Here is an 85,265-nt window from a genome sequence, read left to right on the forward strand (position 1 = left end):
GTGCTTTTTCTTCTGGTGCTGAGTCGATCGCAGCGTAGTCACGTGCTTCACCACCGAATTTCTTCGCACATACAGTTGCAATCGCAGCTGTTAAAGTTGTTTTACCATGGTCGACGTGACCAATTGTGCCCACGTTAACGTGTGGCTTATTACGTTCAAACTTAGCCTTAGCCATGCTTATTTCCTCGTTTACGTCGAACACAATCCTGAGTAAAACCCAGCTCCGACATAGCGTTTAAAAAAAACCAAACTTCAAATACTTGAAAAGCAGACTAAATAGCCTGCTTTCTTGGAAATCTTGTGCAATTTAAATTGCTAAACTGTATCTGGAGCTCTTATCGAGATTTGAACTCGAGACCTCTCCCTTACCAAGGGAGTGCTCTACCACTGAGCTATAAGAGCAAAATTTTGTACTTCATCATAATGGAGCGGGAGACGAGGGTCGAACTCGCGACATGCAGCTTGGAAGGCTGCCGCTCTACCAACTGAGCTACTCCCGCACTATGTTGGTACATCCACTTGTGAAGTCTTAAAATTGGTGGTGAGAGAAGGATTCGAACCTTCGAAACTTTCGTAGCGGAGTTACAGTCCGCCCCCTTTGACCGCTCGGGAATCTCACCATTTTTACACTTACATCAGTGTTTGTTCTTTACTTTACTCACTCAACTCTCTAAGATGGTGCCGGCACACGGATTCGAACTGTGGACCTACTGATTACAAGTCAGTTGCTCTACCAACTGAGCTATGCCGGCTCTTTCTTAGTGTTTCGTGCGTTTCGCTTCGGAACGATGAGCAGTTTAGCAAAATATAAAATCTATGCAAGCACTTTTTTTAAAAAAAGTGAAAAAAACCTATAAAATTAACGCATTTGACGATAATTCAACCGATTTGATCACTGCGCGAGCTTTTATTTGCGTTTCTGTCCACTCAGATTCAGGATTTGAGTCGTAAACAACCCCTGCTCCAGCCTGAACATAGACCTTATTTTCACGAATAACACAGGTTCGAATCGCAATCGACATGTCCATTTCGCCATGCCAGCCTAAATAACCAACAGCGCCACCGAAAATTCCACGTTTTACGGGTTCAACTTCGTCAATAATTTCCATGGCACGGATTTTTGGCGCGCCAGAAAGTGTCCCTGCGGGGAAAGTTGCTTTAAAAACATCCAAAGCATCAACATCATCACGAACTTCACCTTGTACATTCGACACAATGTGCATGACATGCGAGTAACGTTCGATCACCATTTGATCAGTCACTTGCACTTTACCAATTTTGGCAATGCGTCCAACGTCATTACGACCTAAATCAATCAGCATTAAATGTTCTGCAATCTCTTTTTCATCGGAAAGCAAATCTTTTTCTAACGCTAAATCTTCTTCTTTAGTTTTGCCGCGTGGTCGTGTACCTGCGAGTGGTCGTACTGTGGCAATGCCATTTTCTAAACGTGACAAAATTTCTGGCGATGAACCCACAATATGAAACGGTGTGTTGTTTTCTAAGGTCTGCCCTTGTACCAAGAACAAATATGGTGATGGATTAAGATGACGTAAAGCACGATAAACCTGTAAAGGCTCACCATCAAAATCTGAGACCATGCGATGCCCCGGCACTACTTGCATCACATCGCCAGCTTTAATGTACTCCTTAACCTTAGCAATAGATGCTAAGAACGCTTCTTTACCGGTTAATGATTCAAATTTTGGTGGCGTATGTGCTTTGGCTTGTAATACCACAGGCTGCGCCAGTAATGCCTCTAAAGCATCAAGTTGCGTTTGTGCTTGGTCATAGGCATCAGCATCGCTGCTATCGGCATGTACAATTAAGAATAAAGTATCTTTTAAGTTATCAAAGACGATGACGGTTTTAGACAGCATCATCCAAATATCAGGTAATCCGACAGGATCTGCTTCAGGCACGTTTTTAAGTTTAGGTTCGATATAACGCACGGCGTCATAACCAAAGTAACCGACTAAGCCACCAGTAAAGCTCGGTAGCTGCGGTAAATCGGCTTGAGTAGGTACTTTAAACTGCGCTTGGAAGTCACGAATATATTGGAATGGATCTAAACAGCTTTGCTTTTCGATACGCCCATCGGGGTGTTGTACGCTGAGTTCACCGTTATTACATGAAAACACGGTCGATTCACCTAAACCAATCATCGAATAACGTGCCCAGTTCTCACCGCCTTCTACAGATTCGAATAAATAAGCTTGTTGATGTTGTTTTAAGCGAGCAAATACTGAAAGCGGGGTTTCGGTATCGGCAAGGCGTTGGCGGTAGACAGGAATTAAGTTATAGCCTTGTGCTTGCAGGTGGCTAAATTGTGCTTGAGTGGTCATGTAAGGTCTCTATATCGATTTATGGGCTAGATGAAAAACTTGCAAATACAGAGCATCGCCATCGAAAAACCATACATTCATTCATTAGAGCATCCTTAACTGTGTTTTGATCTACCGCTAAAATATTTAAGCCAACAATTCGGTTAAGTTATCAACCACTTGTTGCGGCTGACAATCTAAAATATTTTCACCATGATTATAGCCATAGCTGACCACAATACAATCAACTCCTGCACGGCGTGCTGCTTCTACATCATTGACCGAGTCGCCAATCATTAAAACTTGTTGTTTGCTTACCTGATAATACTCAACACAGTGTAGCAATTGACGTGGGTGTGGTTTACGCTCAGTAAAACGATCTCCGCCAATCACATCGTCAAAATAATCATTCATCCCTAACTGTTCGACAATCATACGCGCAGGGGCTTCTGGCTTATTGGTGACACAAACCAAAGTTTTGCCTTGGGCTTTACCCCATGCCAAAAACTGCATAATTCCTTCAAATGGTTTAGTGTCTACACAAGGATCGGCGTTATAGATCTCTAAAAAAGTATCTAAGAGCTGTTTATGTTGGGCAGGCTGCACTTCACCGACTAAATATTGCAAAGTACTTTGACAAAATAGTGCGGTGCCCTTGCCGATCCATACACGTACTTGCTCTTCGGTGACATTCGGCAATTGCAGCACGTTTAAGCTCATATTCATCGCGCGATATAAATCAAAGGCTGAATCGACTAAAGTGCCGTCTAAATCAAATAAAATGACCTGACGTTGATCAAGTTTGGCAACTGACATTATCTTTCCCTCAAAAATAAAGGCATGCGATGGCATGCCTTGTTATTGTTATGCGTGCAAATATTATTTAAACATCACAAAGGCTAACACTGCGATGATGATGATCGCAATCACCGTCATTAAGCCAACAGTCGTATTTTTTTGCTGTTCTTGTGCTGCTTCTACGTGTGATTCTGGTTGTTCAACTGGGACAGGCTTTGGCTCAGGTGTAGCAGCAGTTAAGTCAACACCTTCAGGAATTGGTGCAGGCTTTGGCACGCCCACATTGGTTGGCATCCCATCACGACTCAACTGCACAGAAGCATCACGCTCTTTTAAGCTTGGCATACCCTGTTCGTTCATTTGTTTGGCAGGCGATATGTCTTGAACGGCTTGTTCTACCGATTGCTCTAAAGCTGGGTCAAGTGCAAGCGTTACTGCTGGTGCTAGTACCGAGAATTTAAGACTCGCAAATTGTACGATGTCACCATCTTTAAGCAAAACTTGCTCGCTAATGCGAGTGTCATTGACAAAAGTACCGTTTGAAGAGGCTAAATCTTGTAGCCAAAGCGCATCTTCTACACGTAGAAATGCTGCATGTTTACGTGAAATTTCACTCGACTGTAATACGATGTCCGCAGCCTGATGACGTCCGACCAACATATCACGGTCGATGCTAATTTCTTGGCCAGCAAGTTCAGCTGAAATCGCTTGTAATTTCCAAGTCATGAAATAAGTCTCTCGTGTGATTTTTTAGCATCATAACATGCTGTTTACTGCGCCTCATTAACCGCAGGGCGAATTGTGGTAGTACTCACCGTATTTTTCGTGCGCTCCACCAATGGTTCAATAGCAACAGGTGTACTCACCACGGTGTTAGCACTACGTTGATTGGCAGTCGGTACAGTTTGATAAGGGCTAGCTGCTGCAACCTTAGACACAGGTAAACGCTGTAAATACACATCATCTATATTTTCAGGCAGTTTGGCAAAATTACCCTCACTATCCATCGCTAATTGCAAACTATATAGTTGGTCATAACGACGCTGCGAAATACGACGCACATCCGCACTATCGCCCACGATGGTCGGATGGATAAACACCAGTAAGTTACGCTTTTCGTTTAACGATGCATCTGAACGGAATAAACGCCCAATCCCTGGTAAAGCACCTAAACCTGGCACCGATTGACGACTATGCACCGAGTTATCCGAAATTAAGCCGCCCAAGACTATGGTTTGCCCATGTTCAGCCAAAATTGCGGTTTTAATCGCACGTTTACTGGTGACTAAATCTTGTGCCTGACCTTTGTCTTGTACCGCAGAGACTTCTTGCTCCACTTCTAAACGAACCGTACCACCCTCACCAATATGTGGTACGACCTTTAAGGTTACGCCTACATCTTTACGTTCAACTGTGGTGTAGGGATTCACCCCTGCAGTTGTTGTTGCAGCAGAACCTGTCACAAAGGGTACGTTTTGACCCACTACAATATAGGCTTCTTCATTGTCCATTGTCACAATTGAAGGTGTAGACAATAAATTGGCTTTGGTCTTTTCTTTTAAAGCTTGAATCAATGCCCCATATAAACGCCGTGAACCATTGCTGCCTTCGCGATAATCCCCAACAATCAAGGAAGTTCCTGCATTACCTGCTGCCGCTGCACCCAGCCCTGCTGCTCCACCAGTTAAATAACCCGCCGCTAAATTACCTAAGCTTGAACCCACGTTATCAAAGTTAATCAGACCCACTCCGCTACTAATATCGCCAAGCGCCCATTGCACGCCAAGCTGATCAGCATCGTTGCCTTCTACTTCAATAATCGCCGCTTCAATCAATACCTGTTGACGACGAATATCGAGTTGTTGAATCGCAGATTCAATCTCACGCATCAGCTGCGGTTCGGCTTTGACCACCAAGGCATTTTGGCTAGGGTCGGCAATAATACTCACCCCATCGGCACTAAAACTGGTTAAGTTGTTATTGCTATTGTTGTTACTAGAACTGCCTAGATTAATACTTGGGGTGTTAATGCTGCTGGCGCCAGTGCTGTTATTGCTTGAAGTGCTGCTATTCGTGTTGCCGCTGTTATTATTGCTATTGTTGTTATTTACCGCTTGCCCTGTCACTAGACCTTGTAAGATATTAGCGAGTTTATCGGCACTGGCATATTTTAAACGGAAGACTTTTAAGCCTCCTAAACGATCTGCTGCGGGTACATCCAATTGCTCAATCATTTGTCGAATGCGTTTACGCGTCGCGGTGTCGCCTTTGAGCAAAATACGATTGGTACGTGTATCTGCCATTAAACGCACGCGTGAGCCTTTCATATCTTTAGCAGCCCCCGTTGCACTCATACCTTCGAGCAAGCTAATCATTTCTTCAGCTTGGCTAGAATGCAGACGAATCGCTTCAAAGTCGTTTTGTCCTGTGCCATCTAAATTACGCACAATATTTTCTAGCTGATAAATATTGCTGGCACGATCAGAGATGATTAAGGCATTGGTGCCTGGCACTGCGGCTAAATGCGCAAATTGTGGCATTAAAGGGCGTAAAGCAGGAATCAAATCATTAGGATTGGTATTATCTAGCCACAACACCCGCGTAACAATTTGATCACCACCCGCACGACTACGTGCATCAAATGGAATGCCTGAGCTTTTTACATTACTATCAGGCACTAGCTTAATAGTATTGCCCGATGGAATCGCCACCACGCCATTCACATTTAGTACGCCTAAAAATAGGTCATAGACTTCGGCTTTATTCAGAGGCTCATTGGAAATCACAGTAACATTACCGCGAACGCGCGGATCAACAGCAAAGTTTTTACCTGTAATATCTGCCACTTCGTTAATAAATGCAGTTAAATCTGCATCACGTAAGTTGATTTTCCATGTTTGTGCATAACTTGCTGTGCTCACCATTGCTAGCAGTGGTGCTGCAACCAATAAGCCCCAAGGGCGCTCATGATTAAATAAAGCCATTATCTACCGAATTTCCTTGCGCTGATTGTGCATCAGTTTAAATCTTGTTGAATAGTAATCACTTGATCACCACGTTGTACTTCGAGTTTGACCTGTCCAGACTGACGCGCTTGTTCTAGGAGCTGCGCCTCATTTTGTCCTGCGCTTAAACGTTGCCCATTTAACGACAAGACACGATCACCCGGCTGTAGACCTAATTTACGTCTTAAGACCAGTGGCGTTCTAGCACTGACTGCATAACCTTCGCCACCATCATTACTAGTGCCTAAGGTATTTAAATATTGGTCACGATTTTGTTGCAATTGCTGTATTGCCTGCCCCATAGCTTGCTCGGTATTTGAAGGAGCAAGTGCTGAAGTTTCGGACTGTGGCAATCTATTGGCTGTATTTTGCTTTTGCGCTGCATTTAACGATAAATCTTGATTAAGATTGTCTATAGCCGCCATTTTGAGCATTTCAGTTGCGCCTGTGGCACTACGTAAAATAACTTTGTCCCAATACACTTCTGCCAGTTGGTAATTGCTGTCGGCAATAAACTCACCCACACGATAACGCTCAGACACATTATTGGCTTTAATGACCGCCGAAGAGAATTGACTTGGCGAAGCCACCACCACACCTTGCAAGCTCAAATTGGAATTGGCTATGGCTGCTGGCGCTTGATTAGATTTAAACAAAGCAAAATGGCTAATATTAGGCACGCTTTTTTGCTGTGAACCCAAACTCACTCGTTCAAATTGCATGGCTTGCATTGGAGCAACCAATAACCAAAATAAACTGGCCACTTTCCAACACAAATACAGCAACAATAAGGCAAAAATTACTGGAGCTGCTTGATCGAGCTTACGAAAATCAAATTGATCACGCCAATGACGCATCAGTTCACCCCTCTTAATAAAGGCTGACGGGTACTAAGTACATAAGTGTCTAGACCTGCTTTGCCTTGATAAGAAGGTACATGCATTAATAAACGCTGCGTTAACTGTACGTCGAGCATCATTTGTTGATCTAGTGCTAAATGAAGCATTTTTTGCTGACGATTATCACGTGCATCTAGGACCAGTTTGCCCTGATCTGCACTCAAATTGGCTTTCAGCATAGGCACTTGCATACGCTCTTGACGTTCAGCATATACATAGACTAATTCACCACCTGCCCAGTTAATTTGCCCTGCTGCCTGTGTAAAACCTTGCTGTGCTTTATAGTACAGCGCAATATCATTAAGCTGTAGAGAATTAGCAGGCCATTGCCAACTGGCAAGATGTTTTAAGGTATTTGGGGCAATCTGCCCATTTAAATCTTGAATAATCAGGTTTTTTGCCAGCGTATAAGCCATCACAGCATTTAACTTACTCTGACCACTATGTAGCTCTACATTGGCTGCGGCACGTAAACGTAGCAAATCTAAAGGACGCACTTGCCATTTTAGCGAGCCACCTAATTGTCCTTTATTCCAATCCGCCTGCCCTGACCAAATATTGCCACTTACATTATGTAAGCTCTGCTGCTGTGGATAAAACTTTGCCATCAGCCACGCTGCTGGTACTTGCAGCAACACACAGATTAAAAAGGTGAGGATCGTAAATAACCACCAATGCAGCATTTTGGGCTTTTTCATCATCCCTGAACAACCAATCGCATTTTCTATTTTACCTTGGGATATTTTTTCATCAGCATGGCACATTATGCATACTTTTTTAGACTCGCCAATTCTAAGCCATAAAAAAACCAAGCACATTGGCTTGGTTTTAAGAATCTAAACGACTTTTATGAACAACTGATGAAAACTTAAATTAAAAAGTCTTCTAATTGTGCGCCTTTTTCAAGTTCAGCAACCAACCAACGTGGTTGCTTACCACGACCTGTCCATGTATCAGAGGGATTGTTTTTATTACGATAACGTGGTTCTACAGCTTTACGCGTGCTTTTCTTACGTTTTTGCGCACCAAACTCTAAAATTTGTTCAATACTCAAACCGACATTATCAGCAATTGTCATAATTTGGTTATAAGCATCTTCAATAGCTTGATCTTTTTTAGAAGCAATTAATACTTCAGCTTCTGCTTGTAAACGTTTTAACTCTTCCACTGATAAATTGCTAATATCTGGCATTTTCTTACTCCACAATTATTTTTTACTTAAACCGTTGGCATCTTATTTTTATTAAAAGAAAGATTCAACAGATGGATATAATAAATAACAATACCTCTACATAATAGTGCTTCTGTGGATTTATTTTAATTTAAAGCAAATTTTGATGCAGTTCTAATATACTTTGTTTTAATTCACTTGGAATTAAAGTTTTATGACCAGTATGTTTATCTAACATTACCTGTACAGCTTCACCTACTGCCACAACGCGCTGCTGCTCGGTACTATATAATAAATAGCTCATTCTTAAGGCGCTATTACGCATCTCCTCAACCCGTACACCGATCTTTAATTGATCGGGATAAATTGTCGGACTCAGATATTTACACTGATTCGAGGCAATCACTGTACTAATATCACTACGTCTTAATTGCAATTGATCTATAAAATAAATCCGCGCATTTTCCATATAACGGTAATAAACCACATTATTAACATGCCCTAATGCGTCCATATCTCCCCAGTCGACATGCTGTTCAAATATCACTGGATAATCTTCTAGACTTAACATGACTTTTTTCCTTAATTAGCTTTTTATTGCAATATAATGCGCATTATGTTCAAAAATAATATTTAATTGCTGCAATAATTCAGGTTGTTGTTTTAATGCATGTTGTACACGCAAATAACTCATTAATACATGTTCAGGATATAAACTCAGGAGTTGTTCTGCTTGTTGTTGTCTTTGCGTCGCTTGATAAACATAGTATTTAGCAAAAATTAATACGGGTACGCTTGGATATTGCTGTTCCCATAGCAAAATATGCTGCTCAATCGCTGGATAATCAGGTTCTGGCTGTAATAATTGCTGCTGCAACCATAAATAAAATACCTCTTCATGAAATTGTTCAGCCAATAATTGTTCAGCTAATTCTTGCTGCTCGTGTTGCAAATTTGGTAAACGCGCCAAAATACGTAACCATAATAATTTGACTGGGGCTATTCTAGAGTCTAAATCATCCCTTAAATTGAGATAACGTTGCTGTAAATAATGCAGATCTTCCGCACTAGCTTGCTCAAATTGTTCTAAAACCTGTTCTAGCCACTGCGTTTTTGTTTCTGTGGCTAAATGCCCATATTGCGTGGCACGTAAATAAGCCCAAGGAAATTGCAGCGCAAAACGCCCCCATAAGATGGTCAAGCGTTTTTGATAGGCTTGCGCTACATCCTCAAGCCATGGCGATAATGCATGCTGGTTTAAAAATTCCAGATGTGTGAGGGCTTGCTCGGCATCGCCTTGCGCTAAATAAATTTCAATCCTTTGTAATTCAGACAGTTCAAAAGCCATAGCATGCGTTTGATTCAGTGCTAATAACGCCTTTTGGCTCTGCCCTTGCATATTGGCCAGCTTGGCCTGCATCACCCCATGCAATAGACTTGATTGCTGAAAAACATGCTGAATAAATGTCTGTTGATCGCGCCCCGCATCCAACAACCAAATGACAGCTAATTGTTCATAAGGATGTAAATTTTTAAAATTAAATAGATTTTCTCTTTTGCGTTGTTCGCGGCTTAAATAACGCTTTAATATATACCATAGACTTTGGGCGATAAGACTGATCAGCGCCAAAACAATGAATAATACCCATAAGTTGCTTTGAATTTGCCATTCACGCCAATAGATATAAACGTAACCTGCGCCATGCCCATAGCTCAACACGCTTAAAATCGCAAACGCCATTAAGCTGATCATCGCATAGGCAAGTAAAATTTGGCGCATGAATTATCTCAACAAAGCTCGTGTGGTGAGTATAGGTGTGACTAAGGTTGGTAAAGCTTTGGCATGTTCAATCTGTTGTAAAATTTGCTTGGCTTTTTGGTCAGGTAATTGCTGCAAGCTATGCACGACCAATGTCATTTCTTGTTGATAAGCCAAATATTGGCCCTGCAACAACATTTGTCGTGCTAATAAAATATGCAGCTGCGCTTCTTTTAAGATGAATTGGCGTTGCATCAGTACTTGACTAGGTTTGCTAACAGGCTCGACTTGTAACCATTTTTGCCAAAAGGCTGCATTTTCATCATGCGCAACCGTTAGGTTTTGCTGACCAATTTCCGCAGTCAGGGCGCTGTCGAGTTGTTGCAAGAGCTGATTGACTTGTTGTTGCTGAGTTTGTCGTGCATTCACAAATTTTTGAATATCTTGATGATCTTTTAAAATCGCTGCAGCAAGTGCTGCTTTAAGACTATCAGAAATAGTCGATTGCTTTAAGTCTGCGTCTAAATGGCTCAGTTTTTCTAAAGCATAGGCATATTGCTGTTGTTTTAACGCAAACTCAACCAAATCTAACTGTTGTTGAATCAACACCAATGGATGCGTCTGTGTGACTTCTTGATCACTGCTCCGTGCGGTGCTTGGCGTCTGCTCTGTAGTGCGTTGTAATGCCACTAAGCGATCATTTAAGTTGGCATTACGTTGTTGGGCTTGATGCAAGCTTTGCTGCACTTGTGTATAGGCTTGATTGAGTTGCATGATGTCATAACTGAGCTTAAGCAGCCAACCTAACAGCACAAGCCCTAATAAGATCAAGATTTTCTTCATGCTTGCCCTTCGTCTGTCTTGAGCTGCGCGATGATATGCTCAGGTCTAAGCTGGAACACTGGAATAATATTAAAATCGAACTGTTGCTCGGTGCGATATTGGCTGAGCAAAGCAGCCAAACGTTGCCCCAGCACCATATATTGCGCCTGAGCAATGAACATTGGATACTGCGCTAACAGTTGCAGCCAATTATACCAACTTGCTTCACTGCTGATTAATACCGTATATGTTGCATGTTGTTGTAGCTGTGCGACCAAGGGCTGAACCAATTGGCTGGTTTGTGCTGGGCAACCGCGCTGGTACAACAGTAGGTTAACTATTTGCATCCCAGCTTCACGCAATTGCTGCATCATAAACTGACGCCCACCCTCACCACGCCAAAATGCAATACGGCTACCTAGCGCTAAATTTTGCAAACTAGGCAGCTCTAGCATCCCTTCTGAGGTTTCTACCTCTGGAATAACCGCTTGAATACCATACTGTTTTAGCTCTTGGGCAGTTTTCAACCCAACTGCGACCCACTGTACTTGAGCCAAGTCAGTTAAGGTCAAACCACTTTGCTGGAGATAGCGCATTCCAATCTCAACTGCAGTTGGACTGACCACAACAATCACTTGGCTCTTTGGTAATTGTTGATATAAAGCTGCCATCGCCAAACTATAAGGCAAGGCTTGTAGCTCAAGTAAAGGTAAGGCAAAACTATTAATCTGCTCGGCTGACAATGCCGCAGACAATTCAGCGGCACGATCAACAGGACGGGTATTCACAAACAGCATGTTATTTTTGATAAAGCACTTGAAGGAGCTCAGCCGCACCTTGTGCCAACAAATCTTTGGCTAGCGCAACACCTAAAGCCTCAGCTTGATCTGGCTGACCTTGTACTTGTGCTTTAAGTAGCGTTGCACCATCAACGCTGCCTACACGACCTTCAAGCTGAAGTTCTCCGTTTTGCAAGGTTGCATAACCCGCAATTGGCACTTGGCAACCACCTTCTAAATAAGCATTAAAAGCACGTTCTGCACGTACACAAACGTTAGTTTCGCTATCCATTAACGGCATAATAAGATCAAGCACCGCTTGGTCATTGCTACGACATTCAAGTCCCAATGCCCCTTGCCCTACTGCAGGTAAACTTATCTTTGCATCTAAGCAATGACGGATACGTTCTGGCATTTCAAGGCGTTTTAAACCTGCACTGGCTAAAATAATCGCATCATATTGGCCTGCATCAAGCTTAGATAAACGTGTACCTACGTTGCCACGTAAGTCCAAAATTTCTAAATCAGGACGCGCCTGTAAAATTTGGCATTTACGACGTAAGCTTGAAGTGCCCACTTTAGCGCCTTGCGGTAAATCTGCAAAACTTGCATAAGTATTAGAGACAAAAGCATCGAGTGGATCTTCACGTTCACAAATGACAGCCAGCTCTAAACCTTCAGGCAGTGCCATGGGTACATCTTTCATGGAATGTACGGCCAAATCAGCACGACCATCCAATAACGCTGCTTCGAGTTCTTTGACAAATAAACCCTTACCGCCAATTTTTGCCAATGGGGTATCTAAAATTTTATCACCCTGAGTCACAAAGGTTACCAACTCAACGGTTAAATCTGCATGCAAGCTTTCTAAACGTGCACGAATATGCTCCGCCTGCCAAAGGGCAAGTGGACTTTGTCGAGTGGCAATTTTCAGGGTTTTCATAGGCTCTTAGATCTTAATTGCAATATGTTTAAACTTAACCTGATCCCTTAAAAATGCAAGTAGATTTATTGCTTTTACAGTTTTTGAATACGTTCACGCAAATGCGGTAAATGTCTGCGACTCACGGCTAAGCGTTCATCCAAATCACGACAGCGCACTTGATATTGTCCTGCACCTAAAATTTCTAGACCATCTAAATAGGCAATCGACACCAAGGCATTGCGATGAATACGAATAAATTGCTCGGCAAATTCTTGTTCTAAATCTTTTAGGGTTTCATCAATCAAGACACTACCATTTTTATGGCGTACCGTGACATATTTATGATCCGCTAAAAAATAGTAAATATTTTCTAACGGGACTAATTCCACTCCACGGTGGGTTTTGGCCGCAATCTGCTGGCGCTTTATTTTAATTTCGTCCATATATTCTTGTTGTTTTAAAAGGCTCAATTGAGCTTGGTTAATTTTAGTTAGCTGACCTAAAACCTGCTGCAATTCCTGTTGCATAATTGGTTTTAGTAAATAGCCATCTGCCATCTGAAATGCATCTAAAGCATGTTCATCATATGCGGTACAAAATACAATGGCTGGCATGGGGTCAAGCTCACGCAAATATTGAGCACAAGTTAAACCATCCATTTCAGGCATTTGTATATCTAATAATACGACATCTGGTTGATAAGTTTCTGTGAACTCAATTGCTTGCTTGCCATGACTTGCCACTGCCACTACGTCATGTCCAAGTTGCTCAACCAATCGTGACAGACGCTGTGTTGCCAGAGCTTCATCGTCACAAATTAGGATGTCCATGCGTCCTCCTTTATCCCAAAATTAATTTAAAAATGTGGCAGTTATTATTTTTTATAAATGTATTGCACCACTGTAGTAAATATTCCAGCACCTGCATAGTTCTGAAATGTTACCTTTTCCCCAAAATACGCCTCAAGGCGCTGTTTTACATTATCTAAAGCAATACCATGCCCGCGTGTTTGCCCCAACTCACTGGCAAGATATGGGTTACTAATAATAATATTAACTTGTTTTTCTAATATTTCGATCAAAATTGTAATTTGGCTGGGCGCTAAAATTTTTTCTACCCCATGGCTAATGCTATTTTCTAATAAAGGTTGCAAGGTCAATAGCGGAATTTTGACCTCACGCGCGCGTTCTAAATGTACAAATTTCCATTCTACTTTTAAACGCTCTCCTAAACGTACTTGCTCAATGGCCAAATAACGTTGTGATAATTCGATTTCTTCTTTAAGCGAAACCAATTTTAGCTCTTGTAAACTCGCCCGAAATAAACGTGACAAATCCATTAACATTTGTTCGGCTTTATCAGGATCAATACTAATTAAACTTAAAACATTATTTAAACTATTAAATAAAAAGTGTGGCTGAATACGCGCTTGTAAGGCTTGAATACGCGCTTTAAGTTCGCTTTGCTGCTGACGTAACCATTGTTCTCTTAAAAAAACATAACGAAAACAAAATAAACCCAGTAAGACCCCATAACTTAAATGTAGGCTAATACCTTGAAATAATATACCCAGTTCAAAATGACTTAAACTCCAATAACTGCCCCAATACATTAAAAAATTTAAACTTAAGCTGGTAAACAACACAATCGCTTGCAATAAAAAGAAGCCTGCTATTAAATTTTGGCTCAAAGAAAAATTCGCTAGCTTAGGTTGCAGTTTTTCAAAACAAGCTACAAAACTCAGCAATACCCAATTGATATATAAAGCATATTCCAACAAACGTAGACCACTTAAGCTCGCAAAGCTGCCCGCTTCAGCAAGGCTTAACAACATGGCTAAAATATTGCTGGCAATAAATAGCTCAATTAAATGTTGCCAACGTTTGGTTTTCGTAAAAAAATAAGCAAATTGCGTTTTATCTGACGCAGACGCAACAGTTTGAAAGTCTTCTGTGTGAGCAAGCCTTTTTGAATTTGTTATACTCGTTGTTAAATCACTGCTTTTTTTATTGAGCCGACATGACCACATCTTCTAATTCCTCAAATACACAAGCCCAAACTTCAGGCATGTGGGGCGGCCGCTTCTCAGAAGCGACTGACGCATTCGTTGCAGAATTTACCGCATCTGTACAATTTGACCAACGTTTTTATAAACAAGATATTGCAGGTTCAATCGCACATGCGACGATGCTTGCCAAAGTAGGCGTTTTAACTGAACAAGAACGCAACGACATCGTCAATGGCTTAACCCAAATTAAAGCTGAAATTGAAGCGGGTCAGTTTGAATGGCGCATCGATTTAGAAGATGTGCATATGAACATCGAATCACGCTTAACGCAGCGTATTGGTATTGCAGGTAAAAAATTACATACAGGTCGTAGCCGTAACGACCAAGTGGCAACCGATATCCGTTTATATGTACGTGATGAAATTGATGCCATTTTAGCGTTATTACAAAAATTACAAAAAGGCATTTTAGGTTTAGCAGCAAAAAATACCAACACCATTATGCCGGGCTTCACTCACTTACAAACAGCACAGCCTGTGACTTTTGGTCACCATTTAATGGCTTGGTTTGAAATGTTAGTACGTGACTCTGAGCGTTTAATCGACTGCCGTAAACGTGCCAACCGTATGCCATTAGGTTCAGCTGCGCTTGCAGGTACCACCTACCCAATCGACCGTGCTTATACTGCAGAACTTTTAGGTTTTGAAGCTGTCGCTGAAAACTCACTTGATGCTGTATCAGACCGTGACTTTGCTATTGAATTTAATGCAGCTGCATCACTCATTATGATGCACTTATCACGTATGTCAGAAGAAATGATTCTTTGGACATCAGCACAATTTAAGTTTGTGAATATTCCAGACCGTTTCTGTACTGGTTCTTCAATCATGCCACAAAAGAAAAACCCAGATGTGCCTGAGTTAATCCGTGGTAAAACTGGTCGTGTGTATGGCGACTTAATGAGTCTGTTAACGCTCATGAAAGGTCAACCTTTAGCGTACAACAAAGACAACCAAGAAGATAAAGAACCTTTATTTGACGCAATTGATACCGTTCGTGGTTCATTGATGGCATTTGCTGACATGATTCCAGCACTTGTACCAAATGTAGAAGTCATGCGTGAAGCAGCATTACGTGGCTTCTCAACTGCAACTGACCTTGCTGATTACCTTGTTAAAAATGGTGTGGCATTCCGTGATGCGCACGAAATTGTCGGTAAAGCTGTTGCGCTTGGTGTACAAGAAGGTAAAGATTTATCTGAACTTTCACTTGAACAATTACAGCAATTCTCTGATCTAATTCAAGCTGATGTATTTGAGAAAGCCTTAACTTTAGAAGCATCAGTGAATGCACGTAACCACATTGGTGGTACTGCGCCTGCACAAGTTGAAGCAGCTATTGAACGTGCTTATGCACGTTTAGAAAAACTTTACGCTTAATTTATTTCGCTAATTTGGAGTTTTGATATGTCTCGACAAGTATTTTGCCGTAAATATCAACAAGAAATGGAAGGTTTAGCTTTTGCACCATTCCCAGGTGCTAAAGGTCAAGAATTATTTGAAACCGTTTCTAAGCAAGCTTGGGGTGAATGGCTTAAGCATCAAACCACCTTGATTAACGAAAAACGTTTAAATGTGTTTGAAGCGGATGCAAAAAAATTCCTTGAAGAACAACGCGAAAAGTTCTTTAGCAATGACGAAACTCTCGAAAAAGCTGAAGGTCTAAAGCCTGAGTAAAACTTAAAGCGCTGCTTTAAGTTTTATGCAAGACGAGAAGCTATGCTTCGAGTAATAACTCAAGCGCTGCTTTAAGTTTTACGCAAGACAAGGACGAAGTCCGCGTAGGCTTTCATTTGAAAAGCTCCCAAATGGGGGCTTTTTCATTTGGAAAAGACTGCTCCGCCACGCCGCAAGACGAGAAGCTATGCTTCGAATAATAATTCAAGCGCTGCTTTAAGTTTTACGCAAGACAAGGACGAAGTCCGCGTAGGCTTTCATTTGAAAAGCTCCCAAATGGGGACTTTTTCATTTGGAAAACATTGCTCCGCCACCCTGCAACAAAAACAGCAAAAATCTACGCAGACCCAAATAGTGATGAACACAATCAATTTAGCTGGACTCTAGCCAATCCGTTAGTTTTAAGCAAAATAATCAATTTTTAGTCGTACTGTATTCATATTTAAAACTAGCGATAAAATGTCGTTAAAATTTAAAACCATGATTATTTTTATCGTTAATTTTCTAAATGTGAAATATTGTATTTATATTTTTTGTCTATAAAAAAGCAGTATAAACAGACCCTATAAAGTTGAAAAATTGGTTGTTTTTGTATATTTATTCATCAGATAAGCACATATATTACATATTGGATACATATAAATATAAAACACAACAATCCTACACAATAAGCCACAATACAAACCGAGGACTTATTTATATACTCATTCTATTCAGAAAATGCTTTGCTTTTTCTAATCAGTTTTAAATTTTACTCCCAGATTTTCCCCCAAAAATCTGGGATTTTTTTTGCTTATTGTTTTATCTGCTGTGAGCTAGACTCCAAAATAGCCAAAATTTGGCTATTGATTGCTTTAAAATCGATTACAACATTTTAACGCTGTTGCACTTTTTCTTCGATTTCTTCTAGGCTGGTATGACGTACATCTAAACCTTTGACCATATAAATGACTTGTTCAGAAATATTACGCGCATGATCACCAATACGTTCTAAAGAACGCAGCACCCACATGACATTAATAACACGAGAAATATGCCGTGGATCTTCAATCATATAAGTCATTAAAGTACGCGTTGCTGACTGATATTCACGGTCAATATCAGCATCCGCTAACAAGACTTGGAGGGCTTGATCAATGTCTAAACGCGCAAAAGCATCGAGTGCCTCATGAATCATCACCCGTACTTGGTTACCAATATGACGCGTTTCCATATAGCCGCGCGGTGAACCACCTTCTTCACATAAATTTTGTGCGATACGAGCAATTTTAGCCGCTTCATCCCCAATCCGCTCTAGGTCGGTATTGGCTTTACTCATGGCAATTACCATACGTAAATCGCTGGCCGCAGGATGACGACGCGCCAGAATCAAAGTTAAGGCTTCATCAATTTCGCTTTCTAACTTATTCACGGCGTTGTCTTTAAACTGCACTTCCATCGCCATTGGGGCATCTGTGTCGAGCAAAGCATGAATCGCGTTAGTGACTTGCTGTTCGACCAAACCACCCATGGTCATAAACTTGGTGTTTACAGCTTGTAATTCTTCGTTAAATTGCGAAGAAATATGGTGATTTAACACAGGATTGGTTGGGCTCAAAGTCATCACTCCACGGCACGTTTACGACATCAGATCAGCAGCATGGTATTAAAGCGTGCTTATATGACCATTCTATGACAAGTTTAGTTTTGTACCAGCCATAGATTCAATTGTTGTAGATCATCTTCATTCAATTGACCAATCGCCGCTTTAAGATTTAACACATTGATTAAATAATCATATTGGCTGTTCAGATAATCTTGTTTGGCAGCAAATGCATTACGCTGAGCTAATAATACATCTACCATATTTTTAAGCCCTTCACGATATTGGGCTTGTGAAGCTTTAGATACATTTTGTGCCGATTGCATGGCAGCCAAACGTGCTTGTAATTTGGCCTGATCTGTTTCAACTTGCATATAGGCTTTACGCACGGCGCTATTGGCTTGTCGACTGGCAGCATCAACATCGACCATGGCTTTTTTTACCGTTAAATCTGCTTTTTCAATATTAATTTTGGTACGCCCACCGTTAAAAGCATTCCAATTTACTTCTAACCCAACTTGGTCAAATTGACCATCACTGGCAATGACACTGCTTGGACTTTGTTTGTTATAACCATAACTGGCAACTGCTTCAATCTGCGGCAAACGTGCGGCTTGCTCCACACGTTTAGCATCTTGGGCGTATTGCTGTTGCAAACGGGCTTGCTGTAATTGTAAGTTTTGGCTTTGCGCTAATTCCTGCCAAGCATTTAAATCTTCTGGATAAGGTTTTTGAAACTGAAAGTCTGGGCTTAACACTGCTAAATTTTCACGATATGGCCCAATAATTTGCTCTAATTGCTCTTGAGCCAGTAACACTTGTACTTGTCCCGCAATACGATTGGCACGCGCATTTTGATACTGTGCATCCGCTTCACTCACTTCGCTGCGGGCGAGCAAACCTTCACGCAATTTAGCTTGCATCATTTTCAGCTGCTCGAGTAAAGCTTTTTCTTCTTGTAAATGAGCAGCAGTTAAGGCTTGTTGGCGCAGCACATTAAAATAAGCCTGTGCAGTATCTAAAATATGCTGTTGCTGTTGTATACGTAAATTGACTTCACTTAGGGAAATAGAGGTTTTGACTTGTTTTAAACCTTGCCATGCATCCCAACGAAATAGCGGTTGTCGTGCAGTGACGACTGCTTGTCGCGTGGTGGAAGAACTCGGCATTAAGTCCTCATTCTCAAAACCTGGAATATTGCTGATAGTATTTTTTTCAACATCTTGGCTTTTACGCGTGATATTAGCATTTACACTCACAGTAGGTAATAAATTGCCTTTCGCTAAACCTAAATTAAGTTGATCCACTTGATATTGCAATTGATTGGCCTGCCAAGTGGGGTCATTTTGCTGTGCCAACTGATATGCTGCAACTAAATCTAAAGCAGAGCTGCACGGTGCAGCGAGCATTAAACTGGCAAGAAATAAAAGTTGTTTTTTCATGAAGATGACCTACCCAATCATACCAATACAGCGCAAAAATTCAGGGTTGAGAGTAAAACTAAGTCTGTAATTTAGGTACATTTTTAAAGTATTTTTTACATAAATTAGCTTTTAAAAACACAACATTTCCATAAAATGAGCCAGCAGATTATGCTTTGTGTTAACAATTAACCAAACCCGCTCAGAATACTACATATTGATAGCACTTCTGAATACACATATATTGCAAAATACTCCTACCACTTGGATAACAGTCGCGGTCTTATGCTTACAACCTTGTCCTTACCTTCTTTCACAAGGTTACTTGTATCAGTGTTGTGTGCAATTACACTTGGCGGTTGCCAACCCTCAGAAAAACCCGTGCTACCAGATGCTCCACCAACCGATAGCCACAGTAAAGTTAGAATTGATTTAAATGCCCTGTGCGAAAATTTAAGTCATGAAATGCAACAAGTAGACCATCAACGTACCATATTGGCATTGCAAGAGATTAATCAAGATCTTAAAGTTTGCTTACCTTTAATGACTACTCAACAACAGCTTGAGTTGCTTGAGCTTTCTCAGCAGATGTATGAGAAATTTTTAAAGGTAGAACGTACACCTGCCCAGCAACACGCCTTTGAACAATACGTCAATGGTGCAGGTACTCATCCAACCTTACAACAACAACAATTTGCCCAGATGACTGTACGTGATCAGTATTTAGTCAAGCATCAGGGTCAAGCCTATGTTGAATTAATAACCTTAAATGATGGTTATGTCGGTTATCGTCGTAGTCCACAATATTTGGCACGTATTTTTGCGCCTTATTTACCAGAAGCTGAACAAAGCTTTATTCAGGCTTTAGCCAGTCAAAACAGTCAGCCTTTATTTAATCAGCATAGTTTAGAGCTTGAACCGCTTACGGTGGCTGAACGGGCCTTGTTTTGGGAAAACTATTTGACTAGCTATCCGCATAGCCGTTATAAAAATGATGCGCAATATTTATATCGTGCTTATAGCCAATTGTTATTTACGGGTACACAGCATCATTATGTCTCTGATAATTATTATGGAATAGAAAGCATTAATCCGCAAAGTTTGGCAGCAATTCAATATATTCGTCAGCAATCGAGTGCCAAGCTTGCTCACCAAGCCACTCAGTTTTTAAATTTTATTCAGCGCGATTTTTCGATGAGCCACAATAGCTTACAAGAAGAACATCAGGCCGTCGTCACCGCTTTACAGCATGAATTGGGTCTAGTACCTGTTAACCTCAACCGCGATAAAAATTGCTTCTTAGATGCGGTGTGTATTTAGACATTAAGTCTATTAGTGTTGTTTTTTTAGTCCTGTTACACTGAGCCTAGCTTGACGGAGCGCGAGTAATTGACTCGCTGAGATTTGGTCAATGTAGTTTTACATTTAATCCAAAGTACCGTTGAACCTGATCAGGTTAGTACCTGCGTAGGAATCAAGCCACTAAAAACTTATGCCTTTTTATATATGCCACGTCTTTGGGATATATCTGCCACGTTTTTGGTCGTGCTTGATTCGTTGATATTGCAAAGGATCATGGACATGAACCCATTAACGAATCTTCAAGACGCACTTATTGCGCAACATGAGCAAGATGCTCAAGACCTCACTCGAATTTTACCTGCCTCGAAAAAAGTTTATCTGCAAGGTTCACGCCCAGATATACAAGTGCCCATGCGTGAAATTCAACTGAGTACCACCCCAACTGGCTTAGGTGGTGAAGATAACTCGCCACTGTTGGTCTATGACACATCTGGGGCTTATACCGATCCCAATATTGAAATTGACTTAAACAAAGGTTTACCTCATATTCGCGAAACATGGCTTGAGCAACGTGGCGATAGTGAAGTTTTAGAACAATTAAGCTCTACTTTTGGACAAGCACGCCTACGTGATATTAGCACCGCTGAGATTCGTTTTCGTCATTTGCAAAAGCCACGTCGTGCCAAACGCGGCCATAACGTGACCCAAATGCACTATGCCAAACAAGGCATTATTACCCCAGAAATGGAATATATCGCCATTCGCGAAAATCAGCGCCAACATGCTGGCACCGATATGCGCCAACATATAGGACAAAATTTTGGTGCTAAAAACTTAACCGAGATTACACCTGAATTTGTACGTCAGGAAGTTGCCGCAGGACGCGCGATTATTCCTGCTAACATTAATCATCCCGAATGTGAACCGATGATTATTGGACGCAATTTCTTGGTAAAAATTAATGCCAATATTGGTAACTCAGCCCTCGGCTCAAACATTCACGACGAAGTGGCTAAAATGACATGGGCAACCCGTTGGGGCGCGGATACCATTATGGATTTATCTACGGGTAAAAACATTCATGAAACGCGGGAATGGATTATTCGTAATTCACCAGTGCCCGTTGGTACTGTGCCGATTTACCAAGCTCTCGAAAAGGTCAATGGTGTTGCAGAGGACTTAACTTGGGAAATTTTTAAAGACACCTTAATTGAGCAAGCCGAACAAGGCGTAGATTATTTTACTATTCATGCAGGGGTATTATTGCGTTATGTGCCTCTTACCGCGAATCGTTTAACGGGTATTGTCTCGCGTGGCGGTTCGATTATGGCGCAGTGGTGTTTAGCCCATCATCAAGAAAACTTCTTATATACCCATTTCGATGAAATCTGCGAAATCATGAAAGCCTATGATGTGTCCTTTAGTTTGGGCGATGGTTTACGTCCTGGGTCTATTCAAGATGCCAATGACGAAGCACAATTTTCCGAACTACGTACTTTAGGTGAACTCACGCATCGTGCTTGGCAACATGATGTACAAGTCATGATTGAAGGGCCAGGACACGTACCGATGCATATGATTAAAGAAAATATGGATTTACAACTCGAAGTCTGTAAGGAAGCACCCTTTTATACGCTCGGACCTTTAACTACAGACATTGCCCCAGGTTATGACCATATTACCTCAGCCATTGGCGCAGCCATGATTGGTTGGTACGGTACTGCCATGCTGTGTTATGTGACGCCTAAAGAGCATCTTGGACTACCCAATAAAAAAGACGTTAAAGACGGCATTATTACCTATAAGATTGCTGCTCATGCTGCCGATCTCGCCAAGGGTCATCCCGGTGCGCAAGCGCGTGACAATGCCCTATCTAAAGCGCGTTTTGAATTCCGCTGGGAAGATCAATTTAACTTAAGTTTAGACCCTGATACTGCACGCAGTATGCATGACGAAACCTTACCTAAAGAAGCGCATAAATCTGCGCATTTTTGCTCCATGTGTGGGCCTAAATTTTGCTCAATGAAGATCAGCCAAAACGTGCGGGACTACGCAGAAAATCAGCAAATTGCTGCAGGATTAAAACAAATGCAGAATCGCTTTTTGGAACATGGGCAAAAAATATACCACAAGCAATAAAAAAAATTTTGCCTTGGGTTTAATCTCAGTTAGGATGAAGCAAGACTTTACTTCATCCTGACTGTACTTATGAATATTATTAAACAGGCCACTTATCTTAAAAACGAAGTCCAAATTGAAAAACGTGAAGATGTTTTTCGAGGTTTTATTCAGGTTGAAAAAGTCAGTCTACGTCATCGCTTGTTTGCCCAAGACAACTATAGCAAAACCTTACAACGCGAACTCATTCACCGTCCTGAAGCCGCAGGCGTATTGGTATATAACGATGCTGCACAGCAATTTGCACTGATTGAGCAATTTCGTGTGGGTGCAATCGATGATCAAGATTCACCTTGGCAGCTGGAAATTATTGCTGGCGTATTAGATGGCGATGAACAGCCTGAACAATGTTTAATGCGCGAAGCCTTAGAAGAAGCGGGTTGTCATTTATTTGATGTGCAACATTTATTTAGTTTTTATCCTTCTGCGGGTGCATGTTCTGAGCTGTTTCATTTATATGTTGCACAAGCCGAATTACCAAAGAGCGGTTCAATTTTTGCTATGCCAGATGAAGGCGAAAACATTCAACTGCACGTATTTGACTATCAAGATATCCAAACCTTATTAACCACTGGTCGGCTAAAAAACGCGCCAGTCATTATGGCATTGCAATGGTTACAACAACATATTAAAACCCTAAGTCATGTCTAAGAGGGGGGCAGATATGAATAAGCCGTCTTTACTTGCTGATTTAACTCTCATTCAAATTTCTGACACCCATTTAATGGCAGATGCAGCAAGCAACTTTGTCAAAATGAACCCAGAACAAAGTTTTTTAAGTGTCTTGGCAGATATTCAACAGCACTATCCACATGCCGATGCTTTATTACATACCGGTGATTTAGCGCAAGAAGCATGTAGCGCAACGTATCAACGTTATTTACAGCAGATACAAGCCTTGAACATGCCTTACTTTCAAGTACCGGGTAATCATGATGATGTTGCTTGTTTCCCTTTTTATCAACAGCACAATGCTGCGCATGCAATTGATTTAGGTACATGGAGTTTAGTGCTATTAAATAGTGCTGTTACAGGTCAGGTTGATGGTTGGGTGGATGAAGCTCAACTGCAGCAACTTGAACAGATTTTGGCAGCTCGACCGCAGCAATATATTGTTATTGCCTGCCATCACCACCCTTTTGCGATGCAATCGCATTGGATTGATCAACATAAACTCAAAAATTCCGAGGCCTTAACCGATGTTTTAGGTCGCCATCAAAATGTCAAACTGGTGCTGTTTGGACATGTGCACCAAGAATCGTGCAATACATGGCAACAGATCTCGTTTTTATCTACCCCTTCAACTTGTGTGCAATTTAAACCAAAAAGTACGGACTTTGCCTTAGGTCATGAAGCCCCTGGTTACAGAGTTTTACAGTTAAAAAGCAACGGTAGCTTTAGTACACAGGTGCATCGACTTACACATCTACAACAGAATATTAATGTTGAAATTTCAGGTTATTAACTTTCCATTTTGTTTTTTTTGTTTTAAGTTATGGCTTCCGATGGACACGTGATAATTCGAATCCAAGCATCAAAGACTATTAAAATACAGAAAAAGTCTATATGATGACGACCCCCGAATAGCACAACGCGATTTGGGGTGGATAACAACATCGCATATCACCATATTTTTTTGTGGGTACAGAGTTACACACATATGATGAGGAATGCCCTATATGGCGAATGACAACCAAAATCAAGTCTTAGACGAACAAACTGACGTTGTAAAACGTGTACGTAAGACCAAGCCAAAGGCAACTGAAGGTGGTTCTACTGCTAGCCTATTTGGTATCGAGCCTTATCAGCCTAAGAAAAACGAAGAATACATGTCGGAAGGACAGCTTGAGCATTTCCGTCAAATTTTATTGGCATGGAAAGCTGAGTTAATGTCTGAAGTGGATCGCACTTTAAATACCATGCAAGACGAAAACACTGCCCTACCTGATGTAAACGACCGCGCAACGCAAGAAGAAGAATTTGCGATTGAATTACGTACCCGTGACCGTGAACGTAAATTGATTCGTAAAATTGAGCAATCTATTGAAGCGATTAAAAACGATGACTATGGTTTCTGCGAAACGTGTGGTATCGAAATCGGTTTACGTCGTTTAGAAGCACGTCCAACTGCGACATTATGTATTGATTGCAAAACTTTAGCTGAGATTAAAGAAAAGCAAAATAACGGTTAATCGTGAGTTTAAGTAATCCCTCCCTGACCCTCCCTTTATTAAAGGGAGGGAAAGACGCAGCGAATTACGTGGGTCGGTTTGCGCCCTCGCCAACCGGCCCTTTGCATTTTGGTTCCCTGCTCACTGCAGTGGCAACTTACTGTGATGCGCGCAGCCACAACGGACGGTGGTTGGTACGCATCGAAGATACCGATATTCCCCGCATCTATCCCGGAAGTGAAGCGCATATTCTGCGCTGTATTGACGCATTTGGTTTTATCCCTGATGAGGAAATTATCTTTCAAAAAGACCGTTTAGATCTCTACGAAAATGTCTTGGCTGAATTACAGGCTCAAGACTTAGTCTATGCCTGCCAATGCACGCGTAAGATGCTCGGTTCTAATCATATTTATCAAGATAACTGCCGCAATTTACAACTCCCCTTTGCCAACCAAGCCATTCGTTTAAAAGTTGCAGATGTAGAAATTTGCTTTACAGATCGCTTACAAGGTCAGCATTGTTCTGCTTTAAAACGCGATTTAGGTGATTTTGTATTAAAGCGCCGTGATGGCATTATTAACTATCAATTGGCCGTCGTGGTGGATGATTATTTGCAAGGTGTCACCCATGTGGTACGCGGTGCAGATTTACTTGATAACACTGAACGCCAAATTTATCTAGGTGCTTTACTCGGTTATCCACGCCTTGATTATATGCATTTGCCTTTAGCCATGAATGATCAAGGACAAAAGCTGTCAAAACAAAATCTGGCTCAAGCCCTTGATATCAACCAAGCGCCACAACTGTTACAACAAGCCATTCATGCTTTACAGCAACCGAAAGTGGATACAGATCATCCTGAAATCATGTTAGCGCAAGCCATTGAACAATGGGATGTGAGCCGTATTCCGCATCAAATTGAGTTACAAGGTCATTACCTATAGCCCCAATTTTTTAGGTTAAGCTGAATCAAAAATAAGGAGAGAAAATTATGTTTTTTATTTTTGGTGTTGGCCCAAAGACCAAAGTGATCGAAAAAAATATGTTTGTGTGTCCTGTATGTCGCACACATAGCTCGTATGAATTGAAACAGCAGCGCAATTATTTTTCTTTATTTTTTATTCCGCTGATTCCATTGTCTAAAGCCAAAGCTGCTTTTGTAAAATGTCTCAATTGTGGTACCCAAATGCCGAGCGATGTATTGCAACATGCTCAGCAAAAAGGACCATTTGACTAGAAACTCGACTCTTCACGACTCGGGTTAATGCCTTGGGTTTGACTTTCAACTTTAAGAACTAAGCTGATCATCACCGCACACATAATTAAGGATGAACCACCATAACTAATAAATGGCAAGGTTAAGCCTTTGGTTGGCAGCAAGCCCATATTCATGCCTGCGTTCACTAAGATTTGCAGCAAGAAGATAATCGCCACACCATACACCAAATAGCCAGCACGTAAATACTGGTTGCGTAGCGCGCGGTGCGCAATCTTAATACAGCACGCCAACATGGTAAAACTTAAGCACATTAAAATCGCAAAGCCAAAGAAGCCAAATTCTTCTGCAAAAATCGCCAGCATAAAGTCAGTGTGCGCTTCTGGTAGATAAGACATTTTTTGCATACTATGCCCCAAACCAACCCCAAAGAACTCACCGCGACCAAAGGCCATCAATGCATTCGATAACTGATAGCCCACACCCAATTGGTCATCCCAGGGATTGGTAAAAGACATTAAACGCTCAAAACGATACGGTTCAAACAAAATTAATGCCACAAAGGCCAGTAAGATCACCACAAAGGCGACAGCAAATTGAATAATCGGTGCGCCTGCTAAGAAGAAAACACCGAGCATCATTAAGGCAATCACCACGGTTGCACCCAAGTCAGGCTCTAAAATAATAAAGCCCACGGTCAGCAGCATCACCACACCTAAACGGAATAGACCCGAGAGTTTACTTCTCACCTCTTCTGAACGGCGCACCACATAGTCTGCGGTAAAGATTGCCATAGCGACTTTAGCCACTTCCGTGGCTTGTAAGGTAAAGCCTGCCACCCGAATCCAACGCGTTGAACCGTTGACTTCAGTTCCGACCACCAACACAGCACCCAGTAGTAAAATCGTGGCAATCCAAATACTAAAGGCATTTTTAAACCACATTTCGAGGGGAACACGATAAGCCAATAACGCTGCCACAGCGGCAACGATAATGGAAATACCATGACGAATCACATAATGAAATGGATTCTCATGTAAACGATCGGCATACGGCATTGAAGCCGATGCGACCATAATCGAACCAATACACAGCAAAGCTAATACACAGAAAATTAAGGTATTACGCACCGTAATTTGCTCAGGCACTTTGGGTGCAATCTGGTCATAGCATTGTTGTATTTTGGCGATGGTTGTCTGAGCAAAGCCCACCATACCTGTTTCCTTTTCTTGTTATGCTTGTGACAATGCAGCAACGCACGCGACAAACGCATGACCACGTTGGCCATAACTTTTAAACATATCTAAACTTGCACATGCAGGTGAAAGTAACACCACATCATTCGCCTCAGCATGTTGCTGACACACTTGCACGGCTTGTTCTAAAGTATCCACGTTGACAAGTTCAGTCGTGCCTTGGATGGCTGTTTCAATCATCGCCCGATCCACACCTAGCAATACTGCAACTTTGGCATATTTGCTTAAAGCATCACGCAACGCTGTAAAATCTTGCCCTTTACCTTGACCGCCTAAAATAATCGCGACTTTACCACCTTGTGGCTCAATCGCTGCACCTAGACCATCAAGTGCGGCAAGGGTTGCGCCAATGTTTGTGCCTTTAGAGTCGTTGTAATAACGTACACCATTGATTTCTTGTACAAACTCACAGCGATGCTCTAAACCTTTAAAAGTTTTTAAGGTTTCTAACATCGATTGTAATGGCAAACCAATCGCTTCCCCTAATGCTAAACAAGCTAAAGCATTGGCAACATTATGTGTGCCTTGAATATACAGCTCAGAACTCTGAATTAAACGTTCACGACCACGCGCGAGCCACATCGTACCGTTGTCTTCACGTAACACACCATATTGATTCAAATCAGGTGCATTTAAGCCAAAGCTTTGCATAGGCGTGCTATCGGGTACTAATGGACGCGTTAATGAATCATCACGGTTAAACACTACTTTTTTTACGCCTTGGAAAATACGGTGTTTTGCCGTGTGATAGCCCATCATGTCGCCATGGCGATCAAGATGGTCTTCACTCATATTGAGTACCACAGCCACTTCAGCATTTAAATTCGATGTGGTTTCTAATTGAAAACTCGATAATTCTAGAACATACAGCTCAGGATCATCTTTAGTTAAATCCAATGCCGGACGACCTAAGTTACCACCAACTGCGACTTTTTTTCCGGCATCTTGCGCCATTAAGCCAAACAATGTAGTCACGGTACTTTTTGCATTAGAACCCGTAATCGCAACAATCGGTTTATCTGTGGCACGGCGTAAGATTTGAATCTCACTGACTACAGGAATGCCTTTGGCAAGCGCTGCTTGAATTTCTGGTAATTTTGGATCAAGCCCTGGGCTAATAATAATCTCTTCAGCCGACAATAAAAGTTCTGCATCAAACTTGCCAAAGCTGGTTTGTACCTCTTGTGGAATTTGATCATTGCCTGGTGGATTAGCGCGAGAGTCGGTTACGGCAACGCGGTAGCCTTTTTCATGCAAGAAATTCACCGCTGCAACACCCGAAATCCCTAGCCCTGCAACAACTTTGAGTCCGCCACGTTGTATTAACATTTGTCCCATCTCTTATCTTGGTTTTTGAACTGGCAAAATGTTAGCACTTTGCCTTTTGCTGTTTCAGCTTTTTTTGTGTCTGGGCGTAAAAAAGCCGCTCAAATGAGCGGCTTTTTCAGCTTGGCAGTTACTTCCATTTGACTGCTTGTACAGTAGGCTTTTTAGTTTCTGCCTCATCATCGGCAGAACAGCCACAGCTACCACCACAGCCTGCTGGCATAGCTGGTTTTAACCATTTGGCTAAACGTGGTAAACCTTGTTTTCCTGCCAAATTGGCGAGACTTAAAAAGAACTTAAAAGATGTCTTTGGAAACACCTTTTTAAATACCACCAATGTACTCCACAGTACCAATACAGCAATAATTAAACCTTCCACCATCTTTTAAGCTCCTATTATTTAAGCAAAGATTTTTGACGCAATTTGATAGGTTAAGAACGACATCAAATAAGCTAAACCAAATAGGTAAACAGTCATAAAGCCGACCGTTTTCCATGAACCTGTTTCACGACGCACGGTTGCTAAGGTCGCTAAACAATGTGGCGCATAGATAAACCAAACCAATAATGACAAACCTGTTGCCAATGACCAACCTAAGTCACCACCACTGCTGATTAAAGAAGCTAAACCTTCTGACATCGCATCTTCATCAACTGCAGATAATGCATATACGGTACCCAGTGCCGCAACCACCACTTCACGGGCTGCCATAGCAGGAATTAAGGCAATACAAATCTGCCAGTTAAAACCAAGTGGCGCAAAAATCGGTTGCATCAAATGACCGAGCATACCCGCAAAAGAATAGTCGATATCAGGTAAAGTTGCGCCATCTGGTGCTTGTGGGAAGGTACATAAGAACCACAGTAAAATAGACAAGGCAAAGATGATGCCACCCACACGCTTTAAGAAGATCTTGGCACGATCGAGTAGACCAATCCAAATGTTCTTTAAATCAGGTAAGCGATAACTTGGTAATTCCATCAGTAGCATATGTTGTGATTTGTCTTTTTGGAAAAACTTCAACACAAACGAAACCACCAACGCACTCACAATCCCCGCCATATACAAAGCAAAGAGCACTAAACCTTGTAAGTTAAAGATACCCCATACCGTTTGTGCAGGTACAAATGCCGCGATGAGGAGTGCATAAACTGGTAAACGTGCCGAACAAGTCATCAGTGGTGCCACAAAAATCGTGGTTAAACGGTCACGCGGATCGCTAATGGTACGTGATGCCATAATGCCGGGAATGGCACAGGCAAAACTTGATAATAACGGAATAAAAGCACGGCCTGAAAGACCAGCTTTATACATCAGTTTATCGAGTAAAAACGCTGCACGCGGTAAGTAACCTGATTCTTCTAATACCAAAATAAAGAAGAACAGAATTAAAATTTGTGGCAGGAAAATCACAACCCCACCCGCGCCAGCAATAATTCCATCGACCACTAAACTATTCAGCATTGGATGCGCAATATTCGCGCCAATGACTTCACCTAGCCAACCAAATAAAGCATCAATACCATCCATAAATGGTGCTGCCCAAGCAAATACCGCTTGGAAAATTACAAACATCATCACCGCAAGGCTGACTAAGCCAAGCACTGGATGTAAGAAAATTTTATCTAGGAAATCTGAACGTTTATCGTCTTGTTCTGCATAAACAATAACATCACTGAGCAACTGTTGTACTTTTTGATGCTGATCGCCTTTTAAACCTGTCAGTTCGGTATTGGGCAGGGAGAATTTACTTTGATCAAGCGCGTGTTTTAAGTTTTCTATGCCAGATTCACGTACCGCAACACTTTCCACCACAGGCACACCTAAACGCTGTGATAATTTTTGGGTGTTAATTTGCATGCCACGACGACGTGCTTCATCCATCATATTCAGTACAATCAGCATTGGGCGGCCAAGCTCAATCATCTCAAGCACTAAACCTAAATGCAGTTTTAAGTTAGTGGCATCCACCACACACAAAAAGGCATCTTGTTCGCGCTCTTCACTGAGCTTACCCAGCACTACATCACGGGTGACAGCTTCATCTGGACTGGTTGCATCTAAACTATAGGTACCAGGTAAATCCAAAACACGTACCGCTTGACCAGAAGGCAAGCTAAAGTTACCTACTTTGCGTTCTACCGTGACGCCCGCATAGTTGCCGACTTTTTGCCGTGTACCAGTTAAATGGTTAAAAAGAGAGGTTTTACCACAGTTTGGGTTACCAACAAGGGCAATACGTAGCGCATCACTCATGCGGCAGCTCCTTCAATCTCAATTTTTTCGGCTTCAACTTTACGTAGTGCGAAGCGGGTAAAACCAATTTGAATTAAAATTGGATCACCACCAAAAATGCCTTTGGTAATGACTTGCACTTGTGTGCCTGGAATAAAACCTAAGGTTTCTAAACGACTCGCGACGATATCGCTTTGGCTAGTGCCATCCAAAGTACGATGCACTTTGCGAATGATGGCAGTTTGCTTCACTTTCAACTCTGACAAACGCACGATTGAATCCTAAATACTTTTGCTCATTATACAAACAAATGAGAATAATTAACAAATAAGGTTTGCTTACATTTCGATTAGCTCTTATATCACATCGACACGTCACAAAAATTACACTAGAGTAGATAATATCTATCAGTTTTATCGCTTTAACAGATTAAAAAAACATGTCTTTAAATAAAAAACCACGCATTCCCGCAGCAGTACACATTCCCGAACATTTAGCTTTTTTGCATGGTTTTCGTGACAATTTAGTCGCGCAAACGGTAAGCCCGCATACCCGAAATGCCTATTTATCTGATTTAATTAAACTTGCTGACCTAAATCAAAAAATGCTGCCCGAATGGAGCAGTGATGATATTCAACAGGTATTACTGGCATTAAGCCAAAACGGGCAAAGTCCACGCTCTATTGCACGGACTTTATCGGCTTTGCGCTCATTTTTTAAATTTTTACGCGAACAAAAATTACGTAGCGACAACCCTGTTGCCAGTCATAAAACCCCAAAAATTGGACGCAACTTACCTAAAGATTTGTCTGAACAAGATGTGGATGCCCTGCTGCAAGCACCAAATATTAATAGTGCTTTAGGGTTACGCGACCGTGCCATGTTAGAAGTGTTATATGCCTCAGGTTTAAGGGTATCGGAATTACTCAATTTACGCCTTGATTTAATCAATCTCAATCAAGGCTATTTACGTGTCTTAGGTAAAGGCAATAAAGAGCGTTTAGTACCGCTAGGTCAACATGCCTGTATGTGGGTTGAAAAATATTTAAGCGATGCACGTTCACAGCTATATAAAACTGCCACTGACTTCGTGTTTTTGACCCAACATGGCGGCATTATGAGTCGACAGAATTTTTGGTACGCGATTAAGCGTTATGCCCTACAAGCAGGTATTCAAGCTGAGCTTTCGCCGCATACACTCAGACACGCCTTTGCTACCCATTTACTCAATCATGGTGCGGACTTACGTGTGGTGCAAATGCTGCTTGGACATAGTGATTTATCCACCACACAAATCTATACCCATGTGGCGCAAATTAGAATGCAACAGCTACATGCAACTCATCATCCACGCGGTTAATCGCAAAAAAATTAGCGTGGCGTGCATTTTTTGTTATGCTGTGCGATCTTTATTTGTCATACAACAAGGGTTAATGATGTCTTTTACCCGCGCCAAATTATTTTTAGCCTGCACTTTAAGCTTAAGTTTTGGCTTAAGCGCTTGCTCCAATTCTAATAACGAAGCTAAGCAAACAACACTAACTGCAAGTACTCCAGCGACTGGTGAAGCATCGAACTTAATTGAACGTAATGCTGAGCAACGTTTAATTAAAACCTTAGAGCAGCATTTTAAAACAGCCAATATCAAAGCCAAGGTGCTAGAAATTAAAGCCACAGAAGTACCTAACTTAGTCTGGGTTAGCCTAGAAGGTATGGGCTCAGTCTATGCCACCAGTGATGGTAAATATATTATTCAAGGCGATGTGATTCGCCTAGGTGATAAAACCTTGCATAACGTCAGTGAGTCTTTACAAGCTGAAGCCAATAAAAAGTTGCTCAGTCAGTTAAAGACTGAAGATCTCATCGTCTATCCAGCCAAAGCAAGCACCAAACACGTTATTTATGTGTTTACCGACATTAGCTGCCCATATTGCCATAAATTGCATGAACATATGGACGAGATCAATGCTAAAGGCATTGAAGTACGTTATATCGCATGGCCACGTGGCGAACAATTCATGCCAGCCATGCAAAGCGTATGGTGTAGCGACAACCGTCAAGCCGCCTTTGACCGTGCAATTCGTGGTGAACAACTTGCGCCAGCAACCTGTAGCAACCCTGTAAAAGCTCAATATGAAATGGGCCTTGCGATGGGTGTTAATGGTACACCAGCCATCTATAATAGTGAGGGTGTTTATTTAGGTGGTTACCTAACACCAGACGAATTAAGCAGTCGTTTAGATAACTAATTATTATTCTATAAATTACTGTTTTTTATGAGTGTAGATAAAGTTAACAGGATGCTAGAGTATCCTGTTTTTTTTAGCTATGATCTAGGCTCACTTAAAATTGGTAAATATGGAGTGTGACGTGAAACCAGTTCGTCTGGCAATCCTCGGTCTAGGTACTGTGGGTGGTGGTGCCCTTAAACTATTACAAGAAAATGCTGCTGAGATTAGACGTCGCACCGGTCGTGAAATTCAAATTACCTATGTGGGTACACGTCGTCCTCGTCCTGATTTAGATCTTGATCCTTCAGTGAAACAAAGTGCTGATTTACTCGATATCGTGCGTCAACCAGACGTTGATGTCGTGGTCGAAGTGATGGGCGGTATTCATCCTGCTTACGAAATCATTAAAGAAGCGATTTTGCATGGCAAACAAGTGGTGACTGCGAATAAAGCATTGCTTGCTGAACATGGTAATGAACTGTTTAAACTAGCCGACGACAATGCTGTGCAGATTGCTTACGAAGCAGCAGTGGCGGGTGGTATTCCAATTATTAAAGTGATGCGTGAAGGTTTAGCGGCAAACCGAATTGATTGGTTAGCCGGTATTATTAACGGTACAGGTAACTTTATCCTGACTGAAATGCGTGAAAAAGGTCGTGCTTTTGAAGACGTCTTAAAAGAAGCGCAAGAATTGGGTTATGCCGAAGCAGACCCTACTTTTGACGTCGAAGGCATTGATGCTGCACACAAACTGACCTTACTTGCCTCAATCGCGTTTGGTATTCCATTGCAATTTGATAAAGTCTTTACCGAAGGCATTAGTAAAGTCACTGCGCAAGATGTTAAATACGCTGAAGACTTAGGTTTCCGCATTAAACATTTAGGTATTGCCCGCCGTGCTGCCACAGGTATTGAGCTGCGTGTACACCCAACCTTAATTCCAGAAGATCAACTGATCGCCAATGTAAACGGGGTTAAAAATGCGGTACTTGTACAAGCCAATGCCGTTGGCCCAACACTGTACTACGGCGCTGGCGCTGGCGCTGGCCCAACAGCATCAGCGGTTGTGGCTGACGTAGTCGATATTGTACGCGATATTTCTTATACTGAAGATGGTGCAGGTACGATTCCACAGCTTGCTTTTGAAAGCTTAAGTGACTTACCTATTTTGCCACGCGAAGAGATGACCACAGGTTACTACATCCGTATTAATGCTGAAGATCAAACTGGCGTATTGGCAGATGTCACCACGATTTTAAGCCGTGCTGGTATTAGTATTGATGCCATCATGCAGCAATCTCGCTTAAAAGACCTTATTCCTATCGTGATCCTGACAGACCCTGTTAAGGAAGCGAAAATGGATGAAGCATTAAAGCAAATTCAAGCTCTTCCTGTCATTCATGGCGAAATTGTACGAATTCGTTTAGAATCGCTTGATAATTAATCGGGTTGGGGGGACTATATCCCCTCGCCAAGCTCTACCCACAATTGGAACATCATCATGTCGAATGCCAATCGTTATACTGGTTTAGTTGACCGCTATCGCGACCGTTTACCAGTGTCTGCAACTACCCCTGCCGTATCTTTAGGCGAAGGTAATACACCACTGATTAAGCTTGCGAATATTCCGCGCATTATTGGCAAAAATGTTGAAATTTATGTGAAGTACGAGGGCTTAAACCCGACTGGTTCATTTAAAGACCGTGGTATGACCATGGCGGTTACTAAAGCAGCCGAAGAAGGCTCTAAAGCGATTATCTGTGCCTCTACAGGTAACACTTCTGCTGCTGCTGCTGCATATGCTGCTCGTGCAGGTATGAAAGCATTTGTGCTGATCCCTGAAGGCAAAATTGCCATGGGTAAAATGGCACAAGCAATGATGTATGGTGCAATCACCATGCAAATCCGTGGTAACTTTGACGATGGTATGCGTCTTGTTAAAGAAATCGCTGATAAAGCACCGGTAACAATTGTAAACTCAATCAACCCGTACCGCTTACAAGGTCAAAAGACCATTGCTTACGAAATCGTAGACGAACTTGGCCGCGCACCTGATTATCACTGCCTACCAGTCGGTAACGCAGGTAACATCACTGCACACTGGATGGGTTATACCGAAGCTGTTGCTGATCAACCTAAAGATCAATTCGAGCAAGTGGTTTACGACCCTGCGACTGATGCCTTCACAGGTCCAAAACCTGAAGGTTTACCTGTAATGGTCGGTTACCAAGCATCTGGCGCAGCGCCATTCTTACGCGGTGCACCTGTTGAAAACCCAGAAACTGTTGCAACAGCAATTCGTATTGGTAATCCACAAAGCTGGAACCACGCCAAAGCGGTTGTTCGCGACTCTAAAGGTTGGTTTGATGAACTACAAGATGCTGAAATCTTAGAAGCACAGCGCTTACTTTCAATGTACGAAGGTGTATTCGTTGAACCTGCTTCTGCTGCATCGATTGGCGGTGCAATCCGCGACATCAAAGCAGGTAAAATTGCTGAAGGTTCTGTGATCGTATGTACTGTAACAGGTAACGGTCTAAAAGATCCTGACACAGCAATCAAACAATGTTCTGATGCAGTAATGCTGTCAATTGACGCGACTTTAGATCAAGTACGTGATTCAATTCTTTCAAATATGTAATTTATATTGAAAGCAAAAAGCCCTGCATTTGCAGGGCTTTTTTATGTTTAGCTTAAATTGCTTTAGGTAAGCTACTGGTCCAATTCATTAAACGAATGGCATCATTGTTACGTGCTTCTGTATTAATTGCCCCTAAAATCACCACCGCAACTGGACGATTGTTTAAGGTCGTATGCATCACCACACAACGTCCTGCTTCATTAATAAAGCCTGTTTTAGAGAGGTTAATGTTGTAGCCGCCATTACGCACTAAACCATTGGTGTTATTTGATTTTAATACACGATACCCTAAGTTAAAGTCATAACTTGGTGTGGTTGAAAACTGACGGATTAAGCCATATTGCGATGCAGTACTCACCAACACGCCTAAATCACGCGCTGATGCCACGTTAGCAGGATGTAAGCCTGTAGATTCTACAAAGCGGCTATTGTGCATGCCTAATTCTTTGGCCTTTGCATTCATCGCAGCGACAAAAGCGCTTTTACCACCCGGATAGGTACGTGCTAAGGCTGCCGCAGCTGGATTTTCAGACTTCATTAAAGCAAACAATAATGCTTCGGCGCGATTCATTTTATCGCCCACGCGTAGGGTAGAACTTGAGTTTTTACCACCTGCACCCGCAAAATCAATTGATTGCAAAGTAATGTTTTCACTCATATTTAAACGTGCATCTGCCGTCACCACCGCAGTCATCAGCTTCGTCACTGAGGCGATCGGTAAAGCAGCATTGGTATTTTTGCTATACAGCACTTCACCAGTATTGGCATCCATCACCAACGCTGCACGCGCATTGACTGAAGGTTGATTGCTATAACGATTGGTATCTAAAATTTGAACCGTGCTTTTGGGTGCGGTGGTGGTTGCTGTATTCTCTACACTACGTACAGTGGTGGTCACAGTCGTTTTTGCAGCTTCAATAGGCGCACGTAAAGTCGTAGTTGCCGTTACAGAACCTTGTGGAGATGGCTCATTATCATTTAAAAACTGACTAGCCTGTTCAGATGACCATGCCAGACTCGCTTGCGGTGGCGTGCTCCCCGAGGAGGAATTTACGATCAGCTCTGCAAAACTGGTCGAACTCATGCCAAGCAGCACAGATAGGCTCAACACATGCATTAACGATTTGTTAAATTTTTTCACAATCACTTACTCGTCTCAGGGAGGTAAGATACATTTGCGTATTACCTCAAATATGCCTTACATTTACAGCAACATACAAAATGTACAATCATTAGACTGTCACATTCTGCCTATCACTTGGGTATTGAATGCGGATAGGATTGCTAATTTTGTCGTTTCATTGCAAGCTTATTTTGCGTTATGTAACAAAAAAGATGAAAAATCATTCAGAGGGAGAAGCCAGTGATCACAGTTCTTGTAGTAGATGATCATGAGTTAGTTCGCACCGGCATCTGCCGCATGCTCGAAGACCATCTTGATGTACAAGTGATTGGGCAGGCAGAATCTGGTGAAGAAGCAATTAATTTGGTACGTCAACATCACCCCAATGTGGTGCTGTTAGATGTGAATATGCCAGGTATTGGCGGTGTGGAAACCACACGTCGCTTATTACAAACCGCACCTGACACCAAAGTATTAGCTGTCAGTGGTTTAGCTGAAGAGCCTTATCCTTCTTTACTGCTAAAAGCAGGTGCTAAAGGCTATATCACCAAAGGTGCACCAGTCACTGAAATGGTACGTGCCATTAAAAAAGTCATGCAAGGCGGCAAATATTTTAGTGCCGATATTGCAGAACAATTGGCCAGTTCGTATTTATCCGACACCCAACAATCACCATTTGATGCCTTATCTGAACGTGAGATGCAAGTGGCCATGATGGTGGTGAACTGTATTAGCGCTCAAGAAATTGCTGATAAGTTGTTTGTCAGTGTTAAAACGGTGAACACCTATCGCTATCGTATTTTTGAGAAACTCGGTTTAGACAGTGATGTAAAACTTACCCATTTGGCCATTCGTTATGGTCTGATCAAACCTTAATGGCACATGGTAAACAACTTAATCGCTATCATTTAGGGCGTTGGTACGCGTCCTATCGCTTTCTTATTGCCTTTAGTTTGTTGTTGATTGCATCACTTGGTCACTATAGTGATGCTTTATCTACACCCTATGCCAGTTCGCATCTATTTATTTTATTTTTATATTTTTTACTTAGCGCTGCACAATGGTTGATGCTGCGCTATGCGCATATTGCTGCCAGTTATCAACTGTTAGCCTTATTTATTGTTGATATTGGTATTTTAACCAGCTTAAGTTTTGCCAGTGACGGTGCCAATCTACAAGTCAGTTTGATGTTTGTGATGATGATCTTTACTGCCTCGTTATTACTAGAACGCCCTAAAGCCTTAACTGTGACTTTGGTTGCCGTGATTTGCGTGGTTTATCAGCATCTAATTGGTTCTTTATTTGATCTTAGCACCTCAATTAATAACATCAGTAATAGCGCTTTATTGGCGATTTTATTTTTCTGTGTCTATGCCTTAGGGCAGTTTTCTATTCGGCGTTTTGAAGTTTTAGAAAATGTGAATTTAAGTCAGGCACAAGAATTACGGCGCTTGCAAGATATTAGTAGCTATATTCTCGATCAAATTGAACATGGTTATTTGGTCTTAGATGAAAATTATCATGTTGTGCTGACGACCCCTGCAGCTTGTAATTTTTTAGGGATTTCTCCGATTCATGCTTATGAAAAGCAGCCCCTGTATAGCGTTCAACCCGACTTATTTGATTTTCTGCATTTAGAGCAGTTAGTTGAAGGCGAAAAGTTTCAATTTGAAGCCAAACAAAGCTTATATCAGTTGCAAATTCGCATTCAAAAGCTGCGGATTCCATATCAAACTTTAACTTTATTGGTACTTGAAGATGCCCGAATTATTAATCAGCGGGTACAACAACTCAAACTTGCAGCATTGGGGCAATTATCAGCGAGTATTGCCCATGAAATTCGCAATCCTTTAGCTGCGATTGTACAGGCCAACGAATTAAGTCGTGAAAGTGATGCCACACAGCAAGCCATGCTGAGTCAATTAATCAGTAAACAAGCCACACGCATCAATCGAATTATTGAAGATACCTTAAATATGGTGCGTAATCGCGATACTAGCAGCACATTTATTGATTTGGAAAGTTTTATCCCTGCTTGCTTAAATGAAAACTTCGCCAACTCCATCACAAAAATGAATTACAAAATTGAGAATAATGTCACAATTTCATTTAATGAAGATCAATTACGTCAAGTTTTAATCAACCTAGTGCGTAATGCCTTACATCATAATCAATCAAGCGACAATAACATTGAATTAGAGGTCTATACTCAGCATAATCACGTACGGATTGAAGTTCGTGACTTTGGTTCAGGCGTAGCAAGCAGCGATATTGCCTCCCTATTTCAGCCATTTTTTAGTACAGAAATTAATGGTACTGGTCTAGGCTTATATCTATCCCATAGTTTTTGTGAAGCCAATCAAGCCAAACTGCACTATGTAGAACAACAACAAGGGGCATGCTTTCGTATTGAATGCTTACGCGTCCATCATGCTTAATTCAATTGGGGTGTCACAGTGGATGTAAAACCACTTATTTTATTTGTTGATGATGAAGAAGACCTGTGTATGTTGATGCAAATGAGCTTAAGTCGTATGGGAATCGACTGCCATATTGCACATGGGGTTTACCAAGCACGTAAATTGTTACAACAGCAGCAATACGATGCCTGCTTAACCGATTTAAATATGCTTGATGGGTCAGGCTTAGAATTAGTGGCGCATATTGCAGCGCATTATCCACAGCTGCCTGTGGCGGTATTAAGCGCCTACGGCAATATGGATATTGCCATTGCTGCGCTCAAAGCAGGTGCTTTTGATTTCGTCAGTAAACCTGTGAATCAAGTGCAGTTACAACAATTACTCACCCAAGCGCTGAATCAACCGATTCAAGCTGCGGATTTACCTAAACAACAATTGATTGAAGAACAAATGTTGATTGGTCACTCCTCTGCAATTCAGCATTTACGCCAAACCATTCAAAAGATTGCTCGTTCACAAGCTCCTGTTTTTATTCACGGTGAATCAGGTACAGGTAAAGAAGTCGTTGCGAATTTGGTACATAAGCTCAGTAATCGTCACCAAGGGCCATTTGTAGCGATTAACTGTGGTGCTATTCCAACTGAACTGATGGAAAGTGAACTGTTTGGGCATAAAAAAGGTAGTTTTACTGGTGCCAATCAAGACAAACAAGGTTTGTTACAAGCGGCAGATGGTGGCAGTCTATTTTTAGATGAATTGGCCGAATTACCATTGGCCATGCAAGTTAAGTTACTACGTGCTGTGCAAGAGAAAAAGATTCGTCCGATTGGTGGCGAACAAGAAATTGCCGTTGATTTTAGGATTATTAGCGCCACGCATCAAAATCTAGAACAGCTAGTACAACAAGGAAAATTTAGACAAGATCTATTTTTCCGGATTCATGTCATGGATTTGTATTTGCCGCCCTTACGTGAGCGTGGCGAGGATATTTTATTATTAGCGCAGCATTTTATTGAAAAAATTAGCCAAGAATGGCAAATCTCAGCTAAGGTTCTCACCCCAGCAGCACGAGATTTTCTATTACAACAACACTTCCCAGGTAATGTACGCGAATTGCGCAACATCATGGAACGCGCTCTCACTTTATGTGACAGTGATCAGATTGATATTGAGCATTTACAAGGCTCTAATGCACGTAATCTCAGTATTTTACTGGCAAAACCTGTAAGTCCTATCCAAGATGTACCTGTAAATTTACACAATAACATTGCTAAACAAAGCTTGCCGCAAGAAGGTTTGGAGCAACATTTAGAAAATATTGAAAAACAAATCTTACTTGATGCGCTTAACTTAACCCATTGGAACCGTACTTTAGCCGCCAAAAAGCTTGGCATGTCGTTCCGCTCATTGCGTTACCGCTTAAAGAAATTTGGTTTAGATACCGAAGATGAATAAGCTCTAGCGTGTGGCTAACATTTCTCCCACACGTTCTAAATAATTTTGCTCACTCATGCCCAATTGCATGGCATAGCTTTGGTTGGGCTGAATCCCCAGCCCTTCAATCATTTGTCCATTTGGGGTGTAATAATGCGCGACCGTCATTTGCAAGGCTGCACCATTCGACAGTGGAAATAGTTTTTGTACCACACCCTTACCATAGCTCTTTTCACCAATGACCCAAGCGCGCTTATGCACTTTCATAGCGGCAGTAAACACTTCCGCTGCCGAAGCAGAACGAGCATTGATTAAAATACCTACTTTAAGGTCATTGAGTTCATTGCTCGGTAGCGCTTGAAATTGTTGTTCACCTTCGGAACGACTTTTGGTGACCACAATTAAACCTTGATTTAAAAATAGATCCGCAGTTTCGACCGCAGCTGATAACAACCCCCCAGGGTTATTGCGCAGATCAATGAGTACCGCTTTAGGATGCTCTGCACTATATTGCTCAATAATGGCTTTGAGCTCATTGGCTGTATCTTGCTGAAATACCTTTAGCTTGACCAATAGCACTTTATTACTCAGCATTTGCGCCTGAATCGCGGTATCAATTTTTTTATTACGCACAATCTGCAACTGCTGGCTATTGGCTGCTAGCTGTAAGCTTAAGCTCGAGGCAATGCTACCTGTGAGTAAAGAATTGACTTGGTCATGATTCAAATTTTTGATTTCTTGACCATCAATTTTAAACACTGTCACGCCATTTCTTAAGCCTTGTTTGGCAGAATCAGCATTTGCTTGTAAGCCTGCAATCACCCATTGTTGATGTTGCTGATTGTATTCAAGTTCAAAATCTACCGTAGCGATTTCGCCTTCGGTATATTGAATCAGTTGTTTATAATCTTCTGGGCTTAAATAACGCGAATAACGATCTAAACCCGAAACCATACCCTGAATCGCCAGTTGGAATAAGGCATTATCAGATTTATGATCTACGTAATTGTCTTTGACAATACCATAGATGTGTACAAATTCTTGAATAGATTCAACGGGTACTTCTAAATAAGATTGCTCAAATTCGGGTGCTGCTGCACCCGAATTGACCGCGCCATGACCCAAACTAGCAAACATCGCTAAACACAGCGCTCCATATTTCCAGTGGGTCATAGCGACTCCTTTTATTTTAAAGTAATCAAGTTACGGCCTTGCATTTCAGCAGGAATCGGTAATTGCATTAAGCTGAGTAGGGTCGGTGCAACATCAGCCAAAACACCACCCTCAGCAATCTCAGCTTGAGTTGGGCCCACATAGATAAACGGTACCAATTCAGTGGTATGTTGTGTATGTACCTGACCGCTTTGGTAATCTTGCATTTGCTCTACGTTACCATGATCGGCAGTAATCAGCATATGACCACCTTTGGCCATCACAGCATCATAAACACGGCCTAAGCAAGTATCGACTGCTTCAACTGCTTTTACCGCAGCATCAAATACACCAGTATGACCCACCATATCACCGTTAGCATAGTTTACTACCAGCAAGTCAAACTCGCCTGAGTTGATTGCCGCAACCAATTCATCCGTTACTTCAAATGCGCTCATTTCTGGCTTTAAGTCATATGTTGCAACGGTTGGCGATGGGATTAAAATACGTTTCTCACCTGGGTATTCGTCTTCACGACCACCACTAAAGAAGAAGGTTACATGCGCGTATTTTTCAGTTTCGGCAATACGTAACTGAGTTTTACCCAAACCCGATAAGTATTCACCAATTGAATTGACTAAATCTTCAGGCATGTAAGCCACAGGCGCATCAATGCTGGCTTGGTAGCGCGTTAACATTACAAACTTAGCTAAAGCAGGTACGACTTTACGTTCAAAGCCAGCAAAGTCTTTTTCTACAAAAGCCTTGGTGATTTCGCGTGCACGGTCGGCACGGAAGTTCATAAACACGACGCTGTCGTTGTCTTGAATCGCTGCAACATCGCCAATACGAGTAGCTTTGACAAATTCATCTGATTCTTCTGCAGCATAAGCTAATTCTAAGCCTTCAACCGCAGTTGCCGCAGTACGTGCCGCTTCACCTTCAGTCAATAAACGATAGGCTTGTTCTACGCGATCCCAACGGTTGTCACGGTCCATGGCAAAGTAACGACCAATCATAGTCGCAATACGACCTTGATTTGGGTACTTAGCAAATAAAGCATCTAGTTTTTGTAATGATGGTTCAGCACTACGTGGTGGGGTATCACGACCATCTAAAAAGGCATGTAGATACACTTTGGCACCGCGCTTAAGCGCAAGTTCCGCCATTGCGACGATATGGTCTTCGTGTGAATGCACACCACCTTCAGATAACAAACCTAAAAGATGAACCGCACCACCTGTGGCTTTAGCTTTTTCTACCGCGTCGACTAAAACTTCATGCTTAAAGAAATCACCAGTACGGATGTCTTTGGTAATACGGGTAAAGTCTTGATATAACACACGGCCAGCGCCAAGGTTCATATGGCCAACTTCTGAGTTACCCATTTGACCATCAGGTAAACCCACGTCCTCACCCGAACCTGAGATTAAACCATGCGGATGTTTTTGCTGCATTGCCGTTAAATTTGGGCGTGCAGCCGCTAAAAACGCATTATCTTCAATTGCTTCGCGGTGACCCACACCATCCATAATCACTAATACGTGCGGGATTTTGCCAGCAGTTGCATCCGTCATAACCAATACTCTTGTGTCTACAAATTAAGCTCTATCTTACCCAATTTTTGGGTCAGACTCTATGTTTGGCTCATGGAGAAAACCTGAGCCAAAGATTGTTTTCTTCAATATTTAGCGGGCGCGATGTAATAAATAACCACCCACCACAAACATGAAAATAATCGGAATAAATACAAACCATGCAGGCGATGGCGAATAGACCAAACTTGCATAGCCCAAGAAATCTTGTAAATAGAAGAAGGTTAAGCCCACAAATAAAGCAATCACTAAACGGAAGCCCATGGATTGTTGACGCAGCGGGCCAAAGATAAACGAGCAAGCAATCACCACCAACGCAATTAAGGCAAATGGTGCACCCAATTTTTGCCAAAAGGCCAATTGATAGGTCTTCGGCACTTGGCTATATTCATGCATATAGCCCATAAAACTCACCAACTGACTTGGCGATAAATCTTCTGGGTCAATGGTGACCATATGTACGTACTTAGGTTGTAAAGCCAAGGCTAAATCTGTGTTGGCTGCTTTATTTAAACTGGCATTGCCTGCTGCTAATACATTCATTTCTTGGGTGTTTTGTAAGCGCCATTGCCCATCTTGAACAAACTGACCTTGCTCGGCCATTAAAGTGCCACGCAGACGATAATCATTATCAAAGTCAGTTACTTGCACATTGCGTAATTCGCCTTGCGAATTGGCATAGTCAATATAAATAAAACGCTGCCCTTCACGGCTCCAATAGCCTTTGACTTCACCCAGCTCTGCAACAGCACGATGACTTTTGACGCTTTTGGCTTGCTCCGAGCTATATGGAATCACCCATTCACTTAAGGCAAAAGATAACACCACCAACAATAAGGCCGAGCGAATCACCCACCCTACAATGCGCCACAAACTTACTCCTGCGGCACGCATGACAATTAATTCACTATTTGATGCAAGTGTGCCTAAACCGAGTACCGCACCAATTAATGCAGAGATGGGTAGAATTTCATATAAGGCACTTGGCGCGCCCCATAGCACATAGATTAAGGCATCTAATGCACCATAGCCGTCTTTGAGCTCACCCAGTTCACCTAAATAGGTAAACAGGATTTGCAGACCTGATAATACGGCTGTAGCCCCTAACATCGCTAAAGCTGTCGTTTGGGTCACATGTTTGGCAACAATACGACGTGCAAGCATTTTTATGACCTCACTTAGCTAACTTTTTACGAATTTTAGGTGCAAGGCTTTGCTTACGTGAAAACAGCATACCGGCTGCGCCATAGACAAACAGCACCAATGGATAAGCCCACATGCCCATTTCTTGTTTACTCATTCGAGTTTTCACTGCCATTAAGGCCACAATTAAACTGGCAAAAATAAGCAATGCCGGAAACAGCTTTAAGTAACGTCCTTGACGTGGACTGACTTCAGAGAGCGCAGTTGCCAAAATCAAAGCAATCACAATGGCAAAGGGCACAAAGATCCGCCAACCGAGCTCACTGGCGACGACAGGATCTTGGCGATTTTTCCAAAGTTCTGTGGTGGTTAACGCTTCCACTTCGGTGCTTTCAAATTTGGCTTCTTTGTCACTTTCTAAACGTAAACGATAATTTTCAAATTCGGCTTGGCTATATTTAGCTGTACCCGGATAAATCTCATAACGACGACCAGCCGTTAAATCCACTACGTTGGCATTATCATTTTCAATTTCAACACGGGTGGCTTCTTTAGCCAAAATCATCACATCAGGTTTGCCCTCTTTGGTGGCACGCTGATAGAAGAAAATGTCTTTTAAATTTTTACGATCTTCAGATAAATCACCGGCATAAATGGTGTATTGCCCCGATGAGATAAATTCTTTAGGACGAACTAAGTCAAAGCCAGTACGTACCGCTTGCGTGCTGGTCAGTTGTTCAAACTGACGAATACCCCACGGCGCCATCCATAACATTAAGGCGGCTTGTACCGCTAAAAAACCGACCGTCATTGGAATCAGTAAGCGTGATAAACGGTTACGACTCATGCCGCTGCCATTCAGTACCGCCATTTCATGGTCGACATATAAACGCCCAAACACCAACATCAAGCCAATAAAGAAGCCCAGTGGAAGAATTAAGGTTAAAAACTCAGGTAAACGATAGCCGATAATGCTAAACAAAATACTGGCATCCAAACGCCCTTGCGCTGCCACACCAAAGTATTTGATCAGTCGACCGCCCATCATAATTAAGGTCAGTAAAGCAATCACCACCAAGGAGGTCGACACGACTTGCTTGACCAGATAACGCCGAATAATCAAATTAATTCTTCCAAAAAATGCCCGAATAAACTCGCATTAGTTTACCCGAATGTTGAAAATATAAAACCTGCTTGTTGAAACTCTACACATCCACGAGTTTCAGTGGTTTAATGGATCATAAAACTTTAAAAAGGCCTGAATACCGTATATGAAACTTAATATGAATACGTCATTCACTCAGAATACGTCTAGCCAGTCTTTGTTGATTTTAGTTGATTCTGAACAAGTACAACAGGCAGCAACGACTTATTCGATTAATGACTTGGCGCAATTAACACAAGCTACACAATTTAAAGCCAGCTTAAATGAAACTTTGCCGCTGATTGGTCAAATTGAAAATGCCACCAACAGCACTTTAGTTGGTATTGGTAAAGCGGCTGATATTACTGCAAATAAATTAGCAAAAATTGCACAAACCATTATTAAAGCAACACAAAAAAAATTCCAAAGCATTAGCATTGATATTTCAGCGCTACCTCAAGAACAGCATTATTTATTTGCTTTAAGCTTAACTCAAGCAGCATACGGTTACGACGAATTTAAATCTAAGAAAAACGAATTTGTTTTAAATGAAATTCAGTTAATTGCCTCAAATAGTCCGTTAACGGCTGAACAATTACGTTTAATTGAAGCGGTTGAACTCGGTCAAAGTTATGCGCGTGACCTTGGCAACCGTCCGGGTAACATTTGCTTCCCTGAATATTTAGCTGAGCAAGCGCAAGCTTTAGCTGCAGAATTCCCTGATCTACTCAAAGTTACGGTACTTGATGAACAGCAAATTGCTGATTTAGGTATGGGCGCATTTTTAGCGGTCAGCAAAGGTTCAGATCGTCCGGGTCGTATTATTACTCTTGAATACCAAGCTGAGCGCGCTGAAGCGCCTGTGGTATTGGTAGGTAAAGGCATTACCTTTGATACCGGTGGTATTTCACTTAAACCAGGCGCAGGCATGGATGAAATGAAATACGATATGTGTGGTTCAGCCTCGGTACTTGGTACCATGCGTGCACTGTGCGAAGCAAAATTACCGATTCATGTGGTAGGTACAATTGCTGCGGCTGAAAACATGCCATCCGGCGGTGCGACACGTCCGGGTGATATTGTGACCACCATGAGCGGTCAAACAGTAGAAATCTTAAATACCGATGCTGAAGGTCGTTTAGTGCTTTGCGATACCTTAACCTACGTAAAACGCTTTAATCCTGCGATTGTGATTGATATTGCAACCTTAACAGGCGCATGTGTTGTGGCACTCGGTTCGGTATTAACTGGTATGTTTACTCCAGATGACAAACTGGCACAAGAAATTGAAAGCGCAGGTAAAACCGCATTTGACCGTGTATGGCGTATGCCAGTGATTGAAGATTATCAAGAGCAACTTGATTCTCCATTTGCTGATATTGCCAACATTGGTGGCCCTAAAGCCGGTTCAGTGACTGCGGCATGTTTCTTACAACGCTTTACCCGTGATTATCGTTGGGCGCATTTAGATATTGCCGGTACCGCATGGAACTCAGGTGCCAACAAAGGCGCAACAGGTCGTCCAGTACCGCTGTTAATGCAGCTTTTAGTTAACCGTGTCAACAATGGCTAAAGTTAGCTTTTATCTCTTTGAGCAAAGCAATGAGCGGCAAGTGGAAATCACTTGCCGTTTATGCCGTAAGATTTTAAAACAATCGGAGAAAATCTGGCTGTATACTGCTGACCCTGAATTACAACAGCAACTCGATGATGAGCTATGGAGCTTTGATGCCACTAGCTTTTTAACGCATGGGATTAATCAACCGCACGCGAGCATTTGTATTTCAGCCGAGCTACCGACATCAAGTAAATGGATTGTATTTAATTTTAACAATCATGCGCTTGAACAATATCAGGCTTTTAGCCACATTATCGAAATTATTGAGAATCACTCGGATGCCAAAAGCTTGGGCCGAGAAAAATTTAAACAATATCGCCGTCTTGGGATTGAACCGCGTACGTTCAAACTGTAAAGCTTAAGGAGATCCGTGGTGACATTAAATGTCGGTCAAGATTTTAAACAGCGTTGGTTAGCCACGCCATTGGCTGTGCGTCAGGTGTATTTAGACGACCTCGCCCGGATTTGTGATTTATTACAACCTGAGATGGACAGTCATAAATGGCTTGAGCAAGATCAACGTGCCATTGTTGAATCCGAATCACGGATTAAACAAGGCTATTTAGACTATCAAGCTGAATTATTGGCAGCCAAACGCTTACGTGAACGCTTAGCCTTAGAAGCTAAACTTGCGGCTAAACGTGCCGAAGAAGCGGCAAAAATTGCAGCATTTGAAGCCGAACAGCAACGTAAACAACAAGCGCAAAATCAGTTACTCGCTGTGCTGCGTCAGCAACAAGCACAGGCGTTAACTACTTATATTGCGCGCTATCAAAAAAATCCTGAACAGAATTATCCGCATTTTAATAAAGCCTTTAAAGTGCCAGATACCAGCATGTTGTCTGAACTTGAAAGTGTGCGTTTACGTTTAGAGCTTGAAGCAGAAAGTGTGATTGAAGCCAAAGTCGCTGAACTACGCCGTATGTTACAAGCTGCCGCCAAAGAAGAAATCGCTCTAGCTTTAAAAAATAGCGCCTTTAGTGATGCAAAAAATGCACCTGAAACTCAGCAGGATCAGCCTGAACAACAACCTGACGCTTCAAAATAGGCTGATGAAACTGCTGCTTTTGTCATCAAACTGACATACTTTTGTCACAAGATAGTCCATAGCGTATAACAATGACGTGATGGGGGTCACAATGAATATTTTGAATCAGGTTTCAGCAAAAATTGCTGCCTTAGACAGCGGCGAACAATGGATACTGACGCCTCAAAATTTATGGATGAGCCGCGCGGATTTTCAATCTTTATCGGTGTATTTGTCACAGTATGCCAATCAAGGTAATTATTCTATCAACTGTGCTAAACAAAGCTCTGCATGGCTTGGACATACATCCTTAACTGTGATTAAGCACTAAAATCAAAAGCCCATTTCAATGGGCTTTTTTTTATATGATCAAATCTTTAAAGAAGCCAATAATATTGCCAAGTCCATAGCCAATTGAGAGTAATACTCCAATCCATAAAGCACTGCCTAAAATGTTATACAACATAAAACTGGCAAAGTTCATACGCGCTGAACCTGCGGCAAACGGCGCAAAAGATCGGACAAAAGGTACAAAACGGGCAATTAAAATGGTTAATGCACCATGCTTACAAAAATAAGCATTGGTCTTTTGCATATATTCAGGTTTAAAAAAGCGCGAATGCTGATTAAAGTATTTTAAGCCTAGAACTTGCCCCGTATAGTAGTTAATGACATAGCCCAAAGCGGCAGCAATAAACAGTAAAATACCCATATATTGCAAATGCACATCACTACTGGTCGAGCATAATGCGCCCACTGCAATCAGCAAACTATCACCCGGTAAAAAGAACATAAATACCGAGCCAGTTTCTGCCAAAATCACCGCAAACAAAATGGCATAAATCCACACCCCATATTGCTCCAGCAACATCGGTAGCCACTGTTCTAAGTGCAGTAAAACATCCATCATGGCTGTAATTCCATAGTGTGTATTCTCCTGCAAGTGTTTGCTATTTCAGTAAAAAATATGGTTGTACCATAAAAAAACAGTCTAATTTTTCAACTAGACTGTCTATAGGAACTGATAGTTTTACTTCAAGAAACCATTTTCTGCAAGGAAATCCATACTAATTTTTGACGCCTGTGGTTGCTCTGCTGCTTTATCACCGAGCAATAAACGTTCGATATAACGCGCCAATACATCTACTTCTAGGTTAACGCGGCTGCCCATTTTCCATGTAGAAATATTGGTGCGCTCTGCCGTATGTGGAATTAAATTCAGGCTCAACACATTGCCACGCAAATGGTTAATGGTCAGGCTAATACCATCCACAGTCACCGAGCCTTTTTCCGCTAAATATTTGGCAATTTCACGCGGCGCTGTCACTTCAAAATACAATGAACGCGCATCTTGGCGTGCAAGTGTAATTTCACCCACTGCATCGACATGCCCTGACACAATATGTCCACCAAAACGGGTCGTTGGTAACATGGCTTTTTCAACATTCACCGCTTGACCCACTTGCCAAGTGCCCAATGTCGTCCGACTTAAGCTTTCACGCGACACATCGGCAGCATACCAATTATCGCCCCATGCAATCACGGTTAAGCAAATGCCATTGGTGGCAATTGAATCGCCTAAATGTACATCTGACATATCCGAATCTGTTTGAATACGCACGCGTACGTCACCGCCTACGCTTTGTAGGCTTTCCACTTTCCCTAAACTTTCAACAATGCCTGTAAACATAAGCGGTTCTCTAATCTAAATTTTCTTATTTACCATAAGGCCAATTGTGTAGTCACACTACTGGTATCTACCCCACCCAACTCTGCATAGTGATGCAATTGCGTCAGCAACTGACGTAATGGTGGGCCAGATTTGGCATGCGTGTCGGTAATCACAATAAATTCTAATACCCGTGCCCGCTCCGACTGACGTTGCTTGCTGACCCGATAACGTGGCACATCTTGGGTCAGTAAAGTGACCCGACCACGTTTTAAATTGGCTTGCAGTAAATCTGCCGCATCGATATTACCATCAGTTGAATAGCTGGTCAGGATGTAACGCGCGTTAATGGTTGCTAATAATTTTTCATAAGCATCTTTGGCATGCTTAGATGAGTTATACGGACTCGGGCGTTCTTTACGCCATGCACGGTCAATACCGCTTTTAAAGCCTTTAGTATCCGGTGTAGGTAAATCGACCTGATCCCAAAGCGTTAAGGCATTGAGTACATGATAATTACTGCTATAGGCATGTTGGTTGTATGGCGGATCTAAATACGCCACATCCACTTCAAAGCTACTCATTTGGTTGGCAAGGTGCTGCGCATCGACACACCACACTTCGGCCGCAGGTTGCTGCGCTGCGCCAACCTCACAAAAACGACTTGGCGTGAGCCACAGTAACGATTCAATCCGCTCTAATGCAGTTTGGGTCTTACCACCCCAACCATGATGGAAGCTTTTAAATACACCCGATGTATTACTCACAAAACTGGCTGAATATAACAGCGGTGCCAGTAATGCACTCATTTCCACGTCATCAATCGCGCCTTGGGCTTGCCAAGTGGCAATTTGCTGCCGAATCGCATCAATACGCATGCCGTTACGACGTTTAAAGAACAAACGGTCACGGCTTGGGTCATAAATTTCATCATTACGTGGGCACAAGTTATGCGTGACCCAACCTTTGACTTCTGGCAAACGGTTTAAATAATCAATGGCTTTTTGGTAGCCACCCAACTCCTTAAAAGCTGGCGCTTCGGTACAGGATAAAATTGCGCTGTTTAACGCATGACTGTAAGGTTCCCAGTCATTGGCAATCACACGGTAACCATTCTGCCGTGCCAAACGTGACACCACACCAGAGCCGGCAAAGAAATCGGCAAAAATTGGCGAGCGACCATCGTCACGCTTTAAAGTGCCGGTGGTTTCTAGGGCTTCTAAAATAAGATGCAATAAACGACGCTTATTACCTAAATACGGTACCAACTGATGAAAAAGGTATTCATCGGTCGTGCGCGCGGCATGGCGACGTTTATGATAAACCGTAGATGACTCTGAACTCATAGTGTCTCTTGCATTGGAATCAGTCTTAAACGCACATCGTTGCCCACTTGCGCAAGGTCGATGAGTTTAAAACGTTGTTGCTCTGCCATACGGCTAAATTCAGCACTAAACATGGCGCGTGCGCTCTGCCCCAGCAAAGTGGGTGCTACATAACTCAACATTTCATCGACGAGATTGGCATGTAAAAAAGCGGTCGAAAGGGTTGCACCAGCTTCAACCAATACATCGTAAATTTGTTTTTCTTTTAAAGTCTTGAGTAAATTTTCTAGACTTTGAATTTGGAGTTGCTCGACGCCTAAATCCGCCAGCTCTGTACGATACGGCCCCATCACTATGACCTGTTCAGGCTGCGCTAAAATTTTAGCCGTTAATGGCAAGCGCCCCTGACGATCTAAGATCACCCGTTTAGGTTGCACCACTGTTGCTAAATCAACACCTTGTAGCTCACGTACATTTAATTGACAGTCATCAGCCAGTACAGTTTCAATACCTGTAATCACCGCACCAGAAATTGCACGCCAATGTTGTACATCTAAACGTGCTTCAGTACCGGTAATCCATTTCGATTCACCTGACGCCATAGCAGTACGACCATCTAAGCTTGAAGCTATTTTTAAACGTACATAAGGCAAACCCGTGGCCATGGCTTTTAAAAAGCCCAAATTGAGTTGATGCGCTTGTTGCTCTAAAACACCCACTTCAACTTGAATACCAGCATCACGTAAAATTTGTACGCCCTTGCCTGCCACCAATGGATTTGGGTCAGGACACGCCACCACCACTTTCGCTACACCCGCTGCAACCAAACCTTTCGCACATGGCGGTGTACGACCATAATGTGCACAAGGCTCTAAAGTCACATACGCAGTCGCGCCTTGCGCTTGTTCACCTGCAGCACGCAGCGCAAACACTTCGGCATGTGGTTGACCAGCTTTCGGATGAAAACCCTCACCAATCAGCTTGCCATCTTTGACGATCACACAGCCGACATTTGGGTTGGGCTTGGTTGAATATTGTCCACGGCGTGCCAGTTCAATGGCTTGCTGCATCCAGATATGATCTTGGCTCATCATTTATTCAGCCTCTTGATCGCGTTGTTGCATTTGTTCAATCTGACGACGAAAGGCTTCAACATCTTGAAAATCTTGATATACCGAGGCAAAACGTACATAGGCCACATGATCCATAGCAAATAAGGCTTGCATGACAATTTCGCCAATGGTGCGTGATTTGACATCCCGTTCGCCTAAACGACGAATTTTGAGTTGGATATCGCTGAGTACCGCTTCAATTTGTTCTTGGGTAACAGGACGCTTTTGTAGTGCGTGCATTAAAGAACGACGTAATTTGGCTTCATCAAAGGGTTCATTTTTACCATCGGACTTAATCACCCGTGGCATGACCACTTCGTAGCTTTCGAATGTGGTAAAACGCTCGCCGCAACTAATACACTCACGACGACGACGGATTTGACAACCCTCTGCTGCCAAGCGCGAATCAATTACTTTACTATCTGCAGCGTTGCAAAATGGACAATGCATAGCGTTAAAATTGAACCCAAAAAATGAATTCGAAGTGTAGCAAAATGTGGCGCTTTACGCTAGATATGGAAAAAAAACAGCCCTTTCGGGCTGTTTAATACTATATATAGGTTTTAATCAATCGACACGTTCGCCATGTTGACTTAAATCTAGTCCCATGCGTTCATCATCAGATGCCACACGAATACCTATGCTTAAATCGAGAACTTTTAAGATAATGAAAGTTAGAATTGCCGAATAAGCCACGGTTGCCAGTACACCTTCAATTTGCACCCAAAGTTGGCTCATTAAATTGGCAGGCACTGCATCGCCCATAATAAACTCGCTGGCAAAGAAAGCGGTTAAAATCGCACCAACAATACCACCAACACCATGCAGACCAAAAGCATCCAGTGAGTCATCGGCTTTAAGCATACGTTTTAATGCGGTAATACCCCAGAAACACACCACGCCACCAATGAGGCCCATGGCCAAAGCACCACCCACAGTGACAAAACCAGCCGCAGGGGTAATCACCACTAAACCTGCAACCGCACCAGACGCACCGCCTAAGACAGAAGCTTTACCACGTACAATTTTTTCAGTCATTAACCAAGATAGTGTTGCTGCTGCTGCTGCCACTTGGGTCACAATTAACGCATAACCTGCTGAACCATTGGCACCTAATGCTGAACCACCGTTAAAGCCAAACCAACCGACCCACAGTAAACTTGCACCCAGTACAGTAAGGGTCAAGTTATGTGGCGCCATCGATTCACGGCCAAGCCCCATACGTTTACCTAGCATATAAGCTGCCACTAAACCGGCCACACCCGAGTTAATATGCACGACTGTACCACCGGCAAAATCTAGTGCGCCGTCGTTGCCTAACCAACCGCCACCCCAAACCCAATGGGTAATTGGGGCATAAACTACAATCGACCAAATCGCAATAAACGCGACAAAAGCACCAAATTTCATGCGCTCTGCGATTGAACCACTAATAATGGCAACCGTGATAATCGCAAAGGTCATTTGGAAAATAACAAATAAGATTTCAGGAATAGAACCACTTAAGGCATCTGTTCCAATGCCAGACAGCATCATTTTATCGAGGTTACCAATAAAGGCATTGCCTTCACCAAAGGCCAGTGAGTAACCTACCGCAACCCAAGTAATACTCACCACCGCTGCTGCGACAAAGCTATGCGCCATGGTACTTAACACGTTTTTCTTACGCACCATACCCGCATAAAACAGCGCTAGCCCCGGAATAGTCATCAATAGAACCAGTGCGGTAGAAATTAAAATCCAAGCAGTATCACCTGTATCTAAAGTAACTTCTGCCTCAACTTCTTGATCAACTGCTACCCCATCTACGACATTGCTAGGCACTGTTGTAGCTGTAGGTGAAATGTCTTGATGACTAACCACTGTGACATTTTGACTCGGTGTTTCTACTGTAGTCGCTTGTTGAGCCCATACAGTAGACCCACCTAGTAATGCGCTGGATAAACCAAACGCAAGCAGCGCTTTTTTCATTCGTTTCCCCCAACCGTGTTTTTGTAAGTTATGCCCTAGCGAGCAAACTTCATGCCAACCTTAAACTGCGTCAGCACCTGTTTCACCGGTACGGATACGAATAACTTGCTCTAAGTTAGTGACAAAAATTTTGCCATCGCCAATTTTACCCGTGCTTGCTACACGCGTAATTGATTCGATCACAGCGTCAACCATGTCATCGCTAATTGCGATTTCGATTTTCACTTTTGGTAAGAAATCAACAACATATTCAGCGCCGCGATACAGTTCAGTATGACCTTTTTGACGACCAAAGCCTTTTACTTCAGTCACAGTGATGCCCTGTACGCCAATTTCAGATAAAGCTTCACGTACATCATCAAGTTTGAATGGTTTAACAATTGCAGTTACGAGTTTCATGTTTAATATCCTTCGGTTTCTTGCACCAGTAAGGTTTTATGTTCAATTTCCGTGCCAAAGCCTTAAGGTTGGGGGATGTTAAGGCTTTTCACTTGGCTCTATTTATACATTATTTTAACCTTTCCCACGTAGTGAGAATCTTAAAATAAATACATATTTACTCAGAAAATAACGATTAAGCTTATTGAAGATGGGTATATTTTTCTATCACGACTAGGGGCAATCAGCCGGCAATGCTACACTGAATGGACTTAGTTATTGATTGGACTTCTCTATGTTCGAAACCTTGATCCAAGCCATTTTGCAGCAAGTTGAACAACCAAAAAAAGATTTAGAACATAATCTTAGAGCCTTATTACAAGAGGCTGTAAGCAAAATGGATTTAGTGTCGCAACACGAAATTGAACGCCAACGCCAAGCCTTAGCCCAAGCCAATTTACGTTTAGACCAACTTATGCAACAGCTTGAAGCACTCGAACAGCAGCTTAAAGACAAATAGCACCTATTTTGTGCATTTTTTAAGCAACACAGTCCGCATAGTCTGCACCAATAAGGAGCACTCTAGATGTCGTTTGCTAAAATTTATACCCGTGGTGTACTCGGTTTAGATGCACCCCTCATTGAAGTTGAAGTACATATTAGTCAAGGTCTACCCTCTTTGACCATGGTGGGCCTAGCCGAAGCTGCGGTACGCGAAAGTAAAGATCGAGTTCGCTCGGCGATTATTAACAGTGGTTTTAATTTTCCCACCAAACGCTTAACCATTAACTTAGCCCCTGCAGATTTGCCTAAAGATGGTGCACGCCTCGATTTAGCCATTGCTTTAGGGATTTTAATTGCCTCAGGTCAATTGCCTGAGCAGAGTACTGAACAACTCGAATTTATTGGTGAATTAGCTTTAGATGGTCAATTACGCCCAACCACAGGCACTTTAAGCATTGCGATTGCTTGTCAGCAAGCAGGTCATCAGTTGATTTTACCGCATACCAATGCCATAGATGCCGCCAAGTTAAACGGTTTTGAGGTTTTTGCAGCCACCAATTTAACTGAGGTGTGTGGTCATTTATCAGGACAACATCCCTTAAGTGTTTATCAAGCCCCACAAGCACAGACCCAATTGGCTCATTATTTAGATTTAGCCGATGTCAAAGGACAACTCAGACCACGGCGTGCTTTAGAAATTGCTGCGGCAGGCGGACATTCTTTATTATTTAAAGGTCCACCCGGTACAGGTAAAACTCTCTTGGCATCGCGCTTAGCAGGGATCTTGCCGCCTTTAACACTAGAAGAAAATCTAGAAGTGGCACGTATTTATTCGGTAGCCAATGTTCAATATCATTTTGGTGAACGCCCTTTTCGCGCGCCACATCATACCGCATCAGCCATTGCTTTAGTGGGGGGCGGTTCACAGCCCAAACCTGGGGAAATTACGCTTTCGCATTTAGGCGTATTATTTTTAGATGAGCTGCCTGAGTTTGATCGCAAGGTATTAGAAGTATTACGCCAACCCTTAGAGTCTAAGGAAATTGTGATTTCGCGTGCTTCTCGGCAAATGACCTTTCCCGCCAATTTTCAGCTGATTGCTGCAATGAATCCCTGCCCTTGTGGTTATGCTTTTCATCAAGATCAACGCTGCCAATGTTCGGCCGTGGCGATTCAGCGTTACCAAAATCGTATTTCTGGGCCTTTATTAGATCGCATTGATTTACATATTGATGTCCCACCTTTGCCCGCTGCAGAGCTACAAAGCACCAGCAGTACCGAGAACTCAGCCACAGTACGCGCTCGAGTCATGCAAGCTTATCAGCAGCAAATGCAGCGGCAAAGCTGCCTAAATGCCGCCTTAAGCCCGCAACAGCTGCAACATTATGCGAGTTTGCAACCACAAGCCGAGCAAATTTTGGCGCTAGCCCAACAACGTCTAAACCTCTCGGCACGCGCCTATCATCGTGTGTTACGAGTGGCGCGTACTATCGCGGATTTATCATTAACAGACAATATTGAAAATCAGCATATTACTGAGGCGCTGTCTTATCGTGGAGCTAGCTAATCAGTTCACAAATTTTATCCAAATCAAGATGATGCTTTTGAATTAAACGTGCAGCTTCTTGTTGTAATAAACACACATTACCTTGGCTTGCATTATCTAAGTCATCGGACGCGTAGCTGAGGTTGTGTTGCAATCTAAAATAACGTGCTGGCTCAAGCAGATTATTGAGCTGATAATCTACAGCATCTGCCATGCCATCAAACATACAATTCAGCAGGGGTAAAACCCATTCTACTTTGCCCCAGTGTTTGGCTTCTTGATAGCCAATCGGACGCACTAGCTCCCCTGTACCTAAAGACAAGACAAAAATATCTGGGTCATCGGGGAAAATTCGCCGTGCTTCAGCATAGGCGGACATGGCAGGATTATTAATAAAAATACCACCATCAACCAATACCCGTGGCTCAGCATTGACCAAAATCTTCGCTGGTTCAAAATAGGTCGGTGCTGCAGCAGTGGCGCGTCCTGCATCACGCATCAATACATCAGCATGTTCAGCACGCCAACTCTTTAAAAATAAAGGTTCACGCTTTTCTAGATCATAGGTCGTAATCATGGTTTTAACCAAGCATTTGGCCAAATCGGTATTTTCAAAATAGTCCGCTAATACTGTCTCTAAACCCACAGCCGAGTAGCGCTCATCTAACAAACCGCCTACCGAGGCAAAGCCTTTCCATAAAGAGCGTGCAAAAATTTCACGGCCACGCTGGGCATAAATTTCGGCAAGTTCCGCCGCACTATATTCGGCTCGCCCTATATGATCAGCTTTGGCTAAACCTAGACTTAAAATAGCGCCTGTCGAGGTACCTGCAAATAAATCAAAACATTGGCTAATGGGTTTTTGGGTGCGTTTTTCGATTTCAGCCAATACCAAGGCTGGGATAATGCCGCGAATGCCTCCGCCATCGATGCTTAATATTTTTTTCATGCTTGATGCTCTATGCTTATTATTGTCTTATTTTTATAACATAAAAAAGGCGACCTTATTGTCGCCTTTATGCTGTTAAGCATTTACGCTTAGAAGCTATAGCTTAAGCCGAGTACCAATTTATTTTTTTGTTTTTCATCCACACGGTCATAACCACCCACAATAAAATCGACACTCATCTGTGCACCAGTCTTACCGAGTGGATGACTTAAACCCACATTAAAATGACGGAAAGCAAAGTCTTCTGTCGTGTCAAAATATTGACTCGTATCATCATTATAGTAGTACATACCTAAAGCGGTATTTAACGTAAAATCGCGTACTAAAGGACGGCTATAAGAAGCCAATAGATAGGTATCACCAGTATTACCCCAAGTTACATCATCCCACAGCGTTTGTGCGCTGAGACTAAAATCTTTGTAATTTAAGCCAATGACACTTTCCAATGCATCAACATCGGCATCTGACTCATAGTAATAATAGTAAATTGCACCAAGGTTATAACCCCAATCTTGATTGATTGCACCGTTATAACCTAGATAGAAATCATGCTCAAAGGTATCACTTCCCGTATAGTCATCTACAATTGGGTCATAATCTGTTAAAGAATAACCAATGGTTGAACCCCAATAGCCCGCATAAAAACCAGAAGCATGGCTATAATCTAGACCACCTTGAAGAGTCGCTTTATCATTTTCTGGCGTATTGGTTAAACCACGTAAATAGTAGCTAGAAATTACGGCAATATTACCGCTAATTTGATGCTCAGATACCGCTGGCGCAGCAGCAAAAGTACTATTTGCCCCTAGAGTGAATAATAACGCGGCTGATATTTTTGTCGTGAATTGCATTGATAATCCCCTGCCCATCTGGCATCGATCTAAACATTTAGGTTACTTAGATCAGCTTTAGCAATTGCTATGCCAAAGCGGGTTAAAACCAAAAAAATTAAGCAATGAAAAATACAATAATTGTTTGTTTCATATTTATTTTTAATTTAAATCTAAAATTTTTTTATCTTTAAAAGCTGCATTAAAAATCATAAATTTGCTTAGTCGATTGCAGCAAAATACCTAATATTGAAATATTTGGGCACGATGCAAAAAAATTGTTTAAAAACAGTGCAGCTTTAGCAGGATTGCTGCACTGTTTTTGACTTAGAAACTGTAGTTTATGCCAAACACAGCATACTCATCTAAGCGTTGTTGGTAACGGTCTCGTCCACCCCAAATGTAATCTACCGCAACAGAAACACCACTGTCAGCAAAGTCTTTACTTAAGCCTAAACGTGCTTCGGTAAATTGCTCATTTTTTAGGGTTGTTACAAGGGCATCGTCACGGTTTTTATTATAAATTGCATAACCTAAGCTAGTATTGATCGCAAAATCTTGTGGCAAAGGATAACTATAGGCTGCGCTTAAATAAACATCACCTGCATTGGCATAGTTAACATCACTCAGCATCACAGCTAAGCCCAAACTCAGATCTTGATAATTTAGCGTGTTGAGTAACTCAAGTCCTGTGCTACGGCGCTTCTCATCCCCATCTTCACTATAGAGCGTCCCGCCACCTTGATAAATATAAGTCAGTAGTTGGGTGGTATAACTCCAGTCTTGGTTAAGTTCACGTCCATACCCCACATAAAAATCATGTTCAAAGCCATGCTGTCGATCATTTTTAGGTTGGTAATTTAAAGTTGACCCCCAATAGCCCACATTCCATCCGCTTGGGTGTACATACTCAATACCACCTTGTATAGCAAGCTTATCGTTTTCTTCAGCGCCACGATAAATGTATTTTGACACTAAACCAATTTCAGCTGAGATTTCGCCTTGTTGCTTGGCAGTCGCCTCATTTGCCCAACTTAATGGGGTTGCCATTAGACCTAAAGCCAATAGCACTGGTTTGTATTTAATTGTTAACATAACATTGTATTTTTTGTTGCTTAAAATTATCCAAATTATAACGTGTTATGAGTACATGACTAAAAAAACAACATTAGTTTTGCTAATTTTTTAAACATATCTATATGTTTTTAAAAACAAAAAATAATTTTAACTGCTAGTTTAAGACGCTTGAGTTAAAAAAAAATATCGCATCCTAATGCTCAATTGTGTACTTTTAATGAAATAAAGTTTACAAAAATGATATTTTGCAGCCAAATTGTTATAAATCCCGTTAGCAATTCGCCACAAATATTGACCCAATCACCATCTAATTTTGTATGAGGCTCTCTCCCAATGCAAAAAATTACCTTAGCAGTTTTAATCCAAGCTGCATTGATTTCATCTGTATACGCAAGCGAACAAAGCGAAGCTAAAGGCTTTGTTGAAGGTGCTGAAGGTTCGGTTCTATTCCGTACTGGTTACTTAAACCGTGATAAAAAACATGGCTTACAGAACGATACAAGTTCTACAGCACAAACAGCAATCGTAAAGCTTGACTCTGGATTTACCCAAGGCGTAGTGGGTTTTGGTGCGGGTGTAATTGGTGACGCCTCATTTAAATTGGGCGAAAATAAAAATGCTGGTAACGCCATGATTCCAAAACATAACGATGGTTCAACCTATGACCATTGGGCACGCGGTGGTGCGTATGTGAAAGCGCGTGTTTCAAACACGACAGCAGTTTATGGTACTCAAGTGCTTGACCTCCCTGTATTGGCTTCAAATACAGCACGTTTAGTGCCTGAATATTTTGAAGGTTTATTGGTCACCAGTAACGAAGTTGAAGACTTAACTTTAGTGGCTGGTAAATTCACCAAAAACCAATATTCAGATCAAATCAATTCTGATGGCAACAAACTAGATAGCGCCATTGTTTGGGGTGCAAAATATCAAGCCAATGACGACTTAAACCTTGCCTATTACGGTACAGATCTTGAAGATCGTTTAGATCGTCATTACGCCAATGTGAACTATACTCACGGCTTAAAAAATGATGCATCGTTAAACGTTGATTTTAGTGCTTACCATACTGAATGGGATAAAGACGCAAATAAATATCTTTATTCACAAATTGGTGGCGCAGATAACGATTACCAAAACTCGATCCTAGCCTTGGCAACTACATATAACAAAGGCCCACACAATGTCATGGTCGCTTACCAACAAAATATGGGTAACGTGGGTTATGACTATGGCTTAGGTCAAAATGTAGCGGATGGTCACCAAAGCATTTACATGCCAAACTCTTACCTATCAGACTTCATTGGTAACGATGAAAAATCGGTACAACTGCAATATAGCTATGACTTTGGCGCAATGAATGTACCTGGTTTATCTTGGACATCTGCATTTGTATATGGTTGGGACATTAAAGCAACTGATAATGCAGGCACTATGATTAGTGATGACGAACAAGAACGCGAATTCTTTAACCAAGTAAAATACACGGTACAAAAGGGTGTAATGAAAGATTCAAGCTTACGTCTACGTCATTCTTACTACCGTGCCAGCGATAACTACCAGTCTAATTACATTGGTGACACTAACGAATGGCGTATTTGGTTAGATATTCCTGTGAAATTATTTTAATTTCTGGATCATCTGATCAGCGATAAAAAAACCTGCACAGTGTGCAGGTTTTTTATTTTCAAATAATTTAATTAAAATTATTTGTTTGCTTCTTCGTATGCAGCGATTGAGCTTAATACTTCTTGTTTTGCAACATCAGCACCTTCCCAACCACTTAACTTCACCCATTTGCCTGGCTCTAAGTCTTTGTAGTGTTGGAAGAAGTGTTCGATTTGGCTGATCAATAAAGGTGGAAGATCAGTATACTCTTGAACGTCTTTGTAGATTGGCGTTAATTTGTCGTGTGGCACAGCAACAAGTTTCGCGTCAACACCACCGTCGTCTTCCATGTTTAATTTACCTACAGGGCGGCAACGAATCACAGAACCTGGTTCAACTGGGTGTGGAGTCACAACAAGTACGTCTAATGGGTCACCATCAAGTGATAATGTGTTTGGCACATAACCGTAGTTTGCTGGGTAGAACATTGCAGTACCCATGAAACGGTCTACAAATAATGCGTCAGAATCTTTGTCGATTTCGTATTTAATTGGTGCTGCATTGGCAGGGATTTCAATAATTACGTAGATATCGTTTGGTGCGTCTTTACCCGCTGGGATGTTGCTGTAGCTCATAGCATCACTCTCAAATTAAACTGTTGTCCAAAGCGCAATTATAGCGACTTTGCTTTTCAATCACGCAGCGATTATACACCGCTCGACAGGATTTTTTAGCCCACTGTCAGCTTAATCACCAGCAACAACAACAAAACTGGACAGGATAACGCCATAAACCACACGATTGAACGTAGCGTTGCCCAATTGGCCAAATAACACAGACCATAGATAATGCGTAACACCACATAAGCAATACCAAAGGTCATCACAATACTTTGCGGCAGCACCATATATTCTGCAATTAAGATCGCAGCAATAAATAAAGGTAAGCCCTCAAAGCTATTTTGTTGTACTGCATGAGCACGCGCAGCCAAACCCTTTGTTTTACTTAAAAATTCGCGTGGATTTTGGTTATCTTGAGCACGAAAGCCCCCTGCCATTTTTGCAATGACCGCAAATACATAGGGTAATAAGCAAGCAATTAAAATCAGATAAATAATTCCACTTATGCTTTGCATGTATATTGGTTCTCAAGTTGCACTAAGCTTGCATCATAGCATGGCAATTTTGTTAAATAGAGCCTTTGCTACAATTGCACTTAGGTTGGGTTATGAACGATCAAGAACAACAGAAAATGTTTGCTGTCCTCGAGCAGCAAAAATTACATCAGCAACGCGTTGATGGCGTACTTAAAATCGTTTTACCAGTTGTGGCTTTTTTACTGGCCATGATTTGCGCTAACTTTAATATTCTTTCCACCTTAGGCACGATTATCATGATGACCTTAGCCTTTTGGATGGTGGCTATTCAACGTAAAGTACTTTGGCATTGGGCGACTATTGTGATTGTGTATTGCTTGGCCGACAATTTGTATAGTTATAGCAATGGTTTTAATTTAGAGGCCTTTGGCCGCCAATGTGGCACCATGATTCTATTCTTATGGATTATTGGTATTGGTCGTCCTTACATTGACCGCTGGCTCATGAAAAAATAAAAAAAGCGCCTTCAAGGCGCTTTTTGTTAAGCTGATTTACGTAAATCCTTACGTAGGATTTTACCTACATTGGATTTTGGTAATTCATCCATAAACTCTACATAACGTGGACGTTTATAGCCAGTTAAGTTTTCTTTGGCAAAGGCCAATACTTCTTCTGTGGTTAAAGACGGATCTTTTTTCACCACAAATAGTTTTGGCACTTCACCTGATTTTTCATCCGCCACACCAATCGCTGCCACTTCCAAAACTTTTGGATGTTTGGCAACCACTTCTTCAATTTCAGATGGATAGACGTTAAAACCAGACACCAAGATCATGTCCTTTTTACGATCGACGATTTTGACATAACCGCGCTCGTCCATCACACCAATATCACCTGTGCGGAAGAAACCATTCACCATCACTTTGGCTGTTTCATCAGGACGGTTCCAATAGCCTTTCATGACTTGTGGGCCGCGAATACAAATTTCACCTTGCTCACCAATTGCCAAGCTATTGCCATCGTCATCTAGAATTGCAACTTCGGTCAGCGGCAATGGAATCCCAATCGTACCACTAAACTCATTTGAAGCAGGTGGGTTGGCTGTGGCAACGGGTGAAGTTTCCGATAAACCATAACCTTCAACAATATTCACGCCTGTGATTTTTTTCCATGCTTCCGCGGTAGATGGCAACACAGCCATGCCACCACCCATCGCCATTTTTAAACGGCTATGATCAAGTTGTTTAAACTCATCGTTATTAACTAAAGCGTTAAATAAGGTGTTAACCGCAGGGAAGAAAGTCGGTTGATACTTGCGTAATTCTTTCATGACCGCAGGTAAATCACGCGGATTTGGAATGAGTACGTTGGCTTGACCTTTATACATGCCATACATGGCACACACCATAAAGGCAAAGATGTGATACAGCGGTAAAGCACAGAAAATACGATCATCTGGCGCACCATCTTGGTTGCCAAATTTACTTTGGAAAATCCCGTCACATTGCAGTAAGTTTGCTACTAAATTGCGATGGGTCAGTTCCGCACCTTTAGATACCCCTGTTGTACCACCTGTATATTGCAATACAGCGGTATCACTTAAGGTTAAATGAGGACGTTTGTATTGGCTGGCATTGGCTTTCGCCATTGCTGCATTAAATTTAACGTGGTTTGGAATATCCCATGCTGGAATTTGCTTACGCACTGAACGCAACACAAAATTGACTAAGGTACCTTTAAGCACGCCCAGCATATCGCCAACCGAAGCCACAACCACATGTTTTACTGGGGTTTTACCCATAATTTTTTGATACACGTTGGCAAAGTTTTCAATAATGACTAAAACTTCTGCACCAGAGTCATTGAGTTGATGCTCAAGTTCACGCGCGGTGTACAGCGGATTGACATTCACTAAGACTAAGCCTGCACGTAACACCCCAAGCGCAACTACAGGATATTGGAGAACGTTTGGCATCATCACCGCAACGCGTGTACCTTTGGCTAAGTTTAAAGATTGCAAATAAGCAGCAAACTTACGGCTTGCTTCTTCTAACTCGCTAAAAGTTAATGCTTTATCCATAAAAATAAAGGCATCGCGTGAGCCAAATTTTTGGAAATTACTCTCAAAAATATCAACTAAGGATGTATTTTCCGATGGTAATGCAACAGTTTCAGGAATTCCTGTCTTTTGATACTCAGCCAACCAGATCTTTTCCATAATCCCAATTATCTCCAACTCATCTTATGTCTTTGCTCTTGTTTTCAATGCTGCACTCAATTGTTTTACGTGTAATGTGCAGCATTGCTTCCATATTCACGATTCAAGTATATACGGATATCAGGGATAAAATACCAGCATTATCTTTGAACGAACAGTTTACTGGCTTTCTGATAACCACGCGGTAAAAGTTGCCCTTTTGACGCACGCTTGCCTAGGTATTTGAGTAAATCATCACCCTTAAGCTTTAACTGTTGCTGCCCTGCAAGCACATGAATTACTTCATCTAAATTAAGCAGTTCCACAGATAACAGTTGCTCTTGTTCCTCTAGTTGTATCAGCTTATTGCCCTTACCTTTGTTCAGAATTGGTAATTCTGCCAGATCAATTACCGCTACTCTACCACCTGAAGTTAATACCGCGACATGGCTAAACTGCTCAATGGCTTGAATCTGTAACACATGGCTATTTTCTGGTAAGGTTAAGAAGGCTTTACCCGCTTTAGCGCTGGTATCGAGTTGTTTTGCTTGGGTTTTAAAACCAAAACCTTTGCTGCTGAGTACAAGAATTTCTGCATCATCTTCAGCAATAAAGACTTGTTTAAAGCCAATGCCATTTGCTGGACTGAGCTTTGAACTTAAGGGTTCACCAAAACCACGCGCCGATGGTAATTGATTAATCGCAAGCGCATAACTACGCCCTGCTTCATCAAGGATATAAGCACGTTGGTTTGATTTACCTTGTGCATGACTTAAGTATTGATCACCCGCACGGAAGTTTAGATTTTCCACATCAACATCATGGCCTTTGGCACAGCGCACCCAACCCGCTTCTGAAATCACCACAGTCACAGGGTCAGCAGGCAGCATATCTTGTTCGTTAATTGCAGCAGCTTCTTTACGCTCTACAATTGGCGAACGACGTACATCGCCAAATTTTTTCGCGTCTTCTTTTAATTCACCAATAATTAAGTTTTTCAGTGAATCGGGATTCGCCAATTGCTCACGAATCACCGCTGCTTTGGCTTCTAAATCTTCTTGTTCTGCGCGAATATTTTGCTCTTCAAGCTTGGCTAAATGACGCAGCTTTAAATCTAAAATGGCATCGGCTTGAATTTCATCAATGCCAAATTTTGCCATTAACACATCTTTGGGCTGATCTTCTTCACGGATGATGCGAATCACTTCATCGACATTTAAATATGCCACCAATAAACCGCCTAAAATATGCAGGCGTTTTTCGATTTTGCTTAAATGGTAATTCAGACGACGCGTTACGGTTGCTTTACGAATTTCAATCCATTCCAACAAGATACGACGAATGGATTTCACTTGCGGACGGCCATCCGCACCAATCATATTTAAGTTAACGCGATAACTTGATTCTAAGTCGGTGGTGGCAAATAAATGGCTCATCACGGCTTCAGCATCAATACGATTTGAACGCAGCACAATCACAATACGGGTTGGATTTTGATGATCTGATTCATCACGAATATCGCTAACCAATGGCAGTTTTTTGGCCTGCATTTGATCGGCAATTTGAGTAATGACTTTAGAACCTGAGACTTGATACGGCAGATCAGTAATGATGATTTCATTTTTATCCACCGTATACACGGCGCGTACTTTGTAGCTACCGCGACCTGTGGTTTGAATTTTAAGTAAATCTTCAGGCGAAGTGACAATTTCGGCTTTGGTTGGTAAATCCGGTGCAGGAATAAACTCAGCCACTTTTTCATCGGTTAAATTTGGATTACGAATTAACGCAATGGTGCCTTTGACTACTTCACGTAAGTTATGCGGTGGAATATCCGTGGCCATACCCACCGCAATCCCTGTCGTACCATTCATTAAAATATTAGGCACACGCGCAGGTAAATTCACTGGTTCTTTCATTGAACCATCAAAGTTATCTTGCCAATCACAGGTACCTTGACCCAATTCCGACAATAACAAATCACTATATGCCGACAATTTAGCTTCGGTATAACGCATCGCTGCGAAAGATTTTGGATCGTCAGGTGAACCCCAGTTGCCTTGCCCCTCAATAAATGGATAACGATAGCTAAATGGCTGTGCCATCAGTACCATCGCTTCATAACAGGCAGAGTCACCATGCGGATGGTATTTACCCAACACATCACCCACGGTACGCGCAGATTTCTTCGGTTTGCCGGTTGGCTTCAACCCAAGTTCACTCATGGCATACACAATACGGCGTTGTACCGGTTTTAAACCGTCACTAATATGCGGCAATGCACGATCCATAATCACGTACATGGCATAGTTTAAATAAGCTTGTTCGGTAAATTCTGCTACTGAGCGGTTTTCTGTCGCATGATGCGCAAGGCTTGTCATAACAACCTATAGTCCTAAAATCGTGTTTTTGTCTGTTTGAATTATAATGCGATGTCGCAGATGAAACCTAATCAGAAATACATCTGCGACATTTCATGACGCTTATTCAAGCATCTTGTTTTTATTTACTTAGAAATTGATTCTAAAGTACGGCCCTTGGTTTCTTCACCTAAGACCAAAATTACCAATGCCACTGCGACTAATACCGCAGTAAACATCATAAAGACATAACTAAAGCCGTTGTCTTTGACCATTAAGTGCGTCACCACCATAGGCGCAACAATACCGCCAATACGACCAATGGCACCTGCCCAACCCGAGCCAAAGGCACGAATATTGGTTGGATACTGCTCTGGTGTATAGGTATATAACACACCCCAAGCACCTAAATTGAAGAAAGACAGTAAACAGCCCCATAGCATAATCAAAGCCACACTATAGGCTTGACCAAAGAAGTAAGCCGAAATTGCGCACATGCCAATAAAGACCGCCAAAGTGGCTTTACGTCCCCACCATTCCACCAACCATGCTGCCACAATGTAACCCGGAAGTTGGGCTAAAATCATGACTAAGACATATTCAAAGGATTGCACGATGCTATAGCCTTGTTTAACCAACAGGCTTGGCAACCATGTAAAGATGCCGTAGTACGAATACACAATCCCAAACCAAATCAGCCACAGCATTAAAGTACGACGTGCGAATACGCCTGACCATAATTGCTTAAATGAAATGTCTTTTTGATCAGAGACTTGTTGGACTTCAATTTTATCAATCACCTCTACACCGCATTGACGCTCAATGCTTTGCACCAAGCGATGTGCTTCTTCAATGCGACCACGATTGATTAAATACGGAATGGATTCAGGCACCATCTTCCAAATCACAATGGCATATAGCGCAGGCAGACCACCAATTAAAAATGCCATATGCCAATCAAATTTTGGAATCACAAGATACGCCACGAGTGCAGCACACAGCCAACCTAAGCCCCAAAAGCTTTCAAGCAGGACGATAAAACGACCACGCACATGCGCCGGAATATATTCACTCACCAATGTGACTGCTACAGGTAACTGACCGCCTAAACCTAAACCCACCACAAAGCGAAACACCAATAACCACGTTAAGTTGGGTGCAAAAGCACAAGCTGCGGTGGCTAAGCTATAAATCACTAAGGTAGTGGCAAAAACGGTTTTACGCCCAATGCGATCTGCCATCGCGCCAGAGCACACCGCGCCAATCGCCATCCCGACAAAGCCAATTGAAACCACCCAACCTTTTTCGGTGGGAGTCATGGCCCAGTCTTCTGACATTTTGGCTAAAATAAAGGAGATTAAACCTGTGTCCATGGCGTCGAACATCCAACCGAGTCCGATCACCCATAACAAGGTATAGTGAAACTTACCAATCGGTAAGCGTTGAATCCGAGAGACTAAATCCATAACAAGATCTCTGATTTGGTGAAAGGAAGCATGCTGCTTTCACAACAGGATTTATGCTTGTGCCTTTTGTTATACGCTAAATTGCTTAAAATATCCGCAATTTTCAATCAGGTGGCTGTTTATTATGAAGTGATTTATGAAGCGTCTTTAGAAGATGCCGATTGTTCGTCATCTTCTTTATAAATAAATTTAGGCATTTCTAAGCCAAAGTAAATCGCGATACAACGCAGTGAGAAACCAAACACTAAAGTGGCAATCACAGTAATTTCAAGCGATAAACCAATCTTTAAACATAACCAATAACAAATCACTGCGACAAAGGAAATGCTGGCATATAGTTCACGGCGGAATACGAGTGGCACATCATTACATAAAATATCACGTAAAATACCACCAGATACACCCGTCAGTACCCCAGCTACCGCAGAGACCACAAAACCGTGTCCCATCTCTAATGCAATTTGGCAACCAATAATGGTAAAGCCAATTAAGCCTAAGGCATCGAGTAATAAAAACACCGAACGTAAATGGCGCATCCATTTGGCGATCATAATGGTAAAAAATGCCGCAGCGCAGGTCAGCACCAGATATTCAGGATGTTTGACCCAGGTTAATGGATAATGCCCAAGTAGCACGTCGCGCACCGAACCACCACCTAAAGCAGTTACACAGGCAATAATCACCACACCAAACCAATCCATACTACGCCGACCCGCTGATAACGCACCTGTCATCGCTTCAGCCGTAATTGCAATAATATAAATAACGGTAAGTAACATCGCCTAGAACCTAAATCGGCTAATTCGTGCGCGCTATTCTAAGCCAAATTATCGGAAAAGTTACAAAAATTGTGCGCAACATTGCTTAAATTTTTTGCCCGATCCACACACACAAGCTTGTTTCATGGTTGGAAACACCTCGTTGGTAGGGTCTAGGAAATACCATAGCCCGTCATGCTTCACAAAATGGGAAACTTCATGATGCACATGCGCTTGGCTACCATCATGATAATGGGCTTTAAATTCGACTTGCGCGTGGTTTTTATCAAGCTTTTCTTGGGCTTGTAGCACTTCAAGTTTCAGCCATTGATTGGCTTTGCTCCAATCGGCAATGGCAGGCACATCCAAATGCTGTTGCTGTAATAACGCGGTGGTTTTGACAATGTAGTCAATGTGCTGTTTGGCAAAAGCGCTATAGCGTGAACGCATCAATTGCTCAGCGCTTTGTGCCACACTTTGCCCTAAATGTAAGGGCTGACAGCAGCTACTGTACTCAGAGCTGCCACAAGGACATGAATTACACATGATTTCTCAAAAAAAATAGCTCGACAATGCGAGCTATTTTAACCTGAATCTAGGCGAAGAAATGCTTAGTGTTGATTTGGCTTTGGATTTTGAATGATATGCACTTTTTCAATTTTGTGCCCATCCATCGTCACCACTTCAAAGATATGCTCATCCGCTTTGAGTTTTTCACCATTTTGTGGCAAACGGCCTAAATGGAACAGGATATAACCCGATAGCGTTGAATACTCTTCTGCTTCATCGACTAAATCGCGCCCTAACAATAACGAAACGTGACGAATATCGGTTGAACCATCTAGCATCAAAGTACCATCTTCTAGACTCTCTGCTGCAGTTTCTAGCTCATCTTCATCAGGGAATTCACCTGCAATCGCCTCCAACACATCAATTGGCGTGGCAATCCCTTCAATGGAGCCATATTCATTTAATACAATTGCCATTTGTAAAGGAGCTTGACGTAGCTGTTCCATCACCATCAACACTTGCGCATTTTCATGCACAATTAAGGGTTCGCGTAAATGCTTGGCAAAATCCAGTACACCAGTTTCAACGTATTCATTCAGCACTTTATGGGTCAGTACCACACCAGCAATGTTATCAAGTTCACCATGCGCCACAATCACCCGTGAATGAGTAATATCGAGCAATTGCGCTTTAAGATCAGCAGAACTGGCATCTAAATCTAACCATTCCAGTTCAGGTCGTGGCGTCATCACCGATTTAACAGGACGTTCCGATAAACCCAGCACCCCTTGTACCATTACACTGTGGTAAACACCATTTTCTTCATCAAACACTTCATCAGCAAAGGCACGAGTTGCTAACACATCATCGTTATGTGGATTTTCAACGCTTTTACCCCCCAACATACGCATGACCGCGGAGGCAGTGCGATAACGTAGATCTGTGGTTGTCACCAATTTTTCTTGGTTACGACGCATCAATTGGTTTAAGAACTCAATCAATACCGAGAAACCAATTGCGGCATATAAATAGCCTTTTGGAATATGGAAACCAAAGCCTTCCACCAACAAGGAAAAACCAATCATCATCAAGAAGCATAGGCATAAAATCACCACGGTTGGATGCTTATTAACAAAGTCCATTAAGGCCTTAGATGCCCATAGCATAATGATCATGGCAATAATCACCGCCAACATCATCACCGAAAGCTCTTTGACCATGCCCACGGCGGTAATCACACTATCCAGTGAGAATACGGCATCCAGCACCACAATCTGTACAATCACCATCCAGAATACCGCATGTACTGGATTTTCTTCTTTTTGAATGGGCTTGCTCTCGAGGCGCTCGCGCAATTCCATCGTGCCCTTAAACAGTAAGAACACCCCACCAAAGAGCATAATCAGGTCACGTCCTGAAAACGCATGTCCAAGTACAGAGAATAATGGTGCAGTGAGCGTAACGACCCAAGCAATCGAAGCAAGTAAAATCAAGCGCATACATAGGGCAAGCATCAAGCCTAAAATACGCGCGGTATTACGCTGCTCTGGAGGAAGTTTTTCTGCCAAGATGGCAATAAAAACTAAGTTATCAATCCCTAAGACGATTTCTAAAATAATTAATGTTGCTAGTCCGACCCATGCAGCAGGATCAGACATCCATTCAAAAATCATGGCTGATACTCCTGCACCTTAAACTTATTGTTATGCGGATTCAAAAAATAATCATTTATTTTCTCGGAGCGATACCCATCACTACCACTACTCATATCAATTGCTGTGTTGTTAAACAGAATTTCAGTATAGGCAAGATTACATCGAAATTCATCTTTTTTATCACAGGATGATTTTAGTGATGATTTTGTATCTAAAACTACATTTTCGATGAATTGTCATATTTATTGCATAAACTAGAGTGAACAATAAGAAAATGCTAAGGTGAAGAAAAAAGATGAATAGCGAAGTAAAAATGCCAAAACAATTAAACCCTGTCCACATTCAAACTACCCAACCTTTAATTGCTTTGTATTGCGGCTCACGCGTAGGCAATAACCCACTTTACTTACAGACTGCAATTGAACTGGCGCAAGGTTTAGCCCAACATGGTTTTGGCTTAGTGTATGGCGGTGCCAGTATTGGTCTCATGGGCCAAGTTGCCGATAGCATTATTCAACACGGCGGTGAAGCGGTGGGGGTGATTCCTGAATTTATGTTAGATTATGAACGTGCCCATAATCAATTAACTGAACTGCATATCGTGAAAAGTATGCATGAACGTAAAGCCTTAATGGCAGCGCGTGCCAGCGCCTTTGTTGCTCTACCTGGCGGTTTAGGCACTTTTGAAGAAATTTTAGAAGTCGCCACTTGGGGACAACTAAATCAACATCAAAAACCAATGATGCTGTATAACGTCAACGGTTTTTATGATCATTTAATTGCTCAGCTGGATCATGCAGTAGTAGAAGGATTTTTACCGCCTCAGCACCGCGCTAAACTGATCATATGTGATGATGTACAGCAAATCTATAATGCGCTCAACAATCTAAGTACGCCTCCACATGTCGCCATTTAGGCATAAAAAAAGCGAGCATTGTGCTCGCTTTTTTTAAATTCGATTATGACGCTAGTGCAGTTACAGTATTGTAAAACCAAGGTAAGGTCGTAGCTAAAATAACCGACATCGCTAAACCAAACATTAACTTCATCGCATCTTTACTTACGTTACGTGAAGTACGGTATTTACTCACTCCATTAACGATCATTGAAATTGCGAACTCACGACCAGCCAATAAACCTAAGAATACCCATGTGGTACTCATTGGAATATTACTCCACTCTTTGAATACCAATAAGATAATCGCATAAATAAAGTCTACGATGGTGGCTGCGCGTACATCATTAACATCGGTTTTGGTATCTACAATTTTTTGGATTGCACCACCACGTTGATATAAGATAATACCAAGCAACACCACAAATACTATAATTGCAAATATTAAGAATTCAAATGGTACTTGACGCGGTACATACACAAAGATATTGGCCAAATCTTGAATCAGCCATTGGCTCCACAAGAATGCGGTCGCTAACCATTGCAATACCATCCATTTAGTTGAATGTTCTTGATCTTTGGTCTTGTTAAAGTACACCGTCATTTTGTTGGCAACAAAACGATAGATAATCAATGCCGTAATAAAAGCTACCGCATAACCCATCATCGATTTCACCATCATCGAACCTAAGCTCGCAGGTGAGAAAATGGTCAGCACCAAGAATGTGGTACTCACTGGAATACCATATTTGGTTAAAAGTAATAATAAAATTGGCGGTACAATATACAGCCAAGTAATCCCACCCTCAGGGAATGGAATGGTTTCTAATCGACCATATGAGGCATCACCTACGCCTGATGCATACCAGCCGTACATTAATACCACCACCAAGATACTGCTAATAAAAATCCACAGTACCCACCATGGACGATGGGAGTTAGATGAAAGAAACGTACCTAAAGTTTGTGGCACATCATTTCCGACAATGGAATAGGCTGCTAAACAGAAGCCAATAACCATTAATATCTCAATTGTCATAACAAAAAATGCTAGATCATAAATTTGTTGCGATGTTATGGCGTTTTTATGACACTTTCATGAACATTGAGAAGTTTTTACAATTGATTTAAGCTATAACTCAATAATCTTAGAAAAAACAATATCAAACATGCAGTGAAATATTGTGACAAAGCATGTTTATCACTTGCCTTAAGCCGCGCTTCTTTACAGTTTTTCTGATGATCTTCTATTACACTAAAAGCAAAATATTTAATCTCTATGCCCTATGAGTCAAACTGCTGTTCATCAAGCCTTACAACCTGAATTTCGCCTATTGGTTCTGTTGGTTTCTATTGGCTTTTTTATGCAGGGCTTAGATACCACAATTATTAATACCGCCCTGCCAAGCATTGCCAGTCATTTGCAACAAGATCCCTTGCAAATGCATAGTGTTGTGGTGGCTTATGTATTATCAGTGGCGGCATGTATTCCCTTAAGTGGTTGGTTGGCAGATCGTTTTGGGGTACGTAATATTTATTTTGCTGCAATTGTAATTTTTACCCTCGCCTCATTGGGCTGCGCATTGTCTAGCAGCTTAAATGAGCTAATTATGTATCGGGTATTACAAGGGGTTGGCGGAGCACTGCTCATGCCAGTCGGTCGTTTAGCGATGCTAAAAATCATCCCACGTCATCAGTTTTTATCTGCCATGAGCTTGATGAGTTTGGCAGGCTTGTTAGGCCCACTGATGGGACCGACTTTAGGCGGTTGGATGGTCGAACATGCGTCATGGCAATGGATTTTTTTGATTAACTTACCCATGGGAATCTTGGGTGCATGGATGACCTACAAAGTCATGCCAAATATTCGCGAGAGCCAAGTCAAGAGTTTTGATTTGAGTGGCTTTATGATGTTGTTTGTGGCTATGGTTGGCTTATCATTGGGCATCGAAAACTTTGCTAAACCAGAACAATCTGTATCTCTATCGTTGGGCTTAATCGTGATGAGTATGCTGGCAATGGCTGGCTACGCTTATCATGCACATAGTCATCACAATGCTTTATTCCGCAGCACATTATTTGCTCATCGTATATTTACCATTGGTATCTTAGGCAACAGCTTTGCCCGGTTAGGCGGTAATGCAATTCCATTTATTTTACCGCTCATGCTGCAAGTGGTGTTTGGCTTTGACGCCTTTACCACAGGTCTACTGATGATTCCAACCGTACTGGGTTCTTTGGCATCTAAGCCCATGATTCGTAAACTGATACAGTGGTTAGGTTATCGTCGTTTTCTAATCATCAATACGTTATTGGTGGGCGCTTGTATTGCCAGTTTTGCCCTGACCAGCGCTGACATGCCACTTTGGTTACGTGCCTTGCATTTCTTTATCTTTGGTTTACTCAATTCTTTACAATTTGTGGCGATGAACACCTTAACCTTAAAGGATTTATCACAACAAGATGCCAGCAGTGGTAACAGCTTTTTATCAATGATTATGATGCTGGCCATGAGTATTGGTGTGGCTTTAGCGGGGAGTTTAATTAATGTATTTACTGGCTATTTAGGCGCAGCCCAAATTGAATCTGCCTTTCATTTTAGCCTGATTTGCTTAGGTTTAATAAATATTATTGCTGCGGCAATTTTTTGGCAGATTCCTAAAAACACCACAGCATAGTGGAGTATGATCATGAAGATCATTGTACAAGGTGAATGCTGATGCCACGCTCCAAACTTAATGCCAAGCCACTGCTTTGGGCAGTTGCGGCATTATCCATGCTAGCGGTCGCACTCTTTATCATTTATCTGTTCATTTTTCAGCAAGCTAAAACCAATGCTGCCCAGTTTCCGATTCAAGGTTTTGATGTTTCACATCACCAAAAGGATATTCAGTGGCATAAGATTTCTCCTCAGCAATATCATTTTGTCTATTTAAAAGCGACAGAAGGCGGTGATTTTAGCGACCGCAAGTTTCAGGAAAATTGGCTGAAAGCCCGTGAACAAGGTTTGCATGTAGGCGCATATCATTTTTATCGTTTATGCCGTGATGGTATGAGCCAAGCGCAACACTTTATTGCAACTGTGCCTAAAAAAGCCGATGCGCTACCGCCCGTAATGGATTTGGAATATGACAGCAAATGCATTAATCATTACACTCAAGAACAATTACTAAAACAAATTCAAATTATGCATGATCAACTATATCAGCATTATCAAAAACAGCCGATTTTTTATACCTCTAAAGCATTTTATAATATTGTTTTAGCAGGTCATTTTAATCAGACACCGCTTTGGGTACGCGAATATAAAAGCTTGCCTGATTTAAAAGGTCAGCCCAAATGGCTATTTTGGCAACATAGCAATAAAGGTAAAATACAAGGTATTCAGGGCACGGTTGATCTAAATGTATTTTATGGTGATGCCCAAGATTGGCAGAATTTTTTAATTCAAAATCAGGTTATTGCTACACCTTAATATGAGCTTACGCAAAATTATCCATATTGATATGGACGCGTTTTATGCCTCGGTGGAGCTGCGTAAACGCCCCGATTTAATCAATCTGCCTGTGGTGATTGCCGCACAACATCCACGCGCAGTCATTGCTGCGGCATCTTATCCTGCTCGGCAATTTGGCTTACATTCTGCCATGCCCATGAGCCAAGCCAAAAAGCGTTGTCCTGAGTTAATTGTCATTGCACCTAATTTTGCTGAATATCGTGCAGTTTCAGCGCAAATTCAGCAAATTTTTCAAAAATATACCCCAATTATTGAACCATTGTCTTTAGATGAAGCCTATTTAGATGTGACTGAAAATCTGTTGGGTCTTGGCAGCGCCACCGCAGTTGCACAAGCAATTCGACAAGATATTTTTCAAGCCACCCAACTCACCGCCTCAGCGGGGGTCGCACCCAATAAATTTTTAGCTAAAATTGCCTCTGACTGGCATAAACCCAATGGCATCTGCGTAATTAAACCAAGTCAAGTGCAACAATTTATTGAATATTTGCCTTTAAATAAAATTCCAGGTGTGGGACAAGTCACTCAAGAAAAATTGTTAGCTTTAGGCTTAAAAACCTTAGATGATTTACAATCTATTGCAGAAAACGTGTTAATTCAGCACTTTGGTAAATATGGCAAACAATTATTTTTATATGCGCAAGGTATTGACGAGCGCCCCGTACAAGTCGAACGTGAGCGGCAACAGATCTCCAAAGAAACCACCTTTGCCCAAGATTTAACCCTGAGCCAGTGCCAAAGTTATTGGCTACCCCTCTTGCAACAGCTTTGGCACAGTTTAAAGCAAAAAAATTTAACTGCGCGCGGCCTGAGTATCAAACTTAAACTAACCGACTTCCAAGTATTACAACACACTAAAAGCTTTAAACAGCCTTTTCAAAATATTCATGAACTTACTCAAGCACTTGAATTACTGTTGGCGGAGATGCATATTCAACCACACTGGTGCTTTCGTTTAGTTGGTATAGGCTTCTATCAACTACAAAAACCAGCCGAGCATAACCAACTTAATTTATGGTAACGCACAAAAAAGCAGCATTAAGTATATTTTTTAACAAAAAGTGATTCCATTTTAGCCAATTTAGGTTAATCTATTTGGGCAATGCATTACCCATGTATGTGCTGAGATGCTAAAAATCACCTTTATTTTTAGCACCCCGTCCTGTGATTGGCGTGACGATCAATCCGAATATTACAGGGCATCTCTGATAACAACTGGGTTGCCTCCTTTTCGCATTGTGCATCTCATTCAATCTCAAATCATCCCCTCGCTTTATCCAACTGCCTTTTATTATTTTGTTATCTAAATGATCTTGCAATTGCTAGTTTGCTCTCTACACTTGTAGCAACAACGATGCCAATCACAGGAATAAAATTATGGCAGTACAACGTTTACATATTTCACAACGTTTTTCTGAAATTGCAATTTCGGGACAATGGGTACATTTAGCAGGACAGCTTGCTAGCGACACCAGTTTAGATATTCGTGGTCAAACCCAACAAACTTTAGATATCATCGACCAATTTTTAGCAGATGCAGGCACCGACAAATCTCACATTATGTCTGTGACTATTTATCTCAAAGATATCGAACAAGATTATGCAGCTTTCAACGAAATTTGGGATGCTTGGGTTGCAGACATTCAAGCGCTACCGCGAACCTGTGTAGAAGCAAAGATGTATCAGCCCGAGGTTTTAGTTGAAATGACGGTCGTTGCAGTCAAACCTGCCTAACGGCACCATCTCAGACATCACATTGGGACATGACTAAATTGATAACGCTTGTCCCGATGCGTTGTGCTTAAACTTGACCCTTCAATAATATGCGCATTCAAAAAATCGCGTTTTAGTTCAGCTAATTCAGGCACATGCTGATAACGTAATACTTTATAGCCTGCCATTTTTAATAAATCATCTTGATAATCCGCATTTCTAAGCCGCTTTAAAGCATGACTTTCGTTTAAAGCCACCATCGCTACAATATGATAATCCCGATCGAGCAAAACAAAATCGGCCACCATATTACGGTATTTATACCGCGTTCTTGGATATTTGGTCGTGAGTAAGGCATCAAATGAGACCTGAGCCAAAATATGTTGTTCAGGTAAAAGCATTTTTAAGCGTGTATAGGTCAATTGCTGTTGCGGACTAAAAATCGCACGTTGCTTTAAGGCACTATCACTGGGGCGATGACTTAGCGCAATCTGATTGAGCAATAGCCCTAAGCATCCGAGCACAAGGATGCCAATCAGCATATACATCAACATTTTTGTTTCCCTAATTGTTATATTTTATTATTGTGCTGCACTCAAACTGGAATTTGAGTCCTTATACAAGTCCTTTGTATAAGGACAATCTAGACAATTTAAATTTGTCTCACAAGACGTTTTTAGCAACAAAGCATGTAATTCCGATAAAACGTCAAATCAAAAAAAAGGACGCCTAAGCGTCCTTTTGAATTATGCGATTAAGCACGTGATTTAGATTTTGATTTAGGCTTACTAAATGACTTTTTGCTATCCCCAGTTTCCCGCGGAGGTAAGCCAGTATGTTGCGTTAAGATCTGCCCACGTTCAGGACGCTTCTTGGTATTTGAAGGACGCGATTGTGCAGCTTTACTACGGTTAGCTTGTTCACCTGTGCGTTTGGCAGAATCACCTGCCACACTAGAATTTTTCTTACGTGCCGATTTGTATTCACCCTCAACACTTGCTGGCTGATAAGTCGGAATCAAATGCTGTTTTGAGTTACCAATTAAATCTTGGCGTCCCATTTCACGTAAGGCATCACGTAGCATAGGCCAGTTGTTTGGATCATGGTAACGCAAGAATGCTTTATGTAGGCGACGACGTTTTTCACCTTTGACAATGTCAACTTGTTCGGTATAACGCGCTACTTTTGCCAATGGGTTTTTACCGGTGTAGTACATCGTAGTTGCGGTTGCCATAGGTGATGGATAGAAGGTTTGCACTTGATCGGCACGGAAACCATTCTTTTTCAACCAGATCGCAAGGTTCATCATGTCGTAATCGGTGGTACCCGGATGCGCTGCGATAAAGTAAGGAATTAAGTATTGTTCTTTACCTGCTTCTTTACTATAACGCTCAAACATTTGTTTAAAGCGATCATAAGTCCCGATGCCCGGCTTCATCATTTTATTGAGTGGGCCTTTTTCGGTATGTTCAGGCGCAATTTTTAAGTAACCGCCCACATGATGTGTCACTAATTCTTTGACATATTCTGGGTTTAAAACCGCCAAGTCATAACGTAAACCAGAGCCTATCAGAATCTTTTTAATGCCTGGTAAGCTACGCGCTTTACGATACAGCTGCGTCAAAGGCGCATGGTCGGTATGCAAGTTTTGACATACGCCTGGGAATACACACGATGGCTTACGACAGTTCTTTTCAATCTCAGGATCTTTACATGCCAAACGATACATGTTAGCTGTTGGGCCACCTAAGTCCGAAATGATACCTGTGAATCCCGGAGCGGTATCACGAATCTTTTCTACTTCACGTAAAATTGACTCTTCAGAACGGTTTTGAATAATACGCCCTTCATGTTCTGTAATCGAACAGAAGGTACAACCACCAAAACAACCACGCATGATGTTTACAGAAAACTTAATCATGTCAAAGGCAGGGAAACGTGCATCACCATAAGATGGATGTGGCAGACGTGCATAAGGCAGGTCAAATACATAATCCATTTCTTCTGTGGTTAACGGAATTGGCGGCGGATTCAACCACACATCACGTTCACCATGCTTTTGTACTAAGGCGCGTGCATTACCCGGATTGGTTTCAAGGTGCAAAATGCGGTTGGCATGTGCATATAAAACAGGATCTTGTGACACTTCTTCATAAGCAGGCAAACGAATCACAGCCAGCTCACGCGGCGGTAATTTATGTTTAATCGCTTTTGATGCAGGTTGTAATTGCACAATTTGCGTGTCTGCATCTAAATTGTCGCCTTCACGCACAATTGGATTAGCAACATGTTCTTTTTGGAAACCTTGATATTGGCTTAAGTCTTTGCCTTGCTCAATTTCACAGCCTTCTAAATCTTCCGTCATCACATAGGGGTTGATGATTGGATCGACACGACCCACTGTATCGACGTCATTTGATGCGATTTCGACAAACTTAGCTTTTGATGCACGGTTGTGTTTATTGACGATAAACGCAGTACCACGCACATCAGTAATGTCTTGGATTTTTTCACCACGCGCCAAACGGTGCATGATTTCAGTAATTGAGCGTTCACCATTACCATACATCAATAGATCGGCTTTAGAATCCATTAATACAGAACGACGCACTTTGTCTGACCAATAGTCATAATGCGCAATACGACGTAGCGAAGCCTCAATACCACCTAACAGTACAGGTACATCTGGGTAGGCTTCACGGACACGTTGGCAATACACAGTTGCCGCACGATCTGGACGTTTATTCGGTTGATTATCAGGAGAATAGGCATCATCCGAGCGGATTTTTCGGTCAGCCGTATAACGGTTGATCATCGAATCCATGTTACCTGCAGTGACACCCCAAGCAATATTTGGCTTACCCAAAACACGGAACGCATCCACATTGGTCCAATCTGGCTGGGCGATAATCCCGACACGGAAGCCTTGTGCTTCTAGGGTACGACCGATGATGCCTGAGCAAAATGAAGGATGATCGATATACGCATCGCCACAGACTAAAATAAAGTCACAACTGTCCCAACCGAGTTGATCCATTTCCTCGCGTGACATCGGCAAAAATGGCGCAGGTTCAAAACATGACGCCCAATATTTGTCGTAATCAAACAACGCGGTTGGCGCTGTCTGCATGGTATAAGCAGTAGACATGGCTAGCAATTCTCGGCTGGCAGATGATAGGAGATCTAAAAATAAGATCAAAGATGAAAGCCGAGCATTTTACCACGAATTACAGACAAGTTGCTTGATTATAATTTATACAAATTACTGCAATTAATTCCTCAGTCTATTCAGAGGCTCATCTAGGTTTTAATTGTAGCGCAAGCACCACACCAGCAATCAAAAAACCAGCAATAAACACACTCAAACCTTGCCAACCTGCATTTTCCCAAACCAACCCACTACTGCTACCCAAAACACTTGAACCCATATAATAGCTAAACAAATATAACGACGACCCCACCGCACGATACTGCAAGGCTTGTAGCGCGACCCAACTACTTGCAGTCGAATGTGCCGCAAAAAAGGCAAAACTGAACAGCGCTAAGCCTAGTAATAACAGCCATAGTGAGCTTAAGGACATCAATACTACACCCAATAACATGAGGAATAACATGATTACTAATACTTTATGACGTCCAAATTGACGCCCCCAATGAGCAGCGTGTGGTGAACTGTAGATGCCTGCCAAGTAGGTTAAAGATAATAGACCAATCCAAACTTGGGATAAGACAAAGGGTCGTTCAAGTAAGTGATAACTCATATAGTTAAAAATACTGACAAAACAACCCATCAAGATAAAACCTTGTATAAACAATAGTCTTAGTTTTTGATCAGCTAGACTTTTTCTAAATGACTGAGCAAAGCGCTGCCATTGCATGGGGTAACTGCTAAAATGCTGAGAATTGGGTAGTAAATAGTAAAAGGCAATCGCAATTGCTAAGTTAAGCAAACCAATAATAAAAGTTGCGCTCTGCCATGTAATAAAATCAACCAGCACCCCAGCAATTAGACGTCCACTCATGCCGCCAATTGCTGTACCAGAAATATATAAACCCATAGCAAAACCGACATCTTTTTCAGCAATTTCTTCACCGATATAAGTCATCGCCACTGCAGCCACACCACTGACCGCAAGTCCAATTAAAACTCGGCTGATTAAGAAAAATCCCCAGTGTGGTACAACTGCACTAAGTAGAAGTAAGACAGCTGCCGCAAATAACGCGGTGACCATAATCGGCTTACGGCCAAAACGATCAGAGATTAAGCCAGTAAATAACAAGCCAACTGCTAGTGCAATAGTAGAAACCGAAAGTGGGAAGCTACTTTGTGTCGCTGAAACTTGAAAGAATTTTGCCAAAATCGGCATCATCGGTTGGATACAATACAAGGAGGAGAAGATTGCAAAACCAGCCAAAAATAAAGCATACAGCACCGCTTTAAAAGCAGAACTGCCATATTCAATATACGAACTGAGTGAGGCTTGCTTTGACATAAATCCTCCTAAAACCATGCTCAGTATACGCCTGTTTAAATTGCTCTACAGTTTTTCGATAAAAGTATAAATTGTTAGTCTAATCCTAACACAGCGCCAGATATGACAAATTCATCACAAAACTGACTAGATAATGCTAATTAAATTTTAAAAAATTGTTATTTTTTATTAAGTTATATGAATAATCACTCAAAATTAGCTTTAATAATGACGTGTTTTTCCATTGCTAAATATGAGAAAAATGCTAGATTAGACCAAACGCTGTGCATAAAATTTAAAAGTTTTTATGATGCTGCGTAAATTTGGATAAAAACGTATTAAGGGGAAAATCATGGCAAAAGTTACTCTAGATAGCTTGAGCGAAATCGACGGCTTTGTTGCCGCAGCGTTGGTAGATAGCGAAAGTGGTCTAGCACTTGCCACTAAAAACACTTCGAACATTGATTTAGAATTAGCAGCAGCAGGTAACACCGAGGTGGTACGTGCCAAACGTAAAGTTGCTAAGTCATTAAACCTTGATGATACAATCGAAGATATGTTAATTACTTTGGGTAAACAATATCATTTGATCCGTCCACTTGAATCAAACGATAGTCTGTTTTTATACTTGGTTTTAGATCGTTCTCGAGCGAATCTGGCCATGGCGCGTCACGAACTTAAAGGTTTTGAACGCGAACTTGATTTTTCCTGATGTGCTTAAAGTGGAGCAAGCTCAACCTTGTTCCACCTCTCCTCCCTATCGCATAGGCTTATCGTGAACAAGCAACTTAATATTTCTGTATTTGGCCTAAAACTAACGACTATTGATGAGTTAAAACGAATTATCGAAGGTCTTTTGCCTGAACACTACAACGTTAATTGGACCAATATTAATGACGCGAGTTTAGATATATTGCTCATTAGTCATTTATTTTATGACTTACCAAATATTGTCAGCATTCGTCAGCGTCCCAACTTAAAAACTCTAAAAATTGCTCATGATCCGCTACTGCAAGGTCAACTTGTTCAAGATACGTTTTATCTCCCTGTCGAATCGAACGGGATTCGTTTATGGTTCGAACAGCATGTTCTAGAAGTTACACAGCCGTCCAACCCTCTCACGACTTTAAATAATTTAAACTCTAAACTCCAACCTGAGCCAAAGCCACAAGGCACTCAAATTGATAATCTTTTTAAACAGTTAGATATTCAAAAAACCATCCCAGCTCTAAATAATCAGCCAATTGTTGCCAATACTGCAGTAAATGCCACGACAATCAGCGCTTCACAAACTGTAAAGCCTGTAAAGCAACCGAGTTATCAAGAACAAATTAAAAGAGCCTCACAACAGATTATCGAACCACGTTTTGTGCGGGCTAAAAGTGCCTTACAAGGTGCTTTATTTTATGAGGCTATTCACTATAAACATTTTGAAAATCTGCAACATAAACTTTGGCAAAGCACAGATTATCGCCAATGTATTTTAATTGCCGGCGATACTAAAATTGCCTTGATTGATAAGCCACATAACCAATTTTGGCTCGCTAATGGACTCACTACGGTTGGACAAAGTAGCATTCATCTACAACATGCTGATCTTAATAATGTAGTGCGTTTTTGCCATAAAAACCAACCCTATGATTTACAATATGGTTTATGGAATTTTGTGTGGCAAAATGTAGGAGCTATCGTACCTAGCTATACTGGCTACTATCGCCTTAAATATTGGCCACAACCTCTACAACATCAAGATCAAAAAGATATTTTTAAAATTGCTGCCTATTTACAACATGGTGCACATTTACATTATGTTCATGAACATTCAGGTATTAGCTTAGAATTCATTTATCGCTTTATTTTTACCGGTTTAGTCAGTAATAGTATTGAAGAGATTAATGAACAACAAGCTGATCCACGTTTTAAAAGTATTCAGACAACTAATTCTGTTGCAGAACCAACATCTGCATTACGTAATTTCTTTGGCAAATTACGTAAAAAACTAGGTCTGTAGGGAAAATATATTCATGATTTTACAACAATATAAAATAGTATTTGCCGGTGCGATGGGTGCAGGTAAAAGTGCAGCCATTAAAACTATTTCACAAATTGACGTACTAAGCACAGAAGCCTTAAATACTGACGTTGCAGCACATCAAAAAAATCTGACAACGGTAGGCATTGATTATGGTGAAATTGTACTTGAAGATGATATTAAAGTTGGGCTGTATGGTACCCCTGGCCAAGAACGCTTTAACTTTATGTGGGGCGTCATTTGCAAAGGAGCTTTAGGCACAATTTTATTGATTGATCACAGTATTGATGATCCAATCTCAGCCTTAGAAGAATATTTAGCTACTTTTCAGGAAATGAGCAATAATATTATTATTGGCATTACCCATGTGGATGAAAAAACCACTCAAACTACTTCCATCTATCGTGATTGGCAACAAAAACAAAGTCATAATTACCCTCTATTTTTTGTAGATGCGCGTGTTAAAGAAGACGTATTGTTAATGGTAGATGCATTGATTGCCAATGCTGAAGTTAATTTTGCTCATTAAAAAAGATTGAATTATTATGCTTTTACAACGTTCGGCACCCGATGCCCTAATCAATTTAGCTCATGAAAGTATTCATGAAGTTCTGCGTGAAGTGAATGGCGTAGAATACATCATGCTCTGTTCAACTGATGGCTTTGAGCTCACTTCAGTACATAGAAAAAATATAAACAATTCAGGTAAATTGGCAGCCGTCAGCAGCTCAATTTTAGCGATGGTACAAGCCTTTTTGGGTGAGATTAACTTAAATGGTTGCCAAAGCATGACTTTAGATGCTGAAAATGGCAAAGCCTTAATTAGTGCAGTACCGAGTCATAATCATCCTATGCTAGTGGTCGTAATTAGTGCTAAAGATGTCATGTTAGGACATTTATTGTTAGCCGTTAAACGTGCCACTGAACAAATTGCCGAAGCAGATCAAAATTATACTCAATAAAAAAAGCCCAAGCGGGCTTTTTTTATTGATCTTAGTTTCAGAAACTTTTAGCCTTTTTTAAAGTCGAAAAAAATCCCCCTGATGAATGATCAGGGGGATTTTTAGAATAATGAGCTGGCGATGACTTACTCTCACATGGGTAACCCCACACTACCATCAGCGCTAAGAGGTTTCACTTCTGAGTTCGGGAAGGGATCAGGTGGTTCACTCTTGCTATTGTC

The 85,265-nt window shown here is 41.8% G+C and carries 81 protein-coding genes, 4 tRNA genes, 1 rRNA gene, 2 pseudogenes and 1 riboswitch; of the genes and pseudogenes, 34 read left to right on the top strand and 54 right to left on the bottom strand.

What is annotated here, in order from left to right; translation table 11 throughout:
• From CYK47_RS07390 to CYK47_RS07480, 19 genes are all read right to left on the bottom strand, one after another.
• Positions 1-175 (bottom strand): GTP-binding protein (locus CYK47_RS07390; protein WP_252150261.1); only part of this gene is annotated, 175 nt, incomplete at its 3' end.
• 152 nt (positions 176-327) lie between these two features.
• A tRNA-Thr gene (locus CYK47_RS07395) sits at positions 328-402 on the bottom strand.
• 22 nt (positions 403-424) lie between these two features.
• A tRNA-Gly gene (locus tag CYK47_RS07400) sits at positions 425-500 on the bottom strand.
• A gap of 36 nt (positions 501-536) precedes the next feature.
• Positions 537-620, bottom strand: a tRNA-Tyr gene (locus CYK47_RS07405).
• A gap of 56 nt (positions 621-676) precedes the next feature.
• Positions 677-752 (bottom strand) — tRNA-Thr (locus tag CYK47_RS07410).
• Positions 753-851: 99 nt separating this feature from the next.
• Positions 852-2,345, bottom strand: coding sequence for an anthranilate synthase component I (gene trpE / locus CYK47_RS07415; RefSeq protein WP_122900363.1), 1,494 nt, complete (start codon positions 2,343-2,345; stop codon positions 852-854).
• Between the two features lie 126 nt (positions 2,346-2,471).
• The gene (locus CYK47_RS07420; RefSeq protein WP_122900365.1) at positions 2,472-3,140 is read right to left on the bottom strand and encodes a phosphoglycolate phosphatase; all 669 of its coding nucleotides are present in this window, start codon (positions 3,138-3,140) and stop codon (positions 2,472-2,474) included.
• A gap of 63 nt (positions 3,141-3,203) precedes the next feature.
• Positions 3,204-3,848, bottom strand: coding sequence for an FHA domain-containing protein (locus tag CYK47_RS07425; protein ID WP_122900367.1), 645 nt, complete (start codon positions 3,846-3,848; stop codon positions 3,204-3,206).
• A 44-nt stretch (positions 3,849-3,892) separates the two neighbouring features.
• Positions 3,893-6,106 (bottom strand): type II secretion system secretin GspD, encoded by a 2,214-nt coding sequence (gspD, locus tag CYK47_RS07430; protein WP_122900369.1) that lies wholly within the window; start codon positions 6,104-6,106, stop codon positions 3,893-3,895.
• A 32-nt stretch (positions 6,107-6,138) separates the two neighbouring features.
• Positions 6,139-6,984, bottom strand: coding sequence for a type II secretion system protein N (locus CYK47_RS07435; protein WP_122900371.1), 846 nt, complete (start codon positions 6,982-6,984; stop codon positions 6,139-6,141).
• A complete protein-coding gene (gspN, locus tag CYK47_RS07440; protein ID WP_122900511.1) occupies positions 6,984-7,727 on the bottom strand; it encodes a type II secretion system protein N in 744 nt (247 codons plus the stop codon). The genes CYK47_RS07435 and gspN overlap by 1 nt, the downstream gene beginning before the upstream one ends.
• A 167-nt stretch (positions 7,728-7,894) precedes the next feature.
• Positions 7,895-8,218, bottom strand: a complete 324-nt coding sequence (locus tag CYK47_RS07445; protein WP_122900373.1) for an H-NS histone family protein — start codon at positions 8,216-8,218, stop codon at positions 7,895-7,897.
• A gap of 130 nt (positions 8,219-8,348) precedes the next feature.
• Positions 8,349-8,768 (bottom strand): acyl-CoA thioesterase, encoded by a 420-nt coding sequence (locus CYK47_RS07450; RefSeq protein ID WP_122900375.1) that lies wholly within the window; start codon positions 8,766-8,768, stop codon positions 8,349-8,351.
• A gap of 15 nt (positions 8,769-8,783) precedes the next feature.
• Positions 8,784-9,977, bottom strand: a complete 1,194-nt coding sequence (locus CYK47_RS07455; RefSeq protein WP_122900377.1) for a heme biosynthesis protein HemY — start codon at positions 9,975-9,977, stop codon at positions 8,784-8,786.
• A 3-nt stretch (positions 9,978-9,980) separates the two neighbouring features.
• The gene (locus CYK47_RS07460; RefSeq protein WP_122900379.1) at positions 9,981-10,799 is read right to left on the bottom strand and encodes a hypothetical protein; all 819 of its coding nucleotides are present in this window, start codon (positions 10,797-10,799) and stop codon (positions 9,981-9,983) included.
• A complete protein-coding gene (locus CYK47_RS07465; protein WP_122900381.1) occupies positions 10,796-11,575 on the bottom strand; it encodes a uroporphyrinogen-III synthase in 780 nt (259 codons plus the stop codon). Before CYK47_RS07465 ends, CYK47_RS07460 begins: the two co-directional genes overlap by 4 nt.
• A 1-nt stretch (position 11,576) precedes the next feature.
• Positions 11,577-12,500, bottom strand: coding sequence for a hydroxymethylbilane synthase (hemC, locus tag CYK47_RS07470; protein ID WP_122900383.1), 924 nt, complete (start codon positions 12,498-12,500; stop codon positions 11,577-11,579).
• A gap of 74 nt (positions 12,501-12,574) precedes the next feature.
• A complete protein-coding gene (locus tag CYK47_RS07475) occupies positions 12,575-13,312 on the bottom strand; it encodes a LytR/AlgR family response regulator transcription factor (protein WP_122900385.1) in 738 nt (245 codons plus the stop codon).
• A 44-nt stretch (positions 13,313-13,356) separates the two neighbouring features.
• The gene (locus tag CYK47_RS07480) at positions 13,357-14,511 is read right to left on the bottom strand and encodes a sensor histidine kinase (RefSeq protein ID WP_122900387.1); all 1,155 of its coding nucleotides are present in this window, start codon (positions 14,509-14,511) and stop codon (positions 13,357-13,359) included.
• Here CYK47_RS07480 and argH point away from each other — a divergent pair.
• Together argH and CYK47_RS07490 are read left to right on the top strand one after the other, a co-directional pair.
• Complete coding sequence (gene argH / locus CYK47_RS07485; protein WP_122900389.1) at positions 14,502-15,929, top strand: argininosuccinate lyase; 1,428 nt, start codon at positions 14,502-14,504, stop codon at positions 15,927-15,929. The genes CYK47_RS07480 and argH overlap by 10 nt on opposite strands.
• Before the next feature lie 27 nt (positions 15,930-15,956).
• The gene (locus CYK47_RS07490; protein WP_122900391.1) at positions 15,957-16,226 is read left to right on the top strand and encodes an oxidative damage protection protein; all 270 of its coding nucleotides are present in this window, start codon (positions 15,957-15,959) and stop codon (positions 16,224-16,226) included.
• Positions 16,227-17,100: 874 nt separating this feature from the next.
• Here the strand turns inward: CYK47_RS07490 and phoU are convergent.
• The gene (gene phoU, locus CYK47_RS07495) at positions 17,101-17,823 is read right to left on the bottom strand and encodes a phosphate signaling complex protein PhoU (protein ID WP_122900513.1); all 723 of its coding nucleotides are present in this window, start codon (positions 17,821-17,823) and stop codon (positions 17,101-17,103) included.
• An 83-nt stretch (positions 17,824-17,906) separates the two neighbouring features.
• Positions 17,907-19,250, bottom strand: coding sequence for a multidrug efflux outer membrane protein AbuO (gene abuO, locus CYK47_RS07500; RefSeq protein WP_122900393.1), 1,344 nt, complete (start codon positions 19,248-19,250; stop codon positions 17,907-17,909).
• 312 nt (positions 19,251-19,562) lie between these two features.
• Between abuO and CYK47_RS07505 the strand changes: the two genes are divergently transcribed.
• The 7 genes from CYK47_RS07505 to CYK47_RS07535 all read left to right on the top strand — a co-directional run bounded on the left by CYK47_RS07505 (position 19,563) and on the right by CYK47_RS07535 (position 26,117).
• Positions 19,563-20,549, top strand: a complete 987-nt coding sequence (locus CYK47_RS07505; RefSeq protein WP_122900394.1) for a hypothetical protein — start codon at positions 19,563-19,565, stop codon at positions 20,547-20,549.
• 45 nt (positions 20,550-20,594) lie between these two features.
• Positions 20,595-20,720, top strand: a riboswitch (TPP riboswitch).
• A gap of 90 nt (positions 20,721-20,810) precedes the next feature.
• Positions 20,811-22,670, top strand: coding sequence for a phosphomethylpyrimidine synthase ThiC (gene thiC, locus CYK47_RS07510; RefSeq protein WP_122900396.1), 1,860 nt, complete (start codon positions 20,811-20,813; stop codon positions 22,668-22,670).
• 69 nt (positions 22,671-22,739) lie between these two features.
• Positions 22,740-23,360, top strand: coding sequence for an NUDIX domain-containing protein (locus CYK47_RS07515; protein WP_122900398.1), 621 nt, complete (start codon positions 22,740-22,742; stop codon positions 23,358-23,360).
• 13 nt (positions 23,361-23,373) lie between these two features.
• Positions 23,374-24,174 carry a 3',5'-cyclic-AMP phosphodiesterase gene (gene cpdA / locus CYK47_RS07520; protein WP_502697052.1) on the top strand — a complete coding sequence of 267 codons (801 nt, stop codon included), beginning with the start codon at positions 23,374-23,376 and terminating at the stop codon, positions 24,172-24,174.
• A gap of 214 nt (positions 24,175-24,388) precedes the next feature.
• Complete coding sequence (gene dksA / locus CYK47_RS07525) at positions 24,389-24,901, top strand: RNA polymerase-binding protein DksA (RefSeq protein WP_122900402.1); 513 nt, start codon at positions 24,389-24,391, stop codon at positions 24,899-24,901.
• A 23-nt stretch (positions 24,902-24,924) separates the two neighbouring features.
• Positions 24,925-25,824: a tRNA glutamyl-Q(34) synthetase GluQRS gene (gene gluQRS, locus CYK47_RS07530; RefSeq protein WP_252150262.1), complete on the top strand. Its 900-nt coding sequence runs from the start codon at positions 24,925-24,927 to the stop codon at positions 25,822-25,824.
• A gap of 47 nt (positions 25,825-25,871) precedes the next feature.
• Positions 25,872-26,117 (top strand): zinc ribbon domain-containing protein, encoded by a 246-nt coding sequence (locus CYK47_RS07535; RefSeq protein ID WP_122900406.1) that lies wholly within the window; start codon positions 25,872-25,874, stop codon positions 26,115-26,117.
• Here CYK47_RS07535 and ftsW read toward each other — a convergent pair.
• The 5 genes from ftsW to CYK47_RS07560 all read right to left on the bottom strand — a co-directional run bounded on the left by ftsW (position 26,114) and on the right by CYK47_RS07560 (position 31,186).
• Positions 26,114-27,310, bottom strand: coding sequence for a putative lipid II flippase FtsW (gene ftsW, locus CYK47_RS07540; RefSeq protein ID WP_122900408.1), 1,197 nt, complete (start codon positions 27,308-27,310; stop codon positions 26,114-26,116). The two genes, CYK47_RS07535 and ftsW, sit on opposite strands and share 4 nt — an antisense overlap.
• Before the next feature lie 18 nt (positions 27,311-27,328).
• Complete coding sequence (gene murD / locus CYK47_RS07545) at positions 27,329-28,681, bottom strand: UDP-N-acetylmuramoyl-L-alanine--D-glutamate ligase (RefSeq protein WP_122900410.1); 1,353 nt, start codon at positions 28,679-28,681, stop codon at positions 27,329-27,331.
• Positions 28,682-28,808: 127 nt separating this feature from the next.
• Positions 28,809-29,060 carry a DUF6587 family protein gene (locus CYK47_RS07550; protein WP_122900412.1) on the bottom strand — a complete coding sequence of 84 codons (252 nt, stop codon included), beginning with the start codon at positions 29,058-29,060 and terminating at the stop codon, positions 28,809-28,811.
• An 18-nt stretch (positions 29,061-29,078) separates the two neighbouring features.
• Positions 29,079-30,935, bottom strand: coding sequence for a ferrous iron transporter B (gene feoB / locus CYK47_RS07555; protein ID WP_122900414.1), 1,857 nt, complete (start codon positions 30,933-30,935; stop codon positions 29,079-29,081).
• On the bottom strand, positions 30,932-31,186 hold the full coding sequence (locus CYK47_RS07560) for a FeoA family protein (protein WP_122900416.1): 255 nt from the start codon (positions 31,184-31,186) through the stop codon (positions 30,932-30,934). The genes feoB and CYK47_RS07560 overlap by 4 nt, the downstream gene beginning before the upstream one ends.
• A 167-nt stretch (positions 31,187-31,353) precedes the next feature.
• Here CYK47_RS07560 and xerD point away from each other — a divergent pair, with 167 nt between their 5' ends.
• From xerD to thrC, 4 genes are all read left to right on the top strand, one after another.
• Entirely contained in the window at positions 31,354-32,274 is a 921-nt protein-coding gene (gene xerD / locus CYK47_RS07565) for a site-specific tyrosine recombinase XerD (RefSeq protein ID WP_122900418.1), read from the top strand.
• 76 nt (positions 32,275-32,350) lie between these two features.
• On the top strand, positions 32,351-33,163 hold the full coding sequence (locus CYK47_RS07570; protein ID WP_122900515.1) for a DsbC family protein: 813 nt from the start codon (positions 32,351-32,353) through the stop codon (positions 33,161-33,163).
• 121 nt (positions 33,164-33,284) lie between these two features.
• A complete protein-coding gene (locus CYK47_RS07575; RefSeq protein WP_122900420.1) occupies positions 33,285-34,589 on the top strand; it encodes a homoserine dehydrogenase in 1,305 nt (434 codons plus the stop codon).
• 57 nt (positions 34,590-34,646) lie between these two features.
• On the top strand, positions 34,647-35,786 hold the full coding sequence (gene thrC, locus CYK47_RS07580; protein WP_122900422.1) for a threonine synthase: 1,140 nt from the start codon (positions 34,647-34,649) through the stop codon (positions 35,784-35,786).
• A gap of 52 nt (positions 35,787-35,838) precedes the next feature.
• Here thrC and CYK47_RS07585 read toward each other — a convergent pair whose 3' ends face one another.
• Complete coding sequence (locus tag CYK47_RS07585) at positions 35,839-36,927, bottom strand: serine hydrolase family protein (protein WP_164709165.1); 1,089 nt, start codon at positions 36,925-36,927, stop codon at positions 35,839-35,841.
• 222 nt (positions 36,928-37,149) lie between these two features.
• On the opposite strand from CYK47_RS07585, the gene gacA reads away from it, so the two are divergent.
• The 4 genes and pseudogenes from gacA to CYK47_RS15890 form a co-directional block, all read left to right on the top strand.
• Positions 37,150-37,785, top strand: a complete 636-nt coding sequence (gene gacA, locus CYK47_RS07590) for a response regulator transcription factor GacA (RefSeq protein WP_122900424.1) — start codon at positions 37,150-37,152, stop codon at positions 37,783-37,785.
• Complete coding sequence (locus CYK47_RS07595; RefSeq protein WP_122900426.1) at positions 37,785-39,347, top strand: sensor histidine kinase; 1,563 nt, start codon at positions 37,785-37,787, stop codon at positions 39,345-39,347. Before gacA ends, CYK47_RS07595 begins: the two co-directional genes overlap by 1 nt.
• Before the next feature lie 69 nt (positions 39,348-39,416).
• Positions 39,417-40,511: pseudogene (locus CYK47_RS07600) on the top strand (sigma-54-dependent transcriptional regulator); the annotation flags it as partial.
• Positions 40,512-40,610: 99 nt separating this feature from the next.
• Positions 40,611-40,784, top strand: a pseudogene (locus CYK47_RS15890) (helix-turn-helix domain-containing protein); the annotation flags it as partial.
• A 3-nt stretch (positions 40,785-40,787) separates the two neighbouring features.
• Here CYK47_RS15890 and CYK47_RS07605 read toward each other — a convergent pair.
• The 4 genes from CYK47_RS07605 to lptF form a co-directional block, all read right to left on the bottom strand.
• Positions 40,788-41,936, bottom strand: a complete 1,149-nt coding sequence (locus tag CYK47_RS07605) for a S41 family peptidase (protein WP_122900430.1) — start codon at positions 41,934-41,936, stop codon at positions 40,788-40,790.
• Positions 41,937-41,947: 11 nt separating this feature from the next.
• Positions 41,948-43,492 (bottom strand): 2,3-bisphosphoglycerate-independent phosphoglycerate mutase, encoded by a 1,545-nt coding sequence (gene gpmI, locus CYK47_RS07610; RefSeq protein ID WP_122900432.1) that lies wholly within the window; start codon positions 43,490-43,492, stop codon positions 41,948-41,950.
• A 111-nt stretch (positions 43,493-43,603) separates the two neighbouring features.
• Positions 43,604-44,674 (bottom strand): LPS export ABC transporter permease LptG, encoded by a 1,071-nt coding sequence (gene lptG / locus CYK47_RS07615; RefSeq protein WP_122900434.1) that lies wholly within the window; start codon positions 44,672-44,674, stop codon positions 43,604-43,606.
• Positions 44,675-44,684: 10 nt separating this feature from the next.
• Complete coding sequence (gene lptF, locus CYK47_RS07620) at positions 44,685-45,776, bottom strand: LPS export ABC transporter permease LptF (RefSeq protein ID WP_122900436.1); 1,092 nt, start codon at positions 45,774-45,776, stop codon at positions 44,685-44,687.
• Between the two features lie 148 nt (positions 45,777-45,924).
• Between lptF and CYK47_RS07625 the strand changes: the two genes are divergently transcribed.
• The 4 genes from CYK47_RS07625 (at position 45,925) to CYK47_RS07640 (ending at position 48,773) form a co-directional block, all read left to right on the top strand.
• Positions 45,925-47,370 (top strand): leucyl aminopeptidase, encoded by a 1,446-nt coding sequence (locus CYK47_RS07625; RefSeq protein ID WP_122900438.1) that lies wholly within the window; start codon positions 45,925-45,927, stop codon positions 47,368-47,370.
• Positions 47,363-47,770 carry a DNA polymerase III subunit chi gene (locus CYK47_RS07630; protein WP_122900440.1) on the top strand — a complete coding sequence of 136 codons (408 nt, stop codon included), beginning with the start codon at positions 47,363-47,365 and terminating at the stop codon, positions 47,768-47,770. The genes CYK47_RS07625 and CYK47_RS07630 overlap by 8 nt, the downstream gene beginning before the upstream one ends.
• Positions 47,771-47,785: 15 nt before the next feature.
• Entirely contained in the window at positions 47,786-48,463 is a 678-nt protein-coding gene (locus CYK47_RS07635) for a hypothetical protein (protein WP_252150260.1), read from the top strand.
• Positions 48,464-48,554: 91 nt separating this feature from the next.
• Positions 48,555-48,773 carry a hypothetical protein gene (locus tag CYK47_RS07640; RefSeq protein WP_122900443.1) on the top strand — a complete coding sequence of 73 codons (219 nt, stop codon included), beginning with the start codon at positions 48,555-48,557 and terminating at the stop codon, positions 48,771-48,773.
• A 30-nt stretch (positions 48,774-48,803) separates the two neighbouring features.
• Here the strand turns inward: CYK47_RS07640 and CYK47_RS07645 are convergent, their stop codons facing one another.
• From CYK47_RS07645 to glnK, 7 genes are all read right to left on the bottom strand, one after another.
• Positions 48,804-49,352: a VTT domain-containing protein gene (locus CYK47_RS07645; RefSeq protein ID WP_122900445.1), complete on the bottom strand. Its 549-nt coding sequence runs from the start codon at positions 49,350-49,352 to the stop codon at positions 48,804-48,806.
• Positions 49,353-49,472: 120 nt separating this feature from the next.
• Positions 49,473-50,132, bottom strand: coding sequence for a riboflavin synthase (locus CYK47_RS07650; protein WP_122900447.1), 660 nt, complete (start codon positions 50,130-50,132; stop codon positions 49,473-49,475).
• Between the two features lie 29 nt (positions 50,133-50,161).
• The gene (locus tag CYK47_RS07655; RefSeq protein WP_122900449.1) at positions 50,162-51,457 is read right to left on the bottom strand and encodes a DNA adenine methylase; all 1,296 of its coding nucleotides are present in this window, start codon (positions 51,455-51,457) and stop codon (positions 50,162-50,164) included.
• The gene (gene ribD / locus CYK47_RS07660) at positions 51,454-52,530 is read right to left on the bottom strand and encodes a bifunctional diaminohydroxyphosphoribosylaminopyrimidine deaminase/5-amino-6-(5-phosphoribosylamino)uracil reductase RibD (protein WP_502697053.1); all 1,077 of its coding nucleotides are present in this window, start codon (positions 52,528-52,530) and stop codon (positions 51,454-51,456) included. Before ribD ends, CYK47_RS07655 begins: the two co-directional genes overlap by 4 nt.
• Positions 52,531-52,998, bottom strand: a complete 468-nt coding sequence (gene nrdR, locus CYK47_RS07665) for a transcriptional regulator NrdR (protein ID WP_122900451.1) — start codon at positions 52,996-52,998, stop codon at positions 52,531-52,533.
• A 117-nt stretch (positions 52,999-53,115) separates the two neighbouring features.
• Entirely contained in the window at positions 53,116-54,519 is a 1,404-nt protein-coding gene (locus CYK47_RS07670) for an ammonium transporter (RefSeq protein WP_122900453.1), read from the bottom strand.
• 60 nt (positions 54,520-54,579) lie between these two features.
• Complete coding sequence (glnK, locus tag CYK47_RS07675) at positions 54,580-54,918, bottom strand: P-II family nitrogen regulator (RefSeq protein WP_122900455.1); 339 nt, start codon at positions 54,916-54,918, stop codon at positions 54,580-54,582.
• Positions 54,919-55,192: 274 nt separating this feature from the next.
• Between glnK and CYK47_RS07680 the strand changes: the two genes are divergently transcribed.
• The gene (locus CYK47_RS07680; protein WP_122900457.1) at positions 55,193-55,417 is read left to right on the top strand and encodes an accessory factor UbiK family protein; all 225 of its coding nucleotides are present in this window, start codon (positions 55,193-55,195) and stop codon (positions 55,415-55,417) included.
• Between the two features lie 66 nt (positions 55,418-55,483).
• On the top strand, positions 55,484-56,968 hold the full coding sequence (locus CYK47_RS07685; protein ID WP_122900459.1) for a YifB family Mg chelatase-like AAA ATPase: 1,485 nt from the start codon (positions 55,484-55,486) through the stop codon (positions 56,966-56,968).
• Here the strand turns inward: CYK47_RS07685 and CYK47_RS07690 are convergent.
• From CYK47_RS07690 to CYK47_RS07700, 3 genes are all read right to left on the bottom strand, one after another.
• A complete protein-coding gene (locus CYK47_RS07690) occupies positions 56,961-57,896 on the bottom strand; it encodes a patatin-like phospholipase family protein (RefSeq protein WP_122900461.1) in 936 nt (311 codons plus the stop codon). The genes CYK47_RS07685 and CYK47_RS07690 overlap by 8 nt on opposite strands.
• A gap of 89 nt (positions 57,897-57,985) precedes the next feature.
• The gene (locus CYK47_RS07695) at positions 57,986-58,747 is read right to left on the bottom strand and encodes a TorF family putative porin (protein ID WP_122900463.1); all 762 of its coding nucleotides are present in this window, start codon (positions 58,745-58,747) and stop codon (positions 57,986-57,988) included.
• 306 nt (positions 58,748-59,053) lie between these two features.
• Positions 59,054-59,821: a TorF family putative porin gene (locus CYK47_RS07700; RefSeq protein WP_122900465.1), complete on the bottom strand. Its 768-nt coding sequence runs from the start codon at positions 59,819-59,821 to the stop codon at positions 59,054-59,056.
• Between the two features lie 315 nt (positions 59,822-60,136).
• Here CYK47_RS07700 and CYK47_RS07705 point away from each other — a divergent pair, with 315 nt between their 5' ends.
• The gene (locus tag CYK47_RS07705) at positions 60,137-61,432 is read left to right on the top strand and encodes an OprD family outer membrane porin (RefSeq protein ID WP_122900467.1); all 1,296 of its coding nucleotides are present in this window, start codon (positions 60,137-60,139) and stop codon (positions 61,430-61,432) included.
• 77 nt (positions 61,433-61,509) lie between these two features.
• Here CYK47_RS07705 and ppa read toward each other — a convergent pair whose 3' ends face one another.
• Both ppa and CYK47_RS07715 read right to left on the bottom strand, forming a co-directional pair.
• Positions 61,510-62,046, bottom strand: a complete 537-nt coding sequence (ppa, locus tag CYK47_RS07710; RefSeq protein ID WP_122900469.1) for an inorganic diphosphatase — start codon at positions 62,044-62,046, stop codon at positions 61,510-61,512.
• A 95-nt stretch (positions 62,047-62,141) separates the two neighbouring features.
• Positions 62,142-62,546 carry an MAPEG family protein gene (locus tag CYK47_RS07715; RefSeq protein WP_122900471.1) on the bottom strand — a complete coding sequence of 135 codons (405 nt, stop codon included), beginning with the start codon at positions 62,544-62,546 and terminating at the stop codon, positions 62,142-62,144.
• A gap of 92 nt (positions 62,547-62,638) precedes the next feature.
• Here CYK47_RS07715 and CYK47_RS07720 point away from each other — a divergent pair, with 92 nt between their 5' ends.
• Complete coding sequence (locus tag CYK47_RS07720; protein ID WP_122900473.1) at positions 62,639-63,022, top strand: hypothetical protein; 384 nt, start codon at positions 62,639-62,641, stop codon at positions 63,020-63,022.
• A 26-nt stretch (positions 63,023-63,048) separates the two neighbouring features.
• On the opposite strand, the gene CYK47_RS07725 is transcribed toward CYK47_RS07720, so the two are convergent.
• The 6 genes from CYK47_RS07725 to CYK47_RS07750 form a co-directional block, all read right to left on the bottom strand.
• Positions 63,049-64,725 (bottom strand): long-chain-fatty-acid--CoA ligase, encoded by a 1,677-nt coding sequence (locus CYK47_RS07725; protein ID WP_122900475.1) that lies wholly within the window; start codon positions 64,723-64,725, stop codon positions 63,049-63,051.
• 140 nt (positions 64,726-64,865) lie between these two features.
• A complete protein-coding gene (parC, locus tag CYK47_RS07730; protein WP_122900476.1) occupies positions 64,866-67,085 on the bottom strand; it encodes a DNA topoisomerase IV subunit A in 2,220 nt (739 codons plus the stop codon).
• Positions 67,086-67,210: 125 nt separating this feature from the next.
• The gene (niaP, locus tag CYK47_RS07735) at positions 67,211-68,530 is read right to left on the bottom strand and encodes a niacin transporter NiaP (protein WP_122900478.1); all 1,320 of its coding nucleotides are present in this window, start codon (positions 68,528-68,530) and stop codon (positions 67,211-67,213) included.
• Between the two features lie 134 nt (positions 68,531-68,664).
• Positions 68,665-69,309, bottom strand: coding sequence for a trimeric intracellular cation channel family protein (locus CYK47_RS07740; protein WP_122900480.1), 645 nt, complete (start codon positions 69,307-69,309; stop codon positions 68,665-68,667).
• 60 nt (positions 69,310-69,369) lie between these two features.
• Positions 69,370-69,834 (bottom strand): YchJ family protein, encoded by a 465-nt coding sequence (locus CYK47_RS07745; RefSeq protein ID WP_122900482.1) that lies wholly within the window; start codon positions 69,832-69,834, stop codon positions 69,370-69,372.
• Positions 69,835-69,899: 65 nt separating this feature from the next.
• Positions 69,900-71,471 (bottom strand): TerC family protein, encoded by a 1,572-nt coding sequence (locus tag CYK47_RS07750; RefSeq protein WP_122900484.1) that lies wholly within the window; start codon positions 71,469-71,471, stop codon positions 69,900-69,902.
• A 277-nt stretch (positions 71,472-71,748) separates the two neighbouring features.
• On the opposite strand from CYK47_RS07750, the gene CYK47_RS07755 reads away from it, so the two are divergent.
• The gene (locus tag CYK47_RS07755; protein ID WP_122900487.1) at positions 71,749-72,369 is read left to right on the top strand and encodes an LOG family protein; all 621 of its coding nucleotides are present in this window, start codon (positions 71,749-71,751) and stop codon (positions 72,367-72,369) included.
• A 43-nt stretch (positions 72,370-72,412) separates the two neighbouring features.
• On the opposite strand, the gene CYK47_RS07760 is transcribed toward CYK47_RS07755, so the two are convergent.
• Positions 72,413-73,387, bottom strand: a complete 975-nt coding sequence (locus CYK47_RS07760) for a hypothetical protein (protein ID WP_122900489.1) — start codon at positions 73,385-73,387, stop codon at positions 72,413-72,415.
• 247 nt (positions 73,388-73,634) lie between these two features.
• Between CYK47_RS07760 and mdtD the strand changes: the two genes are divergently transcribed.
• The 4 genes from mdtD to CYK47_RS07780 all read left to right on the top strand — a co-directional run bounded on the left by mdtD (position 73,635) and on the right by CYK47_RS07780 (position 77,599).
• The gene (gene mdtD, locus CYK47_RS07765; protein WP_122900491.1) at positions 73,635-75,026 is read left to right on the top strand and encodes a multidrug transporter subunit MdtD; all 1,392 of its coding nucleotides are present in this window, start codon (positions 73,635-73,637) and stop codon (positions 75,024-75,026) included.
• A gap of 35 nt (positions 75,027-75,061) precedes the next feature.
• Entirely contained in the window at positions 75,062-75,823 is a 762-nt protein-coding gene (locus CYK47_RS07770) for a glycoside hydrolase family 25 protein (protein WP_502697054.1), read from the top strand.
• A 1-nt stretch (position 75,824) separates the two neighbouring features.
• A complete protein-coding gene (gene dinB / locus CYK47_RS07775; RefSeq protein WP_122900493.1) occupies positions 75,825-76,886 on the top strand; it encodes a DNA polymerase IV in 1,062 nt (353 codons plus the stop codon).
• A 356-nt stretch (positions 76,887-77,242) separates the two neighbouring features.
• Positions 77,243-77,599 carry a RidA family protein gene (locus CYK47_RS07780; RefSeq protein WP_122900495.1) on the top strand — a complete coding sequence of 119 codons (357 nt, stop codon included), beginning with the start codon at positions 77,243-77,245 and terminating at the stop codon, positions 77,597-77,599.
• A gap of 17 nt (positions 77,600-77,616) precedes the next feature.
• Here the strand turns inward: CYK47_RS07780 and CYK47_RS07785 are convergent, their stop codons facing one another.
• The 3 genes from CYK47_RS07785 to CYK47_RS07795 form a co-directional block, all read right to left on the bottom strand.
• Positions 77,617-78,132: a DUF2726 domain-containing protein gene (locus CYK47_RS07785; RefSeq protein ID WP_122900497.1), complete on the bottom strand. Its 516-nt coding sequence runs from the start codon at positions 78,130-78,132 to the stop codon at positions 77,617-77,619.
• Between the two features lie 200 nt (positions 78,133-78,332).
• Positions 78,333-80,726: a YgiQ family radical SAM protein gene (locus CYK47_RS07790; protein WP_122900499.1), complete on the bottom strand. Its 2,394-nt coding sequence runs from the start codon at positions 80,724-80,726 to the stop codon at positions 78,333-78,335.
• Positions 80,727-80,874: 148 nt separating this feature from the next.
• Entirely contained in the window at positions 80,875-82,071 is a 1,197-nt protein-coding gene (locus tag CYK47_RS07795) for an MFS transporter (RefSeq protein WP_122900501.1), read from the bottom strand.
• Positions 82,072-82,402: 331 nt separating this feature from the next.
• On the opposite strand from CYK47_RS07795, the gene CYK47_RS07800 reads away from it, so the two are divergent.
• The 4 genes from CYK47_RS07800 (at position 82,403) to CYK47_RS07815 (ending at position 85,044) form a co-directional block, all read left to right on the top strand.
• On the top strand, positions 82,403-82,762 hold the full coding sequence (locus CYK47_RS07800) for a roadblock/LC7 domain-containing protein (protein WP_122900503.1): 360 nt from the start codon (positions 82,403-82,405) through the stop codon (positions 82,760-82,762).
• Between the two features lie 63 nt (positions 82,763-82,825).
• Entirely contained in the window at positions 82,826-84,061 is a 1,236-nt protein-coding gene (locus CYK47_RS07805) for a hypothetical protein (protein ID WP_122900505.1), read from the top strand.
• A gap of 13 nt (positions 84,062-84,074) precedes the next feature.
• Positions 84,075-84,611: a GTP-binding protein gene (locus CYK47_RS07810; RefSeq protein ID WP_122900507.1), complete on the top strand. Its 537-nt coding sequence runs from the start codon at positions 84,075-84,077 to the stop codon at positions 84,609-84,611.
• Positions 84,612-84,627: 16 nt separating this feature from the next.
• Complete coding sequence (locus tag CYK47_RS07815) at positions 84,628-85,044, top strand: roadblock/LC7 domain-containing protein (protein ID WP_122900509.1); 417 nt, start codon at positions 84,628-84,630, stop codon at positions 85,042-85,044.
• A 112-nt stretch (positions 85,045-85,156) separates the two neighbouring features.
• Here the strand turns inward: CYK47_RS07815 and rrf are convergent.
• Positions 85,157-85,265: ribosomal RNA gene (gene rrf / locus CYK47_RS07820) — 5S ribosomal RNA — on the bottom strand; the annotation flags it as partial.

Origin of the sequence: Acinetobacter sp. B51(2017) (assembly GCF_003711395.1) — a bacterium.
GTDB lineage: Bacteria > Pseudomonadota > Gammaproteobacteria > Pseudomonadales > Moraxellaceae > Acinetobacter.

Coding starts and splice junctions, on each gene's coding strand:
- trpE (WP_122900363.1), bottom strand. CDS start 2,345: ATGACCACTCAAGCACAATTTAGCCACCTGCAAGCACAAGGCTATAAC.
- CYK47_RS07420 (WP_122900365.1), bottom strand. CDS start 3,140: ATGTCAGTTGCCAAACTTGATCAACGTCAGGTCATTTTATTTGATTTA.
- CYK47_RS07425 (WP_122900367.1), bottom strand. CDS start 3,848: ATGACTTGGAAATTACAAGCGATTTCAGCTGAACTTGCTGGCCAAGAA.
- gspD (WP_122900369.1), bottom strand. CDS start 6,106: ATGGCTTTATTTAATCATGAGCGCCCTTGGGGCTTATTGGTTGCAGCA.
- CYK47_RS07435 (WP_122900371.1), bottom strand. CDS start 6,984: ATGCGTCATTGGCGTGATCAATTTGATTTTCGTAAGCTCGATCAAGCA.
- gspN (WP_122900511.1), bottom strand. CDS start 7,727: ATGATGAAAAAGCCCAAAATGCTGCATTGGTGGTTATTTACGATCCTC.
- CYK47_RS07445 (WP_122900373.1), bottom strand. CDS start 8,218: ATGCCAGATATTAGCAATTTATCAGTGGAAGAGTTAAAACGTTTACAA.
- CYK47_RS07450 (WP_122900375.1), bottom strand. CDS start 8,768: ATGTTAAGTCTAGAAGATTATCCAGTGATATTTGAACAGCATGTCGAC.
- CYK47_RS07455 (WP_122900377.1), bottom strand. CDS start 9,977: ATGCGCCAAATTTTACTTGCCTATGCGATGATCAGCTTAATGGCGTTT.
- CYK47_RS07460 (WP_122900379.1), bottom strand. CDS start 10,799: ATGAAGAAAATCTTGATCTTATTAGGGCTTGTGCTGTTAGGTTGGCTG.
- CYK47_RS07465 (WP_122900381.1), bottom strand. CDS start 11,575: ATGCTGTTTGTGAATACCCGTCCTGTTGATCGTGCCGCTGAATTGTCT.
- hemC (WP_122900383.1), bottom strand. CDS start 12,500: ATGAAAACCCTGAAAATTGCCACTCGACAAAGTCCACTTGCCCTTTGG.
- CYK47_RS07475 (WP_122900385.1), bottom strand. CDS start 13,312: ATGGACATCCTAATTTGTGACGATGAAGCTCTGGCAACACAGCGTCTG.
- argH (WP_122900389.1), top strand. CDS start 14,502: ATGACCACATCTTCTAATTCCTCAAATACACAAGCCCAAACTTCAGGC.
- CYK47_RS07480 (WP_122900387.1), bottom strand. CDS start 14,511: ATGTGGTCATGTCGGCTCAATAAAAAAAGCAGTGATTTAACAACGAGT.
- CYK47_RS07490 (WP_122900391.1), top strand. CDS start 15,957: ATGTCTCGACAAGTATTTTGCCGTAAATATCAACAAGAAATGGAAGGT.
- abuO (WP_122900393.1), bottom strand. CDS start 19,250: ATGAAAAAACAACTTTTATTTCTTGCCAGTTTAATGCTCGCTGCACCG.
- thiC (WP_122900396.1), top strand. CDS start 20,811: ATGAACCCATTAACGAATCTTCAAGACGCACTTATTGCGCAACATGAG.
- CYK47_RS07515 (WP_122900398.1), top strand. CDS start 22,740: ATGAATATTATTAAACAGGCCACTTATCTTAAAAACGAAGTCCAAATT.
- cpdA (WP_502697052.1), top strand. CDS start 23,374: ATGAATAAGCCGTCTTTACTTGCTGATTTAACTCTCATTCAAATTTCT.
- dksA (WP_122900402.1), top strand. CDS start 24,389: ATGGCGAATGACAACCAAAATCAAGTCTTAGACGAACAAACTGACGTT.
- CYK47_RS07535 (WP_122900406.1), top strand. CDS start 25,872: ATGTTTTTTATTTTTGGTGTTGGCCCAAAGACCAAAGTGATCGAAAAA.
- ftsW (WP_122900408.1), bottom strand. CDS start 27,310: ATGGTGGGCTTTGCTCAGACAACCATCGCCAAAATACAACAATGCTAT.
- murD (WP_122900410.1), bottom strand. CDS start 28,681: ATGTTAATACAACGTGGCGGACTCAAAGTTGTTGCAGGGCTAGGGATT.
- CYK47_RS07550 (WP_122900412.1), bottom strand. CDS start 29,060: ATGGTGGAAGGTTTAATTATTGCTGTATTGGTACTGTGGAGTACATTG.
- feoB (WP_122900414.1), bottom strand. CDS start 30,935: ATGAGTGATGCGCTACGTATTGCCCTTGTTGGTAACCCAAACTGTGGT.
- xerD (WP_122900418.1), top strand. CDS start 31,354: ATGTCTTTAAATAAAAAACCACGCATTCCCGCAGCAGTACACATTCCC.
- CYK47_RS07570 (WP_122900515.1), top strand. CDS start 32,351: ATGTCTTTTACCCGCGCCAAATTATTTTTAGCCTGCACTTTAAGCTTA.
- thrC (WP_122900422.1), top strand. CDS start 34,647: ATGTCGAATGCCAATCGTTATACTGGTTTAGTTGACCGCTATCGCGAC.
- CYK47_RS07595 (WP_122900426.1), top strand. CDS start 37,785: ATGGCACATGGTAAACAACTTAATCGCTATCATTTAGGGCGTTGGTAC.
- CYK47_RS07605 (WP_122900430.1), bottom strand. CDS start 41,936: ATGACCCACTGGAAATATGGAGCGCTGTGTTTAGCGATGTTTGCTAGT.
- gpmI (WP_122900432.1), bottom strand. CDS start 43,492: ATGACGGATGCAACTGCTGGCAAAATCCCGCACGTATTAGTGATTATG.
- lptG (WP_122900434.1), bottom strand. CDS start 44,674: ATGCTTGCACGTCGTATTGTTGCCAAACATGTGACCCAAACGACAGCT.
- CYK47_RS07625 (WP_122900438.1), top strand. CDS start 45,925: ATGAAACTTAATATGAATACGTCATTCACTCAGAATACGTCTAGCCAG.
- CYK47_RS07630 (WP_122900440.1), top strand. CDS start 47,363: ATGGCTAAAGTTAGCTTTTATCTCTTTGAGCAAAGCAATGAGCGGCAA.
- CYK47_RS07640 (WP_122900443.1), top strand. CDS start 48,555: ATGAATATTTTGAATCAGGTTTCAGCAAAAATTGCTGCCTTAGACAGC.
- CYK47_RS07645 (WP_122900445.1), bottom strand. CDS start 49,352: ATGATGGATGTTTTACTGCACTTAGAACAGTGGCTACCGATGTTGCTG.
- CYK47_RS07650 (WP_122900447.1), bottom strand. CDS start 50,132: ATGTTTACAGGCATTGTTGAAAGTTTAGGGAAAGTGGAAAGCCTACAA.
- CYK47_RS07655 (WP_122900449.1), bottom strand. CDS start 51,457: ATGAGTTCAGAGTCATCTACGGTTTATCATAAACGTCGCCATGCCGCG.
- ribD (WP_502697053.1), bottom strand. CDS start 52,530: ATGATGAGCCAAGATCATATCTGGATGCAGCAAGCCATTGAACTGGCA.
- nrdR (WP_122900451.1), bottom strand. CDS start 52,998: ATGCATTGTCCATTTTGCAACGCTGCAGATAGTAAAGTAATTGATTCG.
- CYK47_RS07670 (WP_122900453.1), bottom strand. CDS start 54,519: ATGAAAAAAGCGCTGCTTGCGTTTGGTTTATCCAGCGCATTACTAGGT.
- glnK (WP_122900455.1), bottom strand. CDS start 54,918: ATGAAACTCGTAACTGCAATTGTTAAACCATTCAAACTTGATGATGTA.
- CYK47_RS07680 (WP_122900457.1), top strand. CDS start 55,193: ATGTTCGAAACCTTGATCCAAGCCATTTTGCAGCAAGTTGAACAACCA.
- CYK47_RS07685 (WP_122900459.1), top strand. CDS start 55,484: ATGTCGTTTGCTAAAATTTATACCCGTGGTGTACTCGGTTTAGATGCA.
- CYK47_RS07690 (WP_122900461.1), bottom strand. CDS start 57,896: ATGAAAAAAATATTAAGCATCGATGGCGGAGGCATTCGCGGCATTATC.
- CYK47_RS07695 (WP_122900463.1), bottom strand. CDS start 58,747: ATGCAATTCACGACAAAAATATCAGCCGCGTTATTATTCACTCTAGGG.
- CYK47_RS07700 (WP_122900465.1), bottom strand. CDS start 59,821: ATGTTAACAATTAAATACAAACCAGTGCTATTGGCTTTAGGTCTAATG.
- CYK47_RS07705 (WP_122900467.1), top strand. CDS start 60,137: ATGCAAAAAATTACCTTAGCAGTTTTAATCCAAGCTGCATTGATTTCA.
- ppa (WP_122900469.1), bottom strand. CDS start 62,046: ATGAGCTACAGCAACATCCCAGCGGGTAAAGACGCACCAAACGATATC.
- CYK47_RS07715 (WP_122900471.1), bottom strand. CDS start 62,546: ATGCAAAGCATAAGTGGAATTATTTATCTGATTTTAATTGCTTGCTTA.
- CYK47_RS07720 (WP_122900473.1), top strand. CDS start 62,639: ATGAACGATCAAGAACAACAGAAAATGTTTGCTGTCCTCGAGCAGCAA.
- CYK47_RS07725 (WP_122900475.1), bottom strand. CDS start 64,725: ATGGAAAAGATCTGGTTGGCTGAGTATCAAAAGACAGGAATTCCTGAA.
- parC (WP_122900476.1), bottom strand. CDS start 67,085: ATGACAAGCCTTGCGCATCATGCGACAGAAAACCGCTCAGTAGCAGAA.
- niaP (WP_122900478.1), bottom strand. CDS start 68,530: ATGGATTTAGTCTCTCGGATTCAACGCTTACCGATTGGTAAGTTTCAC.
- CYK47_RS07740 (WP_122900480.1), bottom strand. CDS start 69,309: ATGTTACTTACCGTTATTTATATTATTGCAATTACGGCTGAAGCGATG.
- CYK47_RS07745 (WP_122900482.1), bottom strand. CDS start 69,834: ATGTGTAATTCATGTCCTTGTGGCAGCTCTGAGTACAGTAGCTGCTGT.
- CYK47_RS07750 (WP_122900484.1), bottom strand. CDS start 71,471: ATGATTTTTGAATGGATGTCTGATCCTGCTGCATGGGTCGGACTAGCA.
- CYK47_RS07755 (WP_122900487.1), top strand. CDS start 71,749: ATGAATAGCGAAGTAAAAATGCCAAAACAATTAAACCCTGTCCACATT.
- CYK47_RS07760 (WP_122900489.1), bottom strand. CDS start 73,387: ATGACAATTGAGATATTAATGGTTATTGGCTTCTGTTTAGCAGCCTAT.
- mdtD (WP_122900491.1), top strand. CDS start 73,635: ATGAGTCAAACTGCTGTTCATCAAGCCTTACAACCTGAATTTCGCCTA.
- CYK47_RS07770 (WP_502697054.1), top strand. CDS start 75,062: ATGCTGATGCCACGCTCCAAACTTAATGCCAAGCCACTGCTTTGGGCA.
- dinB (WP_122900493.1), top strand. CDS start 75,825: ATGAGCTTACGCAAAATTATCCATATTGATATGGACGCGTTTTATGCC.
- CYK47_RS07780 (WP_122900495.1), top strand. CDS start 77,243: ATGGCAGTACAACGTTTACATATTTCACAACGTTTTTCTGAAATTGCA.
- CYK47_RS07785 (WP_122900497.1), bottom strand. CDS start 78,132: ATGTTGATGTATATGCTGATTGGCATCCTTGTGCTCGGATGCTTAGGG.
- CYK47_RS07790 (WP_122900499.1), bottom strand. CDS start 80,726: ATGTCTACTGCTTATACCATGCAGACAGCGCCAACCGCGTTGTTTGAT.
- CYK47_RS07795 (WP_122900501.1), bottom strand. CDS start 82,071: ATGTCAAAGCAAGCCTCACTCAGTTCGTATATTGAATATGGCAGTTCT.
- CYK47_RS07800 (WP_122900503.1), top strand. CDS start 82,403: ATGGCAAAAGTTACTCTAGATAGCTTGAGCGAAATCGACGGCTTTGTT.
- CYK47_RS07810 (WP_122900507.1), top strand. CDS start 84,075: ATGATTTTACAACAATATAAAATAGTATTTGCCGGTGCGATGGGTGCA.
- CYK47_RS07815 (WP_122900509.1), top strand. CDS start 84,628: ATGCTTTTACAACGTTCGGCACCCGATGCCCTAATCAATTTAGCTCAT.